This window comes from Litoribacter ruber (genome assembly GCF_018449405.1).
GTDB lineage: Bacteria > Bacteroidota > Bacteroidia > Cytophagales > Cyclobacteriaceae > Litoribacter > Litoribacter ruber.
Genome location: NZ_JAHCMY010000005.1, coordinates 1 through 115343 on the forward strand (window position 1 = coordinate 1; position 115343 = coordinate 115343).

103 protein-coding genes (1 of these 103 running past the window's edge) are annotated in these 115343 nt (G+C 43.4%); 42 read left to right on the forward strand and 61 right to left on the reverse strand.

The genetic code is table 11. From position 1 onward, the window contains the following. Nucleotides 1-276: 276 nt before the first annotated feature. The 6 genes from tnpA to KI659_RS10410 all read right to left on the reverse strand — a co-directional run bounded on the left by tnpA (nt 277) and on the right by KI659_RS10410 (nt 5692). Nucleotides 277-726 (reverse strand): IS200/IS605 family transposase, encoded by a 450-nt coding sequence (gene tnpA / locus KI659_RS10385; RefSeq protein ID WP_213945288.1) that lies wholly within the window; start codon nt 724-726, stop codon nt 277-279. 793 nt (nt 727-1519) lie between these two features. Next, on the reverse strand, nt 1520-2371 hold the full coding sequence (locus KI659_RS10390; RefSeq protein WP_213945289.1) for a 5-oxoprolinase subunit C family protein: 852 nt from the start codon (nt 2369-2371) through the stop codon (nt 1520-1522). Then, nucleotides 2364-3053 carry a 5-oxoprolinase subunit B family protein gene (locus KI659_RS10395; RefSeq protein ID WP_213945290.1) on the reverse strand — a complete coding sequence of 230 codons (690 nt, stop codon included), beginning with the start codon at nt 3051-3053 and terminating at the stop codon, nt 2364-2366. Before KI659_RS10395 ends, KI659_RS10390 begins: the two co-directional genes overlap by 8 nt. After that, nucleotides 3050-3766 (reverse strand): 5-oxoprolinase subunit PxpA, encoded by a 717-nt coding sequence (pxpA, locus tag KI659_RS10400; protein ID WP_213945291.1) that lies wholly within the window; start codon nt 3764-3766, stop codon nt 3050-3052. The genes KI659_RS10395 and pxpA overlap by 4 nt, the downstream gene beginning before the upstream one ends. Next, complete coding sequence (locus tag KI659_RS10405; RefSeq protein ID WP_213945292.1) at nt 3760-4983, reverse strand: Nramp family divalent metal transporter; 1224 nt, start codon at nt 4981-4983, stop codon at nt 3760-3762. Before KI659_RS10405 ends, pxpA begins: the two co-directional genes overlap by 7 nt. 31 nt (nt 4984-5014) lie before the next feature. Then, entirely contained in the window at nt 5015-5692 is a 678-nt protein-coding gene (locus KI659_RS10410; RefSeq protein ID WP_213945293.1) for a DUF2490 domain-containing protein, read from the reverse strand. A 210-nt stretch (nt 5693-5902) separates the two neighbouring features. Here KI659_RS10410 and KI659_RS10415 point away from each other — a divergent pair, with 210 nt between their 5' ends. The 4 genes from KI659_RS10415 (at nt 5903) to KI659_RS10430 (ending at nt 10319) form a co-directional block, all read left to right on the forward strand. After that, complete coding sequence (locus KI659_RS10415) at nt 5903-6547, forward strand: tetratricopeptide repeat protein (RefSeq protein WP_213945294.1); 645 nt, start codon at nt 5903-5905, stop codon at nt 6545-6547. A 98-nt stretch (nt 6548-6645) separates the two neighbouring features. After that, on the forward strand, nt 6646-7986 hold the full coding sequence (gene trkA, locus KI659_RS10420) for a Trk system potassium transporter TrkA (protein ID WP_213945295.1): 1341 nt from the start codon (nt 6646-6648) through the stop codon (nt 7984-7986). Between the two features lie 3 nt (nt 7987-7989). Then, entirely contained in the window at nt 7990-9441 is a 1452-nt protein-coding gene (locus KI659_RS10425; RefSeq protein WP_213945296.1) for a TrkH family potassium uptake protein, read from the forward strand. A 74-nt stretch (nt 9442-9515) separates the two neighbouring features. After that, nucleotides 9516-10319: a PhzF family phenazine biosynthesis protein gene (locus KI659_RS10430; RefSeq protein ID WP_213945297.1), complete on the forward strand. Its 804-nt coding sequence runs from the start codon at nt 9516-9518 to the stop codon at nt 10317-10319. Here the strand turns inward: KI659_RS10430 and KI659_RS10435 are convergent. The 4 genes from KI659_RS10435 to KI659_RS10450 form a co-directional block, all read right to left on the reverse strand. Then, a complete protein-coding gene (locus KI659_RS10435) occupies nt 10316-12190 on the reverse strand; it encodes a tetratricopeptide repeat-containing sensor histidine kinase (protein ID WP_213945298.1) in 1875 nt (624 codons plus the stop codon). The genes KI659_RS10430 and KI659_RS10435 overlap by 4 nt on opposite strands. 134 nt (nt 12191-12324) lie before the next feature. Continuing rightward, complete coding sequence (locus KI659_RS10440; protein WP_213945299.1) at nt 12325-14778, reverse strand: ligase-associated DNA damage response DEXH box helicase; 2454 nt, start codon at nt 14776-14778, stop codon at nt 12325-12327. Next, nucleotides 14759-16360, reverse strand: coding sequence for an ATP-dependent DNA ligase (locus KI659_RS10445; protein WP_213945300.1), 1602 nt, complete (start codon nt 16358-16360; stop codon nt 14759-14761). The genes KI659_RS10440 and KI659_RS10445 overlap by 20 nt, the downstream gene beginning before the upstream one ends. Before the next feature lies 1 nt (nt 16361). After that, nucleotides 16362-16616, reverse strand: coding sequence for a DUF7218 family protein (locus KI659_RS10450; RefSeq protein WP_213945301.1), 255 nt, complete (start codon nt 16614-16616; stop codon nt 16362-16364). Nucleotides 16617-16798: 182 nt separating this feature from the next. Here KI659_RS10450 and KI659_RS10455 point away from each other — a divergent pair, with 182 nt between their 5' ends. The 3 genes from KI659_RS10455 (at nt 16799) to KI659_RS10465 (ending at nt 20425) form a co-directional block, all read left to right on the forward strand. Continuing rightward, nucleotides 16799-17260, forward strand: coding sequence for a hypothetical protein (locus KI659_RS10455; RefSeq protein WP_213945302.1), 462 nt, complete (start codon nt 16799-16801; stop codon nt 17258-17260). Between the two features lie 256 nt (nt 17261-17516). After that, nucleotides 17517-18767 carry a S8 family serine peptidase gene (locus KI659_RS10460; RefSeq protein WP_246535359.1) on the forward strand — a complete coding sequence of 417 codons (1251 nt, stop codon included), beginning with the start codon at nt 17517-17519 and terminating at the stop codon, nt 18765-18767. Between the two features lie 431 nt (nt 18768-19198). Next, complete coding sequence (locus KI659_RS10465; protein ID WP_213945303.1) at nt 19199-20425, forward strand: S8 family peptidase; 1227 nt, start codon at nt 19199-19201, stop codon at nt 20423-20425. Between the two features lie 241 nt (nt 20426-20666). Here KI659_RS10465 and KI659_RS10470 read toward each other — a convergent pair whose 3' ends face one another. The 4 genes from KI659_RS10470 to KI659_RS10485 all read right to left on the reverse strand — a co-directional run bounded on the left by KI659_RS10470 (nt 20667) and on the right by KI659_RS10485 (nt 24781). Next, on the reverse strand, nt 20667-20894 hold the full coding sequence (locus KI659_RS10470) for a DUF3820 family protein (RefSeq protein ID WP_213945304.1): 228 nt from the start codon (nt 20892-20894) through the stop codon (nt 20667-20669). A 338-nt stretch (nt 20895-21232) separates the two neighbouring features. After that, the gene (locus KI659_RS10475) at nt 21233-22651 is read right to left on the reverse strand and encodes a Glu/Leu/Phe/Val family dehydrogenase (protein WP_213945305.1); all 1419 of its coding nucleotides are present in this window, start codon (nt 22649-22651) and stop codon (nt 21233-21235) included. Nucleotides 22652-23170: 519 nt separating this feature from the next. Beyond that, on the reverse strand, nt 23171-23602 hold the full coding sequence (locus tag KI659_RS10480; RefSeq protein WP_213945306.1) for a hypothetical protein: 432 nt from the start codon (nt 23600-23602) through the stop codon (nt 23171-23173). A gap of 60 nt (nt 23603-23662) precedes the next feature. Further along, the gene (locus tag KI659_RS10485; RefSeq protein ID WP_213945307.1) at nt 23663-24781 is read right to left on the reverse strand and encodes an AI-2E family transporter; all 1119 of its coding nucleotides are present in this window, start codon (nt 24779-24781) and stop codon (nt 23663-23665) included. A 100-nt stretch (nt 24782-24881) separates the two neighbouring features. Here KI659_RS10485 and KI659_RS10490 point away from each other — a divergent pair, with 100 nt between their 5' ends. Continuing rightward, the gene (locus tag KI659_RS10490) at nt 24882-26129 is read left to right on the forward strand and encodes a porin (protein ID WP_213945308.1); all 1248 of its coding nucleotides are present in this window, start codon (nt 24882-24884) and stop codon (nt 26127-26129) included. A gap of 101 nt (nt 26130-26230) precedes the next feature. On the opposite strand, the gene argH is transcribed toward KI659_RS10490, so the two are convergent. From argH to KI659_RS10530, 8 genes are read right to left on the reverse strand one after another with little or no spacing between them, the layout of a single operon-like run. Continuing rightward, on the reverse strand, nt 26231-27565 hold the full coding sequence (gene argH / locus KI659_RS10495; RefSeq protein ID WP_213945309.1) for an argininosuccinate lyase: 1335 nt from the start codon (nt 27563-27565) through the stop codon (nt 26231-26233). 8 nt (nt 27566-27573) lie between these two features. After that, entirely contained in the window at nt 27574-28659 is a 1086-nt protein-coding gene (locus KI659_RS10500; RefSeq protein WP_213945310.1) for a M20 family metallo-hydrolase, read from the reverse strand. A 4-nt stretch (nt 28660-28663) separates the two neighbouring features. Then, nucleotides 28664-29455 carry an acetylglutamate kinase gene (argB, locus tag KI659_RS10505; protein ID WP_213945500.1) on the reverse strand — a complete coding sequence of 264 codons (792 nt, stop codon included), beginning with the start codon at nt 29453-29455 and terminating at the stop codon, nt 28664-28666. A 15-nt stretch (nt 29456-29470) separates the two neighbouring features. Next, the gene (locus tag KI659_RS10510; protein WP_213945311.1) at nt 29471-30442 is read right to left on the reverse strand and encodes a Rossmann-fold NAD(P)-binding domain-containing protein; all 972 of its coding nucleotides are present in this window, start codon (nt 30440-30442) and stop codon (nt 29471-29473) included. Nucleotides 30443-30458: 16 nt separating this feature from the next. After that, on the reverse strand, nt 30459-31607 hold the full coding sequence (locus tag KI659_RS10515) for an aspartate aminotransferase family protein (RefSeq protein WP_213945312.1): 1149 nt from the start codon (nt 31605-31607) through the stop codon (nt 30459-30461). 11 nt (nt 31608-31618) lie between these two features. Further along, nucleotides 31619-32584, reverse strand: coding sequence for an N-acetyl-gamma-glutamyl-phosphate reductase (gene argC, locus KI659_RS10520; protein WP_213945313.1), 966 nt, complete (start codon nt 32582-32584; stop codon nt 31619-31621). Next, nucleotides 32577-33773 carry an argininosuccinate synthase gene (gene argG, locus KI659_RS10525; protein ID WP_213945314.1) on the reverse strand — a complete coding sequence of 399 codons (1197 nt, stop codon included), beginning with the start codon at nt 33771-33773 and terminating at the stop codon, nt 32577-32579. The genes argC and argG overlap by 8 nt, the downstream gene beginning before the upstream one ends. Further along, complete coding sequence (locus KI659_RS10530; protein WP_213945501.1) at nt 33770-34444, reverse strand: GNAT family N-acetyltransferase; 675 nt, start codon at nt 34442-34444, stop codon at nt 33770-33772. The genes argG and KI659_RS10530 overlap by 4 nt, the downstream gene beginning before the upstream one ends. Before the next feature lie 499 nt (nt 34445-34943). Between KI659_RS10530 and KI659_RS18680 the strand changes: the two genes are divergently transcribed. The 3 genes from KI659_RS18680 (at nt 34944) to KI659_RS10540 (ending at nt 36360) form a co-directional block, all read left to right on the forward strand. Continuing rightward, complete coding sequence (locus tag KI659_RS18680; protein ID WP_262898494.1) at nt 34944-34991, forward strand: hypothetical protein; 48 nt, start codon at nt 34944-34946, stop codon at nt 34989-34991. A gap of 47 nt (nt 34992-35038) precedes the next feature. Next, entirely contained in the window at nt 35039-35590 is a 552-nt protein-coding gene (locus tag KI659_RS10535; RefSeq protein ID WP_262898493.1) for a DsbA family oxidoreductase, read from the forward strand. A 62-nt stretch (nt 35591-35652) separates the two neighbouring features. Continuing rightward, nucleotides 35653-36360, forward strand: coding sequence for an SDR family oxidoreductase (locus KI659_RS10540; RefSeq protein WP_213945315.1), 708 nt, complete (start codon nt 35653-35655; stop codon nt 36358-36360). 24 nt (nt 36361-36384) lie between these two features. Here the strand turns inward: KI659_RS10540 and KI659_RS10545 are convergent, their stop codons facing one another. The 11 genes from KI659_RS10545 to KI659_RS10595 form a co-directional block, all read right to left on the reverse strand. Next, on the reverse strand, nt 36385-36945 hold the full coding sequence (locus KI659_RS10545; RefSeq protein ID WP_213945316.1) for a DUF6933 domain-containing protein: 561 nt from the start codon (nt 36943-36945) through the stop codon (nt 36385-36387). 26 nt (nt 36946-36971) lie between these two features. After that, nucleotides 36972-37808 (reverse strand): SDR family oxidoreductase, encoded by an 837-nt coding sequence (locus KI659_RS10550; protein WP_213945317.1) that lies wholly within the window; start codon nt 37806-37808, stop codon nt 36972-36974. 289 nt (nt 37809-38097) lie between these two features. Then, nucleotides 38098-39006, reverse strand: coding sequence for a bifunctional molybdenum cofactor biosynthesis protein MoaC/MoaB (moaCB, locus tag KI659_RS10555; protein WP_213945318.1), 909 nt, complete (start codon nt 39004-39006; stop codon nt 38098-38100). A 203-nt stretch (nt 39007-39209) separates the two neighbouring features. Further along, nucleotides 39210-39659: a molybdenum cofactor biosynthesis protein MoaE gene (locus tag KI659_RS10560; protein WP_213945319.1), complete on the reverse strand. Its 450-nt coding sequence runs from the start codon at nt 39657-39659 to the stop codon at nt 39210-39212. Beyond that, on the reverse strand, nt 39652-40785 hold the full coding sequence (locus KI659_RS10565; RefSeq protein WP_246535361.1) for a HesA/MoeB/ThiF family protein: 1134 nt from the start codon (nt 40783-40785) through the stop codon (nt 39652-39654). The genes KI659_RS10560 and KI659_RS10565 overlap by 8 nt, the downstream gene beginning before the upstream one ends. Then, nucleotides 40745-41113 (reverse strand): MoaD/ThiS family protein, encoded by a 369-nt coding sequence (locus KI659_RS18605; RefSeq protein WP_246535362.1) that lies wholly within the window; start codon nt 41111-41113, stop codon nt 40745-40747. The genes KI659_RS10565 and KI659_RS18605 overlap by 41 nt, the downstream gene beginning before the upstream one ends. Before the next feature lie 34 nt (nt 41114-41147). Next, entirely contained in the window at nt 41148-41546 is a 399-nt protein-coding gene (locus KI659_RS10575; RefSeq protein ID WP_213945320.1) for a molybdenum cofactor guanylyltransferase, read from the reverse strand. Further along, nucleotides 41543-42283, reverse strand: a complete 741-nt coding sequence (locus KI659_RS10580; protein WP_213945321.1) for a sulfite exporter TauE/SafE family protein — start codon at nt 42281-42283, stop codon at nt 41543-41545. The genes KI659_RS10575 and KI659_RS10580 overlap by 4 nt, the downstream gene beginning before the upstream one ends. Nucleotides 42284-42286: 3 nt before the next feature. Further along, nucleotides 42287-43468, reverse strand: a complete 1182-nt coding sequence (locus KI659_RS10585) for a molybdopterin molybdotransferase MoeA (RefSeq protein ID WP_213945322.1) — start codon at nt 43466-43468, stop codon at nt 42287-42289. 6 nt (nt 43469-43474) lie between these two features. Next, complete coding sequence (gene moaA, locus KI659_RS10590; protein WP_213945323.1) at nt 43475-44455, reverse strand: GTP 3',8-cyclase MoaA; 981 nt, start codon at nt 44453-44455, stop codon at nt 43475-43477. 93 nt (nt 44456-44548) lie between these two features. Further along, nucleotides 44549-45232: a protein-L-isoaspartate(D-aspartate) O-methyltransferase gene (locus KI659_RS10595; protein ID WP_213945324.1), complete on the reverse strand. Its 684-nt coding sequence runs from the start codon at nt 45230-45232 to the stop codon at nt 44549-44551. Between the two features lie 282 nt (nt 45233-45514). Between KI659_RS10595 and KI659_RS10600 the strand changes: the two genes are divergently transcribed. From KI659_RS10600 to KI659_RS10620, 5 genes are all read left to right on the forward strand, one after another. Beyond that, complete coding sequence (locus KI659_RS10600) at nt 45515-46087, forward strand: YceI family protein (RefSeq protein ID WP_213945325.1); 573 nt, start codon at nt 45515-45517, stop codon at nt 46085-46087. Nucleotides 46088-46107: 20 nt separating this feature from the next. After that, nucleotides 46108-47385, forward strand: coding sequence for a hypothetical protein (locus tag KI659_RS10605; protein ID WP_213945326.1), 1278 nt, complete (start codon nt 46108-46110; stop codon nt 47383-47385). Nucleotides 47386-47531: 146 nt separating this feature from the next. After that, nucleotides 47532-48122 carry a YceI family protein gene (locus KI659_RS10610; protein WP_213945327.1) on the forward strand — a complete coding sequence of 197 codons (591 nt, stop codon included), beginning with the start codon at nt 47532-47534 and terminating at the stop codon, nt 48120-48122. A gap of 24 nt (nt 48123-48146) precedes the next feature. Further along, on the forward strand, nt 48147-48854 hold the full coding sequence (locus tag KI659_RS10615; protein WP_246535363.1) for a Crp/Fnr family transcriptional regulator: 708 nt from the start codon (nt 48147-48149) through the stop codon (nt 48852-48854). A 98-nt stretch (nt 48855-48952) separates the two neighbouring features. Continuing rightward, the gene (locus KI659_RS10620; RefSeq protein ID WP_213945328.1) at nt 48953-49570 is read left to right on the forward strand and encodes a hypothetical protein; all 618 of its coding nucleotides are present in this window, start codon (nt 48953-48955) and stop codon (nt 49568-49570) included. A gap of 1 nt (nt 49571) precedes the next feature. Here KI659_RS10620 and KI659_RS10625 read toward each other — a convergent pair whose 3' ends face one another. From KI659_RS10625 to KI659_RS10635, 3 genes are read right to left on the reverse strand one after another with little or no spacing between them, the layout of a single operon-like run. Further along, entirely contained in the window at nt 49572-50285 is a 714-nt protein-coding gene (locus tag KI659_RS10625) for an anaerobic ribonucleoside-triphosphate reductase activating protein (RefSeq protein ID WP_317194917.1), read from the reverse strand. Continuing rightward, nucleotides 50239-50406 (reverse strand): anaerobic ribonucleoside-triphosphate reductase, encoded by a 168-nt coding sequence (gene nrdD / locus KI659_RS18685; RefSeq protein WP_213945329.1) that lies wholly within the window; start codon nt 50404-50406, stop codon nt 50239-50241. Before nrdD ends, KI659_RS10625 begins: the two co-directional genes overlap by 47 nt. Continuing rightward, nucleotides 50390-52513, reverse strand: a complete 2124-nt coding sequence (locus tag KI659_RS10635) for a ribonucleoside triphosphate reductase (RefSeq protein WP_213945330.1) — start codon at nt 52511-52513, stop codon at nt 50390-50392. Before KI659_RS10635 ends, nrdD begins: the two co-directional genes overlap by 17 nt. 194 nt (nt 52514-52707) lie before the next feature. Here KI659_RS10635 and queD point away from each other — a divergent pair, with 194 nt between their 5' ends. From queD to KI659_RS10695, 12 genes are all read left to right on the forward strand, one after another. Continuing rightward, nucleotides 52708-53133: a 6-carboxytetrahydropterin synthase QueD gene (gene queD / locus KI659_RS10640; RefSeq protein ID WP_213945331.1), complete on the forward strand. Its 426-nt coding sequence runs from the start codon at nt 52708-52710 to the stop codon at nt 53131-53133. Nucleotides 53134-53231: 98 nt separating this feature from the next. Beyond that, on the forward strand, nt 53232-53726 hold the full coding sequence (locus KI659_RS10645) for an RrF2 family transcriptional regulator (RefSeq protein WP_213945332.1): 495 nt from the start codon (nt 53232-53234) through the stop codon (nt 53724-53726). Between the two features lie 2 nt (nt 53727-53728). After that, nucleotides 53729-54466, forward strand: coding sequence for an iron-sulfur cluster repair di-iron protein (gene ric / locus KI659_RS10650; protein WP_213945333.1), 738 nt, complete (start codon nt 53729-53731; stop codon nt 54464-54466). Nucleotides 54467-54559: 93 nt separating this feature from the next. Next, entirely contained in the window at nt 54560-55783 is a 1224-nt protein-coding gene (locus tag KI659_RS10655; protein ID WP_213945334.1) for a hypothetical protein, read from the forward strand. A 60-nt stretch (nt 55784-55843) separates the two neighbouring features. Beyond that, a complete protein-coding gene (locus KI659_RS10660; protein WP_213945335.1) occupies nt 55844-56359 on the forward strand; it encodes a c-type cytochrome in 516 nt (171 codons plus the stop codon). 34 nt (nt 56360-56393) lie between these two features. Next, entirely contained in the window at nt 56394-58373 is a 1980-nt protein-coding gene (gene nosZ, locus KI659_RS10665) for a Sec-dependent nitrous-oxide reductase (RefSeq protein WP_213945336.1), read from the forward strand. Nucleotides 58374-58425: 52 nt separating this feature from the next. Further along, nucleotides 58426-59037 (forward strand): hypothetical protein, encoded by a 612-nt coding sequence (locus KI659_RS10670; protein ID WP_213945337.1) that lies wholly within the window; start codon nt 58426-58428, stop codon nt 59035-59037. 4 nt (nt 59038-59041) lie between these two features. Then, the gene (locus KI659_RS10675; RefSeq protein ID WP_213945338.1) at nt 59042-59476 is read left to right on the forward strand and encodes a nitrous oxide reductase accessory protein NosL; all 435 of its coding nucleotides are present in this window, start codon (nt 59042-59044) and stop codon (nt 59474-59476) included. Between the two features lie 39 nt (nt 59477-59515). Next, nucleotides 59516-60763 carry a nitrous oxide reductase family maturation protein NosD gene (locus KI659_RS10680; protein ID WP_213945339.1) on the forward strand — a complete coding sequence of 416 codons (1248 nt, stop codon included), beginning with the start codon at nt 59516-59518 and terminating at the stop codon, nt 60761-60763. Continuing rightward, complete coding sequence (locus KI659_RS10685; RefSeq protein ID WP_213945340.1) at nt 60738-61469, forward strand: ABC transporter ATP-binding protein; 732 nt, start codon at nt 60738-60740, stop codon at nt 61467-61469. The genes KI659_RS10680 and KI659_RS10685 overlap by 26 nt, the downstream gene beginning before the upstream one ends. After that, complete coding sequence (locus KI659_RS10690; RefSeq protein WP_213945341.1) at nt 61466-62233, forward strand: ABC transporter permease subunit; 768 nt, start codon at nt 61466-61468, stop codon at nt 62231-62233. Before KI659_RS10685 ends, KI659_RS10690 begins: the two co-directional genes overlap by 4 nt. A 12-nt stretch (nt 62234-62245) precedes the next feature. Continuing rightward, on the forward strand, nt 62246-63304 hold the full coding sequence (locus KI659_RS10695; RefSeq protein WP_213945342.1) for a hypothetical protein: 1059 nt from the start codon (nt 62246-62248) through the stop codon (nt 63302-63304). Nucleotides 63305-63749: 445 nt separating this feature from the next. Here KI659_RS10695 and KI659_RS10700 read toward each other — a convergent pair whose 3' ends face one another. The 5 genes from KI659_RS10700 to nrfH form a co-directional block, all read right to left on the reverse strand. Beyond that, complete coding sequence (locus KI659_RS10700) at nt 63750-64205, reverse strand: YybH family protein (RefSeq protein WP_213945343.1); 456 nt, start codon at nt 64203-64205, stop codon at nt 63750-63752. A gap of 195 nt (nt 64206-64400) precedes the next feature. Then, nucleotides 64401-67535, reverse strand: coding sequence for a cytochrome c biogenesis protein (gene ccsA, locus KI659_RS10705; RefSeq protein ID WP_213945344.1), 3135 nt, complete (start codon nt 67533-67535; stop codon nt 64401-64403). A 5-nt stretch (nt 67536-67540) separates the two neighbouring features. Continuing rightward, on the reverse strand, nt 67541-68863 hold the full coding sequence (locus KI659_RS10710; RefSeq protein WP_213945345.1) for an alginate export family protein: 1323 nt from the start codon (nt 68861-68863) through the stop codon (nt 67541-67543). Between the two features lie 103 nt (nt 68864-68966). After that, nucleotides 68967-70460, reverse strand: a complete 1494-nt coding sequence (gene nrfA, locus KI659_RS10715; protein ID WP_213945346.1) for an ammonia-forming cytochrome c nitrite reductase — start codon at nt 70458-70460, stop codon at nt 68967-68969. Nucleotides 70461-70469: 9 nt separating this feature from the next. Then, nucleotides 70470-71126, reverse strand: coding sequence for a cytochrome c nitrite reductase small subunit (gene nrfH / locus KI659_RS10720; RefSeq protein ID WP_213945347.1), 657 nt, complete (start codon nt 71124-71126; stop codon nt 70470-70472). A 195-nt stretch (nt 71127-71321) separates the two neighbouring features. Here nrfH and KI659_RS10725 point away from each other — a divergent pair, with 195 nt between their 5' ends. Further along, nucleotides 71322-71786, forward strand: coding sequence for a hemerythrin domain-containing protein (locus tag KI659_RS10725; protein WP_213945348.1), 465 nt, complete (start codon nt 71322-71324; stop codon nt 71784-71786). A gap of 92 nt (nt 71787-71878) precedes the next feature. Then, nucleotides 71879-72310, forward strand: coding sequence for an RrF2 family transcriptional regulator (locus KI659_RS10730; RefSeq protein WP_213945349.1), 432 nt, complete (start codon nt 71879-71881; stop codon nt 72308-72310). Nucleotides 72311-72531: 221 nt separating this feature from the next. On the opposite strand, the gene KI659_RS10735 is transcribed toward KI659_RS10730, so the two are convergent. Beyond that, nucleotides 72532-72990: a YehS family protein gene (locus tag KI659_RS10735; protein WP_213945350.1), complete on the reverse strand. Its 459-nt coding sequence runs from the start codon at nt 72988-72990 to the stop codon at nt 72532-72534. Nucleotides 72991-73029: 39 nt separating this feature from the next. Next, nucleotides 73030-75888 (reverse strand): ligand-binding sensor domain-containing protein, encoded by a 2859-nt coding sequence (locus KI659_RS10740; protein ID WP_213945351.1) that lies wholly within the window; start codon nt 75886-75888, stop codon nt 73030-73032. Between the two features lie 249 nt (nt 75889-76137). Between KI659_RS10740 and KI659_RS10745 the strand changes: the two genes are divergently transcribed. Genes KI659_RS10745 through KI659_RS10760 form a run of 4 tightly spaced genes read left to right on the forward strand, consistent with a single transcriptional unit; the run spans nt 76138 to nt 83308 of the window. Beyond that, nucleotides 76138-79218, forward strand: coding sequence for a SusC/RagA family TonB-linked outer membrane protein (locus KI659_RS10745; protein ID WP_213945352.1), 3081 nt, complete (start codon nt 76138-76140; stop codon nt 79216-79218). 5 nt (nt 79219-79223) lie between these two features. Then, the gene (locus KI659_RS10750; RefSeq protein WP_213945353.1) at nt 79224-80696 is read left to right on the forward strand and encodes a RagB/SusD family nutrient uptake outer membrane protein; all 1473 of its coding nucleotides are present in this window, start codon (nt 79224-79226) and stop codon (nt 80694-80696) included. 12 nt (nt 80697-80708) lie between these two features. Then, nucleotides 80709-82181: a PKD domain-containing protein gene (locus KI659_RS10755; RefSeq protein WP_213945354.1), complete on the forward strand. Its 1473-nt coding sequence runs from the start codon at nt 80709-80711 to the stop codon at nt 82179-82181. A 20-nt stretch (nt 82182-82201) separates the two neighbouring features. Continuing rightward, nucleotides 82202-83308 carry a family 16 glycosylhydrolase gene (locus KI659_RS10760; protein WP_246535364.1) on the forward strand — a complete coding sequence of 369 codons (1107 nt, stop codon included), beginning with the start codon at nt 82202-82204 and terminating at the stop codon, nt 83306-83308. A 152-nt stretch (nt 83309-83460) separates the two neighbouring features. Here KI659_RS10760 and KI659_RS10765 read toward each other — a convergent pair whose 3' ends face one another. Then, nucleotides 83461-83904 carry a PEGA domain-containing protein gene (locus tag KI659_RS10765; RefSeq protein WP_213945356.1) on the reverse strand — a complete coding sequence of 148 codons (444 nt, stop codon included), beginning with the start codon at nt 83902-83904 and terminating at the stop codon, nt 83461-83463. Between the two features lie 212 nt (nt 83905-84116). Here KI659_RS10765 and KI659_RS10770 point away from each other — a divergent pair, with 212 nt between their 5' ends. From KI659_RS10770 to KI659_RS10795, 6 genes are all read left to right on the forward strand, one after another. Beyond that, entirely contained in the window at nt 84117-84539 is a 423-nt protein-coding gene (locus KI659_RS10770; protein ID WP_213945357.1) for a hypothetical protein, read from the forward strand. Between the two features lie 921 nt (nt 84540-85460). Then, the gene (locus KI659_RS10775; RefSeq protein ID WP_213945358.1) at nt 85461-85928 is read left to right on the forward strand and encodes a hypothetical protein; all 468 of its coding nucleotides are present in this window, start codon (nt 85461-85463) and stop codon (nt 85926-85928) included. 24 nt (nt 85929-85952) lie between these two features. Continuing rightward, complete coding sequence (locus KI659_RS10780; protein WP_213945359.1) at nt 85953-88874, forward strand: PAS domain S-box protein; 2922 nt, start codon at nt 85953-85955, stop codon at nt 88872-88874. A 338-nt stretch (nt 88875-89212) separates the two neighbouring features. Further along, nucleotides 89213-89578 carry a response regulator transcription factor gene (locus KI659_RS10785; protein WP_213945360.1) on the forward strand — a complete coding sequence of 122 codons (366 nt, stop codon included), beginning with the start codon at nt 89213-89215 and terminating at the stop codon, nt 89576-89578. Then, on the forward strand, nt 89575-90423 hold the full coding sequence (locus KI659_RS10790) for a HEAT repeat domain-containing protein (protein WP_213945361.1): 849 nt from the start codon (nt 89575-89577) through the stop codon (nt 90421-90423). The genes KI659_RS10785 and KI659_RS10790 overlap by 4 nt, the downstream gene beginning before the upstream one ends. Next, nucleotides 90423-91871: a glycosyltransferase family 2 protein gene (locus tag KI659_RS10795; RefSeq protein WP_246535365.1), complete on the forward strand. Its 1449-nt coding sequence runs from the start codon at nt 90423-90425 to the stop codon at nt 91869-91871. Before KI659_RS10790 ends, KI659_RS10795 begins: the two co-directional genes overlap by 1 nt. A 45-nt stretch (nt 91872-91916) precedes the next feature. Here KI659_RS10795 and KI659_RS10800 read toward each other — a convergent pair whose 3' ends face one another. The 9 genes from KI659_RS10800 to KI659_RS10840 form a co-directional block, all read right to left on the reverse strand. Then, the gene (locus KI659_RS10800) at nt 91917-92378 is read right to left on the reverse strand and encodes a hypothetical protein (protein WP_213945362.1); all 462 of its coding nucleotides are present in this window, start codon (nt 92376-92378) and stop codon (nt 91917-91919) included. Nucleotides 92379-92588: 210 nt separating this feature from the next. Further along, on the reverse strand, nt 92589-94340 hold the full coding sequence (locus KI659_RS10805; protein ID WP_213945363.1) for an XdhC family protein: 1752 nt from the start codon (nt 94338-94340) through the stop codon (nt 92589-92591). 4 nt (nt 94341-94344) lie between these two features. Beyond that, entirely contained in the window at nt 94345-95502 is a 1158-nt protein-coding gene (locus KI659_RS10810) for a cysteine desulfurase family protein (protein WP_246535366.1), read from the reverse strand. Between the two features lie 215 nt (nt 95503-95717). After that, on the reverse strand, nt 95718-95864 hold the full coding sequence (locus KI659_RS10815; protein WP_213945364.1) for a hypothetical protein: 147 nt from the start codon (nt 95862-95864) through the stop codon (nt 95718-95720). A gap of 89 nt (nt 95865-95953) precedes the next feature. Beyond that, nucleotides 95954-96631 (reverse strand): response regulator, encoded by a 678-nt coding sequence (locus KI659_RS10820; protein ID WP_213945365.1) that lies wholly within the window; start codon nt 96629-96631, stop codon nt 95954-95956. Next, on the reverse strand, nt 96624-97706 hold the full coding sequence (locus KI659_RS10825; RefSeq protein WP_246535367.1) for an ATP-binding protein: 1083 nt from the start codon (nt 97704-97706) through the stop codon (nt 96624-96626). Before KI659_RS10825 ends, KI659_RS10820 begins: the two co-directional genes overlap by 8 nt. A 107-nt stretch (nt 97707-97813) precedes the next feature. Next, nucleotides 97814-98503 (reverse strand): potassium channel family protein, encoded by a 690-nt coding sequence (locus KI659_RS10830; RefSeq protein ID WP_213945366.1) that lies wholly within the window; start codon nt 98501-98503, stop codon nt 97814-97816. A 56-nt stretch (nt 98504-98559) separates the two neighbouring features. Beyond that, nucleotides 98560-100365, reverse strand: coding sequence for a TrkH family potassium uptake protein (locus tag KI659_RS10835; RefSeq protein ID WP_246535368.1), 1806 nt, complete (start codon nt 100363-100365; stop codon nt 98560-98562). An 869-nt stretch (nt 100366-101234) separates the two neighbouring features. Then, on the reverse strand, nt 101235-103664 hold the full coding sequence (locus KI659_RS10840) for a response regulator (protein WP_213945367.1): 2430 nt from the start codon (nt 103662-103664) through the stop codon (nt 101235-101237). Between the two features lie 368 nt (nt 103665-104032). On the opposite strand from KI659_RS10840, the gene KI659_RS10845 reads away from it, so the two are divergent. Both KI659_RS10845 and KI659_RS10850 read left to right on the forward strand, forming a co-directional pair. Continuing rightward, nucleotides 104033-104773 carry a response regulator gene (locus KI659_RS10845; RefSeq protein ID WP_213945368.1) on the forward strand — a complete coding sequence of 247 codons (741 nt, stop codon included), beginning with the start codon at nt 104033-104035 and terminating at the stop codon, nt 104771-104773. 113 nt (nt 104774-104886) lie between these two features. Beyond that, nucleotides 104887-105597 (forward strand): LytR/AlgR family response regulator transcription factor, encoded by a 711-nt coding sequence (locus KI659_RS10850; RefSeq protein ID WP_213945369.1) that lies wholly within the window; start codon nt 104887-104889, stop codon nt 105595-105597. Between the two features lie 36 nt (nt 105598-105633). Here the strand turns inward: KI659_RS10850 and KI659_RS10855 are convergent, their stop codons facing one another. From KI659_RS10855 to KI659_RS10890, 8 genes are all read right to left on the reverse strand, one after another. Next, nucleotides 105634-106704 carry a glycoside hydrolase family 5 protein gene (locus KI659_RS10855; protein WP_213945370.1) on the reverse strand — a complete coding sequence of 357 codons (1071 nt, stop codon included), beginning with the start codon at nt 106702-106704 and terminating at the stop codon, nt 105634-105636. Nucleotides 106705-106746: 42 nt separating this feature from the next. After that, nucleotides 106747-107478, reverse strand: coding sequence for a WecB/TagA/CpsF family glycosyltransferase (locus tag KI659_RS10860; RefSeq protein ID WP_213945371.1), 732 nt, complete (start codon nt 107476-107478; stop codon nt 106747-106749). Nucleotides 107479-107592: 114 nt separating this feature from the next. After that, nucleotides 107593-108702, reverse strand: coding sequence for a glycosyltransferase family 4 protein (locus KI659_RS10865; protein ID WP_213945372.1), 1110 nt, complete (start codon nt 108700-108702; stop codon nt 107593-107595). Between the two features lie 15 nt (nt 108703-108717). Beyond that, entirely contained in the window at nt 108718-109863 is a 1146-nt protein-coding gene (locus KI659_RS10870) for a glycosyltransferase family 4 protein (RefSeq protein WP_213945373.1), read from the reverse strand. A 4-nt stretch (nt 109864-109867) separates the two neighbouring features. Beyond that, nucleotides 109868-111319 carry a lipopolysaccharide biosynthesis protein gene (locus tag KI659_RS10875; RefSeq protein WP_213945374.1) on the reverse strand — a complete coding sequence of 484 codons (1452 nt, stop codon included), beginning with the start codon at nt 111317-111319 and terminating at the stop codon, nt 109868-109870. Continuing rightward, nucleotides 111283-112599 carry an O-antigen ligase family protein gene (locus tag KI659_RS10880; RefSeq protein WP_213945375.1) on the reverse strand — a complete coding sequence of 439 codons (1317 nt, stop codon included), beginning with the start codon at nt 112597-112599 and terminating at the stop codon, nt 111283-111285. Before KI659_RS10880 ends, KI659_RS10875 begins: the two co-directional genes overlap by 37 nt. 27 nt (nt 112600-112626) lie before the next feature. Then, complete coding sequence (locus KI659_RS10885) at nt 112627-114927, reverse strand: GumC family protein (RefSeq protein WP_213945376.1); 2301 nt, start codon at nt 114925-114927, stop codon at nt 112627-112629. 20 nt (nt 114928-114947) lie between these two features. Then, nucleotides 114948-115343: the 3' portion of a polysaccharide biosynthesis/export family protein gene (locus tag KI659_RS10890; protein ID WP_213945377.1), read on the reverse strand. It continues 387 nt past the right edge of the window; the window shows 396 of its 783 coding nt (coding positions 388-783); its start codon lies off the right edge, out of view; it ends in the stop codon at nt 114948-114950.

The following is a 115343-nucleotide window of genomic DNA, read 5'->3' on the forward strand; positions in this document are numbered from 1 at the left end:
GGTGGATGCTGTCCACGGGTTGCACCCGTGGTTACTTACATCAAGTCTTCCAGGCTTGGGGAGGCCTGCAGGTTTCCAGGTTTGTCAATTCTCTTTTGTATTCAACTCCTCCGGATTTGGATAGTTAAGATCATACCTATCCACTCAATCAACCCCAGCGGGGTTGAATGTGAATAACCCCGGGTGGAACCCGGGGAACGGTAAGGTGAAAATTCGGTTAACCCCGGAGGGGTTGAACCTCTGTGTGTAAAGGCCACCTATAATAAAGTCATGGTATTACCCCAACATATATTCTTCTTTAAAAGCCACCCCATTTTCAATCAGCAGTCTTTTATATTCCTCATAAAATGACTCCTTCTTATGATGTTCTTTTTGATTGATTATGTAGTTGATTATCGCATCCTTATCCCTATAGGAATATGTAAATGCACCATATCCATTAGCCCAGCCCTCCCAAAGGGGGAAATTTTTGTTTTCTTTCAACCAAATACTGCTTGAAACCTTAATGTCCTTAATAAATTCTGCTAAACTTATCTTAGGATGGAGGTCAGTAAAGAGGTGAATATGATCGGATATACCATTGACCCTGTATAGCTTGCAGTCTTTGTTTTTAATTATGCCCCAAATATATCTGTATAATTCTTCACAGTGTGCCTCGGGGATAGTGTGCTGTCTTCTTTTGGTACTAAAAACTATCTGGTAAAAAACCTGTTTATAACTGCTCATTTTTCTAAAAAATTGATGATATCTAAGTTAGGGAAAAAAACCTTGAATTTACGCTTTGGCTTTATGGACTTTAGCGTCCTACGCATTGATATTCAACTCCTCCGGAGTTTTGGGATGGTGTTGGATACTCTCCACGGGTTGCACCCGTGGTTACTTACATTCAAGTCTTCCAGACGTGGGGAGGCAGGTCCGATCTGTAAGTCCGTTATTCTTCTGTCGATATTCAACTCCTCCGGAGTTGTGGGGCTTGGTGGTGGCTGCTGCCCACGGGTTGCACCCGTGGTTACTTACATTCAAGTCTTCCAGACTTGGGGAGGCAGGTCCGATCTGTAAGTCCGTTATTCTTCTGTCGATATTCAACTCCTCCGGAGTTGTGGGGCTTGGTGGTGGCTGCTGCCCACGGGTTGCACCCGTGGTTACTTTCATTCAAGTCTTCCAGACTTGGGGATGCAGGTCTAATCTTTAAGTCCGTTATTCTTCTCGCGAAATTCAACTTCCGCGGAGTAGTGGGGCTAGGTGGTGGATGCTGTCCACGGGTTGCACCCGTGGTTACTAACATTCAAGTCTTCCAGACTTGGGGATGCAGGTCTAATCTTTATGTCCGTTATTCTTCTCGCGATATTCAACTCCCGCGGAGTTGTGGGGCTAGGTGGTGGATGCTGTCCTCGGGTTGCACCCGTGGTTACTAACATTCAAGTCTTCCAGACTTGGGGATGTGGGTCCGATCTGGGGAGGTAGATCCGGCTCCTAAGCCAACCAACAATCATTATTGGTGAGATTGTGGAGACAACTTTTAGACAATTTCAAACATGAACTTTTGGCCGGGCTTCATCTGGACTGCCAGATTCAGTTGGGGTTCTTCCATAAAGAGGATTCTGGGGTACCCGCCCGTGATTTGTGCCTCCATTAAAAGCAATATCATCTTGCCGCCAGGGGTAAGTTGGACCATGCCGGGGAAGATGGGAGAGGTGAGGATTTCAAGCCGGTTTGCCGGAAGCAGTTCATGGATTGGAGCGGCCATACGGTTTCTTTCGGAGGTAAAGCTAAAGCTGTCAGTCCGTAATTTCCGGATAATCTCCTCTGGCAACAGGCTGAATTCCGGTCCTTTTCTGACCTTTAATACTTTCACCTTTTCCCATGGAAATGCGGGTTTCACCCTGGAACTGGATGCTGAAAACAGGAAGTCCTGGCTGCTGTAATTGATTGTGTTCCCTTTTAATAAACCCGATAAAACTGTAATTCCTGGAGAAAGGCTTTGGCTTCCCAGGACCTTTTCCGAATCAAATCCACCAACAATCCCCAGGTAGGCCCAGGAACCAGATTCCAGGGTTTTGATTTTTATGACGTCATCGGGCTTCAGGCTAAGTATGGCGTTGTTAGCTGGCGCGATACTTTTGCCATTCAGCACAAGGAATGCTTTTGCCCCGGTAATGGTTATGGTGGTTGAATAATGGAATTTCAACGTGGGACCAGGGGAAGCAAACTCCAGGCAACTGGCATTAAGGTCGTTTTGGAGAATGTGATTAGCCAAATGGAGGGATTGCCGATCCATGGCGCCAGAAAAAGGAACTGCAATGTCGCCTTGGGCAACTCTTCCCTCATCCTGAAGGCTACAATAAAGTCCGGGATCCAAAATTTCAAGCATACTTGATTTTTTCAGGTATTTTCCCTTCATACAGAGCCATTTCATTAAACTCAATGGGAAAAAACTCAATGATGTCACCTTCATTTCCCCAAACGGCAGGTGATCTTGTGGGATCAAACATCGTGATTGGAGTTTGGCCAATAACATGCCATCCACCTGGGCTTGTGCTGGGATAAATGCCCGTCTGCCTGCCGCCAATGGCTACGCTTCCGGCCTTTATTTCCCTCTCCGGGTTGGTTTTTCGTGCTGTGGCCAGCTTTTCATCCAAGCCACCAAGGTATAAAAATCCTGGCAAGAAACCATAGAAATGAATATGATATGAAACTGAGGAATGAAGCCTTATGATTTCTATGATGGAAAGGTTCTTCAATTCTGAAAGCTTCTCCAGGTCCTTTCCGTTATAGCACACGGGGATTTTCCATAGGTGCTTTTCCATTTTGCTTTCCCCTGCATAATTGGACAGAATATTTCTAGAGATGGTCAGGATCTCTTTTGAATCCTGCGGCTCGGCAAAGTAAAGTCCAAGATTGTGAAAACCAGATACCGCCCGTAGCAAGGTGTGCGGATAATGCTCTATCAGCTTCTTTTTAACGTGGGCCTTTTGATAAAGGATTTCTGTTGAAATTTCTTTTAGCCATTGAACTTCAACGATATGAGGCGCTATTTGGAAAATTTCTATCATTCAAATTTGGGGAAATTTTTCCGTATGAATTTGGCGATTTCCAAGGCATTGGGGTTGTCACCATGGATGCATAAGGTTTGAATTTTAGCTGGAATGGCTTTGCCGTTTTCGGTGACAATTTTGTGATCCTTGATCATGGAAGCCACATGGGCCAAGATTTTCTCCTTCTCGGTTAGGACTGCATGGGGAAGATTTCTGCTGACCAGCTTCAGTTCATCGGTATAATTTCTATCTGCAAAACCTTCACTCCAAGAATCCAACCCATGCCGATGAGCGGCCTTTTTCAACTCCCCATTTTCCAAAGTATAAATGATAGCAAATGGAAAAACTTGCTGGACTGCATTGATTACGCAATTGGCTGTTTCTGGATCTAAGGCTGCTTGGTTATATAGCGCCCCATGGGGTTTTACATGATGTATGGAAGCATCTTGTTTGTCCAACAGATCTTTAAAATAGGTCATTTGTTGGACAAGGGATATTTGCAATTCAGCAAGGGGTATGTTTAGGACTTTTCTGCCAAAGTTTTCCCTGTCCGGATAGGAGGGGTGGGCTCCGATTTTGACTTGATTCATTTTGGCAGCCTGTATGGCGGTAGTGATCACTGCCTCGGATCCCGCATGTGCCCCGCAGCTAATGTTGCAGCTGGTCAGATAAGGCATAAGCTTGATGTCATCCAAGCCTCCTTCCCCCAAATCACAATTTAAATCTACCATATTCCCATTACTTTTAACAAGCTGCCCATGCCGAGTAATAAAGTTAACAACCAGCAGGCGATTCCCCAAAGGTTTTGAAGAGGGGAATTGACTAGCTTACCCAATAGTTTTTTTTCATTGATCACCACTAAGATGTAGGTGGCGATGAGGGGCAAGAGTACCCCGTTGGCCAGCTGGGCAAAGGTGATCAGCTGCACCGGCCGCATGCCCAAAGAGGCAAAAATCAAACCAAGCAATACGATAAAACCCATGGAAAGTCTCATTGGCAGGGTTCTGAAATCCTGTGATAGTCCAAAGCATCCGGTTAGTACCAATGCACCAGCCAAGGGCGCGGTCATGGCTGAAGTGACGCCAGCGGCCAGCAATCCGGCCGAGATTAAATATTTGGCCAATATTCCAAAGGTTGGCTCCAGGCCCAGCGCCAAATCAGCCGCACTTTCCACCTCCATTGCAGTGCCTCCTGCAGCAGTGATTACAATGGCTCCCGAGATCAGTCCACCAAGTGCAATACTTACCATCGTGTCCACTCGCACTAGCTTGAGGTCAGAAGTGGATTTCCATTTCTTTGCCACCAGGGCGCTGTGTAGAAATAAATTGTATGGCACCACCGTAGTACCCAAAAGCGCCACAACCGTAATGATGTTCCTTGAGTTGACAGTGGGTGAAAATCCTGCAAAAAGGTCATGAAAGGAAGGTTTGGTCATGATAGCTGCTGTCAAAAATGTGAGGCTCATCAGGATGACCAATGTGGTGAGGATTTTTTGGATGGCTTGGTAACTGCCGAGCAAAAGCAAAATCAGGGCAATCAATCCAATGAAAAGACTATAGAGGTTAATGGTAAAATTGCTTGCATGGATAGGAGGCAAATCCAAAAGCAAGGCTGCCCCAAGCGCTGCTCCCCCGATGTTTCCGGCTTCGTAGGCAGCATTGCCAAGGAAAATGGCTAGAATGACCAAGCCTATTCCGAATATCCTTAGCAACCTGTTGTGGATGGTCTGGCCAAGTAAGTTGGCCAGACCTAACTGTGTGGCCAGTCCTATGCGGGAGGACATTTCCTGGAATACGATGGTTATCAACACCGAAAAAAATATCGCCCAAAGCAGCTCGTATCCATAACTTACACCGGCAATGGTGCACACGGTGACCGTGCCTGGACCTATAAAGGCCGCGGCGATCAATGGACCGGGCCCAATATATTCTTTAAGGGTTCTTTTCATCTTGATGGGTACAATATACCCATCGTAAACATTATTTACCTAATAAATATAAATTAGAAGTCAGGCCAAGTTGCATGTACCCCTTGGTTTTACCGGCAAAATTCTGGGCCATATAGCCCGCCTGCAGGTTGGTGGCAGTGGTAAATTGATATCCCAAGGCCGTGTAAAAGCGGTTCCGGTCGTAAGGACTGGATTCAAATTGATGCAAGAATAATTCATTATACACCGCGCCAAATACGGTTTTGGGCTGCATTACGCGGTTATTGAAAGGTATGGTGGCCATCAGGCGGTAACGGATCCGATCCCTGTAGCGGTCCCCCACAAAACGCTGCTCCAGTCTTCCTCGGTGCTCGATAGCCACCCGGCCAATGGCATGAAAATGCATGACCTGTTGCCAGATGCGGTGCTCCACCACTTTGTCAGCCACCACATCCTCCGGAGGGTAACTTTCTATATAGCCATAACCGGCAGTCAACCAGGTTTTCTGATTGAGGTGGTAATTCAGGCCGCCTCTAATTAGCAGTTGCTCTTCTTTGGCGGAGATGTCATAAAAACGGTCCTGGATTTCGGTGTGCAAGCTCCACTTTTCGTGAAACCTGGTCCTGTTGAAAAACATCAGCCAGCCCCCAACTTCATTGTTTACTAGGCTTTGGCTGTAAACATCCAGGGTTAGTACCAGAAGTCCGGTAAGGAGGAGAAGTCGTTTCATAAACTTTAACTTACTTGAAAGGTTAATTTTGAACAAAATTACTACCTTAATAACTATAATACTGTGACATATTGTACATGCAGTCTTAAATAAGGTATGAATGGTACAGTATAAAAACTTTACTTTAGCTTGTCTTAAATGATTAAATTAGGTTTGAATTCAATGCGTTTAAATAAAAGGAAATCATTTTCTTTTATTCCAATATTAATAATGTGTTTTCTCTCTTTGGTTCAGGTTTCTTTTGCGCAGGAGGTGGAAATAGAAGTGGATGCAGAGGATAGGGAGAAAGCCATCCGGTTGACCGATCAGGGGATCTCCCAAATCGAACGAGGCAACTATCCCGCTGCCATCAGAGATATTGAGGATGCCATTTCCATTGACTCCACCTTTCATCCTGCCTACATCAACCTGTACTCGGCTTACATCAACACTCAGGGCGATAAATCCAACTTGATAAAGCTTCTTGAAAAAGGGAATAGGGTCTTCAGGGAAGACGATGAGCTCACATATTACCTTGGGTATGTGTATTATGAAAAAAATGAATTGGAAAAGGCAATTGAGCTTTTCAGCGAAGCCATACGCTACAGTAAAATAAACGGGGAGGACTTCCCGCTGGTATATGCCTACCATTTCAACCGAGGGAATGCCCACCTCAAGCTTGCCCGTTACCAAAAAGCCGTGGAGGACTTCAGCTATGCCCTCAAGCTCAATCCCGACCATCCGGACATCCTGGTCAACAAGGGGATAAGCCATTATAGGCTAGACCAGAAGAGCCAGGCATGTAGAGATTGGCGGAAATCGGTGGAAGAGGGCAGTGATACCGCTACCAAATATATCAACCAGTTTTGCAGGTGATTTATATAGATGATTTCTGAATTAGGAATTTATAGTAAATATTACAGAATAATGTATGTAAATTTGCCACCTGCCTAAAAAAGCAAACGTTTCAGGATATGAATATAGTCATCGCTGGGGCCGGGGACATGGGATACCATCTGGCTGAGCATCTGAGTTACGAAAACAAGGACATCATCTTGATTGATACCGAGAAGGATATTCTGGAAAACATTTCGAGTAGATTAGATGTGTTGACCGTTTGGGGGGATTCAGCCTCCCTGGATATTTTGAAAAAAGCCAATGTGGGGCAAGCCAGTTTGGTGCTTGCCGTCACCACCTCGGAGAAAACCAATATCGTAACGGCCATGCTTGCCAAGCAGTTGGGTGCCAAAAAGGTGATCGCCAGAGTAAGAAACCACGATTACCTCGAGCCTGACAACCAAAGCTATTTTCATAACCTGGGCATAGATTCCATCATTTCGCCTTCCATGCTCTGCAGTATAGAGATTTCCCGAATGATGAAAAACTCTACTTTTTCGGATGTGTTTGAGTTTGAGGGTGGAAAGCTGAACGTGGTGGGCATTACCTTGGACCGCAACAGCCCGCTAATCAACAAAAAACTTTCCGACTCAAGTACCAACCCCATTTTTGAGGATATCCGGATCATCGCCATCATCCGTGACCAGCTTACCATCATTCCACGTGGGGATACGGTGATCAGAAGCAATGACCATGTGTTTTTTATCAGCAACAAAAAAGCGGTGGATTCCATCAAGGAATTAATTAACCATAAAGAAGTCCCCATCCGCAACATCATGATGATCGGGGGGGATGATTTGGCGTACAGCACTGCCTTGAGGATGGAGAGTAATTACAGGCTGACGCTGATACACAAAGATAAGGAACGATGCAAGTGGCTAAGCGAAAGGCTTTCGGAGACCTTGGTGATTCATGGTGATTATAAGAACATTGACCTGCTCATAGATGAAGGCTTGGAGGAAATGGATGGTTTTCTTGCCTTGACGGAAAGCTCCGAAACGAATATCATCACCAGTCTGAGTGCCAAAAACCACGGGGTTTACAAAACCATCGCCCACGTGGATACCCGTGAATACATCCACATCTCCCACAGTATAGGGGTGGATTCCCTGATCAACAAAAAACTTGTGGCGGCCAACCAGGTGAGTAGATACCTTAGAAAGGGCAAAGTGGAAGCGGTAACCGGGATATATGGTGTGGATGCAGAATTTGTGCAATATGTAGTAACCAAAAATAACAGGTTGACCAAAAAGCCCATCAGAGAGCTACACTTTCCAAGCACAGCTATCGTGGCCGGGGTAATCCGGGGGGAAAATGTCTTTATTCCTGATGGGGATTTCAGATTGGAGATGCATGATAAAGCTATTGTATTTGCCCTGCCGGCAGCTCAGCCTATTTTGGAAAAACTGTTTAATTAGATTATGATTCATTACACCGCAATTGGGAAAGTGATGGGAGGCCTATTGATGCTTTTGGCCGTACTGATGGTACCCAGTATCCTTTTTTCGTGGTATTACGATAGCCGTGATCTGATGCCCTTAGCCCATTCTGGGTTGATCAGCGGTGGTTTTGGTGCTCTGCTCTTTTTCAGTTTTAAGCGTGAGGACAATCTTATTAGGAAGCGTGAGGGGTACCTAATCGTGGCGTTGAGCTGGCTTTTCATGTCTGTTTTTGGAATGCTTCCCTACTTGTTTAGCGGTACGATCTCCTATTTGCCGGATGCTATATTTGAAACCGTTTCTGGACTCACCACTACAGGTGCCACAATTTTAGAGGATATCGAAAGCATGCCCGTAGGAGTGCTTACCTGGAGAAGCATGACCCAGTGGATAGGCGGATTGGGGATTATCGTATTGACGGTAGCCATATTTCCGCTTCTCGGGATTGGGGGGATTGAGCTTTTTGTGGCCGAGTCTCCGGGTCCGACTTCCGACAAGCTCCATCCCAGGATCCGCGAAACGGCAAAAAGGCTCTGGTTTGTATATGTTGGGCTTACTGTGTTGGTCATGATCCTCTATCGAATTGGCGGGATGGATCTGTTTGATGCGGTAAACCATGGGCTGACGACTATGGCTACCGGAGGTTTTTCGACCAAAAACGCCAGTATGGCTCATTTTGATATTCCGTTTATTCATTATGTAGCTATCATTTTCATGTTTTTGGCGGGTACAAACTTCACTTTGATTTACCTGGGCTTAAAAGGTAAGTTTAACAGAGTGTGGGCCAGTGATGAATTTAGGGCATATTTTACCACAGTGCTTTTTTTCATATTGGTGCTTACGGGACCTATATATTATTTTTCAGGCACTTCTTTCGAACAGGCTTTTCGGGATTCGGCGTTTCAAATCATTTCCTTGATTACCACCACAGGGTATGTGACGGCCGATTACACAGCCTATTCCGACGAAATGGTCATCATCTTTTTCATGTTACTATTTGCAGGGGCCAGTGCAGGTTCCACAAGCGGTGGAATAAAGTTTATTAGACACCTGACCTTTGTAAAAAACAGTTTGTTGGAATTTAAACGTATGGTTCACCCCAGGGCAGTTGTTCCCTTGAAAATCAATGGGGAAAGAGTAACCGGAAAAGTGATCACCCACATCATGAATTTCCTGCTGATTTACCTGGCTATTTTTGTGATAGGTAGCATGGTCATGTCTTTTGCGGGGTATGATATGTTGACTTCCTTTGGCTCTGTGGCTACAAGTTTGGGGAATGTCGGCCCTGCTGTGGCTTTGGTTGGCCCCATGGATAATTTCGCTTTCTTTTCACCTTTTGCCAAATTATTCCTTTGTTTCCTCATGCTTTTGGGAAGGCTGGAGCTGTTTACCATTCTGGTATTGTTCTCTCCATATTTTTGGCGTGCCAATTGATTGATTAGCCTTGATAATTTGAAGATGAGCAGGGTTTTGCTTATTTTAAGAATTGAACCGCAAAGAACCATTTTATGATTTTAAACTATCAAGTAATAGCAGTATTTACTGACAAAACCCTTGAGTATACGGGCAATCCTGCAGCCTGTTTTTATTTTAAAAGTCCCCTTGATGATGAGCAAATGCAGAAGATCGGCACCAAGGTCAGGCAGCCGGCTTCTACCTTTCTATGGCCTGCAGAGCAGGAGGGGCATTTTCATGTGAGATGGTTTGCTGTGGATGAGGAAATCAACCTTTGCGGACACGGGGCCGCTGCTGCCGCGATATTTTTGGGCAAGAAATTCAATAGCCATGAGCCCTTTACGCTTCACCATCGCAAAGGGACCGTAAGGGTACAGTGGCAGGAAAATGATACTTTTATCATCGAGCTGGAGGCAGTCCACCTGATCAAGGAAATTGAAGTTCCAGCAGCCATTGAAGAAGGATTAGGTATTCCCATCATGGCCATGTATGAGACGGATGGGAAGCATATCATTTTGGTGGAAAGCGAGAGTTTGATCAAAAAAATGAACCCAGACTTTGCTAAATTGAGAGGTTCTGATATTTATAGTTACGCTATAACTGCACCGGGCAAAAAAGCCCATTTTGTGAGCAGAACATTAGTGCCTCATTATCACCAGTTGGAGGATCACGCCACGGGTTCATCCCATGCCGCTTTGGTTCCCTTTTGGTCCAAGAAACTTATGAATGACGAGATGACCGCGCTACAACTCAGTGATAGGGGAGGCAGGTTCAAATGCCGGTTTAGGGAAGACCGAAACAAAGTCTATCTGGAAGGCAGGTATCAGATATTGGAAACCTGTACGGTAGAGATTTAGGCCTTGGGTAAAATGAAATAAAAGGTGGTGCCTTCTCCTTCTACGCTGTTTAGGGAGATGGTGCCATTGTTTTTTTCAATCAATTCCTTTGACAGTAGAAGCCCAAGCCCGCTTCCTTTTTCTTTTTTGGTGCCTACGGTGGTATAGAAGTTTGTCCCAAAGATTTGGTCCATATTTTCTGCGGCAATCCCTACTCCGGAATCAGAAATAAGAATCTTCCAGCTTTTGCCCAAGTCCTCTGCTTCCACACTGATCTCACCGCCTTCAGGGGTAAATTTCAGGGCATTGGTCAATAGATTACGCATCACGATGTCAATCATCCCACGATCTGCTTTTACCAACACAGAATCATCGATTACATTCACCAGCCGGATGTTTTTCTGCAGGGCGATTTGGTTTAGGTGATCTTCATTATCATCAAAAATACTTTTTATCCTCACAGTTTGCTTTAACGGACGCATTCCCTTCATTTGGGATCTTGACCACATAAGCAGGTTTTCAAGGAGAATACTGTTATTTCCCACATTTTGACTGATCAATGGAAGGATTTCCCTAAACTCCTGCTCGGTCAGGTCCTCTTCCTCTATCAATTGGATCAAGCCCCTTAAGCTGTTCAAAGGACCTCTGAGGTCATGGGCGAGGATGGAAAAAAGTTTATCCTTGACCATGTTGAGGTTTTTGAGTTCTTCGGCTTGGCTGGCAATTTCCTGTTTTTGGGCATTGAGTTTGGCTAGGTTCAATCTTTCCTGCTGATAAGAGCGATAATATATAAAGATCATGCAGCCGGAAAGGAATAGCAGAAACAGAAGCCCGATGTTAATCAGTTTTTTTTTGCTGGCCTGCTCTTCTTGGATTTTTCGATCCAGTTCCAGCGACTTGATTTCAGCCTCCTGTCTTCTTATTTTGAGGTTGGTGAGGTAACTGTTGGTTCTTTCATCCAAGAGTTGGTCTTTTCCGTCAATATAAGCCTGTTGATATTCAAAAGCTTTATCGTATTGTCCATAACTTGAATAAATCTCTGCCATGAGGTAATAAATGGACAAAATTGCTTCTAGGGAAGGGGTATGTTGATGGATTTCCAAAGCCTTATGGGCATATTCCATTGCCTGTCTGGTATTGCCGTTTTGATAATGCCATTCGGCGAATCTTTTAAAGGCAGTCATTTCCCCTCTGGTGTAATTCCCTTTGACATGTTCAAAATAAAGTTCATAATCTTGATAGGCTCTATCAAAATCCTTCAGTTTAAGGAAAAAATCTCCACGGAATAATATGGATGTCAGGTAATTCCGGTCGATGTGGTTTCCACGGATCTCCATGGATTTGTCAATGGCCTGAATGGCATCAATGTATCTTTCCAATTTATTATATACGGCACTGAACCCTATATAAGTATAGCCCAAGCCTTCTTGATGATCGATGGACTTAAAAATTCTCTCCGCTTCTTTGTAGTATTCCAATGCCTCGGTAGGATGTCCTTGGTAATTTAGGATTTGGGCAATGTTGTTGAGTGCATAACCTTCCTCTTTTTTATTGCCGATTTCTTTGGAGAGCACGAGGGCGTATTCGTAGTATTCCAAGGCTCTTTCGTGAAGGTCCAGGTTTCTGAACACCACCCCGATCCTGTTGTAGTTTTGAACTAGAAAATCAGCCTCATTCAGCACTAAACTTAATTGGATGGCCTCTTTGTAGAATTTCTGTGAGCTATCGGTATTATGGATCAGCCACGCAAAATCTGACAGTAACCTTAACTTGGCATGGTCATCTTTTTCTTGTTGGATTTGCTCATAGAGCTCTTGTGGATCCGTGTCCGGGATCTGTGCAAAAGCCAGTGAGGAAAGCATGCAGAGAAGCAGAAGAAACGCGGGCTTCAAAGAAATGAATTTTGTCAAAGTAAAAATGCTTTTGCAGTTATTTGGTATCTATTTGATAACCTTGGGTTTATTTAAGATTATCCAATCTTATCGCAATTTATTACTTTGCCTATTTTCTGCAAAACATTTCTACTTTATTTTATTAGTTGCGCCTGTATTTTTGCAATCCTGTCCTCGAGGGTTTCTGAAGTCAGCGTGGCCCGCAGCCTATCCACCATGATGGGGAAAGCAAATGGGGTAAACCTGCGGGTGTGGATGAGCTTGATTTCCTGTTGGTTGATTCTGTCTATAGCTTTTAATAGGCGGTCTTTCTCCATCTGCATGGAAAGGGCCTCGTCTTTTGCCTGTTGGAGCAGCAAGTTGTCGGGGTCATATTCGTCAAACACCCCAAAAATAATTCCCGAAGTAGCCTGTACGTGTCTATTGGTAATGGGCTTGCCTGGATATCCCTGAAAGATCAATCCTGCGATGGAGGCTATATCCCTGAATTTCCTTTTGGCCATCTCACTTTCATTGATACTGGCAAAAATATCCTCCATGAGGTTTTGGGTGCTGAAAAGATCCTCGGCAAGGGCATCCTCGATAGGGATATCACTATCCGACAATAGCTCAAAACCGTAATCATTCATGGCAATGCTAAAGCTTATAGGATATGAAACACTGATCCTATAAGCCACCAAGGCGCCCAATACCTCGTGGACAAACCTTCCTTCGAAGGGGTATAAAAATACATGAGAACCTTCTTTCGAAATGCTTTTTTCGATCAACAGGGTTTTTCTGTCCGGTACAAGGGAAAGTTCCTGCTGCAGCTCAAGTATGGGTTGGATGGTTTGCACCTCGATGGATTTCTTTCTGTCCGAAACCGCATTTTCCAATTCCTCCCTGAGCATTTCCGACATCTGTGATGAAAGGGGCAGGCGTCCTCCCATCCATCTGGGAATGATGTTGGTTTTTTTCTTGGATCGCCTGACGAGCACGCTCATTTCCTTCAGCTGCACATATTCCAGGCTTTTACCAGCAAAGAAAAACACATCGCCTTTGTTGAGTTTGGCAATAAAGCTTTCTTCCACCACACCTAGGTAACCTCCGGTCATGTATTTGACCTTTAGCATGGGATCACTCACTATGGTGCCCATGGAAAGACGATGACGCATGGCGACTTTTCTGCTGTTGACTTTGTAAAGTCCATCCTCCATCACCTCAACTTTTGAGAATTCTTCATAGCTGCCCAGCGATTTCCCTCCCTGGGTGACAAACTGAAGCGCCCAGTCAAATGCATCTGTGGTGAGGTTTCTGAAAGCATGTGTACTTTTTAACATCGTGTAAAGCTTTTCCTTGTAAAAACCCTCGCCCACAGCAATGGTCACCAAAAATTGACACAATACGTCATAGCTCAGCTCGTGGGGATGCTGGACTTCAAAACGCTGCTCGGCAATTGCTTTGCGGAGGGCACTGCCTTCAATTAATTCCAGGGAGTGGGTAGGTACAAAGAAAATCTTGCTGGGCAAGCCCGGTTGGTGACCGGCCCTTCCCGCCCGTTGGGCAAATCTGGAAACCCCCTTTGGGCCACCGACCTGGATCACCGTATCCACCGGTCGAAAATCAACACCCAAGTCCAAGCTGGAAGTGCAGATGACGAGTTTGAGCTTGCCCTCATGCAGGGCCTGCTCCACCCAGGACCGGACCTCATTATCCAGCGAGCCATGGTGCATGGCCACGAGGCCTGCCATCTCGGGGTATTTGTCCATGAGTTTCTGATACCAAATTTCCGTTTGGGATCGGGTATTGGTGAAAAGTAGAGTGGTTTTGCTTTCCTCTATGATGGGAATGATTTTGTCAATAAGTTTCACGCCCAGATGCCCTGACCATGGATATTTTTCCACCTCATCGGGCAGGATGGATTCCACAATTATTTCCTTATCAATATCGGCTTTAATAATAAATGGGTTTACCTCACTTGGCCCCATGAGGGTGGTATAGGCCTGTTCCATGTTTCCTATGGTGGCTGAAATCCCCCAGGTTTTGATGGGAGAGGGGGCAATGTGACGAAGGTAGCTCAGGGCCAGTTGGATCTGCACGCCTCTTTTGTTGGCCATGAGTTCATGCCATTCGTCAATAATTATGGTCTTTAGGCCTTTAAAAAGCTGATGGTTGTTTTTTTGGGCAAAAAGCAGATGGAGGCTCTCAGGTGTAGTGATGAGACACTCTGGCATTTTCTTTTTTTGCGCCTGTCGTTCCTTGGGACTGGTATCACCATTACGGATGCTGACTGTCCAGGGCAGGCCTATTTCTTCGCAAAGGGTGCTCATGGCTTTTTGGATGTCTTTTGCCAGTGCCCGTAATGGGGTTACCCAGATGATTCGCAAGCCGTTTTTTTGGGGAGTTTGCCAAGTGCCTGGATTTTCCTGCATGTATTCCAGCAGGGCGGGTATCCAGAGGGAATAGGTTTTCCCGCTTCCTGTAGGAGCATTCAAAATCCCGCTTTTTTCATTCAGATAAGCTTCCCAGGTTTCATATTGAAAGGGAAAGGGTTTCCAGCCCTTCTGGGCAAACCAGCGTTCAATTACCTCAAGCGGTTTTTCCTCCATATAAATTTAATAACTCCTTTAAATCTGTTAATGTGTTTGCTTCCTCTGGGTTTTTATCTTTTCGCCACCTTGCAATTCGCGGAAATCGTAAAGCAATTCCAGATTTATGCCTGCTGCTTTCCTGGATTCCTTCAAATGCAATTTCAAAAACCAGTTCGGGTTTTACCGTTCGAACAGGTCCAAATCTTTCCTTGGTGTTTCTTTTGATAAAATTATCAATCTGCCGCAATTCAGCATCTGTCAAACCCGAATAGGCTTTGGCAAATGGGACCAGCTGTCCATCTTGCCATACGGCCAAGGTGTAATCAGAATAGAGGTCTGCCCGCCTTCCGCTGCCTTTTTGGGCGTAAAGCAGAACACCATCAATGCTTAGCGGCTCAATCTTCCATTTCCACCAATCTCCTCTTTTTCTTCCCACACCATAAGGGGAATCCATTCTTTTCAACATCAGCCCCTCCGCCATCACGGCTCGGCTGTCTTCCCGGATATTGGCCAGTTCTTGCCAGGAGCCTCCTTCCACCACCTTGCTCAATTCCAGCTTCTGATGGCTTATGTTGGACTTCAATTCCTCCAATAATTTCCTTCTTTCCACCAATGGGCTGGTCCTGATGTCTGCTCCCTGCCATTCCAAAACATCGTAGGCTATGAAAGAGATCGGGGCGTCTTTCAATATCTTTTTGGTTAGGTTTTTTCGGCCTATCCGGGTCTGGAGGATCCCAAAGGACAACGGATAACCATCCTGAAATGGAATGATTTCTCCATCCAAGACGGTTCCCTCGGGCAATTCTTTTCCCAGGTCCAAAAGTTCTGGGAATTTTTCGGTCACCAGCTCTTCTCCTCGTGACCATATGTAAACTTCTCCTTTGCGGTTGATCAACTGGCCCCGGATGCCATCCCATTTCCATTCCGCCAAATAGAAGGACACCTCATCGAGATTGTCCTCCGGCTGTTCAACGGGATGGGCCAGGTAAAAGGGATAGGGGCGGGAGAGGTTGTCTTCCCTATTTTCTTCAATGAGCAGTTTTTCAAAACTCGTCTTGTCTGGATCCCAGTTTCCCATGATTCTATGGGCCACCTCCGTTTTTTCCATTTCATATACTTCAGCCACAGCTCTGGTGACCAGATTCTGGCTCACCCCAACCCTAAAACTCCCTGTAATGAGTTTGGTGAAGACAAACCTTTCCTGCTTGTCGAGCACGCTCCAGGCCCAGGTGATTTTTCCTTTCTTTTCCTCATCTTCCAACCCCTCCATACCCAGCAAATAACTTATCCAAAAATGGAGTGGCTTGTCTTCCCGGCCTTTTGCAGGTGGGAGTAATAGACTGATCGTCTCGGCCAAATCGCCCACACTGTTATAGGATTCCTGAAAAAGCCATTCAGGGATCCCGGCGATTTCCTGACACCAGATCTTTAGCTTTGTCGTGGTGACCTGCCTCTTTGGTCGTTTGTGGGTAAAAAGGGCCAAAGACCAAAGCTTGTCTTTATCCTCTGCCTGTGAGAAATAGCTATGAAGCGCTTCTAGTTTGTCTGAGGTTTTGTTGGTTTGATCAAGAGCGGTAAATAGTGAAGCGAACAACTTCATCTTAGTGGTTTCTTAAAGCATCAATGAGTTCTTCCTTGCTCATCTTGGAACGGTTTTCAATGCCTATTTCCTGGGCCTTGTCATAAAGCTCCTCTTTGGTCCACTCCTCGTATTTTGGTGACTTTCCACCCTTTTTGCCTGTTTTGGAGCTATCGGAATTGGCAATACGTGCGGATTTTTCCTTTGAATATCCCTGATCGCGCAAAGCCTCATATTGCTCCTCGTTTTTTACACTGGGTCGCTTATCTTTAGCCATAATTGGTAAGGTTGAAGGTTAAAAATTAAAATTTACGCTGTATGCCAGTTGGAGACGGAAGACGGGAGACCGAAGACCGAACCTGGGACCGAGGACCGTGGGGGACAGGCGATAAAGCGTATATAACAATAAAGTAACTCTGATTGGATTAAAACGTTTACAAAAAAGAAATTACATCAATTATGATTCGGCTGCATATTATCCTCGCAATTCTACTTTTCGGCTTTTTTTCCTGCAATATAGATGAAGAAGAAATCTATACCGGACGTGAGCTTCAATACCAATTGTTTCCAGGCAGTGAATTTGACTTTTCTGGGGTGGCCACCGTACGGGAGTTGATTAGGGGAGGAGTGGAGCTGCAAATCCAGCTGGAAGGGCAAAAAAGCAATGATATTTATTACTACCCTGCCCATTTGCACTTTGGGGAAGCTTCGGAGGCCGGTGCCAATATGGCCTATATGCTCAACCCAGTAGATGCCAGGGCATTGTTGAGTATTACAAGTTTTCGCTATCTCACGGATGGGACTGAAATGAATTTTGAAAGATTTTCAGATTTTAATGGACATATTAAGATTCATTTGGCCGAAGATGGGCCTGAATATCAGGTGATTTTAGCCTTGGGAAATGTAGGTAGTAATACATAAAAACCACAAATAAGTATAAATGATTATTAAATAGGATTGATTGTAAAATTTATTTGAAAAAAGGCTTATTTAAAGCAATAATAAATAATCTACCTAGATGAATTTAATCTGAAAACTGGTCTGGTCATTGCAATAATCACAGTAATTCCTTAAAATGTTATAATTAATTAAGCGTTTTATATATTAAAGCAAATTTTTAATTATTAAGTCATTTTTCGGACTGCATTATTTTATAACCCTTATTAAATAATTGATTATGTTTAAGCCAGTTTACCGTTTCATTGGAAAGCCTTTGACGCTTTCCGCATTTTGTCTGGCCATAATGGCCTCTGGATGTCAGGATAGTCTTGACGAACAACACCTGAATCCTGATAACCTCGATGCTGAGGAAGAATTTGTGGGTTACCTGAATGGTGACATAATTCCAGGACAGTATATCGTCATATTAAATGAGCAGGGGATTACATTTCGAAAGGATGGCACTTATGCCGAGATCCAAGCTGCCATGAAAAAAGGAGCCTCAGACCTTTTGTTAGGGCACAAAATAGGAGGGGAAAACCTAAAAGAAGTTTTTGGAGCATCTGTTGAAGGATTTTCTGTCCGTATGACGGATGAGGAATATGACAGGGTAAGCCAGGATCCTAGGGTAAAATACATAGAAGAAGACCGGATGATGGCCGTATCCCGTCCAAGAAGAAATCAGTCAAACCGCTGGGATAATAGTGGGCCTACCAATACGCAAGAAGTATCCTATGGTGTGACCAGGGTAGGAGGGGCGACCTCTTATACAGGTGATAATGTCGCCTATGTATTGGATTCAGGAATTGACTTGGATCATGAGGATCTAAATGTGAATGCTTCCAGAGGATTTAACGCTTTTACAAGCGGGAGCGATGCAGAAAGCCTGAACGATGAAAACGGACATGGAACCCACGTAGCCGGGATAATCGGAGCACTGGACAACAATGTCGGTGTAGTTGGAGTGGCTGCCGGTGCGCCGGTAGTGCCTATTAAGGTATTGGATGCTGGTGGAAGCGGGCCTTATTCGGGTGTGATTGCCGGGATTGATTTTGTCGCTGCCAATGGAAATGCAGGGGACGTAGCCAACCTAAGCCTTGGTGGCCCAGGTTCCAACGCCATGGATGATGCGGTGATAGCCGCGGCCAACAAAGGTATTTATTTTGTGCTGGCGGCAGGTAACAATAATAATGATGCTGAGCATTACAGTCCAGGAAGAGTGAATGGCCAGAATATCTATACCATTTCGGCCATGGATTCCAGGGATAGATTTGCATCCTTTTCCAATTACGGTAATCCTCCAATTGATTATTGCGCACCGGGGGTAGGAGTAAATTCAACTTGGTTGAACAATCAATATAGAGTTATGAGTGGGACATCAATGGCAGCCCCCCATGTGGCAGGTATCAGATTGCTGGGAGAAATAAACAGCGATGGCCGGGTGAGAAACGATCCGGATGGCAACCGGGATATAATTGCGGTAAAATAGAATTTTCAAATTTTTTGATAAAAGTCACTTCGAAAGAGGTGGCTTTTTTTTGTTATAAGGCTATAATAACCATAAATAAATTTTAATCCATTGATATTTAATAATTTAGCAGTAGATGTATATACATAATTTGTCAGGATGAGCTCTTTTTGGAATAATCTTATGTTATAATGTGGAAAACTTTTTTAAAAAATTTTAAATAGGGCCAAAACTTTATTATTTTCATTTAAAAGTTAAATTGGTTGAAAAAATATTTTGAAAACAGAAGAAGTATTGTCATAATTTCAATAAATATTTGGTTTTTTAGATAGGAAGTGTTTTGGGTGGAAATTGTATGGTTTGGTTTTTGCCAACTATTTTTTCATAATTACAATCGGATACAAAATATTGTATCACTAAATTTATTTTAACACCCTTTATTAACTAAATGTATGTTTAAACCAGTTTACAGATTTATTGGAAAGCCGGCAGCGCTTTCAGCTTTTTGTCTCGCACTTGTAATGTCGGGTTGCCAAGACAACATGGATGAGAAAAACCAACTTGAAGTTGAAGATCTTATCGCTTTTTCAAATGGAGACCTGATTCCAGGTCAGTATATTGTGGTTCTGAATGAAAGTGGGATTTCATTCAGAAAAGATGGTAGCTATGAGGAAGTTCAGGCAGGCATGAGAAAGGATGCTTCCAACCTTTTGGCAAAGTACCGCATCAGCGGAGAGAATTTACGCGAAGTGTATGGGTCAACTCTTGATGGTTTTGCTGCTACTTTGACTCAGGCGGAATTTGATCAGATAAAGTCCGATCCTAATGTGAAGTATGTAGAACAAGACAGGTTCGTGGCTTTGGCTCCTCCTCCGGGCAGAGGTCCAGGAGGAGGTGGGGGAGCCACCGGCCAGACTGTACCTTACGGCATCACTAGAGTAGGTGGACATGCAAATTATACGGGTAACAATGTAGCCTATGTGTTGGACACCGGTATCGAGTTGGATCATGAAGACCTTAACGTGGATGCTTCTAAAGGTTTTAACGCCTTCACAAGTGGAAGAGACGGTAATTCCCTAACGGATGGCAATGGTCACGGTACGCACGTTGCAGGTACTATTGCTGCCATCGATAACAACATCGGTGTAGTGGGGGTAGCTGCTGGTGCACCGGTTGTTCCAATCAAGGTCCTTGACTCTAGAGGTTCTGGTTCTTATTCTGGTGTGATCGCTGGTGTTAACTTTGTCGGCGCAAACGGCAAAGCCGGTGATGTAGCCAACATGAGCTTGGGCGGTCCAGTTTCCCAAGCCCTTGATGACGCTGTTTTGGCTGCTTCAAACAAGGGAATCTGGTTTGTGCTTGCCGCTGGAAACGAAAGCAGAGATGCCAACCTTTCCAGCCCTGCTAGGGTAAATGGCACTTATATCTATACTATATCTGCGATGGACTCCAACGACAGATTTGCTTCCTTCTCCAACTGGGGTAACCCTCCTGTAGACTGGTGCGCACCGGGTGTGGGGATCAATTCTACTTGGATCAGCAACAGCTATAGGTCTATAAGTGGTACTTCCATGGCCGCTCCTCACGTAGCAGGAATCAGATTGCTAGGTAATGTAAGGCAGGACGGAAATGTTCAGAATGACCCTGATGGGACTCCTGATAAGATTGCAGTAAGGTAATCTGGCTTGGCAATATTAAAAGGCTGTTTTCCTTTATTGGGAGGACAGCTTTTTTTGTTTGGTCCAAGATAATATTTTTATTCAAACCAAATATTATATTTCAAATACAAAAAAACGCTAAATGTGCTAAAAAAAATGTGGTATAAATTTGCTTGTTAAAATTCTTTAATTTACATTTATATCACTAAGCAAATTAACTTTTTCATTTGTCACTAGCAACGTGAATGGCCCCAGAGGTCATTCACATTTTTTTTGCATATTTTTTTCGGAGCGGAAGTAAGAGATCCTCTAGTCCATTCAGCTTGATTTCGTACATGGTGCTAAGCCACATGCCTAACTTTCCATCGGGAAAACCTTCCCTTTTCATCCATACTAAATAATGTTCGGGTATATCACAAATAAGAAATCCCTTATATTTCCCAAAGGGCATCCGTTTGGTGACCACTTCTACTAAGACTTCATTTTCCATTGGGCTAAGGTAATTCTATTTGCTTATTTTGAAGCAAGCAGATTATGAATCAACAGACTTTATTTAGATTAATCCTAAATTTTCTATAAAAAGAACAATGATTGAGAGCTGTCGTTAATAAGTTATAACCAAAAACAGAGAAACCATGAAACCAATTAAAAAAGAGTCAGCTATCAATGAATGTCCTATCTGTCATGCTTCTGCAGTGGAACCATGCAAAAATCCGGAAAAGAAAGCATCCAGAGAATGCCCAAGAGTAAAGTAGGGCTATTAAGGATATTTAAAAGAGTAAGAAAAAGGTACCGCAAAATAGGCTAACTATTTTGCGGTTTTTCTTTTTAAGGAAATATGCCCAGATCCATGTAACTGATCGAGATTCTTTCAAGGGCAAGGACAAACCCTGCGATTCGGAGATTTTTTATATTTTTCTTTTTCCTTAACTCGTTCATGTTGTGATAGGCGTTGACCATCGTTTCTTCCAGTCCGGAATCAACCAGGTCTCTTTCGCTGGCACCTTTGATAATCGTCTCCCTTTGCTTTTCGGAAAATTTATATCCTGAGCTTTCTTCCATGATATCAACCAGATCGGAGAACTTCTGCTTTTCATATCGTTTTTGCAGCTTTCCAAACGAAACTCTAGAGAGGTTTTTTAGCCATTCAAAATAAGATACAGTGACCCCACCGGCATTTAAGTAAAGATCTGGAATGACCATTACGTTGTTTTCAGTAAGAATTTCCTCAGCTTCCCAGGAGACTGGGCCATTAGCTGCCTCTGCAATAATTTTGGCTTTAACATCTTTTGCATTGTCTGAAGTGATTTGATTTTCCAATGCAGCAGGCACCAATATATCGCATTCATAAGTCAATAGATCCGTTGATTCTTCGATAAACTTCCCTTTTTTGTATCCTTTGAAGCCATCGTTTTCAATTTTATAGCGATGGATTTCCTGTACATCAATTCCATCCTCATCGTACAATCCGCCATTGTATTCAGCAATACCGATAATCTTGGCTCCTGCTTGCTCCAAGTACATGGCGGTGTGGTAACCCACATTACCCATACCTTGTATAATGATCTTTTTGTCTTTCAGTCCCGTCTTGAGCCCTAGTTTTTTCATGTCCTCTTCCACACTCACAGCTTCTCTTAGGCCAAAAAAGACCCCTCGGCCAGTGGCCTCCGTTCTTCCCGGAATGCCGTGCAGGGAGAGCGGCTTGCCTGTCACACAGCCTTTGGCAGTAATGGAATCCGGGTGGAAAGCCATATAGGTATCGGTAATCCAGCCCATTTCCCTGGCACCTGTTCCGTAATCAGGGGCAGGAACATCGATGGCTGGGCCAATAAAATTCTTTTTGATCAATTCTGAAGTGTAGCGTCGGGTGATTTTCTCCAATTGGGTTTCTGTATAGTTTCTGGGGTTGATCTTCACGCCTCCTTTTCCTCCGCCATAGGGTATTTCCACTAGCGCACATTTGTAAGTCATCAATGCTGCCAGCCCTTTGATTTCTTCCACATTCACTTCCTCGCTATATCGGATACCGCCCTTAACCGGGACTTTGTGGTGGGAATGCTGAACTCTGAAACCTTTTATGACTTCTTTTGAGCCATCATCGTTTCTTAATGGAAAGTTGAATTCATAAATGCTGTTACATTCCTTGATTTGTTGCACCAGGGCCTTGTCCAAGTCAAGATGCTTGGTGGCTTTATCTACGAAATGATTTACTTCATCAAATAGGCTGTAATCATTGTTTTCTGACATACAGATTGGGTTTATATGTGAAAATTTTTTTCTGTTATAGATATCCGCAACCGGCAGCAAAAGGCAAGTAGTTCTCTTTTCTTTAGCTGTCGGGAAAGAAGACCGAAGCCTGCCGTCCCTATCGGGAGGTAAACCTGACTCGGCAGAGGCAGGACCGAAGTAGCGGGCCATTTTGGCAATCACCCCTCATTGCTTTACAGGTTCTGTTGTGGATTAAATATAATTTCTATGATAACTCCTAGAAGGAAATTCTGTTCGGGACAATATCCAAGTGAACACTGGCAGCACCTCAACAATGAAAAATGGCATCCCTATTCACAAAAAAAGCCGGAATATCAATTCCGGCCTAAAATTTCCAATTTTATAATATCAATGCACAGATGGATTTAGAATAACGTTTGGGTAAGTACAAATCTGTCTTTTTCGATAGTCCAACTAAGTGTAAATCCGAGAAAACTCTGTGTCCTTTTTTTAGGAAGACGTTTTCCGTCTCCCGTCTTCGTTCTTTTGGCTATTTAATTAACTCAACCACGCCGCCCAGGGTATTCTGGACAAAATCAGTAGGAGGCCAATGCCGTAGAACACATAGATGCTTCTGTACCTATTTCTGGAAACAGAGATCTTTTTAGCCCTGCTATAACCTACTGTAATCAGGATAACTGCGATTAGCCCTACCAGTGGGTGCTCTAAAGCGTAAAGTCTAGAAGTAGCATCTCCCATGGTGTGGCTTCCGAAATTGGAAACACCCAGTGGGCTGACAAAATACAACACCAAGCCAGCTAGAAGCTGAATGTGCGTAGGAATAAGGCCGAACAAGCCGAATTTTTGGTCTTTAGCTGTAAATTCTCTGTTTGAGAGAGCTCCAAACAGCGCATATAGAAAACTGATGGTAATGCCAATGATGACCAAGTAAGCCAAGTAGGAGTGAAGGTGCAAAAATCCTGTATACATCTTAGTTGTGTTGATTAAGGCATAAAAATAAGTGATTTTTTCCAAATACCTTAATCACTTTTATAAAAGGCGGTTTTTATCCTCCGGCTCTTCGATGTCTGTTTGGCTAAACAGATAGCCAAAAGGGTTTAATACAGGCACATGGCGGCAAATTACCGTGATCATTCCAAAAACTGGTATGGCCAGCACCATGCCAATTACCCCCCAAAGCTCATTACCCAAAATCACCGACAGGATGATAAAAAAGGGATGGACATCCACCTTGTCTCCCAATATTATGGGCTGCAGGATGTAGCTGTCCACAAATTGGGCAATGAGGAAAGTGACCGTAATTCCTATGAGCGTGCCGGATCCTCCATCAGCCAGCAATCCCAAACTCAAGGCTATCACATAACCGATCATGTTTCCAATAAATGGTATGATGGAAAGCACAGCTGCAATCAAACTGATAACAAAGGCATTTTCCAAACCTGAAATCAACAAGCCTGTGAAATACATCCCCGTCAGTATGGCCATCAATAGCAGCCTTCCGGCCAAATAATGCCTGCTCACTTTGGAGCTTCTAGAAATGATTTTGGAAACTTTTGATCTTTTTTCACTAGGGATAAAGCGAAGAATAAATTCCTTAAATCGTCCCCTAAAATGGATAAACATAAAGACATAGACCAAGGTCAGCAACACGTTTGTAAGTGATGTCATGATGGTGGATACCACACTCATGGCCTGCTCTGCTGTTTCCTCCTCTTCGCTGGGATCAGATTCATCTTCACCTTCTTCTTGATCTTTTTCATCCTCAGGTTCTGGAGTTACCTCATCTATTTGTTCTTCCTCAAGCATGGTATTATCGGCTAGATAGGTGCTGAATTCCTCCATTTTTTCGAACATGGTGGATTTCATTTCTTCCCAATCTTCTGCAAAGTCTTTTATCTGAAGAAAAATCAAGGCAACTATGCCACCGCTTACCAAGACCAAAACAAGCGTACTGCTAATGGTGGCCCACACTTTTTTCATCCCCCACTTTTCAAAAGCATAGGTGATGGGAAGCATCAGAAAGGCCAATATCATGGCAGTAACCAAAGGAGCCAAAAATGGCTTGGAATATGCAATTCCTTGGAATAAAAAATAGGTGCCGACAATGAATAATGTTGAATAAAAAAGTACTTTTTTTCCTTTCTCCATAAATTAAAAATGAGTGACACTACATGTTTCTATAGAAAATAAGTATTGTCAAATGGAATTTGTTTGATTTGGGTTATTTTTGAGTTTAATAAAAAATAGTATGTACAAATACTTTGCAAAACTTTTCGGTTGTTTAATACTTTTTGGAATCAGCAGTTCGGCATACTCCCAAGTGCCGGGGCGTGCCACCGAATTGGACACGGGAAGGATCATGGAATCCATACCTTTGGCCTTTTCGGAGGTCCCATATTTCACCTATGGACAGGGGCTTGGGATCATGGCTCCTGATAGTTTATTTGCGATGAATATTCGTTTTAGGATGCAGAATAGAGCAGGTTTTACTTTTCAGGAAGACCAGGCCACCCAGATTGAAGCGCGTGTCAGGAGACTAAGACTGCGCTTTGATGGCTTTGTATATAATCCCAGGCTGAGTTATGTGCTGCAGCTTTCCTTTACACGGGGGGACATGGACTGGGAAAATACCGAATTCCCCAATATAGTCAGGGACGCCATGATTTTTTACAGGTTGACGAATAAGCTTGTTTTGGGCTTTGGACAGACCAAACTTCCTGGGAACCGCCAAAGGGTGAACAGTTCAGGTGATTTGCAATTTGTAGACAGAAGTATTGTCAATGCTACCCTAAATGTCGATCGTGATTTTGGCCTGCAGGCTGCCTATACGGACCGCTTGATCAATAATTTCCATTATGTGCTAAGAGGTGCTGTCAGCACTGGAGAGGGCAGGAATATTCTTGCCACGGACGGGGGATTGGCTTATACGGGAAGGGTTGAAATTCTTCCATTCGGGATGTTTGAGCGGTTTGGAGATTATTTTGAGGGAGACCTAATTCGGGAAAAAACACCTAAACTATCCATAGGAGTAACTTCCAGTTTAAATCGCAATACGTTAAGGACAGGTGGACAGATTGGGACCTTCTTATATGAAAGAACGGATATGGATACCTATATGACCGATTGGTTTTTAAAATATAGAGGTTTTGCCTTTGCCAGTGAGTTATTGTATCGAACCTCGCCCAATGCTTTAACTTTTAACCCTGAAGGGGATATGAGATACGTTTATACCGGACTTGGGCAGAATTATCAGGCCAGTTATATTTTTTTCAATAATGTAGAAGTTGCCGGAAGATACACGCAGTTGGCTCCACGATCCCAGATTGATGAGCTGGAGCCTTTGGTGCAACACTACACTGTTGGGGTCACCAAATATCTTAAGGGACACCGGGTTAAGGTGCAAACTGACTTGACTTATGAGGATCGGCAATTTGTAAACCCCAGCAATAACTTCAATAACTGGCAATTACGCTTCCAGGTTGAATTGGGTATCTAATTATAAAAGAAATGGTCATAATGGGCAGGAAGTTTTAAAAGAATTTGCACTAAGTATCTATATAAACCAAAAGCCCACTCTTTTGAGCGGGCTTTATATATTTATTTCGTAAGTAGACTTTCCAATTGTTTTTCCATTTTTTCAAATTCAAATTTGGAAATTGCCTGGTCCATTTTCTTTTGGATATTAGGTAGACAAAGGTTACCGATTGACCCCTCATGGGTGTGTTTTACATCCTTTGGCGGATTGTAAGTCCCGTTTTCAATGCTCATACCCACTTCTTTGTAGGCATCCCTGAAGGGCTTTCCTTCCAACACCATTCTATTGACTTCTTCTACGCTGAATAGATGCTGATAAAATGAATCCTTCAGAATATTTTGCTTAATCTCAATATTTTCAAGCATTAACCTGGAAATGCTGATGCATGATTTTAGTTTTTGAAGATCAGGGAATATAGTTTCTTTCATCACCTGGAGGTCTCTATGATACCCTGTCGTGAGATTGGTCAATTGCATGGCCAAGGTATTTGGGCTGGCCTGGATCTGGTTGGTTTTGGCCCTTACCAGTTCAAAAACATCTGGGTTTTTCTTATGGGGCATGATACTCGAACCTGTTGTGAGTTCATCGGGGAACTTGATAAAACCAAAATGTTGGTTCATGAAGGTGATGGAATCCGCGGCCAGTCTGTTCAAGGTGCCAGCTATCCCTGCCAGTGCAAAGGCTAGCGTTTTCTCGGTTTTCCCACGGCTGTTTTGTGCATTGATTACATTGAAATGCATTTCTTTGAAACCCAACAATTCCGTAGTCATCGATCGGTTGAGCGGGAAGGAGGAGCCATAGCCAGCCGCAGAACCAAGAGGGTTCCTATTTACCAACTGATATGCCGCATGCAAGAGGTCCATGTCTTCGGAAAGGCTTTCGGCCAGGGCGCCAAACCACAACCCGAAGGAGGAAGGCATGGCTAATTGGGTATGAGTGTAGCCAGGCATCAAATCAGCTTTATGCTTTTCTGCCAATTTTACCAAAAGGTCAAATAGTGACTTTACCTCACCAATCAAAGATTTGATTTCCGCCCTGTAGTAAAGTTTGAGATCCACCAAAACCTGGTCGTTTCGGGATCTTCCGCTGTGCAACTTTTTGCCCACATCCCCAAATCGCTTGGTCAAGATAAATTCTACCTGACTGTGAACATCTTCTACTCCCTCATCAATGGTAAAGGTGCCATCTTGGATTTCCTGATAGATTTCTCTTAGTCCTTGTTGCAGGGTTTTAAACTCTTCGGCTGTCAGTAAACCGATGCTTTCAAGCATTTCCGCATGCGCCAATGAGCCTAGAACGTCAAAGGGGGCCAATAAAATGTCATATTGAGGATCATCTCCAATGGTAAAAACCTCAACTTCCTTGAGGTTACTTTTTTCCTTTTGCCAAAGCTTCATGTCGTATTTTATTTGGTTGATCGCATCGCTGCGTAGGTTTCAATTAATTTGATATAGAGCGAAATCCCGTCTTTGATTTCATTGTCGTAAATATATTCGTCTGCAGTATGGGACCTTGCCGAGTCCCCGGGCCCGATTTTTACAGAAGGAAAGGGTATCAAGGCTTGATCCGATAGGGTAGGGCTGCCGTATTTTTCCAGCTGTAACTCGTCGGCAGCTTTCAAAATAGGATGGTTTTCATCTATTCTTGAAGAGTTTAACCTCATGCTTCTAGGAACCAGTTTAGCCTGTAGCTTGGACTCAAGTTCAGCCAATGCCTCTTCCAAAGTATAGGCATCGGTGACTCTCACATCGATGCAATAGGTGCATTTGTCAGGCACTACGTTGTGTTGGCTGCCGGAATTGATAATGGTGACCGTGGCTTTACTTTCTCCGAGAAACTTGGAAACTTTTTCAAACTGGAAAGTTTTCAGGATATTGAGATCCTCCAACGCCTTATAAATGGCATTTTCCCCTTCGTTTCTGGCTGCATGACCTGCTTTTCCGGTCACTTCGGCATCAATTACCATTAAGCCCTTCTCAGCCACTGCCATCTGAAGCAGGGTAGGTTCACCTACAATCGCCAGCTCGATTTCGGGTAACTCAGGCAGTATATACGCTATCCCATTTTTCCCGCTGATTTCCTCTTCTGCTGTCGCAGCCAAAATCAGGTTAAAGGGTAAATCCCTGCCATAAAAATGATAAAAGGCAGCAATCAGAGAAACCAGACATCCCCCCGCATCATTTGAACCCAAACCGTAGATTTTACCATCTTCAAGGATACAGGAAAAAGGGTCTTTAGTGTATCCGGCATTCGGTTTCACTGTGTCATGATGACTATTGAGTAGGATATTGGGCTTCTGGGGATCAAACTTTTTGTTTTTCACCCAGATATTATTTCCTTTTTGGAAAAAGGGGATGTTCTTATTTTGAAAAAACTCCGCTATCAAAGCCGCAGTTTTATCTTCCTCTCGGCTAAAGGACGGGGTTTCAATAAGGGACTTTAACAACTCTTTGGCTTCAAGGCTTAAAGTATGTGGATCCTTTTCAGTCAATTTTTTAAGAGGTTTGGGTTTTTATAAATGTTCCTTTGGATTTAGAATTGATGGCTTTTCGCACATCTTCTGCTTTGCCCAACCATACTTGGCTGATGCCTTTTGAAATGGCTTTGAATGCATTATCCAGTTTGGGAATCATGCCCGAATGAATGGTTTTTTCCGCCTGCAAATCCTGATATTTCTCAAAATTGATTTCTGAAATATTGCTCTGGTCATCATTGATGTCTTTCAAAACTCCATTTTTATCAAAGCCGTAGAACAAGGACACATCATGATGCCTAGCCAATCCCAATCCCAACTCTGCTGTGATGGTGTCAGCATTGGTATTGAGCAACTGTCCATTTTTATCGTGGGTAATTGCCGCTACAATAGGCACATAATTATGGGATAAAATGGTTTCCAGCAGGGGCACGTTGACAGCTACAATATCTCCGACAAATCCATAATCGATATCTTTTACTGGCCGCTTTTCGGAGGTGATTAGGTTACCGTCAGCGCCGCTTAGGCCAATTGCGTTTTCACCCTTTGCCTGCAGTAAAGCAACAATTTTTTTGTTGACCAAGCCAGCATAGACCATGGTGACCACGTCCAGGGTATTTTCATCAGTTATTCGGCGTCCATTTACCATTTTGGGTTCGATACCCAGTTTTTCGCTCAAGCGGGAAGCCAACACTCCTCCACCATGTACCAAAATTTTGGGTCCCTCAATTTGGGAAAATTCTTCCACGAAAGTCTGAAGGGCTTCGGGGTTGTCCACCACATTTCCTCCGATTTTGACGATATTTATCTGCAGTTTTTCTTCCATTCTCTAAACTTTTTTGTTTGGATGTCCGGCCTGCGTGTTCAAAATCTCACTTATGACTGCCTGGGCTGCATAAATCCGGTTGTTAGCCTGTTCTTGAACTAGACTTCTTTTGCCGTCCAGAATTTCATCGGAAAGCTCCAGATTTCTCCTCACTGGCAGGCAGTGCATTACTTTAGCATTGGGGCTGTTGGCAAGCTTTTGCTCGTCCAATATCCAATCTTCACCTGCGTGAAGGATTTTGCCATAATCATTGAATGCACTCCAATTTTTTACATACACAAAATCAGCATCCTTTAAAGCTTCATCTTGATCGTGTGTGATAGTGGCTCCGGCAGTGAATTGCTCATCGAGCTCGTAACCTTCAGGATGGGTGACTGTGAGATCATAATCACATCCGAGGGCCCATTCGCAGAAGGAGTTGGCCACAGCATGAGGGATGGCTTTAATATGGGGGGCCCAAGTCAGGACCACTTTTGGCCTTTTTTCCTGGGCGTTTTCCTTAATGGTAACCATGTCAGCCAAGCTTTGAAGCGGGTGACGGGTGGCACTCTCAAGGCTAATGATAGGCTTACCGGTGAACTTGAGGAATTGGGTGAAAATATATTCATCCACATCCTGTGATTTGTCGGTCAAAGATGGGAAAGCCCGAATAGCCAAGATGTCAAAATATGAACCCAAAACCGCTGCGGCATCTTTGATGTGCTCCACTGTGTTTTTATTCATTATAGCGCCTTCTTTCATTTCCAGCGCCCATCCATCTTTATCCATATTCAGCACAATGGGTTCCATTCCCAAATTGCTGGCTGCAAGTTGGGTGCTTATCCTTGTTCTCAATGAAGGATTAAGAAATATTAATCCTATCCTTTTTCCTCTTCCCAGATGCTTATCCAAAAATGGGTCTTTTTTATACTTTAAAGCCAGGTTGATAAGGCTTTGTGCCTCCGAAAAATCAGTGAATGAGGTGAAGTTTTGCATTTTTATTAACTTTGGTTTAATGAGTTTGAGCTGAGGTAGATTGAATGACTTGAGGTAACGCCTCCAGGAATATGTCTAATTGTTCCTTGGTTATGGTGAGAGGAGGCAAGATTCGGATGGTGTTTTTGGTTGAAGCGTTTCCTGTGAAAATATGGTGTTTTTCAATCAGCTCCTTTCGGACTGGGGCCGCGTCTGTTTCCAGATCTACTCCAATCATCAATCCTTTGCCTCGTACTTCCTTAATACCTTCCATGCCCTGAAGTTTTTCCATCAAGTAATTTCCAAGTTCGTCAGCTTTGGAGCATAGGTTTTCCTGATGCAATACCTCCAAGACGGCCAGGGATGCCACACAGGCCAAGTGATTGCCACCGAATGTAGTGCCCAACATTCCGTATTTTGCCTCCATTTCAGGATTAATGAGAACGCCACCAACAGGGAATCCGTTACCCATTCCTTTGGCAATGGTAATGATATCCGGCTTCAAGCCTTCTACCCATTGGTGGGCAAAAAACTTACCTGTACGGCCATAGCCAGACTGGACTTCATCCAAAATAAGTTTGACATTATAACCTTTGCTTAGTTTCTGAAGGCCTAATAGAAATTCCTCAGAGGGAGTATGGATACCTGCGATGCCCTGGATACCTTCAATAATAATCCCGGCGACATCATGCTTTTTCAGACATTCTTCCACTTGCGCCAGATCCATTTCCAGGATGTGCACCTCATGGGAAGCATTGAATGGAGCAACTATTTTCGGGTTATCCGTTAAGGCTACCGCTCCGCTTGTTCTACCGTGAAATCCCCCTTTGAATGAAATGAAGCCTTTTTTACCGGTTTTGAATGAAGCAAGTTTAAGGGCATTTTCATTGGCTTCTGCTCCTGAGTTGCACAGGAAAAGGTCATACTCGTCATAGCCTGAGACTTTTCCGAGCAAATTGGCCAGTTCTTCCTGTTCTGGGATTTGTACCGAGTTGGAGTAAAATGCAATTTTATCCAGTTGCGATTTGATTCTATCGGTGTAGTGGGGGTGGTTATGGCCGATGGAGATCACGGCGTGCCCCCCATAAAGGTCCATATATTCCGTTCCGTTTGAATCCCAGATTTTGCATCCCTCCGCTTTCACGGGCGTGATGTCCATAAGGGGGTAAACTGCGTAAGGTTTCATAATTAAAGAGGTTAAAATGCGATACTTTTCAAATTGAGGCCAGCTTTTTCCTCCAATCCAAATGCCAAGTTCATGTTCTGAACAGCCTGTCCGGCGGCTCCCTTCAGAAGGTTATCTATAGCGGCATATATCACCAACTGCCCTTCTTTTTCCTGCAGAGAAATTAGGCACTTATTGGTGTTGACCGCCTGCTTAAGCATGATTTCCTTGTCGGACACATGCGTGAATGGCTCATCGGAGTAGAATGCCTGGTATTTATCCTTCACTTCCTCAAATGATCTGTCCAAGGTACCATAAGCCGTGATCCATATTCCTCTGGAGAAATTACCACGGTAGGGGACAAATAGGAGATTGTTTTTAAACTCCATGTCCAATTCGTGAAAGGTTTTCTTTATTTCCTTGAGGTGCTGGTGATCAAAAAGCTTGTAGATAGAAACGTTCTGGTTTCTTTCACTGAAATGGGTGGTTTCACTAAGTTTTTTACCAGCTCCGGTGCTTCCGGTAATCCCGTTGATATGGATAGGTCCGTCGATGAACCTATGGGCGATCGCTGGGGCAAGTGCCAACTGTATCCCAGTGGCAAAACATCCAGGGTTAGCTATTTTTTTGGCTGTCATAATCCTGGATTTGTTGATTTCCGGCAAGCCGTAGACGAAGTTGTCGCTCTCATCCCGGAAATCAGTGCTCAGATCTATGATGACTGTGGATGGCAAAAACTCATTGTTGTCCAAAAATCCTTTGGCCTCCCCATGGGGTAGGGCCAAAAAGAGCGCATCCACGTTTTTGTTTATTTCATCGGTAAACACCAGTTCCGAATCTCCCAAAAGATCCTGGTGCACCTCGTATACTTTTTTTCCTTTTTGGCTATTGCTGTGGATGGATACCAATTCCACCTGCGGGTGAAAAAGCAACAGTCGGACAAGCTCTCCGCCGGTATATCCTGCTCCGCCAATAACGCCAACTTTAATTTTATCCATTATCCAATGTTTTGTTTACTTGGTGAAAAATTGCGGTTTGATTACCGAATATTTTGGTGAATCCCTTCACGTCCTCGGCAGTCCAGCCTTTATTCATCTCCCCATATGCCCCAAATTTATTGGACATCAAATCGTGCTCGGAACTGATGCCGATAAGTTTGAAATGGTAAGGCATCAGTTTTACATTTACCTCTCCTGTAACAAAATCCTGTGTGGACTGCATGAAGCTTTCCAAGTTTCGCATGACAGGATCCAAATAATGGCCCTCATGTAAGTGGGTGCCATAAAATTCAGCCATTTGATTTTTCCAGAAGGATTGCCACTTGGTCAGTGTATGTTTTTCGAGCAACTGGTGCGCCTTGATAAGTATCAATGCCGCCGCGGCTTCAAAACCAACCCTACCTTTGATACCTATAATGGTATCGCCTACATGGATATCCCTTCCTATAGCAAAAGGTCCCGCCAGGGCCTGGATCTTTTGAATGGCTTTTACAGGATCCATTTTTTCACCATTTATGGCTACAATTTCACCTTTTTCAAATGTTAGCTTTAAGTCTTCAGGCTCCTTCTTGGTTAGCTGAGTAGGAAAAGCCTCCTCCGGTAAGGTGTCATGGGAGTTCAGGGTTTCTTTTCCTCCTACAGATGTGCCCCAAATTCCTTTATTGATGGAATAAGCGGCTTTTTCAAAATTCATTTCCACCCCATGTTCTTTCAGAAAGGAAATCTCCTCCTCACGGCTGAGCTGCATATCCCTGATGGGGGTGATAATTTCAATATTGGGAATTACCGTTTGGAAGATCATATCAAACCTTACCTGGTCATTTCCCGCGCCTGTGCTTCCGTGAGCAATGGATTCGGCGCCAATTTTTGCGGCATAATCAGCCAGAGCTTTGGCCTGAACGATTCTTTCGGCACTCACAGACAGGGGGTATGTTTGATTTTTGAGCACATTGCCAAAAATCAAATACTTGATGACCTTCTCATAATAATCCTGGGTCACATCCAAAACCTCAAAGCTTTTCAGCCCCAGTTTTTTAGCTCTGGCCTCTACTGTTTCCAACTCCTCTTTTTCAAACCCACCAGTATTCACCAAAACGGCATGGACTTCATAGTTTTTTATTTTACTTAGATACAATGCACAGTAAGTGGTGTCCAGGCCTCCACTGTAGGCCAGTAATACTTTTTTCATGGTTGAAGATCGAGTTTTAATGCTTTGTTGAATTTTACTAAAATACTTTTCTTAATTTTTGTCCAGCGCTCAAATAGATTGAGGTTGCCGTAAAAGTCTTTTCTTAATCTTTGTTTGTTTGGTTGTCGTTGGTCTTTCGGCACATAGAGCATGGCCGTGCAAAGACAGTTCTGACGGTTTTTGCTGGTCAGGATGGCGTAGTTTACGCAGCTCTGGCAGCCTTTCCAAAATTGCTCATCATCGGTGAGGTCAGAGTAGCTGACTGGGTAATAGCCCAGCTCCGAATTGATTTTCATCACAGCCGCACCCGTGGTAAGGCCGAATATTTTGGCATTTGGATACTTTTTGCGGCTAAGTTTGAAGATGGCATGTTTGATTTCTCTAGCCAGTCCTGATTTTCTGAAATTTGGGGAGACAATCAATCCGGAATTGGCCACGAACTTTTCATGTCCCCACGCTTCAATGTAACAGAATCCTGCCCACTCGCCTGTCTTGCTCAGGGCAATAACGGCTTTCCCCTCTCGCATTTTCTGCATGATGTACTCTGGGCTACGCTTAGCTATACCTGTACCTCGTGCTTGGGCGGAATTGGCCATTTCCTCTACGATGGTGTCGGCATATTTCAAGTGTTCTTCTTGGGCTACTTGAATAACAAATTGCTTGTTTATCATATTCATGATAATTGTGATATGGTTTAGAACCGACCAATAAAATGATCAGCTTTCAAGCGTCTGAAATGAATTATCTTGGAAATAGAATCGGAAAGCAGCAACCGCATAGGTTGCCATAAATATAGCAGGGACTAGGCCCTATAAAAGTTCCTTGTCCTTATTGAAAAATTCATAACCGTGATTTCCACCTGCTGGTGTGCAGGGGCCGGGCAATCGGCGGATATGTTGATCTTGTAGGACATTGTATGATTCTCAAGACAAAGTTTCAAAACAAAAATTTTAAAAACAAACAAAATTTTCAATTCTTTGTCAAATTAGTAAAAACCTTCACAGGGGTTTAACAATTTTTCAATTTGAATAAGTTCTGTTTTGGTAAATAGTTCAACTTTTATGCCATAAGTAACTTGTGATATCTAAATATGATAAGCGGGAACTCATAATTATTAATTATCCTTAGTTAAGGAAAAAAAAGATGAAAGTAGAAATATGGTCCGATGTAATGTGCCCTTTTTGTTATATCGGAAAAAGAAGGTTTGAAAAGGCTTAAAACAATTTGAAGGTCAGAGTGAAATAGAAATTGAGTGGAAAAGCTTTTTGCTCAACCCAGATCTTAAAACGGACACATCCCTTTCCCCAGTGGAATATTTGGCCAAATCCAAAGGCATGGAAATTTCCCAAATCGAACAAATGATGGTTCAGGTTGAGGAAATGGGACGCTCTGAAGGTTTAAATATGGACTTAAGCAATACAGTAGTTGCCAACTCCCAAAATGCCCACCGCCTGATCCAGATGGCAAAGGTTCACGGGAAAGGCGATTTGGCAGAAGAACTCTTGTTTGAGGCCCATTTTGACCAAAAAGCCAATATCGATGACCCGGCAGTACTTTTGGAATTGGGGCAAAAGTTGGGATTGGATTCCAATGAAGTAGAAAAGATGCTTAATTCAGATCAATTTGTGGAAAGGGTAAAACAGGAATATGCCGAAGCCCAGCAGCTGGGGGTAAGAGGGGTTCCGTTTTTTGTTTTTGATAGAAAATATGGCCTTAGCGGTGCCCAATCATCCGAGGTTTTTCTTCATGCATTGAATCAGGCGTATGAGCAGCAGTCCGCCAATTCCAACTCCTGTGATGTGGACGTGAACTGTTAAAACTTTCTCTGGAGTATCAAGTTGGGTTTACTAAGTTTTAAACCATTTTGAAAACGAAAATTATGAAAGGAAACGTAGCATTGATTACCGGTGGGAGTTCTGGTATTGGGTATGGAATTGCACAGGAACTTCTCAAAAAGGGTGTAAATGTTGGTATTACCGGAAGAGATAAGGGTAGGATAGAGGAAGCGGCCAGAAAACTAGAAGGATTGGGTGGGGAAGTGCTTCCCATTCAGGCAGATGTGAGGGAGTTTGAAGCCCAGCAAAATGCAGTCAAGGCGGTAACCGACAAGTGGGGCCGTTTGGATTATTTTGTTGCCAATGCCGGCCTGGGGCATTTTGGTAGCATTGAGGAACTGACTCCCGAGCAGTGGAGCGAAACTATCGATACCAACCTGACTGGCGTATTTTATAGCATCAAGGCTGCCCTTGAGCCCCTGAAGGCTTCCAAAGGCTATTTTATCACCATTTCAAGTTTGGCAGGCACCAATTTCTTTGCAGGCGGATCTGCTTACAATGCAAGCAAGTTTGGCTTGACGGGCTTTACCCAGGCTATCATGCTTGATCTTAGAGATGCCGGTATCCGCGTGAGCACTATCATGCCGGGCTCTGTGGCCACCAACTTCAACAATCATAAAGTGAGCGATGAAGATGCCTGGAAGATACAGATTGAGGATATTGGAGAAATGGTCGTGGGATTGTTTGAGCTCAATTCCAGAACTCTGCCGAGCAAAATTGAAGTGAGGCCTTCCATGCCACCTAGGAAATAGAAAAAGCGGGATTTCCCGCTTTTTCTATTTCTCGACCAACAATCCTCTTTTTTCCAATTCCTCCACAAAGACTTCCTTGGGTTTGTGATACCCTTTTTTGTCCTTATAGGTCGTTATCCAATTGTTCACATAGTGGTTGAGGTATTCCAGTTCCTCCTTTTTTTCAATTAAGTAGTGTTCGATTTTTATCACATGCTCACACATATCCTTCAACTGGCTGAGATGAGCCATGGCTGAGCGGTTGACTACCGTATCATGGGAAAAAAACTCCCAAGAACCCGAATAGATTTCCGGATCATGATTGTGGTGTTTTAATGCCTCCGTGAGATAGTGGCAGAATTTTCTAAAAAAACTTGATTTCTTTTCTACCCTAAAATCGGGAATGACAAATGAAAACTTTGTCAACCCATTTGAAAAGATCAAGTATTTTTTGCGGTTGACATAGAAGATGTCCCCATACCATCGGTAAAACTCATCCGTAATATTGTCCTCAGGCACGGTAGCCATATCAAAAAACTCCGTCCCAATCATCCCTTTCAACTTTTTTGAAAAATAAAGGCTAACGATGTCTGATTTTTCCTGCATATTTTAAAGTTTTTAGTGGTTAAAAATTATTTTGTAGTGGATTTCTTTTCCTCGGCGGCATGACCGTGGAAATCCTTCATTGAGCTGTAGACCCCAAGGTAACCGCCTACCAATTTGTCAAACCAGCGGATAGGCAAAAGTCCTTTTAATATTGGAGTCAAATAGACCGATTTTGGCATTCTGACGAAAATGCTATTCTTTTTGATTCCTTTTATAATCTGTTTGGCGGTTTTTTCTGGGGTAAGGATTGGTTGGATCCAGTGGGTCTTTACCCCCTCAAACATACCTGTGTTGATATAACTAGGGGTTATGGTAGTGACTTTCACTTTTGATTTGACTTGCTCCAGTTCCAGCCTGAGTGATTCCGACCAACCCGTAACGGCCCATTTGCTGGCGGCATAGACGGCCATTTTGGGATTGCCTATCAAGCTTGCTGCAGAAGAGATGTTGACGATGTGCCCATGATTTTTGGCCATCATACCAGGGAGGCATTTCAGTGCAATATGCATCAAGGCATTGGTGTTGATCAGCATGGTTTTTTCAATATCCTCATGGGAATTCTCCCAAAAATACCGCCCCACAACTATTCCTGCATTGTTGATCAAAATATCAATGGCCAAGCCATCTTGCAGCATCTGATCAAAAGCTTGATTAATTTCATTTAAGTCGGCTACATTGACTTGGTAAGTATGAACGCTTCCGATTTTCCCCAGTTCAGCTGCTGTTTCCAGCATCTGACTTTCATTGATATCCCAAATGACAAGGTGGGCAGCACCCTCTTCCAGCACGTTGCGGCCCATCAGTTTGCCAATTCCAGCGGCACCGCCTGTGATGAGTACGGTGGAATTCTTGATTTTAGTCATACCTGGAAAATTTAAAAGTTAGCAAGCGTATTTTTCAAGTAACAAAGCCCATCCGGTTTTGTCCTTCGAAGTATGCTAATTTCGGAAATAAAAATCTCTTTCCTGATAATAATCATACTTTGTTCAGCGTAAATGTGTGAGTTTTGTCAGTAAATAACTCGTTATGCATACCAAATATCAGAAGTCAATCTATTTCTGGCTGCAATAAATCCACATTAAAATGCAGGGGATTATAATTTATACTATATGATTCTTAATTGAATATGTTAAACATTTGATGAAACCATTTTTAATGATAGCCACCTTCCATTACCCTGAAAATGTGCAGAATGGCGGGGAAAACGGCATCCATGGATTCTGAAGCGCCATTGGTAGAGCCGGGCAATGCCAATACCAGCGTGTTTCCGATCAATCCGGCCACGCTTCTGGACAGCATGGAGTAGGGGGTGCGCTGTTGTCCATAATTTCTAATGGCCTCTTCAATGCCCGGCACTCTTCTTTCCAGCAGTGGGATAACTGCCTCAGGGGTCACATCTCTTGGGGAAAGCCCCGTGCCACCTGTCAGAATCACCATTCTTACTCCCGCTTCACCGTAGTTTTTGACCTTTTCCTGGATGATGTCATGCTCATCTGGGATCACGGTGTAATCCTGGATATGGACTTTAAATTGCTCTAGCTTGGCTATAATAGCTTTTCCCGCACGGTCTTCTTTTGTCCCTTTGGAAATGGAATCCGAACAGACAATCACGGCCGCATTGAGGTTTTGCACTTCTTTTTTGTTGAAATCGGATTTGCCACCCTTCTTCTCCAGAAGCTTCACCTCATGGATACTCACACCCTTATCAATTGGCTTGAGCATATCATACATTGTTAGGGCCACCACGGAGGCGGCGTGCATGGCCTCTACTTCTACACCGGTTTTGTAAATGGTGTGGATTTCCACCATCACCTGCACTTCCATATCCCTAACCTCATAGCTGATTCCGGTGAACTCAATGGGTAAAGGGTGGCAGTCTGGAATCACATCGCTGGTTTTTTTGGCAGCAAAAAGGCCCGCTGTTTTGGCCATTTCGAGCACATCACCCTTGGGAACCAGCCTGTTTTGGATAGCATGTATGGTTTCGGATTTGCTCACTTTCACAATTGCCTGAGCTATGGCCTTCCGCAGGGTGCTGTTTTTATGTGTAATGTCTACCATGTTAGATGTTTGTTGTGGGATGTCCGATGTCGGATGTAAAATGGGACACAGAGTAGCTCAGAGTTTTAAACTGAGTTCAGCAGAGTTTCCGAATAGCGGGCATAACTATTTTGTAATAAAAATTTGCCGCGAAGAAGCCTCTGTGGACCTCTGTGGCAAACTCTGTGTCCCCTTGTTCCGTCTTCGGTCTTCCGTCTTCCGTTTTAATTATTTTCCTTCCAGACCGTTTGATCTTGATCAGTGACTTCTTTTCCCCAGATGGGCAGTTCTTTTTTTATTCTTTCCACCAGTTCTTCGCAGGCGTCCATAGCCGCTTTTCTGTGTTTGGAGGAGGTGAATACAAATAGGCAGATTTCTCCGGCTTTCACTTTGCCCAGACTGTGGTAAATGTGCATGCAGGTAAGCGGGTATTTATCGAAAATTGCCTCCCGGATTTCAAAAGCCTTTTCCAGGGCCATTTCCTCGTAAGCAGTATACTCAATGGCGGTCACATTACCTTCCGGTTTTTCATCGGCCCTAACCTGGCCAAGAAAAATGCTGTGCCCCCCTATACCCGTTTTGGTGCTATGGTTGGCAATGGAGGTGGCAATTGCCTCTGGGGTGATGGGGCCTTGGCGAAATATGTTTTTGGGTGTTCTTTTTTTCTCAGTCATTGTGCAAATATTTTTCTGGCAATGCATTCACACCGCCTTTTACAGAATAGAATTCTTTTCCTATTAGCTGGCCACTCAGCTTTTGGGCCGTTTTAAGACTTCTTATCCCAGATTGACAGCAAATCAAAATGCGGTCCTGCTGGGCAAATTGATCAAGTTTGGTTTCAACCTCGGCCATGGGGATTTTCATATGTTCTATTTCCTTTATTTTAGGCTGTTCATGATCCTCCCTGATATCAACCAAAAGGTTGTCTTGCTGAGTGAGCATTTCAACTGCATTATCCCACGAAATTTCCTGGACAGTGCCGCAAGAAAGGGAGTAATCCATTTCCAGAAACTCCTTTTCACTTTTTGGAATAAGCGCTCTGGATGCCTCATTTATTCCAACATCAAAAACATTGGAAATTTGGCTTAAAAGATCGTAAACGAGAAGTTTCCCAGACAAAGTTTGGCCAAAACCAGCGAGGAGTTTGATGGCCTCAGCAGCTTGGAAGGTTCCGATTATACCTGGAAGAACACCCAGCACGCCAGTTTCACTGCAATTGGGGACTTCATGTGCTTCTGGGGGTTCTGGGAATATGTCCCTGTAATTTGGGCAAGTTTTCCCCTTGCCATTCAACACTGAAACCTGACCTTCATTTTGAAATATGGAACCCATGATCAGGGGTTTCTCCAGTAAATAACAGGCATCATTGACCATATATCTGGTCTGGAAATTATCCGATCCGTCAATTACAACATCGTATCTGGAAATAATATCAAGGCTGTTTTCCTGTGTTAAATAGAATGGGTAAATTTCAATTTGGAGGTCAGAATACTTCTTTGAAAAGTAGGATTGGACCACTTCTACTTTTGGTTTCCCCAGATCCTGCTCGCCAAAGATCACCTGCCTATTGAGGTTGGAAAGAGAAACCTGGTCGCCATCGGCCACCCCGATATGGCCAATTCCGGCTGCTGCCAAATAAAGGAGTGCAGGGCAGCCCAGTCCTCCGGCACCCACTACAAGGATTTTTGCCGATGCGAGCTTCTGTTGCTTTTCAAGCCCAAAACCGTTGAGACTATATTGTCTGATGAATCTATCCATATCATCCTCCAGAGAAAGGTGGAAGCAAGGCAACTTCATCATCCGGCCCTATAGCTTTGTCCTCGCTAACTACTTGCTTATTGAGCGCAATGGTAAACTTCAATGAGGCTAGCTGCGGATATGTGTTTAAAAGGGTCTCCCTAAGTTCTGATATGTTTTGGGGTTGCTCAATTTTGAGTTCTGCTTGGCCCAACTTTTCGGCAATCACTCCAAAGGCCATTATTTTGATCGTCTGCTTTTCTAACTGCATTTCTAGCAAATCTTTTTTTGTATTGATATTATAAAACTCCTGGTCAGAAGCAATTTTGTCCGTATCTATAAATTGGTGAGGAGAATCCTGGATTAACCTCTGCATTTTCAATCTTCCCATTTCAAGATTGTTGGCGACAATTTGAAGCAAAGTTTTAGGATAAATACCTATCAATATATATTTTACCTTTATGTCTACAAACATTGGTTTTGTGCGCTTCGCTTTGAGCTATCAAATAGGTCAAGGTTTGACGACGGATATTGGGCGTGTCGCAACTCAAGAGCATCACATGATTGGCTTGAGTCGCAGATAAGGCGGTAAATAGTCCACCCATTGGGCCCATTTCGCGTATTTTGTCCTCCAGCACCGGAAATCCCAACTCTAAATATTCAGCATCATTTGCGATGATTTGGGGGCTGTAACCAACCTGCTTGACCGTATCCAGGATGTAATTGATCATGGGTAGACCATTGATTTTTAGCAAACCTTTGTCCTCACCCATTCGGCTGCTTTTTCCTCCCGAAAGAACAAATACCTCAATTGATTCTTTCATGTCCAAATCAATTTGACCGATGCGATTAAAAGGACGGTGGTAAGTAAATATTCCACGGTTTTCACTTTAAATCTCTGTGCACCAAAGAAGGCCCCAAATATCCCGCCGATGATGGTGACCCCAAGGATAAGCCATAAATCATTTGAAATCATCAAATTCCCTGTGGCAGAACCCGTCAAGCCAGCGATTGAATTTACAAAAATAAAAATGGAACTCAAGGTTGCTGTCACTTTCATGTCGGCCCAGCCTAGCATCAGGATCAGGGGAGAAAGGATAATGCCGCCACCGATACCAATCAGGCCGGAAAGAAGGCCTATTCCAAGGCCAATCAAAGCAATGATTGCTATGGAGGGACTTATTTTGAGCACTTGGGATTTTGGAAATACATTCAAAAATCTCAAGACTGGCAATAAAAGCAATACGCCCAAGATCCTCTTGTAAATATTTGGATCAATGCTGATTGTTCCTCCCAGATATGCTGCAGGAATAGAGAAGGCTACCAAGGGCCAAAAAAGCCTGTGGGGGAAGGTTGTTACTTTGTTGTAGGAAATGAATGCGATTAGGGAAACGGCGATATTCAATAATAAGGCTGTGGGACGAACTTGGTCGGGGATAAAGCCTGCAAGCGTCAAAAACATCAAATAGCTACTCGCGCCGCCATGGCCTACCGAGGCATATAGAAAGGCAACCACCGGCATGGCCACCAATAAAAGAATTCCATAATCACTGCTGAGCATATTTTACCAATTGTAAACTTTTAAGATATGACCAGGATTGACTTGGTTGCAGTCCTCTGGTATTTCCACAAATGCATTGGAAATGCCAAAACTAAGCAGGTTGAATGATTCCTGTCCGCCCAAGATCTCAACGCCGTTTTTGGATTTCAGGGCTTTGAGGAAAAAGGTCAAGGGAGGCTTTTTGGAAAATGAATTGGTACAGGGGAGAAGCTCATAGTCTTCCCACACCTGTTCAAATCCCAGATAATGTTTTAAAGTTGGTCTCACGTATTGGTTGAAACAGCTGATTACGGAGGCGGGGTTGCCAGGTAAGGCAAACACCAGTTGGGTTGCGGTTTTTCCTGCAAAAAGTGGTTTGCCTGGCCGCTGTTTGATTTTATAGAAAAGTTCTTCTATTCCATTTTCTTTCATGGCTGTTTTGACAAAGTCATATTCCCCGACAGAAATTCCTCCGGAAAACAAGATAAAATCGAACTTTACTAACACCTCTTTGACCAAAGAAGACAGACTTTCGAGCTTATCAGGAGCCTGAAATTCTTGAACTTCCTCAATGCCGAGTAATCTCAAATAACTTTTTAAAGTAGGGCCGTTGGAGTTATAGATTTCCCCATATTCCAGGTCTTGACCGATTTCTTTGAGTTCATCGCCCGTGACGATGATGGCCACCGAAGGAGCCGCATACACAGGCACCTGGCTGATGCCAACTGAAGCCAACAAACCGATTGTACCTGGTGTGATGGAAGAATGTTTTTTTAAAATCAGGTCTCCCTTTTTATTCTGGTTGCCCTGATACCTGACATTGGAGCCTTTTTGGAATTTCTCCAAATCGAATGAAAGTAGGCCATTTTCCAATGTTACAAATTCCTGCGGAATAACCGTGTCGGCACCTTTGGGCATGGGTGCGCCGGTAAATATCCGAAATGCACTTTCAGCCGGTAAATTGCTGCAGCCCGTAGGTCCAGCTTTTCCAGATATTTGCTTGTCGAAATGGCGGAAATTGTTTTCGCCGTTCCATTTGATGGCGTATCCATCCATGGCGGAATTGTCGAAATGGGGGACATCACATGGGGATGTAATGTCTTCAGCCACGATTTTTCCCAAAGAATCTATCAATGGAACATTATGTTTGGTCCCTCTCATGGCGTTTGCCATTAGAATTTCTTTCGCTTCTTGTACTGAAATCATAGGGAATTAGCCTCCAATTTTAATCATGCTCCGGTTTTGAAGCGAAGTGGTGGAAGTGTTTTGGTAACCTTCAGAGAATTGCCCGCCCATCACCTTATGCTTAGATCTTATGGAGGCTATGATCAAGGGAAGTAATTCGTTGCCTTTGCGAAGCTCTCCCAATAAATCCATTTCATCACTTCCAAATAGGCAGTTTTTCATTTTGCCATCAGCTGTTAGGCGCATCCTGTTGCAGCTCCCGCAAAAATGCTCACTCATGGTGGTGATGAAAGCAAAAGTGCCTTCATGGCCAACCGCTTTGAATTTCTTGGCCGTGGCGTGGGGTTCATCACGTAGTTTGACTATATCGTATTCCTCCATTACCGTTTGAAGCATTTGCTGGGCGGTCACCACTTGGCTGCTGTCCCAACGATTGCCGTCAAATGGCATAAATTCGATGAATCTGACGTGTAAGGGTAGTTTTTTGGTGATTTGGATGAAATCCAGCAGTTCTTTTTCCACCTTGCCTTTAATGGCCACTACATTTATTTTGACCCTGAAATTGTGCTCAAGCAACAAGTTGATATTCTCCCAGACTTTATCAAACTGGTTTCTTTTGGTGAGCGTGAAAAAAGAATCTTTGTCCAAGGTATCCAAGCTGATATTGACACTTTTCATACCTGAGGTTTTCAGGTCAGCTAAGTATTTATCAATCAACACCCCATTGGAAGTCATGGTCAATTCGACTGGGAGCTTTGCCAGTTCCTTCAAAATGGAGGCAAAACCCTTTCTTACCATGGGTTCTCCTCCCGTCAACCTGATTTTGGTCACCCCAAGGCTGACAAACACTTTCGCAATTTGGATTATTTCATTTTCGCTCATCAGATGCGACTGGGGCAGACAGGGCGTGTCCTCATCAGGCATGCAGTAGCTGCATCGGAAGTTGCAGCTATCGGTGAGTGATATCCTTAAATAATCGTGAACTCTATGGTGTTTGTCTATTAGCATAGGCTATTTTCTTACCTGAATGTTAAATTTAAAATAAATATCTTGATAGCTCCTAAGTAAGTATCAAAAGAATATTAGTATCTATAATAAAAACTAAAGCGTATCCCGCGTAAAAGGCACAAACCTCACCGGAGCCACATTGCGGGTTTTTATCTTGCCGTTCTTCTTTTCGATGAGGGTAAGCTCTTGGATTTGGTTTATTGGGCCGATGGGTACGACCATTTTACCGCCCTCGGCTAGCTGGTCTAGGAGTGGTTGAGGCAGCCTATCAGGTGCTGCCGTGACGATGATGGCATCAAATGGTGCCTCCTCAGGCCATCCTGCGTAGCCATCACCTATGCGCACGTGGATGTTGTCATAGCCAAGTTCCTCCAAGTCTGCTTTAGCCTTTTCCCCCAGGGAGTGGATGATCTCAATGGTGTACACCTGGTCGACCATTTCGGCAAGCACAGCGGCTTGAAAACCGGACCCAGTGCCTATTTCCAGCACCCTCATGCTTTTTTTGGGTTCGATAAGCTGGCTCATAAAGGCGACTATAAAGGGCTGTGAGATGGTTTGCCCGGCACCGATGGGCAGGGGGCGGTCCAAATACGCATTCTCCCGCTGGCTTTCAGGCACCAACTTGTGACGGGGAACTGCACGCAGGGCCGAGAGCACTTTTTTGTTGTGAATACCCTTGGACTGGATATGGTCCTTTACCATCCGCTCCCGGGCTGCGGTGTATTTGTCCTCCTGAGGGAACATGGAAAATAACAGAATGAAAAATGACCAAAGCATCGGCTAAAGAGTTGGTGTTTACGAATTTAAGTTACGTGATTACAGTGGCAATGTCAAGGAAACTAAGTTGTTAACAGCTCGTGTAAGGGGATGTGTTTTTTTTTAACCAGCTCAAAAGGCCCTATTTCAATTAAAATCAGAGCCTTAATTCCAATTTGGTATCAAATACTGATAATAATCATATTTTTCTGTAACCGGGGTCATAACCTAGGCCCTGCTTCCTGCCTAGCTTTGTAATGTTGAAAGAGAGAAAAAATCAACATTCACCAAAAGAACAAAGCTATGAAAACTGTCAACCGAACCTTCCAAACTTTTCTGATAGCCTTTCTTCTGTTTACCGGCTTTACGGTAAACGCACAGGAGACGCTCACCTTAAATGGCAAATCGGAATTCAAGGTTTCTGGCACCTCCACCATCCATGATTGGGACATGGTTTCTGACAATGGACAAAAAGGAAACGCTAAAATCAAACTTGACAATGGTAAGATTGCTTCCATCGAAACTTTGAAAGTAACCATCCCAGCAAGCACACTTAAAAGTGGTAAGAACGGAATGGATAAAAATGCTTACGAAGCACTCAATGTCAAGAAGCATCCAGAAATCCTGTTTGAGCTTACTGAAGTATTGGACATCACCGACAAGGTCATCAAAGCCAAAGGCAACCTTACCATAGCAGGAAAGACCCAAAATGTACCCATGGATGTCAACTACACAGTGGACGGCAAAAAGGTGAACTTCACAGGTAACCAAAATATTAAATTCACTCAGTTCAACATAGATCCTCCCACTGCGATGTTTAATACTATCAAAACCGGAGATGACCTAAAAGTAAGTTTCAACACAACATTCAACTAATTTCTTTTACCCCATAAGCTATGAACACTTATAAAAACTTGTACAGAGCGGGTCTGTTATCAGCCGCGGTACTAATGGCAGGCAACGTTGTGGCCCAGGATATCCAGAGAGACACCGATCTCCAGTATTTCCGACCAAACAACAAGGATGGCATCAACATGTTTGAGGCGCCAAAAGAAGCGAAAGGAACATTTGAAGGCGTGAGAGTAAGAGTAGGGGGAGATTTCGCACTTCAGTTCCAAGGTTTGCAGCAAAGCAATACCATGAACAACCTGGTGGATATGGAAAGAAACCTAAACCTTCCTGCTGCCAACTTGAACTTGGACGTACAACTTCACCATGGTGTGAGAATGCACTTGAGAACATACCTTTCTTCCAAGCATCATAATGAGGCATGGGTAAAAGGTGGCCACTTGCAGATTGACCAATTGGACTTCATCAAGCCAGGCTTTTTGGAAAACCTTATGCAGTACACCACCATTACAGTAGGTTTGGATGAATTCGGCTACGGTGATGCGGTTTACAGAAGATCTGACAACGCCAGAGCTATTTATAACCCTTTTATCGGCAACTATATCATGGATGCATTCACCACTGAGGGTTTTGGCCAGGTGATGTATAGAAGAAGCGGTTTTATAGGTATGGCCGGTGTGACCAACGGTAAAATGAACCAAACCGTGATCGTGAATGAGAACACTGACAACAGACTCTCTTTCTTCGGTAAGTTAGGTTACGATGACTATATCATGGATGATTTGAGAGTGAGATTCACCGGATCGATATACCAAAACAACGGTACCACTACTGGTAGCAGCCTTTTCGGAGGTGACAGAGCAGGCTCTAGATACTATGCGATCATGAGAACTGTAGAAGGTGACGGCACCAACTTCGAGGGTAGATTTAACCCAAGATTTACTCAAATGACTGCGGTTCAATTCAACCCATTCGTGAAGTATAAAGGACTTGAGTTCTTCGGTATCTACGAAATGGTGAACAACAGCTCTGAGCAGGGCAACGGTAACTTCAACCAGATTGCAGGTGAGTTGCTTTACAGATTCGGTAACACGGAGCAATTCTACATCGGTGGCCGCTACAATGAAGTACAAGGCAAGATGAATGAGAATGCCGGTGAGCTTAAGCTTACAAGATTGAACCTAGGAGGTGGCTGGTTTATGACCAAAAACATCCTTACCAAACTTGAGTATGTGGACCAAAGATATGAGGGTTTCGCAGCTACCAGCAAATACAATGGAGCTAGATTCCATGGGGTAAACATAGAAGCTGCAATTAGTTTTTAACAATTCACCAGAGGTGGGGACAAGTAGTCCCCACTTCTATTCCTTTAAAAAACCAGGCAGCCTCCCAAACCGGAGGATTTGACATTCCCAGAAGATCCAGTCCACTTTTTTATTGAATTAATTAATGATTAAAAAGTGTAGAAACCATGGCAAAGCTATTTATACTTATTCTGATTCTTGGACAGGCAGTGTTGATGCCAACTGGTACCATCGAGAGGGCAAAGTGGAAAGTGTCTGAGCATAGCCGGCTGGAGATCAATGGGAATACCAACGTCATACCATTCAACTGTGTGTCAGTGGATTATTCTGGCAATGACATCTTGTTTGCCAATGATATTAAAGGGGCCCAAAACCTCATCTGGTCTGGGGAAATTGTCATGAAGGCCAACAACTTCGATTGTGCCAATAATATCATGACCAAGGATTTTCGCAAAACCGTGCAGGCAGAAGATTATCCCGAAATAAAAATCAAATTCATAAGCCTGCAGCAAAACCCAAAAAATAACTCCAAAGAACTATTTGAAGGCAAAGTGGAGATTTCTTTGGCCGGGGTGGCCAACCAGTTTCCGATAACTTGTCAACTTAAAGATCCTGGAAACGGCAAGAAAAAGCTTACCGGTGAGCAGACTTTCAGGTTTTCTGATTTTCAGATCGAGCCCCCCGTCAAATTTCTGGGAGCGGTAAGGGTCAAAGATGAAGTCACTGTCAATTTTGACCTCATTTTAGAAGCAAACTGAATACACCCAATAATCAACCATAAGATGAGAGATCCCAAAGAAGCCTGTGAAATCTGTCTGAGTAGAAAGCTGTCCATGTTTGCCAACCTGACCGAGGAGGAGCTGAAAAAGATTACAGCAGCCAAAAACATGATTTCCCACAAGAAAGGGCAAACCCTGTTTTACGAAGGTACCAAGCCTCTCGGGATCTTCTGCGTTCGGTCTGGTGTGGTAAAAACAGTCAAAGCAGCTTCAAACGGCAAGGAGCAACTCATCCATTTGGCCAAAGAGGGGGATTTTTTGGGTTATACCTCACTGTTGAGCGATGATGTGTACTCATCCACTTCTACTATTGTCAAGGATGCAAAAGTGTGCTTTATTCCAAAGGAGGCTTTTTTGGAAGTGCTGCGCAATGATGTGCAGTTTCACTACAAGGTCACTGAAAACATTTGTCGTGACTTGGGCAGTATGGAGGAAAGGCTTACCGATGCCAACCAAAAATCCATCCGCGAGCGCCTGGCTTTTGCCCTGTTGAAGTTGGTCCACACTTTTGGAGTGGAGGACGATAGGGGGGAGAAGATTGATATCGTATTGAGCAGGGAGGAAATAGCCTCGCTGGTGGGTACGGCCACAGAGACCATCATCCGCTTGCTTTCCGAATTCAAAAAAGACAAACTCATAGCCCTTCAGGGCAAATACATCCACGTGCTTGATAAAAAGTCCCTATCCAAAGTGGCGGATTTTTATCAATAGATCATCTTAAAAAACTGACAATAATCACTTTTCCAACAGGGATTCGTCATAATACTTTTTCTCCTTCTCCTGTAGATTTGCATAAACCTTAAGAAACTATGGCAACGATAACAGAGACACCACCTCAATTTGAAATTCCTGAAAACATCCTCAATTTTCACGATCTAGCGTATGTTCTCGAGGATTTTGATCCAAAAAGTGGCGTGCAACATGTCATCGAAAACCCCACCCTTATTACTGCCAATCTACCCCAGGTTTTGGAATGGTTGCACAACATGGATAAGCCCAGAGAACTTGAAAAAACACCCTGTGGCATACCGTTATTGTTGTTTGACCAAGAAATAAATACTGAGAAAGTACTTTTCCATTACGACGGCAGCGAAGGGTCAGCCCAAATTATAAAGGGATTCATAAATCTTTTTGGTGCCAGATTGAAAAACAGCCAAGCAACCATCATTTCTCCCGGATTCATTCCAAAATCAAAGCTATCAGAGGAAAAAGAGCTGGTTTCCTTGATCAACCAGCACTTTGAGGACACTTTCTTTATCAAGTTTAACTTTAGAAAGATTGCCGACTTCTGGTCATATGCCACCCAGACCAAATGCAACCTGATGGTGACCTCCAAAAAATACCAGGCAGAGCTGGCCAAAGTCCTTTACCACTTTTATAAAGGTGAAAGGTGGTATGACAAGTTATCCATTTATTTATCTAAATAGATTACCTGTCCACCACCTCAATGTTGGGAGTCGAAAGGCTCCTCAAATCCTGCAAGGTGGAGGAGCTACCCATTTTTCCGATGGTTTCCGCATCATTTCTGAACTGCTGAATGTAGTAAACACCTTTGTATCCAATTTTTTCAAGGTAGCTTACCATCCGTTTAACTTCTTCCCGGTCAATCAGCTCCGAGTGAACCGTGGTCCGCACCTCAAACTCCACATTTGATCCCATCAGCAACAACAGCGTGGTCTCGAATTGCTCGAATAGATTCGATCCGGTGATGTGCTGGAAGTTTTTGGGTAGTGATTTGAAGTCCAAAGCCACATAATCAATAAGCTTTTCTTCCAAGAGTTCGTTGATCCTGGAAGGTAAGGCCCCGTTGGTGTCGATTTTGATCTTCAGTCCAAAGGTTTTGATGATTTTCGTCAAGGGGATAAGATCACTGTGAAGTGTACATTCCCCTCCGCTCAGGACCACTCCGTCCAGCAAGGTTCTCCTAGAATAAATAAAATCCAACGCCTGTTCCAGATACAGTTTGCCTTTCCCCGTCACGATTTGGGGGTTGTAGCAATACAGGCAGCGCATATTACAGCCTGCAAACCAAAGGATGCAGGCTGTGTGTCCAGGGTAGTCTAAAAGGGTGAATGGCGTGATATTGAATATCGGCCTAGCAACTCTGTCCTTCTTTAAAATGTGTTCTCTGTCTATGCTCACCTTTCTTTCCTATGTTAAAGCTTTCTACTGGCCTGTGGTAACCCATCACACGGGTATACACCAGGCATTTGGTTCTCTTGTCCTGAAGCTGGGCTAGGAATGTGTCATTGGATGTTTTCATGGTCATTGATTTGATTATCGTTTAATTGATTGATAAGGATTTCATCGCATTTGGGGCAGTACTCATGTTCACCGTTCAGGTAGCCGTGCTCAGGGCAAATGCTGAAAACGGGTGTCACGGTGATATAGGGAAGTCTGAAGTTGCTTACCACCTTCTGTACAAAGCTTCTGCAGGCTTGGGGGCTGCTGATTTTTTCGCTCATGTAAAGGTGCAAAACCGTGCCTCCGGTGTATTTGCACTGGAGCTCATCCTGAAGGAAGAGTGCCTCGTACGGGTCCTCTGTGTAATTGACCGGGATTTGGGAGCTGTTGGTGTAATAGATGTTTTCTCCTTGCCCAGCCTGAAGGATGTCTTTGTACCGCTTTTTGTCTTCTTTGGCAAACCTGTAAGTGGTGCCCTCCGCCGGAGTGGCCTCAAGATTATAAAGGTTTCCGGTTGCTTCTTGGTAGATTTTCATCTTTTCACGGATATGCTCCAGTATTTTTGAAGCAAAGTCAATCCCGAAATCCGATGTAATATCCTCCTGTTCAGAAGTGAAGTTTTTGATCATTTCATTCATCCCATTTACCCCAATAGTGGAAAAGTGATTTCTGAAATGGGGGAGGTATCGCTTGGTATAGGGGTAAAGTCCCCGGTCGTACATTTCCTGGATAAATGCCCTTTTCTTTTCCAAAGTCGATTTGGAAATCTCCAGCAACTGGTCCAGCCTTTCATAAAGGCCCTGTAGGTTGTCCTGATATAAATACCCCAGTCGGGCCATGTTGATGGTCACCACACCTATGGATCCGGTCATTTCTGCACTGCCGAAAAGGCCGTTACCCCGCTTCAGAAGCTCCCGCAAGTCGAGCTGCAGCCTGCAGCACATACTTCGGACCGCATTAGGCTTGTACGCTTCTGGGTTTTCGACACGGTTGCCTTCTTCATCCAGGATGTATTGGCTCCCCACAAAGTTCTGGAAATAGGAAGAACCGATTTTGGCGGTGTTTTCAAAGAGCAGATCCGTATTTTCTCCATACCAATCGAAATCCTCCGTAATGTTAACAGTTGGAATCGGGAAGGTGAAGGGCTGCCCATTGGCATCGCCTTCGGTCATCACCGTGTAATAGGCCTTGTTGATCAGGTCCATTTCCTTCTTGAAATGGCGATAGGTTAGCCCCTCTGGATCAGGGGCGCCTCTTTCCTTGGCCCGCTCATACAAGTCAGGGCTTTTATTATCTTTGAATAGATGCAGGTCATTCTTGGTCGGGATCTGGTCCCTCAAGTCTTCTGGCACCTCCCAATCGATGGTGATGTTGGTAAAGGGAGACTGCCCCCATCTTGCAGGCACATTCAGGTTGTATACAAAACTCCGAATAGCTTTGAGCACGTCTTCATAGGGTAGGTTGTCCTTGAACACATACGGGGCCAAGTAGGTGTCAAATGAGCTGAAAGCCTGTGCGCCTGCCCATTCACTTTGCAGGATGCCCAGAAAATTGGCCATTTGGCCCAATGCTTCCCGAAAATGGGAGGGAGGGCGGCTTTCCACCCGGCCACGGACACCATTAAAACCTTCATTCAAGAGTACCCTCAGACTCCAGCCCGCACAATAACCAGTCAGGCAATCCAGATCGTGGATGTGGATATCCCCGTTTCGGTGGGCATATCCTTCTTCTTTGTTATATACCTTATCGAGCCAATAGTTGGCAATTACCTTTCCGGCCACGTTGTTCACCAGCCCGGCATTGGAGTAGGAGGTGTTGGCATTGGCGTTAATTCTCCAGTCGGTCAGGCCTATGTATTCCTCAATGGTCTGGGTGCTGTTTACGTAGGTAGTGTCTTCGGTAAGCCCTTCCACATGTTCCCGCTGCATCTTGCGGGTATGGCGATATAGCATGAAGGAGCGCATGACTTCAAAGTACTTTTTCTCATATAGAGCTTTTTCTATGATGTCCTGGATCTCCTCCACTGCCCAGGTGACTTGGTTTTCTATCTTAGCGATAATGGATTGGAATAAATCCTCGTCAAATTCCTGGTGGACACTTTGGAAGCCTTTTTCCAAAGCATCCTTGATTTTGTATGCTTCAAACGGTTCGTAATTGCCGTTTCGTTTTATTACATAATGTTGCATGGCGTAGTATGATTTGCCCTAAATTAAGTAGTTCCATCATGGTAATTGCTGACTTTGGTCAGGTGCATATATGATAAGAATCATACCTTTTTGTCCTAAATTAGACGGCTGATTTATAGGGTTCTTCAGTATAAAAGGATAATTTTGTCCCGAATTTTATTGACAGGTCTCCTAATAAATAATGAGTGTTCAATATGCTTAGCATTACCAAAATCTTTGAATTTGAAGCCGCCCACCGTATTTCCAATTATAATGGAGCTTGTAAATTCATTCATGGGCATACGTATAAGCTTCATGTAACCCTCACTGGAAATATGATAGAGGGGGAGGATATGGTGATGGATTTCAAGAAGCTTAAAAATATAGTAAGGAATTATATTTTAGAACCCATGGACCATGCCTTGATCCTGAAGGACACGGAAGAAAACAGGGACAACTATCAAAATACCGATGGGAAAATCTTTTGGATGAATACGGAGCCCACTGCCGAGCGGATGATCCTTTGGATGGCTGATATATTGATCGATAAGCTTCCCGATCGGGTAAGACTACAAAATTTGAAGCTTTACGAAACTTCCACAAGCTTTGCTGAATGGTCTTTTGGGCCTGTTTTTGCCTGAAAATTAATTCGGACAAAAAAGTCTAAAATAAATAAAGGACTTATTTGTCTTATTTGTATTTTGTCGTATATTTGAACCATAAACGATCCCCAATCGAGATGTTTTCTAAAAAATGCGAATACGGAATCCGGGCCACCATCCTCATAGCAGGGGAGTCCCTAAAAGGCCAAAGAATTAGCCTTAAGTATATCTCTGAGCAAATTGGTTCCCCAAATGCCTTCACGGCAAAGATCCTCCAAACCTTGACTAGGGCTGGTTTGGTAGATTCCCAGAAGGGACCAACTGGCGGATTTGAAATTCCCATCGAGAAACTTTCTCAAATCACCTTACACGATATTGTAGAGGCATTGGATGGCAGTCAGATTTACAATGGCTGTGGTTTGGGGTTGGCTGAATGTTCCGAAGACCATCCCTGTCCGATACATGAACATTTTAAATTGGTAAGGGCGGATCTGAAAGCTATGGCCCACCGAGCCAATCTTTTAGATCTTTCCACGGGGTTAATCAAGGGATTTACTTATTTGAAAACAGCTTGTCCAAAAAAAATTAAGCTTGTAAAAGATAAAAAGGTATTAAACTCAACAACTGAATAAACATGGAAATTACAACACAAACAATAGGGGAATTGGTCGCAAAAGATTTTAGAGCCGCGACTGTATTTGAAAAACATGGAATAGACTTCTGCTGCAAAGGAGGAAGAACTATCGAGGAAGCCTGTGAGAAAAAGGAAATAGACCCTCTGGCTGTGAAGGAAGATTTGAAAAAGATATTCAACACCAAGGATGAAGGGCACGTGGATTTTGAGAGCTGGCCATTGGACTTGCTGGCTGACTATATAGAGAAAAAACACCACAGATATGTGGAAGCCCGCATCCCGCTATTGCTGCAATACTTAAACAAACTGTGCAAAGTCCACGGCCACGCCAATCGCGAATTAATTGAAATCAACAAGTTATTCTATGACACCGCGCAGAATCTCTCTGCACACATGAAGAAAGAGGAGTTGGTATTGTTTCCTTTTGTGAGAAAAATGGTGAAATACCATCAGGAAGGCAAAAGCATGAACGAGCCCCACTTCAGAACTGTCAAGAATCCGATTATGATGATGATGGATGAACATGAGTCTGAAGGGGAGAGATTTGAGAAAATCGCTGAGCTGAGCAACAACTACAACCCTCCAGCCCATGCCTGCAATACTTACCAAGTGACTTACAAACTTTTGGATGAGTTTGAAAAGGATCTTCACAAGCATATCCATCTGGAAAACAACATCTTGTTTCCAAGAGCCATCAAAGCGGAAGCTGAAACCCGGTTTGAAGTGGAAAATACCTAGAATTTAAATAGAGTGAACGGTGGTGAGCGGCCACTTGGAAAACCCGTGGAGTCGGGTTTTCCCTGGCCGTTCTAATGTCAAAATGGAAAGGTTATGCGTAATACTTGGATCAACATATCGCTCTTGAATTTCCTGATCGCCACACTGATGGGGTTGATGCTCAGGTACGCTTTCATTGGTGAAATCCCCGGGATGGACTACAGAAACATGCTGCACGGACACTCGCATGTGGCTATGTTGGGTTGGGTTTATCTGATCCTATTTACCTTGCTTCACCATTATTTTATCCCTGAAGACAAGAAAAAGACTTCTTTTTACAACCGTTTATTTTGGTTTACCCAAGCCACTGTATTCGGTATGATGGTGAGTTTTCCCATCCAGGGTTATGGGGCGGTCTCTATCATTTTCTCCACCTTACACATAATTGCAAGCTATATCTTAGCTTACTGGCTTTGGAAAGACCTTTCTGCAGCAAATTTCCCATTTATAAATCTATTGGTTAAAGCCAGCCTTGTCGCGATGGTTTTTTCCACCATTGGGATCTGGGGCATGGGCCCCGTGATGGCCATGGGGCTGAGAAACACGTCCTATTATCACTTAACTGTCCAATTTTACCTACATTTCCAATTCAACGGATGGTTTGTGTTGGCTGTGATAGCACTGTTGGTCCAGCTGTTTCAATCATGGGGAATAATCATTTCACCCAACCAACTTAAAGGTTTTCTCAATATATATCTAATTAGCCTTGGACTGACATTTTTCCATGTCCTCAACTGGGCTTTTCCACAAGTACTTTATCTCCATTTCAACAGTGTGGGTGTAATCCTTCAGGTGTTGGCATTTGGATATTTGCTTTGGCCGATATGGAATAAGATCAGGGAAAAAATGCGGCTTCAGGCTCCTATTTTGAAAGTGTTCTTTCATTTCGGCCTGCTTTCCCTGGTTTTCAAGTTGCTCTTCCAAGTCAGTTTAATAGTGCCAGATATCGCCAATATCTCCACTACCATCCGCCAATTTATGATAGGCTATATCCATTTGACCATGCTCGGATTTATCACCGGCTGGCTCCTTTGGGTGCTTGCCCATAGCCACAGTTTTGGAACAATGGGCGCGGCCATCTTTATCACTGGATATGTGGGTACAGAAGTGCTTCTCTTTGTTCAAGGAGTCTTCTTTTGGGCCAAATGGGGGAGCTTGCCCTATTATCACGAAATCCTGTTCCTGTGTTCGGCGCTATTGCCCCTGGGGCTCGGACTTATGGTCCTGACTTCCTTGTACCAACGGACAATACCCAAGTATAATCACATAAATACCTGATTTTGATCATGGTTTTCGCCTTTAAATCAACCTTAATTTACAATTCTAAATAGTACAAACATGAAAGTTTTACAAATCCCAATCGCACTAATGTTCGCCCTCTTTCTGGTAGCCTGTGGCTCTAGCACCAATGAGACGGGAACCCGAGAAACGGCCGCAACCAAGCCTGCTGCTGCGAAATCAGAAGTCCCACAAACCGTCAAAGAGGGTAAAGGCATAGGCCAAACCACCCATGTGGAGTTGGCTGCTAACCTGGATGATGGCATGGTGGCTGACGGAAAATCAATATTCGATATGAAGTGCTCTGCCTGTCATAAGCTAAATGATAAAAGGGTAGTGGGGCCCGGTTTCGAAGGGGTAACCAACCGCAGAAAGCCAGAGTGGATCATGAATATGATCACCAACGTGGACGACATGTTGGACACCGATCCGGAAGCCCAGAAGCTGTTGGAAGAGTGTCTGACAAGAATGCCTAACCAAAATGTGTCTTTGGAGGAAGCCAGAAACCTGCTCGAGTACATGAGACACAATGACAAGGAAAGAACAGGGAAGATGGATGGTGCAGTGAATAACTAAATTAGTTTTTGACAATCCCAATCAACAGATCAATATGAAAATCAAACAAGCAATCAATCTAACGGCCATCTCTGCTGCGGTATTGGCCCTGAGTTTCTCTACAGGCTGCCGTCCGGAAACGGCTGGCTCTGTGAGCGTGGGTGATGCCGCCTCCAAGGTGTATGTGGCCCCCGGCCAGCATGATGAGTTTTACAACATCGTGTCTGGAGGATTCAATGGCCAAATGAGCGTGGTGGGGCTCCCTTCGGGCAGGGTGTTGAAAATCCTTCCCGTGTTCTCCGCACATCCTGAAAACGGCTATGGTTATACTGAGGAGTCCAAGCCGATGCTTAACACTGCCCACGGCTTTGTGCCTTGGGATGATTTGCACCATATCGCCATTTCCACCACCAATGGTGAACATGATGCCAGATGGGCCTTCGGGAATGCTAACAATACCCCTAGAATCGCCAGAGTGGACTTGACTTCTTTTGAGACGGTGGAGATTCTGGAAATACCAAACAGTGCCGGTAACCACTCTTCACCATTCATCACCGAAAACACGGAATATGTGGTAGCCAGTACCCGTTTTTCCGTACCTGTGGGAACGGATGAGGAAAATGACGTGCCGATTGAAACTTATAAAGAGAACTTCAAAGGAACGGTCAGCTTCATCAAAGTCGGTGATAAAGGCGATATGAGCATCGCTTTCCAGCTGGTGACCCCAGGAGTAAACTTCGACTTGGCCAGGGCCGGTAAGGGCAAATCCCACGGCTGGTTCTTCTTCTCGACTTACAACACGGAGCAGGCCCACACCCTTCTGGAAGTAAATGCTTCCCAGCGGGACAAGGACTTTATCATGGCGGTCAACTGGAAAAAGGCCGAAGAATATATCAAGGCTGGCAAAGGCAAAACGGTAAAAGCCAAATATGCCCATAACAAGCTTGACCATGACACCCATATGGCGACTTCCACCATCATGGAAGAGGTGCTGCAACTAGATCCAAAGGAATTGAAGGACATCATCTATTTCATCCCTTGTCCTAAATCCCCTCATGGAACAGACGTAGACCCTAGTGGTGAGTACATCGTGGGTAGTGGCAAACTTGCTGCATTGATCCCAGTATTCTCTTTCACCAAACTCATGGAAGCAATCGACAACCAGGATTTTGAAGGCGAATATGACGGATTCCCAATTGTGAGATACGAGTCGGCTCTTCATGGTGTGGTGGAAAAGCCTGGTCTTGGTCCATTGCATACCGAGTTTGACGGAAGAGGAAATGCTTATACTTCTATGTTCGTATCCTCTGAGGTAGTAAAATGGAGCATTGAAACGCTAGAGGTTTTGGATCGTCAGCCTACATTCTATTCTGTAGGTCACCTATCCATCCCCGGTGGCCCTACAGCCAAGCCACACGGCAAGTACCTAGTAGCTTACAACAAGATTACCAAGGACAGATACCTGCCTACAGGTCCAGAATTGGCCCACTCAGCCCAGCTGTTTGACATTTCTGGGGATAAGATGCAGTTACTTCTTGACTTCCCTACTATAGGTGAGCCCCACTATGCAGAAGCCTTCCCTGCCCATCTGATCAAAGACAAACAGGTCAAGATCTACAAGATTGAGGACAACAAGCACCCTTATGTGACCAAAGGCCCGGGAGAGGCCAAAGTGGTCAGGGATGGAAATAAAGTTCACGTCTACATGACTTCCATCCGATCTCACTTTGGACCTGACAACATCGAAGGGGTGAAAGTTGGGGATGAGGTGTATTTCCACGTCACCAATTTGGAGCAGGACTGGGACATCCCGCATGGATTTGCCATCAAGGGAGCCAATACCGCTGAACTGTTGATCATGCCTGGGGCTACCCAGACCTTGAAGTGGACGCCAGACAGACCGGGGATCTTTCCATTCTACTGTACGGACTTCTGCTCGGCATTGCACCAGGAGATGCAGGGGTATTTGAGAGTTTCACCTGCTAACAGCACCGTGGCCCTTAAATATTCAGTAGGAGACACTGAGGAGGATTAAACCTAAAGAGCGGGGCCTGGGGCTCCTAGGTCCCGCTTATTAAAACCATAATATGGGAAAAATTACACCCTTATCGAGAATTTTGATGGCCTTATCGGCCCTGTTGATGATCCTGATCTATTTTGTGCCTATTTGGAAAATAGAGATGTGGGCTCCGCAGTATCCGGAATGGCTTAATATGAAAATCTGGATCAACGACATCACCGGTGATGTGGCCGTCATCAACGGGCTAAACCACTACATCGGCATGAAATACATCAAGGTGGAAATGTTCCCCGAGTTTGAAATAATGCCTTACATCCTGGCTGCCATAATCGGAGTAGGGTTGGTTTTGGCCATTATTGGGAGAAAATTTGCCTTATGGAGCTACTTGGGTATCCTGCTGTCAGCAGGCATAGGGGGCATGCTGGATTTCTATCTGTGGAGCTATGATTATGGCCACAATCTCGATCCAACTGCCGCTATAAAAGTACCCGGAATGAGCTATCAGCCACCATTGATTGGCTCCAAAGAACTATTGAACTTCATTGCCTACTCAGCACCGGATGTCGGCGGATTCATTGCTGCTGGAGCTGGATTGTTGGTAATCATTGCCATAATCATTGAACAAAGGAAATCCTCCTTGAACAAAAGGGCCTATAGAGGCGCCAAATTATATACTTAAGCCTATGAAAAAGTTATTTGTATTTCTCGCTCCCATTTGGTTGCTGTTGGCCTGCCAAGCAGATCCAGAGGCCATATATTTTGGGAAAGATGCCTGCCATCACTGCAAAATGACCATCATGGACCCAAAGTTCGGTTCTGAGATCGTCACCGACAAAGGGCGGGTTTACAAATTTGACGATATCAATTGTGTTCACAGCTTTATGGCAGAATCCCAGCTGGAACCCGATGATATCCGTCACCTACTTGTGATTGATTTTAGCCAGCCCCAAGAGCTGATCAATGCCTACAATGCCACTTATGTACTTTCAGAAGATCTGAAACCCCCCATGGCCAGTAATTTTGCGGCATTCAGTACCCAGGAAGCAGCAAAAGAATACCTGGACCAACGCAGTGGGGAATTGATGAATTACCAAAGGATGCTTGCCAGACTAGACTGAAGCCTGCTTTCTCTTGAGTGACTTTAACGCCTTATGAATATGAAAAGTCTCCTAACAATATTACTTACGTTATGCATTCCCTTGCTCACCTTTTCCCAATCAACAAATGGAAAAGTAAGCCAGGGGGCCAGCATACAGTTGGCTATTGACTCGGCTGCTCCTGGTGACACTTTATTTATAAGAGCTGGAAAGTACCTTGAAAATAACCTGTTGATTCAAAAACCGCTGACCCTTATCGGTCTTGATTATCCTACCATTGATGCTGACGGGAAAGGGGAGATTTTTATAGTGGCCGGAAAAGATGTCACTATACAAGGCTTTAAACTAATAAATACTGGTAGGTCAAGCGTGGAAGACCTTGCTGCCATCAAAGGGCTAGATGCCCATGATATCACCATCCGCGACAACCGCTTTGACAATACCTTCTTTGCCATCCATTTGTCCAATACCAATAGGGCTCTGATCCAAAATAACCACTTGAAAGCAGAGGCCGAGCATGAATATCAGTTGGGAAACGGTATTCATCTTTGGAAATGCAAGCGGGCAAGAATCTTAGATAATGAAGTGTCGGGCCACCGTGATGGGATATATTTTGAGTTTGTGACCAATTCCACCATTGAGCGCAACCAGAGTGTAGGAAACATGCGCTACGGACTACACTTCATGTTTTCCAATGAAAATGAATACCTGGAAAACACCTTCAAAAACAATGGGGCCGGGGTGGCGGTGATGTATTCCCATGGTATGAAAATGCGCCACAACAACTTTGAAGACAACTGGGGTACAGCTTCCTATGGACTTTTGCTCAAAGACATGCGGGATAGCCAGATCATCGGTAACCGCTTCACCGGCAACACCATCGGAATCTACATGGAAAGCACCAGCCGCAGCACTTTTGAAGACAATCTCTTCAAGCAAAACGGTTGGGGAGTGAAGCTTCAGGCATCTTGCGATGACAACAGCTTTTCCAAAAACAACTTCATCGCCAATACCTTTGACTTTTCCACCAATGGCTCATTGGTATTGAATAAAGTCAATGGCAACTATTGGGAAAAGTACCAAGGCTATGACCTCAACAAGGATGGAGTAGGGGATGTGCCCTTTCATCCCGTTAGCATGTTTTCCGTGATTGTGGAAAAAGTCCCTTCGGCCATGATGATCTACCGAAGTATGCTGGTAACCATGCTCGACAAGGCCGAAAAAGTCATTCCTGCCATGACTCCAGAAAATTTAAAAGACAACTATCCAAGTATGAAGCCTTATGATCTCTATAGGAAAAGTAAATAAAAAATTCGGCAAGTTCACCGCCCTGAACGACCTGACTCTAGAGTTGGAGTTGGGGAAATCCTATGCCCTCGTAGGTCCTAACGGCTCTGGGAAAACCACCTTGATCAAAACCATCTTGGGCTTGGTAATTCCTACATCAGGTGATATCACCATTCAGGACAAAAGCATCCTGAAAGAGTGGGCTTATAGGGAAAAGATTGGTTACATGCCGCAAATTGGACGGTATCCAGAAAACATGACCATCGGTCAGGTTTTCGAGATGATTAAAAATATCAGAAAGCATACAGGTGCTCTGGATGAGGAGCTTATCCAGAGTTTTGAGTTGGAGAAAATGTATGGAAAGCGCATGCATACCCTTTCTGGAGGCACTAGGCAGAAAGTTAGCGCCGCCTTAGCCTTCCTTTTCAACCCGCCAATTTTGATTCTTGACGAACCCACGGCCGGACTTGATCCCGTCTCTGTGGAGATTCTCAAAGACAAAATCCTCAAAGAAAAGGAATCCGGAAAATTGGTTATCATCACCTCCCATATCATGAGTGACCTTGATGATTTGACCACTGATTTGGTTTATCTTTTTGAAGGTGACCTGATATATAACGACAGCATTAAAAACCTTAAAAAAGAAACGGGGGAAACCAAACTAGGCAAAGCGATCAGTTGCTTGATCACCCAAAATAAATGCTTAACTGAACTGATAACCTCATGACCAGAATCATCAAATACATCCTGTTTGATATGTTGCGTACCCGCTTCATCCTATTATATTTAGGGTTTTTGCTCCTCAGCACCCTATCCATGTTCATGCTTGATGGCGATAATGCCAAGGTAGTGCTCAGTCTCTTGAACATTGTGCTGCTGGTGGTGCCGCTTGTGAGTGTGATCTTTACCACCATTCATTTCTACAATTCCTATGAATTTATGGAAATGATGCTTTCCCAGCCAATCAACAGAAAAACGGTCTTTCTAAGTCAATACCTAGCCGTCATTCTGGCTCTAAGCTTGGCTTTACTGGTGGGGGTTGGTTTGCCGATTTTCTTATATGGAGCTAGCGGCTCCGCACTGACATTGCTTTACGCTGGTCTGATGCTCACCTTTGTATTTGTCTCTTTGGCTTTTCTGGCTGCGGTATTTACCCGCGATAAGGCAAAGGCTATCGGCGTGGGCCTGCTTTTCTGGTTTTATTTCGCCCTTATCTATGATGCCCTGCTGCTGTGGGTAGTCTATCAATTTGCCGACTATCCTATCGAAAGGGCCACCTTGGCCATGATTTCCTTTAATCCCGTGGATCTGGCAAGGATTCTCATGCTCTTGCAGCTTGACATCTCGGCCTTGATGGGGTATACGGGCGCATTCTATAAAGAATTCTTCGGGTCAAATATGGGGTTTGTTTACTCCACAGCCATATTGCTTCTCTGGACATTGATTCCTGTGACTTGGTCCATGAGGATTTTCAAAAGAAAAGACCTTTAAATGCAGTGGGGTATGGGTAAAATGCTGAAACCTCAATGGTTGTTGCCCTTAATACTAGTAGGGTTGGTGATGGGCATAGTGGGAGGCTGGACCAGGTTAGGCTGGTCTGGATTCCCTAATGTAAACTCTGCCATTAATCATGGTTTATTGATGACGGGCTGTTTTATGGGAACCCTTATTTCATTGGAAAGGGCTATTGTGCTGCCATCAAAAAACTGGCTTGCCGTCCCCTTATTGGGGGTTTTGGCGACCATAGCTATCCTGGCAGGCCAGCAGACGGGCTTGGTGGTTATTCTATATCTGCAGGCATCCAGATACAAGCTGGTGGAGCAATGGATCTTGTGCCTGGGGGCTATTGGCTGGCTGATTGGAAATTTGCTGGTTATCAAAACCGAATTTGTGCCTGCTGCCACGACCTGGTGGATAGGGTTCATTCTCTTTACCATAGTAGGGGAACGACTGGAGTTTGGCAAGTTTCTACCCAATCCCCCTTGGAGCAAATACCTGCTTTATGCCCTTCTCATCCTATTTTTTCTAGGATTGTTGATCCCTTTCCACGAGGGTGGCAATCTCCTGCAAGGCTGGGTGGCATTCCTGGTAGGTCTGTGGTTGATCAAATTTGATATGGCCAAAAATTCCATTAAGAAAGCAGGATTTCATCAATATGTAGGTATTGGACTTATGGTGGGTTACTCCTGGCTGGGGGTCTTTGGGGTGTCGCTTCTGCTTTTGGAGGAACACCCGCTATTCTATGATATTTTCCTTCACACCTACTTTCTTGGCTTTGCCTTCAGCATGATCTGGGCCCATGCACCTGTCATCCTTCCTGCGGTATTCAAGAAACCTGAAACCATTTACCATCCTGTGCTGTGGTGGGGTTGGTCATTCTTCCAGATCACTTTGCTAGGAAGGATGCTTGCAGCTCTCCTGAAATATCCCGAGGTACGGCAAAGCCTAGGGATAATCAACGGATGGATCGTATTGGGAATGTTTGTATTGATGGCTGGAATAATGGTTTGGAAATTATACTTCAAAGCTTTACCCCAAAATTCCGCACAAAAAGTGGTATAACTTTTTAAATTTTCATAAGGCTAATTGATAGCAAAGACCTGTGGATTTTTGATTCATGGGTCTTTTACTTAAAATAAGGTACAAAGTACTAGGTACCAAGTACGAAGTACACCGCAGGGTATGATGCTTTTAGGAGTAATTTGGAGGCTTATGTAATTAATTGTCCTTATTCACGGAACCCTCCCTTCGAGCTTCGCTCTTAGGATGGGGTGGGGTATCAGTTAAACGAGAAGAAGTTTCATTATTCTTACCATGGCGGGCAATCATAATTTGAAATTCATCATTTTGGAAAATGTAAAATGTTTGCTAAATATTCACGTCCTAATTTTTCTTGTGTATATTCTCCGCGATGCGGCTCTGTGAAACTCCAATAAAACTCTGCGAAACTCCGTGTCCCTTTTATTCCCGCTTGTCCGAACGCCTTCTCCCGTCCTCGGTCTTCCGCCTAATTATCATTCCACACATCATGGCTGGTTTTCCAGGAGCCGTCCTCCTGTCTTTTCACGATGTTGAGGTATTTGGAGCTGCTTTCGGTGGTGTCGGCGGAGGTTTTATCTATCAAAGTGACCCTTGCCTCGCCGCGCCCGAAGCCCATGTCGCCGGAAACCTCTATTTCCTCATACCAGCTGTCCAGTATAGCCTCATATTCTTCAAAGATTTTTGCATAATAGGCTTCAATGGCCTCCGTGCCGGTGGCTACTTCTTGGCCGGGGGCCATGAGGACTCCATTTTTGGTAAAATGTCCGGCAATGGTTGCCGCATCTCCTTCATTAAAGGCCTTTGCCCTGGCCTTGCTCATTTCGGTGATGGCCTGGGCGTCATTGTCATCGGAAGAAGTTGGAGCCTGAGAACAGGCGGCGAGAAGGGCAAGGACAATTGGGAAAATGAATAATCGCTTCATCTTGTAGTATCTTGTGGACTATAAAGGTACTCATTCCCGCTTGTAACCCAACTTTGGCCCAACACTCACCCGACCTTGACCCAAGAAAACTTTGGGTGAGGAGTGGGCAGGTGCTGGGCCAAGACTGGGTGAAGGTTGGATATGAGACGCTTCATACACGCTTCATACTCCCTTGGTACCTGAATAGGCTAGGGCTTACACCACCAACCTTTTCTTTTCATCATCGCCAAGTTTTTTATACTTCATCCAGGCGATCACAGAGATTACAAGTAGAACGGCTACAATCCAATATACCCAATGTGGCACCGGTACCGGATCACCGGCGGCGTAGGAGTGCAAACCCGATAGGTAATAGTTGACCCCAAAGGAGGTCATGATGATGGTAGAGAAACCCCAAAGACTGGCCAAATTATAAAGCAGGCTGTTTTTCAATGGAGGAATCAATCTCAAATGTAGGATGGCCGCATAGATGATGATGGAGATCAACGCCCAGGTTTCCTTTGGATCCCAAGCCCAGTAGCGGCCCCAGCTTTCGTTGGCCCATACGCCACCAAGGAAGGTGCCAATGGTCAGCAAAAACAGGCCGATGGTGATGGACATTTCATTCACCACATTGAGTTCCTGCATGCTCAGCCACCATTTGGCTTTTGGTGCGGTAGGCTTGAAGATCAGCAGCATCAGGCTTAGCAAGGCCATGATGGCGGAAAGTGCCAATGGCGCATAGCCACTTACTATTACTGCCACGTGAATTTTGAGCCAGTAGGAGTGGAGCACCGGCATCAAGTTGGTGATTTCAGGGTTTAGCCAATCCAGAAACCCCACAAAGAGGAGTGTGCCTGAAAACAGAAGCCCGAGTGGCACAGTAAATTTTGATTTATCGGAAAATATCAAACCGAAGAATAGCACACCCCAGGCCACGAAGACCAACATCTCGAACCCATCACTCCAAGGCGGGTGCTTGGCAATGTACCATCTCAATCCCAAGTGAAAGGTAAACACCAACAAGCCGATCCAACCCAAAACATTGCCTACACTCCAAGCGATATGTAAGGGTTTATTTTCCTTGAACAACATGGTAATTCCCAGCATCAGCATGCATAATCCAATCAACCAGAAGGGACCAAACATTCTAGTGCCTAGGTTTAATCGGTTGTATAGCACTTCTGCCATGATCAGGTTTTCACTAGGATAGACTTCCTTGCCCGCATATTGCTGGAAGACATTGATGTAGTTAAGCGCTTCATAGGCATCTTCCCAGTTGTTTTGCTCCAATCCTTTTTTCACGCCGTTCAGAAAAAGTGGGGTGATATTTTTGACAAAAATGGCATCCTCCTCTTCAAACCCCTGCTGGTGTTGCTGACTGGTAAACCAAGTGTTATTTTCATCCAATTGGTTTGGAAAAATTCTCAGAAAATCACCTGTCAACAGGGCATAGAAGATATTGAAGCGTTCATCTGTTTTGAGCAATTCTTTATGGCTTTCATTTCGCTCAGATGGCTTGAGCATATTGGCAATTTCCACCAATTCATAAAGTCTGTATTCCCCGTCATCGTTCAGGAAATCCCTGAAGCTAATCCTGTCAGTTGGCTCCAGGTCCAATGCTGCAAATGCATGTAGGGATTTTTCACTGTCTATCTTAATAATCGGCAAATGGCTATAACTCACAGGATCCAGCTGTATGGCAAGCAAAAATTGCTCTGCCGTCAACCTTTCTGTACCAGCATCGGTTGGAATGTCCACATAAGATTTTCCCGCCACTTTCCTCACAATTTCATTGGCAAGGGTATTCAAAGGCTTCATTCTACCGTCAAGATCCTGTACGATCAGTTTACCATACTCGTCAGCTACCTCCTTGGGTACAATGCTTTCTGGCGCTACTGTAGGTACTGGCGTTTGGGCCTGAAGGCCTGCGATGGCGAATAAAAAGAGGGGCAGAGTCACCATGGCTTTTTTCCTCAGCGTCCCCAGTTTTCTATTCAGCATCTGGAAGCGGCTGCCTTTTACAAATAGGGTCATAAACATACCCAGGGTCATTAGGAAGTAGCCAAAGTAAGTCAAATAAGTGCCTGGCCGATCCTGATTGACGGAAAGCACCGTGCCCATTTCGTCTGTATCGTAGGAGGACTGATAAAACCTGTATCCCCTGTAGTCCAACACATTGTTCATAAAAATCCGGTAGGGGAATTCATCTCCATTATCCCTCACCATCACCTCACTGGCATAGCTGGCTGGGCTTTGGCTACCCGGGTAGCGGTCCAACTCGAAGGCATTTAAATATAATTCAAATGGGAAAGAAATAGCCTTGGGGCCATATGTTAGGCTGAATTCCTGCCCATCATGTTCAAAGGAATGCCAATTGGGCTTTAGGCTGGTGAGCTTAAAATAGGCGTTAGAAATAGGATTGTCATCTTGATCTTTGATGGCAAGTTTGATGATGTCCGACCTGTTTTTTGCCACCTCAGGGTCTGGCTCCGGCCCGTAGTGTAGCTGTGCGTTTTCCTCGATTGATTTCACTATAAAAGCTCCCGCATCCCATTGATATAGGGATCTGTAGCGGATGGGCTGGGTTTCCCCGGCATGCATCACGCCCATCTGCTGGGTATTCATGTCCATCAGCTGTAGGTGAATGTTGGTGTGGATCATCCAGGAAGAATCTGTTTTGAAGACTTTCACAGGACTTTCCGCCTCCAAAGTAGTTCCCAGTTCAAAGTCCCCCAGTTTCACTGTCTGACCCGGGTTGACCAGATAATCCTCCCTTCCGGATCCCACTGCCACAGCTAGACCGATATAGGTTTGATCACCTTGTTCAAACTCCTCCCTGCCGCCAATGATGTAATCCTCAAAAGTCACTTTGAAATTGGGCTCATTGAAGTTTACCTTATGGGTTTGTGGTCTGAATTTATGACCAATCAGGGCAATAGGCTTCTCAAAACTATTTCCCTTCTCGGCATTGTGGTTTTTCACCTGCAGGTAATGCGCGGTAGTGTAGAAGGTATTTCCAGTTTCACCTTCACGGATGTGTATCATGCCTTCCTCACTCATGTAGCGGGTGATACCCGCTCCCAATATGGTGATTACAAAGGCAATGTGAAACAATCCTATCGGCCACCTCTTGGCGCTGAATAACTTGTAATGCTGGATGTGCCCCAAAAAATTGAAGGCCAACCATATCAGGATGATTTCAAACCACCAGGAATCATAGACCATGCCCCGGGCTACGGCTGTCCCGTGATCATTTTCTATAAAGGTGGCCCAGGCCATACTTCCAGCAAAAGCAATCAACAGCACCAAGGTAACCTTGGTGGAAAATACTAACTTCACTAACCTCATTCTTCCTACAGTAATATTCCTATAAATTTATTCTTCATATTGGGCCTAAAGATCATCATGAGATAGGCCCAGTTTTGGGTGTCTCTTAGGTTACGGTTGCCCTGTATGGCGCGATAAGTATCTGTGTGGAAAAATTGGCTGTATCCCCCCTGAAGGGAAATCGCATCGGTGAATACATAACCAAAACTCAAATCCAGCTCGGTTCCCATGAAGTTGCTCAAAGGATCTGGACCTCCTTCAGGTCCGAATACACTTGCATAGGAGTAAAACAAATGGGCATCGCCTTGAAGGAAAAACCTTTCATTGAAATCATATCGGCCTCTGAGAAAATAATCCTGAAGGCCCACATTGTTTTCATGGGCTCCGCCTACGTAAAACAGATCCATGTAACCGTTAAATAGGTGGTTGGTACCATAAAGCGGGGAGTAGGCATTATTCGTCAAAGAGTCCACCCCGCCGCTTAGAATCTCAAAGCCTCCGACAAGTCTGAACTTTCTGCCTATCTCATTATTGATGTCAAACTGCTGGGTGACCTGGGCACTTACATTATAGGCATTGATCCTTCTTCTTTCCACGCCAAATCTATCTCTTCCCAATTGGTGGTAATAGTACCCTGTAAAGGTGGTGTTGCCCATTTGGTATTTCAATGTGGGGAGCCCAATCGTCTGTCGGAAATCCACTCCCGTGGTGGAGAATTCTTCATCTTCAACTGTCCAAAACTGCCTGCCGTCATTCCAAAACATAGCCGAGAAATGAAAATCCCCGTACTTGTTTTCATATCGGGCCATTTGGGCTACCTTATATTGGTTGGGAATAACGAAGGTAGTCTCAAAGAGGAACTGGTTTTCTTGGTTGAATCCCCCTCCAAAATGAAGCTTCATGTCTTCTTTTTCATATTTGACCAGTGCAAAATCATGTGCCCTGGCTTGGAGCGCCCAATCCAAATTACCCAAGAAGCGGGCATTATCGTAATTCAATTCCTGCCGGCCAAGCTTGATTTTCCACATGGGGCCCATATCCGCCTCAAGCCAAGCCTCATGGACGGATAAAAAATTGTCGGTTAGCTTGACCTGAGTGGTATTGCCCCAAGTCCGGATATCCTGTACACTCATGAAAAAATTAAAGCCATCCATTCGGTAACTCGCCTGTAGTCGGGCCCTATGGGCAATAAATGCTGCTGGGCTTTCTCCTTCCCCAATGGGTCTGCCGAAGCCATTCCGGTATTCTCCCCGGGTTATATACTGGCCGTCAATGCTAAACTGTGCCATCGCACTGTAGTAGGAAAGTATCATTATCATGACCAATCCAATGGTTATCCATTTTTTCATAACATTGATATTTTAAAACTGAGTAAAGGTATTGTTCAATATATTTAACTGATTTATAGTGTAATACACGAACAATATAAGTGCCCTATTTCTCAACCCAATATCATTTATTGCTAAGTACTTTTACTTCTTTTTGTGCCTCTCTGGCCCTGCCTTCCTTCAACCATCTCGGTACCACCTGCTCGAGGAATTTCCCTTTAGCCTCAGTTTCCTTTTCAAGGTCAATACCTATATAGGCCTGAAGTGCACTTTTGCTGTTTAGGTCTGGGGTTTTCACAGGCTCATTATGTCCCAAATCGGCCAGTACTCGGGTCAGTTTGATGCGGGTTTCCTGGATAATATCCGTGGCGGAGGTTACAATTCTACTGGTTTCAAGCGGAGCGTGGAAAGCCGCCCCATGGGAGGCCACTGCATAATCCCATCTCCACTGGGCATGTCTGATGCCGGTAAGGATGTCTTTCATCTGTTCTTGGGTGGCACCAAGCTCCCAGGCCTTCTCTGCCTCAAAGTGGGCCATGGCTATGATCCTCCTTAATTTATTGGTGCCTTCCTTGATTTTTCTCTGTCGCTCATAGACATCATTTACCAGATCGGAAACTTTTTCTCTGTGGCACACAAAACAGCTGTTTTCCACATTGTTTAGGGGGGATCCTATGTGGTGGTCGGTAAATTTCTGACCGCCCTCAGTTCGGTAAGGCATATGGCAGTCCGCACAACTTACGCCTCGTTGGGCGTGTACGCCCATGGAGAACAATTCGTAATCCGGGTGCTGGGCTTTCAGCATCTTGGCCTTGCTCATCGGGTGGATCCAGTCAGCAAAGTCAATGTTGTCAAAGTAAGCTTCGATAGACTCCACATCCATCCCATCTTTCCAAGGGAAAGTCAGGTACTGGGCGCCTTCCTTGCCAGGCTTATTTTTGTCAAAATAATACTCCACGTGACACTGCGCGCATACCAGCGAGCGCATTTCCTGGTGGGTGGCGTTGTTAATATCCTTGCCCATGGCTTCAAATGCCTCGATCAGTGCCGGTCTGGTAATGGTCAGATTCATGGTTTCGGGATTGTGGCAATCCGCGCATCCTATTGGGTTGATCACTTCAGGACCCAGGTCAGAAAGCTTTTTGCTGTAATACTCCGTCACACCCATTTCGCTCATCAAGCGGGGCACGTCGGGGCTTTTACAGGTCCAGCAGGTGCTTGGCATCACGCCCTCACCAGCCTCCATAGGCGCACCGATCCTGACGGAGTGCAGCACGTCGTGCACCGCGTAGGCATGCCCCCTTGGCTCGTTGTAGCCCTTGCTGAATGCATAGCCTGCCCAAAGGATCACCATTTCCGGCTGGTCTTCCAAGGCATCCCGTAGGGCGCTGGTGTTGTATTTACTGGTAAAGGTGGTGTCGGCAGTTCTTTGATAGGATTGATACTGTCGGGGGTAATTAAGGCCCCAAATGGAATCGCGCGGTTCGATACCATCAATTTGAACCTTGGGCTGATAGGCAAATTTTGCCTCAGCTTTCCTGTCCATAATTGTATAGGCCAGCATTGCCAATAAAAAGACGACTATGATGGTGCCAATGAAAAGAATCCAATTTCTCATGGTAAATGGTTATTTATTAGTTGTGGACGGTGTGTTGCTTTTTTTATCTTTCATGGTATCTCTCAACCATTTGGGTACAATTTGAAGATCAGAAGGGGCATGGGCCCGGATGGGCTCAATTTGATGGCCCACAGATGAGAGACTTTTTACCCTGCCATGGGGCACTTCCCTGTGGCATTCCCAGCAGAGGCGGTCGGTGCGTTTAGCATGGTGGTCCTCTACGAACCCCGAAAGCTTGGCATCTGTCACCTGCGGGGTGTGGCACCGGATGCAGTTGTTTTGAATCACCTCTACAGAGGGCTCGCGGGCCTTGATTACCTCCGGCTCCGCTCTCAACGTGAAGATGGCAGAATGGTAAAGCCCATCCATGGCTTTGAAGTAATACTTATTGAAGACATTATCGTGGGGGACGTGGCAGTCATTGCAGTGGGCTACCTCGCGGTGGGCACTGTGGTTCCAGGTGATATACTGGGGTGTCATCACGTGGCAGTTGACACAGGCTTGGGGATCGTCCGAAAGATAGGAGGCTGCATTGCTCAATTTCACCATGTACAGACCCAGACCAATGATTGAGGCAACCAATACGGTAGCGGCAGGCCGCCATTTTCGCGGGGGGATCAGGGAGTAGCGGAACATAAACCGCTTGAATTTGGGTAGTCTGCCCATAAGGAAAAGATTTGATTCAAAAGTAGGTTGACTGAAAAATCCAAACTATGACATAAGTCATAATTTAGTATAAATATAAAAATATTATAGGTTACACAAAAATGTCAGTTCTTCAACCCCTAATTGGGATAAGATTATCCGAATTATGAGTATATTTGACATGTTTATCAATCCAAGAAGAAAATGGGCAAACCCTTGAAAAGACACACTGCGCTGGTTCCGTTAAGCCAGGACCACCATTTTGGTTTGTTGCTTTCCTGGAAAATCAGGAAGGGGCTAAAAGTAGGCTTTGAAAAGGAAAGGATTGTCCGCTATGTGGAGTATTACTTTGGGGAACATCTGTCAACCCATTTTGAGCTTGAGGAAAGGCATATATTTCCATTTCTCGATGAAAACCATCCCATGCGGACCCTTGCTGAAAAGCAACACAGGGAGCTTCGGGCTTTGGTGGAAGAAATCAACGACTTTCCTAAAGGAAAGGGGGAGGAGCTGGAAACTTTCGCCGAAAAGCTTGAGCAGCATATTAGATTTGAGGAAAGGGAGTTGTTTGAACATATCCAGCAAGTGACCCCAGAAGATAAAATGGAGGAATTGGAGGATAAACTTGCCTACATCCACCGCAAAGTAGACGACACCTGGACGGACCGATTCTGGGAATAAAGGGAGCGCTGGCAGGAACAGACACCCGACATCTAAATCTAACATCGGTCATCCGACATCCGACATCGGACACCCGACATAACACAATAAAAATGTTTTCAAAAGCAGCAGAATACGGCATCAGAGCCGTGATTTACGTATGGGGCCAAAGCAACAAAGGCCTGAAAATGGGTGTCAAAGACATCTGTAAGGAAATTGACGCACCTGAGTTTTTTACCGCAAAAGTATTGCAGTCCCTTGCTAGACTGAATATCATCAGTTCAGCAAAAGGACCCAACGGGGGCTTTTATATCGATGAGGAACAGGAGGAAATAAAACTGATCGACCTGGTAGTGGCCATTGATGGGGACGGGATCTTCCGAGGATGTGCCCTGGGACTCAAGCAGTGCTCCGAAACAAATCCTTGTCCGATTCACAAGGACTTCAAAGCCATCCGCGACGATCTCACCCACCTCCTCCAAACCCGAACCATCAGGGAACTCGCCCAGGATGTAGATAAAGGTCTAGCTACTTTAGTGAGGTAAAAATAAACTCACCGTAAAGCCGTGTATCAGTTTAGAAGGTTATTTCCCGATAACCGCTTTGCGGATCGGGAAGTTTAGGAGTTTAGAAATGAGATCTACTGGAGCAGCTTTGCTTTACCTTAGTTTTCTTCGCGTGAAACCAACGCCTCACCCCTGTCTTCTCTTTGCGTTTCTAAACTTCTAAACTAGGCCGCAGGCCGACTAAACTTCTAACCACATTTTTACCCTCTCATCTTAATTTGTAGACCTCTCAGGAAATTGCGCAGGACTTGGTCTTTGCATACTCTGTATTGAGATTGTGAAGGCTTGCGGAAAAGGGCCGAGAGCTCGTGCTTGCTGAAGCGGAAATCAGCCAAGCCCAATATCACCAAGATATCCTCATCTTTGAGTTCAAGGGCAATCTTAAGCTTGCGGAAGATCTGATTGTTGTTCAGGCTTTTTTCTGGAGCGGGCTGCTCACCGTCTTTCTTGCCCCGTTTTTCGATGATGAATCCGTTGAGAAAAGCAGCCAGTTCCTTGTCATATAAAGGTAGGAAAGATTCATCGTCCTCTTTTTTCATCCAGTCACTTACCTCAGACCTTGTGGCCTCATAGCCTCCCTGGGCAAAAAGCGCCATCATGGAGTCATCATTGAAATCAAAAGTGTAGCGCAATGATCGCAATATATCGTTGTTGTTCATAAAAGCTTGGTTTCAGCACGCAAGATAAGAAATTACCCTTTAGAACTTGAGGATAAACTCCTGAAGGTTTTCCGAGCGCTCCAGCTGCAGCTTTTTCCTCAGTCTATATCGCGCGATCTCAATGCCCCGGGTAGAGATATTCATCAGGTTGGCTATTTCCTTGGAGGAAAGGTTCATCCTAAGGTAGGCGCTGAGTTTGATTTCCTGCGGACTGAGGTTATCATATCTTTTCTTAAACCTATATAGAAAATCCCCGTGAACCTGGTCAAAATGAATCTCAAACTGCTCCCAATCCGCATCGGCAGCTATGTTTTTCTCTATGCTCTGCACCACCTTTTCCAGTTCATGCTTAACCTCTTGGTTTTTGGTCTTCTTGATTACGGAAGTCACACCGGTTTTAACGTGATTGATAAACCCATTTTTATTTATCAGGTGCATGGTTGCTGAGGCCAGTTCCTTATTCTTGCTCTGTATTTGATTTTCCAGCTTCTCGGTTTGGAGCCTTTCGATCTCCGCCTGGGAATCCTGCAAGGCCATTTCCTTTTGCTTCAAGGCCTGCCTTTGGGCAGAGGTAATCTTTGCTGTCTTGAGCTTGTTCCGTTTTTCAATCCACTGATAGGAAGAATATATCCCCGAAATCACCATCAGCCCATAAATGATATAAGCCCACGTGGATCTGTACCAAGGAGGAAGGATGGTAAAGGCAAACCTGGCCTCTTCTCCTAGTTCCCCATAGAGGTTTTTGCTCCTCACATGAAACACATAATCTCCTTCCCGCAGATTTGTATAGGCGCGGTCCCGCCTGTTGGACCATTCTCCATACTCGCTCTCCAGTCCTTCCAGCCAAACCTGAAACTGGGTTGAGTTTTCCTGGTTGGGTACGGGGTTGCTGAACTCAAACCTGATGTTGCCATTTTCATAAGGGTAGGAAATGCTCTCGTCGTTATTAGAACTATTATAATTCCCGCTATAAATCAAGGAATCCGATGGATTGGTCAGGTAAATTGATCGGATGAGGGTAGGGTAGGCCGGAGTCACGGGTTTGCTCTGATCAAGTCTGTACCAGATAAATCCCTCCTTGGCGGCAAAGAGCACCTCATTGGACTGGATCAGCGCCAAATTTTGAAGATCATCGTTGAGTAAAGGCTTGATCTTGTTGAAGACTTGATGGTTTTTGAGGTAACCACCGTTGATCTGTTTTTCCAAAACGCCAACTTCCTGGCTGGCTATGTAAAAGATGTTGCCCAAGGGATCCTCTGCCATGCTGGTGATAATGGTGCCTTCGTCAAAATAGGCGCTGAACATGCCATCTTTCTCAAAGCTGTCAGAGGACTGATTGTAGGAATACACCCCAATCTCTGTAGTAAAAAGAATGCGGTTGTTGATTTTCCAGACGCTGTTGAGCAGGTTGGAGGGTAGTCCCTGATCTTTGCCGTAATGCTGAACAGTCACATTTTCCAGTTTATCATCCAGCAGTAATTTATAGACACCCTTATAACCGTGAGCCATCCATATGGTGCCATCCTCATCCTGCTCCACTATACGGGAGCTTTCATTGAATCCTTGTAGTTTACGCTTGAATCTCAGCTTGCCATTTTGGTTTTCAAAAAGAAACAAACCGTTATACCCACCACTGAGAACTAGGTTTGGGTGGTTTTTCAAGGGCTGAAAGTTCCAGATTCCACTAGTTTCCTGGGTTTTGTCCAAGCGGTCCCCATCATACACAATGGCACCGTCATTATGGCCAACAAGCAAATCCCCCTGATAGTCGGAGATCCAATAAACCTGTCCCTCAGTTTGGGAAAGGGGAGATACATTCCTGCTGGGGGTGTTGAGGTTTTGGGAATAAACGCCATCATTGGTACCATAATAAAGCCTCCCTTGCAGCAAATGGGCATCATATCCTGTACCTTCCAAACCGGAATATTGGTCAATTTTTCTGAAGGGAAGGTTCAATTCCAACAGCGTGATTCCATTGTTGTGCCCCATCCAGAGATTTCCCCCTATGTCTTCAAAAAAGGATAGGATGGTGTTGTTTTGGATCCCGTTGCCTTTGTGAAGGTGTTGGGTGACACCCTCCAGCTCATTGATCAGGTACATGCCATCATTCTGAGTGCCCACGGCGATGCTTCCTTCCTTGAGCCGAAATGCTTTGTTGATTTTGGAACCGCCCTCCAACTGGTATCTCCATTTTTTCAATCCAGAGACAGTGTGCAGGTAGATTCCTTCATCCCTCGTGAACACCAAGCGCTGATCTTGAGATAGGGAAATGACTCCAGATAGCATTTTTCCCGCAAGATCATTACCGCTTGCCAATGGCAACAAGCTGTCCTTTGAAATAATATGAAGGCCTTTCTCCCATTCGTTTATATAAATTTGATTACCAGCTAAATGATAGCTTTCAAATGAACTATAACTTTTAATATTTCCCACATACTCAAAAGCATTATTGAAGATGAAAATGTAATCCACTGTGCAGAAATAAATGCGGTCGTGGGCTTTAAAAATCTTCCAAACCTCATTGATGTTGCGCAGCTCACTGGGTAATTTATCAATAAGAGAGAAAAATTCTAGACTTCCTTTTTTGTCAGAGGCAAAGTATCCAAAATCAGCCTGACCACTTGTCAGGATTCTACCTGAGTCATCAATGACCACATCCCTTACTTTTGTGGAGTTGGGCAGGGAGTACTTCCTCCAGCTGGTTCCGTCATATTCCAGCAGCCCAAAATTATTGGCCACGTAGATCAATCCTTTTTCACTCTGCGCAATGGAGAAATTCTGAATGCCCCCTTGATATTCCTCACTCGAATAGAATTTGGAAAAAGGAAGGCCCAAATTCTGTGAGGCCGCAGGTAAACCAAGGGTTAAGAAAAGGAAAAAGATTAACGTGTACTTCATTTTCTGGAATTGAGAGGACTAAAGTAGTAATTTTTTGATGATGTAGTGGTGTGTGGATAAAAGTTAGGATGGTGAAAAATAAAAAAAGCACTCCCATATAGCCTATAGACAGCTTTTTGGCTTAAATGATGTGTTTTTGTGAAAAGTAAAAATCGAAGGTGATGTAGTATTGTAGTAGCCTGTTTTTTTGCAGTAGAGCGGTAAATGCTTTGATTTCGGGGATTAATTTCTAAATCCAAAATTTATCGCATGAAAAAAATTTTATGGTTTTGTCTTGCCATGTGTATCAATTGTAGCCTTTGGGCGCAAACGATTGCAATCTCTGGCACAGTCACGGACGAAACCGGGGAACCGCTCCCCGGCGTCAGTGTCTTAAAAGTAAACAGTACCGTGGGTACGGTCACGGATCTGGATGGAAGGTATTCCATCAATGCCGATCAAGGTGACCAGTTAAGGTATAGCTTTATAGGCTTTACCACCCTTACCAGAACGGTAGGTACTTCCACGACAATTAATGTGGAAATGGAATCCGATGTTTCTTCTCTTGATGAGGTGGTAGTCGTAGGTTACGGCACGGCCAAGAAGAAGGAATTGACCGGAGCAACTTCCCAGGTAAGAGGGGAAAGCATTGAGAAGATGAACATGCCGCGTGTGGATCAGGCCCTACAGGGTAAGATCGCAGGGGTGAACATTTCTACCAACTCTGGTGCTCCAGGGGGAACTTCCAACATACGTATCCGTGGTATCAGTACTTCAGGCCAAAACAACCCCTTGATTTTGGTTGATGGGGTGATTTATGATGCTGAGGGTTTGAACGCATTGAACCCAAATGATATTGAGTCTGTAAACGTCCTGAAGGATGGTACTGCAGGTATCTACGGGGTGAGAGCGGCCAATGGTGTGATCTTGATCGAAACCAAAAAAGGAGCTGTGAATGCCAAGCCTTCATTTAATGTTGGCGCTTATTATGGTGTTCAATCTACTGCCCGTCAGCTGGACCTGCTTAACGCCAGAGAGTATGCCATCTTGAAAAACGAGGCTTTTGCTGCAGGTGGACAGGCAATGCCTTTCAACAATACCAATTTGGGATTGGGTACTGACTGGCAAAATGCGGTATTTACCGAAGCGCCTATCCAGGAATACAACATGTCCGTGACCGGAGGAACAGCCAAATCCAGCTACTCCATCGGAGGTTCTTATTTTGCACAGGAAGGTATCGTTGGCGGACCTAAAGCCAATTTTGAGCGATACAATGCCAGAATCAACTTCACTACTGAACTGGCGCCAAGAGTTAGACTTACCAATGTATTGCTTTATACGCACGAGCAAAGTTCAACAATTCCTCAGGGAGGCATTGGATCGGTGCTTTATAATACCGTGAATGCTTATCCAACTGAGCCACTTATGGTGGATGGGAGATATTCCTACTTGGATAATGTAAACGACATCATCAACCCATTGGCTCAGATGGCCAATACTTATAATGATGCTTGGGTAAATAAGATTGTGGGTAAAGAAGAAATCTCCTACGAAATCAACAACAGATTTACAGCAGTAGGTAGAGCTGGTTATAACTACAGTTTGGTAGATACCAAAAACTTCAATCCACTTGTATGGTACGGTACCGGTAAGGCGCCAAACACAGCAAGGAATGCCAACTTGGATCCAGTGATTGTAAATATTGGTGACCTTGAAATCGAAAGAGGTGCAAATGTGGCCGAAGCGAGAAATACATTCTTTGACTACAACCTTGAAGCCTTCTTAAATTACAGCGAGACCTTCGACGAAGATCACAGAGTAAGAGGAACAGCGGGTGTTTCTTACATTGGAAACAGAAGCATGGGCTTGAGCGGTGTTGGTTTTAATATTCCTAACAACGACCCTGCTTTGGCTGATATTTCTGCCAACCAGGCTTCCGGTGGATTTTTGAACAATGTGGGTTCATTCCAGAACAGACAGCGTTTGACTTCCGTATTTGCAAGGGCTGAATATGACTATAAGCAGCGTTACTTTATCTCCGGAATTGTGAGAAGAGACGGTTCTTCCAACTTTGGGGCCAACAACAGAATCGGTTATTTCCCATCCATTTCAACTGCTTGGATTATCTCTGAGGAGGATTTCTTCGGCACGAGTGCCGTTGACTTCTTGAAATTAAGAGCCAGTTACGGGGTTTCCGGCAATGATCAAATCGGCCTTTTCAGATATAGAGGACTTTTGAATGGTACGGCAAGATATGTATTTAACGACCTGATTGTAAACGGTGCGGCCATCGGAACAACCAGTAACCCTGATTTGAAGTGGGAGACTACAGAGCAGACCAACATTGGTGTCGATGCGACTTTTTTTGGCGGGATAGATTTCACGGCCAACTATTTCATCAAAAACACCAGAGACCTATTGTTCCAGCCGGAAGTTTCTGCATTGTTGGGTTCTTATGGAGCTGGTGGATTCCCTCCAGTGATCAATGCGGGTAACGTGCTGAACAGAGGTCTTGAACTTGAATTGGGCTATGACCTAAGAAGAGCATCAGGATTGAATATCAGATTGGATTACAACGTGACATTCCTTCATAACAGGGTGACCAGTGTACCCACTGGACTTGATTTCATTCCAGGTGCTCCATTTGGGGTAGGGGGAAGCGTGGCTACCAGATTTGAAGTAGGTTACCCAATCGGTTACTTTGTAGGTTACCAGACCAACGGTATCTGGCAATCTGAAGAAGAAATTGCCTCAAGCCCGGTTTCTCAGCCTGGCGCACGTCCAGGGGACCTGAGATTCGTTGACCAGAATGGTGACGGGGTGATCAACTTCGGTGATGATTCTGACAGAACAATGATCGGTTCCCCAATTCCAGATGTGATCATGGGCTTCAACTTGGGTATGGATTTCAAAGGCTTTGACTTTTCTGCCAACGTATATGCCGCACTTGGTCAGGACATCATCAGAAACTATGAGCGTCAGCAGCCTTACGCCAATATGCTTTCTTACAACTTGGAAAGATGGACGGGTCCAGGAACAACCGATGTTTACCCTAGATTGACTACTGGCCAGACCAGAAACACGGTATTCTCTGATTTTTATGTGGAAGATGGATCATTCGTAAGGTTGAGAAATGTGACCCTAGGCTATACCCTTCCTAGAACATTGACTGAAAACCTTAAAATCTCATCCGTAAGGTTTTATGTAGCAGCCAACAACCTGTTTACGCTGACTCGCTACATGGGCTTTGACCCGGATGTGGGAGCTGGAAACCCGCTTTTTGCCGGTGTTGACAACGGTATTTACCCACAAGCGAGAACCGTAATGGGAGGTCTAAACATTAAATTCTAATTGAGATGAGAAAAATATATTTAACCATAATATTGGCAATGGGGTTGATGGTCACTTCCTGTGATTACCTTTTGGACATAGAGCCGGAATACACCCAGGATGCCGAAAACTTCTTTGATACGCCCGAGGATTACGAAAGGGCTTTGGTAGGGGTTTATGATCTGCTTCAGACCAGCTACCTCCATATTTGGATTGGGGAGATTGCTTCCGACAATTCCATTGCGGGGGGAGAAAGTGTGAACGATTCACGGGGTCTCCACGAAATCGACAACATGACCCATGGGGGCGTAAATACCGAGTTGAGGGACATCATGAGATGGAACTATGCCGGTATTGCCAGGGCCAATTATATCTTTGAGCATAAGGATAAGATCGATTTTGAGGGTAAGGACCAGATTCTAGCCGAAGCCAAATTCCTTAGGGCGTATTATCACTTTGTATTGACTACCTATTTTGGTGATGTGCCATTGGTAGTGGACAGACGACTTTCTCTTAGCGAAGTTTCCGCTAGTGAAAGAACTCCACGCGTGCAGGTGTATGCCCAGATCGAGCAAGACCTGAACGAAGCTATCAACGTGCTTCCTGACCAACAGGCAGAAACGGGTAGAATTACCAAAGGTGCTGCTATTGCGCTTTTGGGTAAGGTACAGTTATATCAGAATAAATTTGGTGATGCTGCCCAGACTTTGGACCGTATCATTAGCCAAAATGCTGCTGGGTATGACCTATTCCCTGATTTCTCCACGCTTTTCTATGTGGTGAATGAAAACAACAGTGAGGATGTATTCACCATTCAGTACTCTGGCCAGCAAGGTGGTGACTACGGTTGTTTTGTGTGCCTTCAGGGTAACCCAGCAGTTGGTTTCCATGGTGTCAGACAGTACAATGGTCCGCTATACGGTGATGGCAATAGCTACAATCTTCCTACCCAGGATCTTTATGATTATTTTGATGGCAATGATCCTAGGAGAGAAGCTACGTTGTTGGATATCGATGCCTTTATCGCTGCCCAGCCTAATTCAGGAGATATTTCCTATGCTGTTGGTGCGGGTGGACACACGGGGTATTACAACAACAAATACATCAAAAGGCTGGACGAGAGAGGCCTCCCAGATGATGATTTGACCAGCCCACTTAATTACAGAGTGATCCGTTATGCGGACGTGTTGCTAATGGCAGCTGAGGCCTTCCAGCAAAGCGGGAATGATGATAGGGCTAGAACTGAGCTGAACAAGGTGAGACAGCGCGTAGGCATGCCGGCTATCAACAGCTCTGGAACCCAATTGTTGCAGGATATCTACAGAGAAAGAAGACTGGAGCTTTCCGGTGAAGGATACAGGTTCTTTGATTTGGTAAGAACCGGAAGAGCGGCGGATGTGATCCAAGGCTTTGTACCGGGCAAGCATGAGCTATTCCCAATCCCTCAGGTAGAAATTGACCTTGCGGGCGGCAACTGGCAGCAAAATCCTAACTATTAATTTTCAGAAAAGATGTTAAAGAAATATTATAAGTACTTATTCCTGCTGCTGCCATTTGCATTTATGGCAGCCTGTGTGGAAGACTATTCCCTTGAGGAGAATCCTCCTACGGAGCAGGACGCAAATTTCACCTTTCAATCCACAGAGGAAAATGAAAACATCATCAGATTCACTGCATCGCAGGAGTTTTTCATGATGAACTGGGACTTTGGCAATGGTGCCCAGTCCTCAGGAAGAACGGTGACGGCAACCTATCCAATGGCGGGTACTTACACAGTCACCCTTACCGTATTCAATAAAGGCGGTAGTGCGACCTACAGCCAAGAAGTAGTAATCGAAAACACTGATCCACTTCTGCTAGACAAGCCGCTTTATAACATGTTAACAGGTGGTGTGGACGCTACAGAAGGTAAGACTTGGGTGATTGATGCAGCTAGGTCTGGACATTTTGGTGTGGGGCCAAACCCATCTTCTGGTGCCGGTGACGTACCAGAGTGGTATCAAGCAGGTCCATTTGAAAAAGAAGGCGGGGGAATGTACGACGATAGATACACTTTCTACCTTGCAGATTTCAGATATGTAATGGAAACCAATGGCAATGTGTATATCAATGCCGCTCAGGCAGGTAACTTCCCAGGTTCATTTGAGTCTGAAGTGGGTGACTTCACTGCACCATACACTGCTCCTGATGGTTTGACTTGGTCGATGGCAGAGCCTGAAGGTTCTTACCCAGAATTGACAATTTCTAACGGTGGTTTCATCGGCTATTTTGCAGGTGGAAGAACTTATCAGATCGTTAGAATCGAAGAGAATGAGCTATTCTTAAGATTTGTAGATCAGGCTAACGATGGCTTGGCTTGGTACATTAGATTAGTGCCTGAAGGGTTTGATAGCGGCACAGAGCCGGAGCCGGAGCCGGACTTGAGCGAAGTGGCTATCACTTTGGGTGATTTGATCGGAAATGGCCAGAAGGCATGGAAACTTAAGGAAAGTGCTGGTGCATTCGGAGTAGGTCCTGTGCTAGGCAGTGATGAGTGGTACCCTGGCGGAAATGATATTTCTGGTGATAGACCATGTTTGTTTAATGACCTTTTCATTTTTGGCGAGGGTGGTTATTACGAGTATGATCCCCAAGGTGACTTTTTTGGAGAAGGCTATATGGGCGTGGACGAAGGATGTCAAAGCGTTGATAATCTTGCCGGTACAATTGGTGAGGCTTGGGGCCCAGGTATCCATGAGTTTGCTTTCCAGCAGGGAACTCCTGATAGCCTTCCAACCATCACGGTGACAGGTACGGGCGCATTTATCGCCTTACCTAAAGCCTTCAATGGTGGAGAGTACGAAACAGGCCCTCCAACTGCAAATAAATCAGTAACTTACACTGTGATTAATTTTGATGAGGCTTCGCAGGAGATGACAATTACGATTGATATCTCCGGTGATGGTGGGGTGTTCTGGACATTTGTGTTGGTTCCAGCTGAGTAAATTAGAGAATGAAAAAACGGATGAAGTTTATATTAATAATGTTTATCCTCCTTACGGGGGCAAATAGCTGTCAGCAGGAACAGTCAGGGGAAGTGGTCACACTTCCCACTGACCTGACGGTTCAAATAGAGGAACTGGGCAATGGAAGAGTGAAAGCAATTTTCTCTGCCAGGGATGTCAACTTCTATAGGATTGATTTTGGTGAAGCCAAGTCCAACATGCAGCGGGTGGAAGGCCAAGAGGCCACCCACAGCTACAGGACTCCCGGAAACTACACCATTACGGTGCAGGCCCATACTACGGAGGATGCTTTCATAAGTGAGGAGACACAAGTTGAAATCACCGAACAGGCACTTGGTCTTGGTATTCCTACCGAAGGATATGAAAGCCCAGAGAGCTATGATGGCTATACCTTGGTTTGGAGAGATGAGTTTGAGGAGGGAATTTCCCCTGATTGGGTGTATGAAATCGGGGATGGCTGTCCCAACCTTTGCGGTTGGGGAAACAATGAACTGCAGTTTTATCGAAGAGAGAATGCGGAGGTTAAAGACGGAATGTTGGTAATCACCGCCAAGGAGGAAAACTTCGGTGGAAAGAATTATACTTCCACAAGGATGAAAACCCAGGGCAAGCAGTCTTTTACCTTTGGCAGGATTGACTTCAGAGCCGTATTGCCCAAAGGCCAGGGTATATGGCCTGCCTTCTGGATGCTTGGCGAAAGCATCACCGAAGTTGGCTGGCCGGCATGTGGTGAGATCGACATCATGGAGATGGTGGGCGGAAATGCCAGCGGCAGGGACAATACCACTCACGGTACCCTTCACTGGTCAAACAACGGTACCTATGCAACATCTGGAGGCAAGTCCAGTCTTTCTGAGGGGATTTTCAATGACGCATTTCACGTATTCTCCATCATTTGGGATGAAGAGAAGATCGTGTGGCTGCTTGATGGCCAGGAATATCATACCATTGATATCACCCCAGCCCATATGGATGAGTTTAGGGATCCACAGTTTATCCTGATCAACTTGGCGATAGGGGGCAACTGGCCCGGCAATCCAGATGATTCAACCATCTTTCCACAGCAATTGGTAGTGGATTATGTGAGGGTGTTTCAAAAAGACTGAAGCATTTAAAATGGCCAAAGGACACAAAATAAGAAAATTAGGACCGGAGACGGAAGACCGGAGAACGAATAAATAAATAACCTATAAAACCTATTAAACCGAAAAGCCCGAGGATGATGTCCTCGGGCTTTTTTAGTTAAGCGATTCTTTAATCAATCAGCTATCACATAAATATCAACTGTATTTTTTTCGCTGTTGATATGGATTTCCTTGGGATTTAGATTGGAAGTTCTTTCATCTCTTTTCAAATCCAGCTCGTAATTTTTACGGTCGTACTTCATCAAGGCCCCACTCGCGGCATCAATACCCCACCCCAGTAAGTTTCCAAGATTAATAATGCTAACCACATTAAATTCTTTATCCAAGCTGAACACCCTTGCTTCATACCCATCAAGTCTATACTCGATATCGGTATCATTAAGGCTTCTCTTTACAGGGACCCGGCAAGGTGTTTTGCAAATTTCAAGTCCATCTTTGTAAACCGTGGCTCCTTCAGGATTAGAGTTGAAATGGATGGTGTCTTTCGTCCCGGTAAAAATGGTTGCGCAGCTAGAAAGCATTGCTGTCACCAAGGTGAGTAGTAATAATCTTTTCATTATTAAGTAATTAGGATATAAAATACCTCAAACCTTTTAAAGTCTTGGGAGGCCATTCTGGACTTAATTCATAACGGCACAAACCTATAATTTATAATTATATCAAACAATACCGCAATTAGGGTATTTTTACTTTTGAAAAAGAGAAGTAAATTATGGCGAAAAGTATTATATTATTTCCTGAAATCATTTTTACATAAAACATTTACATAATGAGCATTACATTGAGAAATGTCATTGGAATTATTGCAGGTATAGTAATCGGCAGTTTGGTCAATATGGGGATAATAATGATCAGTGGATATATAATTCCACCACCTGAGGGTGCGGATGTTACCACTAGGGAGGGTCTTCAAAACTCCATTCACCTTTTTGAGGCCCGCCACTTTTTTATGCCATTCTTGGCTCATGCCCTTGGAACCTTCGTGGGCGCCTTTGTGGCAGCTTATATGGCTGTGAGCCACAAGCAGAAGATGGCCATGTTTGTAGGGGTATTTTTCCTCCTTGGTGGGATTATCAGTGCGGTATTGATCCCAGCGCCCATGTGGTTTATCTTGGCAGACCTGTTTTTGGCCTACCTTCCAATGGCGTACCTGGCCGGCGCGTTGAACCGTACCCAGGTGCCGGTGGTCTAGGTGAAAGCAATTGGTCAATACGGGAGAAATTGGTCACTAAGGGCACAAAGCTTACACGAAGTTGCGCTACTTGTCCCGAGTAGCAAAGTGGATCGGGAAAGGCCTCTTCGCGGAGTATTGGGTATGGCGGGCGGTTAGAAGTTTACTTCCCGATCATCGCTGCGCGGATCGGGAGGTTTAGGGGTTTAGAAACCACGAAGCAACGCTAAAATGACATTGGTCAGTAAGGGCACAAAGTTTACACGAAGTCACTCTACTTGTCCCGAGTAGCAAAGTGGATCGGGAAAGGCCTCTTCGCGGAGTAGTGGGTATGGCGGGCGGTTAGAAGTTTACTTCCCGATCATCGCTGCGCGGATCGGGAGGTTTAGGGGTTTAGAAACCACGAAGCAACGCTAAAATGAAATTGGTCAGTAAGGGCACAAAGTTTACACGAAGTCACACTACTTGTCCCGAGTAGCAAAGTGGATCGGGAAAGGCCTCTTCGCGGAGTATTGGGTATGGCGGGCGGTTCGAAGTTTACTTCCCGATCATCGCTGCGCGGATCGGGAGGTTTAGGGGTTGAGAAACCACGAAGCAACGCTAAAATGACATTGGTCAGTAAGGGCACAAAGTTTACACGAAGTCACACTACTTGTCCCGAGTAGCAAAGTGGATCGGGAAAGGCCTCTTCGCGGCGAAAATATTCTTAGATGATCAAAAGGTATAAAACGAGCTCTGTCCTAGGATACTAGTACCTAGTACTTCGTACTTAGTACCCAGAAAATATATCCCTAATAATTACAGTTTTCTTTCAAATATCACGCTGCTGTCATATTTTCGTAGCAGAAAAAATTTGATTCCCTTGGAACTAGTTTGAAGCTTAAGTGGCTATAATCCCAGATGTTACAAAGATTCAAAACTAACCGATAAAATCCCTTTATAATGAGAAGATTCACATTTGCATTATCCACCCTTTGTATTGCGTTTCTATTTTCATGTTCCCAAAACTCTTCCCAGGAAGCTGACGCTGTTTCAAGTGCGGAAACTGAGGAAGTATTTAAGCACCATGATGCCCAAAATGCTCCCATGGCTGCCAGCCAAGAGACTTTTGAAGCAGAAATGCACGAAGATGGCCTAGAGAAAGAATTGGTTTGTATGGTAAACAACGCCTTTATGGGTAAAAAGCAGTTTCCGGTGGAGTTTGGAGACAAGATGTATTATGGTTGCTGCGAGATGTGTGTAAACACTATACAGAACGACAGGGATGTCAGATATGCCAAAGATCCCCTGACGGGCAAGGAAGTTGACAAATCCCAGGCCTTCATTGCTCCTGAGCCAGGTCATCCGTATGGGGGAGTACTTTATTTTGAATCTAAAGAAAATTACGAGAAATACTCGAAGAAGTCCTAATGGATTTTTTTACTTAACATTTACATGTCTGCTTCCAACCCACCCATTCCGCTCAATGAGCAGGAAAGACTTCAGGCTCTTCGAGAATATGAGATCATGGATACTTCTCCCGAGGAGACCTTTGATAGCATAGCCAAACTTGCCTCTTACATCTGCGAGGTTCCCATCGCTCTGATTTCCTTTATAGACGAAGACAGGCAGTGGTACAAGGCCAAAGTGGGCATGGATGTCCAAGAGATATCCCGTCCCTTGACTTTTTGCCAATATGCCATATTGGACGACAAGCTTACCTATGTGCCCGATGCGGAAGAACATTCTGTGCTAAAGGACAACCCATCTGTGAGGGAAGGAAAAGTGAGATTCTATGCAGGCACCCCGCTGACTACTCCAAGCGGTTTTCACATCGGCACCCTTTGCGTGGTGGACAGTAAGCCCAAAGAGCTGAATGAGGACCAAAAAGCAGCTCTGGAGACGCTAGCCAACCATGTAATGGCCCATCTAGAGCTTAAAAAAAGAAACAAAAAGCTTAAAAATGAGGTGAGTAAGCTGGCCGAAAAAGCCCTTGACGGAATTGCCAAGGAGCTGGATTACTACAAAATGGCCATTGACGAAACCTCCATCGTATCCATCACTGATGAATCCGGGGTCATCACCTATGTCAATGATAAGTTTTGCGCTATTTCCCAATTTCGGCGTGACGAATTGTTGGGTCAGACCCACAAGATCATTGATTCCGGTTTTCATAGTAAGGCTTTTTTTGAAAGCCTGTGGAAAACCCTGCTAGCTGGGAAAGTTTGGAAAAACGAAATCAAAAACAAAGCAAAGGACGGGTCTTACTATTGGGAAGACATGGTGGTGGTGCCCTTTTTAAATCCACACGGCAAGCCATATAAGTTTGTGTCCATCAAGAGGGACATCACCGAAGAAAAACACAGGAAGCAGAGAATTACGAACCTGCTGAAAACCCAAAGCTCCATCATTGATGGGGCCAGCTACAGTATTGTGTTCATGGATACCAGGGGTATCATCCGTAAGATCAATAAATCGGGACTTCAGCTTTTGGGTTATAAAGAAAGTGAGGTGGTCAATGTCAAAACCCCGCTGATTTTTCTTGATGAGCAGGAGTTGGAAAAGGTCAAGAAAGAGCTTGAGAAGGAGTATTCCAAGACTTTTGCCAAAGACCTGGATGTCTTGGTAGATAGTGCCCGCACCAACAATACAGCGGATTCGAGGGAATGGACCTACATCACCAAATCCGGCAAAAGGATCCCGGTGTGGCAGACTATTACCTGCATTTACGATGATGAAGGGCAGGTACAGGGATATTTGAGCGTAGCGGAGGATTACAGTTCCAAAAAGAAAGTGGAAGCCAAGCTGATCGAGGCCAAACAACTTGCCGAGCAGGCTGTAGCCATGAAGGCAAACTTTTTGGCCAATATGAGCCATGAGATCAGGACCCCTATGAACGCCATTATTGGTTTTACCGATCTGATATCGGAGACCAAGTTGGATGATACCCAAACCGAATATGTGGGACATGTGAAGATGGCCGGAGAGAATCTCCTTTTATTGGTCAACGACATCTTGGACCTTTCCAAAATTGAAGCGGGTAAATTGGTGATTGATCCACAGCCCTTTAATATAAAGGCTTCACTCAAGCACAATTATGAGCTTTTGAAAATCAGGGCCCATGAAAAACTGATTGATTTCAACCTTTTACTAGATGCCGAACTACCTGATATGGTGGTCGGGGACAAGGGGAGGCTTAATCAAATCATGATGAATTTGGCCGGCAATGCCATTAAATTTACCACTGATGGCGAGGTGAATATAATGGTTAAGAAAGTAAGGGAGGATGAGGAAAGCATTGAACTGAAGTTTAGCATTAAGGATACCGGAATTGGTATTCCAGAGAGTAAACTGGCCACCATATTTGAGCGTTTTTCCCAAGGAGAGGAGAGCACTTCCCGTAATTTTGGGGGCACGGGCTTGGGGCTGAATATCAGTAAGCAGCTCATTGAACTTCAGGATGGCAAGTTGGAGGTTAAGAGTAGAGTCGGCATAGGATCCGAGTTCTATTTTAGCCTTATATATCAGAAGGTCAATGATATAGATGTTAATATTAATAATAAGGTTGAACTGCCTGAAATTAATAGGAAAGTGTCCATATTACTCTGTGAAGATAATGTAATCAACCAGAGGTTGGTTAGAAATGTGATTGAGGGGTTTGGGTTTGAATTGGATATTGCCCACAATGGCAAAGAGGGAATTGAAATGTTTTCCTCCAAGGTGTATGACTTGGTGTTGATGGATCTGCAGATGCCCTTAATGGATGGCTATCAGGCAACGGTGCATTTGAGAACCGAGGTAAATTCTGATATCCCTATCATCGCAATGACGGCCCATTCGTTCATAAGTGAAAGGCAGCGATGCTTTGATTTGGGTATGAATGCGTATGTAAGTAAGCCCTTCCGGAAGGAGGAATTATATGCCAAGATCTTAGAGGTTTTGGACAGACACGGATTAAAGGAAAAAGTGGAAGAAAGAAAAGTTGAGGAAGCAGAGGCTGCGGTCAGTGTGGGATCCAAGATCAATTTGAGTTATCTGAGAGAGCTTTCAGAAAACAATAAAGAGTTTGAAAAAGAAATCATAGCCATGTTTTGCCAAAAGGTGGAAAACGAGATTGAAGTTTTGGAGAAGGCCATGCATGAGCAAGATTTCAAGGAGGTAAAGGAATTTGCGCATGCCATGAAATCCAGTGCATCCCTGTTTCTTTTGGAAAAATGTGTTTATATTTTGAACCAAACCGAAAAAGAAGCCACTGAACTCTGGAAAAATGGGGGCACTGAGCTCTCAAAGGAAGTCTTTGAGGGGATAAATGAGTTGAAGCAGCTACTGGGAGAGGCTACGGAGGAGTTAAACGACCTACTTGAAAAGGAATATTGAGGGTTAGTTAGCCACAAAGGCCCGAAGGCGGAAAGAAAAAGTAAGGGAATTGAGATTGGCCACAAAGGACCGAAGGCGGAAAGAAAAAGTAAAGAAATTGAGATTAGCCACAAAGGCACGGAGGCGCAAAGAAAAAGTAAGGAAATTGAGATTGGCCACAATGGCGCGGAGGCGCTAAGAAAATATATATTAAATCACCCCGTCCCCAATGAGTCTAGCGAATTGGTAGGCGGCCGAAGAACGAAGGCATTAAATAACCGGAATGTTTATAATTGGCTTCTAATGACCAAAACACTAATTTTACATAGTACCTAGTATACCAAAACCACCCCAATTAAATGAGACTAATTCTAGCTGAAGACAACGATTTATTGAGAAAATCTCTTTCTTTTTTTCTTACATCCAAGGGATTTGAAGTGGATCAGTTTGAAAACGGCAAAGAGGCGCTGGAGGCTATTAAGGTAAAGGAATACGATATTATCCTCACGGATATTAACATGCCCGGCATCAGTGGAATGGAAATGACACAGCATGTGAGAACCGAATTGAATCTTGATACCCCAATCATTATTTTTACATCATCTAACGTAGAGCAGACCGAACTGGACTCCTTTGATATTGGGGCCAATGAATTTATCCCAAAGCCTGTGAGCCCTGCAGTATTGCTGGTAAGGATGAAGAAACTGCTTAAACAGCTTAATTGATTAATTGGATACTGTTGATGGAAAGACTTTGGGGTTTTTATACGGATAAGACTTGGGTAGAGCCTTTTTTGGTTTTTGCCATTGCCTTTTTTGCAATGGGCACAATTATGATGTTTATGGCACTTGTCTTCATCCGATATAGGCGTATAAGAAGGCAGGAGCTGGTGAAAGAATATCAGGCCACCGTTGAGGAAATCCTCATGGGGGTGATGTTTACCGACAGCATATTTGCCACCATAGTCAATGACGAAAAAATGGCCAAGCTTTTCAAGAGCCCACTTTTCCGGCAGACGCTTATGGATGGAACCCTCAACCTGCACCGCAATTACGAAGGCCAGTATGCCGAAAATCTGGAGAAATTCTACGCCGAATCCCACCTGATCCGAGATTCCTTCAAGAAGATTAAAAGCCTTAATTGGGCCAAAAAGTGTTTGGGAATAGAAGAACTTGCTGAAATGCAGGTAACCCAAGCCTTTGATACCTTTGTTGAGCTTTCCAAATCCAGCGTAAGGCCACTTAAAATAGCTGCTATTCGCGGCTGTATCAAATTAAACGGTACACAGGGACTTGTGCATTTGGTCAAACATAAAGATCCCATTGATACCTGGACGCAGCTTTCCATCATTCATGCCTTGAAAAAAGGCGATATTGAAACCACGAAGGGGATAGAAAAACTATTGACCTCTTCAAATAAGTCAGTCGTTAGTCTGGGTTTGAAGGTAATCCAAGCCCTGAAACTCTCCGATAATTTCCCGGCTGTGATCCAATTGCACAGCAAAACCCAAAGTGACCTAATTAAAAGTGAGGCAAGCAGGGTGATGGCCAAACTTGAAAACTTTAACTGATGCTGGAAGCGATAAATTTTGGATCCCAACTGAGCATGGCAGTAGAAATCTATCTAGTTTTGATTCTGCTTTATGCGGTTACCATCATGGGCTCCTACTTGGTGTTGGGGTATCTGTCGGTGAAAGAACTGAAAGATTACCTTACGCGAAACAGTTTTGTAAATTATGAAGTATTGCTTTCGAGCGAGTTTTCACCCAAACTTTCCCTAATTGCCCCGGCCTACAATGAGGGTTTGACTATAAAAGAAAATGTCAAATCCCTGCTTTCCCTCAACTATAACAACTATGAGGTGATCGTGGTCAATGATGGGAGCAAGGACAATTCCATGGAAATCCTGATCAAAACCTATGATTTGGAAGTAGTTGAAATGGATCTTGATATTAAGTTGATAACCAAGCGGATAAGAAATATATACAGATCCAAAAACCAGGCATATAAAAAGCTCCTGGTGGTGGACAAGGATAATGGTGGTAAGGCCGATGCCTTAAATGTAGGCCTTAATATTGCCCGCAATCCCTATGCAGTATGCATTGATGTGGACTGTATTTTGGACAAGGATTCCTTGCTCAAATTGGCCAAGCCTTTTATGGAGAATGACGGCAAGCGGGTGATAGCTACTGGGGGAGTGGTGAGGATAGCCAATCAATGCGTGATCAAAGATGGTCGCCTGATTGAGGTGAACGTACCTGACCGCATGCTGCCCAGAATCCAGGTTCTGGAATATTTGCGTGCATTTTTGTTAGGGAGAATGGCTTGGGAAAGGCTTGATGGGCTATTGCTGATCAGTGGGGCATTTGGTGCTTTTGACAAAGAAATTGCCATCCAGGCCGGCGGATATGACACCAAGACGGTGGGGGAGGATATGGAGCTGGTGGTTAGAATGAGGAGATATATGTTGGAAAACAAATTGCCTTATACAGTATCCTATATACCAGATCCCCTCTGCTGGACTGAAGCCCCAGAGAATGCCACCATCTTTAAAAAGCAACGTAGCCGCTGGATGCGCGGGACTATTGAGACTCTTTTTATCCATAAGAAGATGTTCATGAACCCCAAATACAAATTACTGGGCATGGTTTCCGTGCCTTATTGGACATTTTTTGAGTTTTTGGCCCCGCTCATCGAATTTGTTGGAATACTTATTACCTTAGTATTTTTAGCTTTTGGTCTTTTAAACTGGAAGCTGTTTCTTCTACTCATTTTATTTGTGTATGTTTTTGCAGTGATGTTTTCAGTACTGGGATTGCTGAGTGAAGAGTTGACCTACCATAAGTATCCCAAAATCAAAGACTTCCTTAAGCTTTTGGGCGCTGCCTTGATAGAGCCAATATACTTCCATCCTCTAGGCGTTTATTCGGCTTTAGTGGGTTATTGGGAAAAGCTGATGGGCAAAAAGACCTGGGGAGAAATGACCAGGCAGGGTTTTCAGAAGAAACCAGGGAGTTGACGAAGTTCGGCGAACCAAGTGCGGAATACGAAGGACGAACCAATATTATTTAAACAACAAGGCTTCGTAAACATCCTCAAAGGTATCATAATCACCTTTCAACATGCTGTTGTCCAATACTACCGCATAATTGTTGGCATAAGAGTATTGAAGGAAGGATTGGGCTTTTGGGCTTTCTTCGGCAAGGTTGATGTCGAGGCGTTTGATTTGAAAGCAGCCTGTTTCATCGAATTTCACGTAGTAAAAAACAGCATTGTAATCCAAAAGAGAATACAAAGGTCCGGCATCGGGAGTTACGGCATTGTAGGTATGGTTTAAAACGAGCAGATTAAAGCAGGCCTTCGTAAAAGCTTTATTTGGATGGGAATCTATAGCCTCAAGAAAATTCACCTCACAGCTCTTGCTGAAGTTTAGAAAGTCTTGCTTACCGGAAAACCCCGCGTCTTTATAGCGATCCCTGGGTTCATCTTTTCGGTTGCTATATCTATAGTATCTATTTAGACTCAAAAGGCAGAATTCAGTGTTTTAAATACCAATCTGCAAATATGGCTTAAATAAAATTCAATTTTATCATGCTTAAGTTATTTTTTAAGTATAGAAATGATGAACAGCTCAAAAAGTGTGATGAATGGTTAATTTAAAAACATTAATTACTCAAATAAACCCGTCCATGGTTGTTTTTAGGCCGTTCATTTTCTAATGACCTTATAGAAGGCTTTAAAGTTTATTATTGTCGGCAATCTTTTCGATAGCGACTGTCGTATCCACATCGTAGGCAGCAAGGGGAAAAGGCACACTCACCACCTGATTACCAAGTTCTGTAATGAGATTCTTGGCACCGGTATCCCCGCGGAGTTCCAATAGTTTTGGAAATAGTGAGCGATGAAAAAGGGCTGGAACCCCTTTTCTGCCTTCATATAGACTGGCCACTACTTTTTTGCCGGTTTTTTGCTGAGTGTCTATCAGCGTTTGTAAATGGCTGCTTTCTACATAGGGCTGATCGCAGAGCATAATTATAAGGTATTCCAGATAAGGGTAATGCTTTAGTATATGGTTGATTCCAGTTCGGATGGAACTTGCCATGCCTTCTTGAAAATCTGGGTTTTCCACCATTTCTGTTTCGGTTATGGTGGCTAGGTTCCTTTGTTCGTCTCCCGCTGATATTACTGTCAGGGTTGCGGCGGTTTTTAGAGCCGCGGCTTGGGTGATGGCGTGCTGCAGCAGTGTAGACCCCTTGAAGGGTACGGCCTGTTTTGGGAAACCCAGTCTTTTGGATTGACCGGCTGCCAACACTATAATACCATAACACTTCTTGGATGGTACCAATCCCATTTTTCTATGATGAATATGGCCATTAAGATTTCTCAATGAGCTTCCAGTATTTCCGGTAAAGATACCTTGTATCTCCGCAATGATGGAAAGGGCAATTTCCTCAGAGGTTTCCGCCCCAATCTGCAGACCGGTGGGCGCAAACAAATTTTGCGGTATTCCTGTGTCCTCGGGAATAGCAACTCCTTCCTCGCCCAATTCCTGAAGTATCCTGTCCCTTTTTTTGGTGGGCCCCAAGAGGCCTATATATTTAACTGGACTATGGAGAATCGTCTTTAGTATAGCTTTGTCATAATCGTAGTTGTGGGACATGAGCACAAAGGCAGTCCGCTCGTCAATATTTACCTTCCCAATGGCATCTTTTGGCTCTGTGAGCAGCAACTGACAGGTAGGGAATCTGTTTTCATTGGCATACATGGGGCGGCCATCCACTATGGTGATTTCCCAGCCCAGGGTTTTGGCTATTTCAACTAAGGGAAAGACGTCATTGCCAGCTCCCGCGATCACCAAGGCAGGTGATGGCTCCAGATATTCCATAAAAGCGTGAAATGATGCAGCATTATTGGCTACATCCGGAAATCTGATAAATCCCGAATGATGCTGTTTCCAAGTATTTTGAATATCTGCTTCTATAAATGAAAAGCCGAAAGGTAGATGATCTTGATCTGAAGTTACCCCATTTGGAGTAAAAAGAAGTTTGGTGCCCTGCAGGACATGCTTCTTGTCATCAGGTGAAAAATAGGTCACTAGTATTGCCTTTTGCCTTTTGGAAATGGCTTTTTCCAAAAGCTTTATGGGGTTATGATCATTCTTTTGCTGAATGGGTTCCAGTAGTACGCGGATGATGCCATTGCAACCCAGGTTGACAGAGATGATGTTGCTCCCTTCATCCGAGGTATCGTAGGTGACCAGCAACGGCTTGTTGGTGGCCATCACCATAAGGGCTTTGCGTAGGATATCGCCTTCCAGGCACCCCCCGCTGATCGCACCGGTAAGCATGCCGTCATCCCTCACCAACATCCTGGCTCCGGGTGCTCTGTAGGATGAGCCTTCTATATGAACCACAGTAGCCAAAACGGCCTTTTTCCCGTCAGACAGAGCTTGGTGATAGGCTTGGATAATTTGTTTGATTTCCTTCATGAGATCAATGTGTAGGTGAAAAAGAAAGAATCCCAGCCGTCAATTTTTCAATGACCAGTTCCATTTCAACTTCCTTAGTAAACCTGCCCAAACTGATCCTAATCGAACCAAAGGCTTCCGCGTCGCCCAAACCCATGGCTTTCAACACATGGGATGGTCTTTGCACATTGCTGGTACAGGCGCTTCCCCTGCTCAAGGCCAAATGCTGGGAAAGAGACAAGAGGAGGTTTTCGGCATTGATTTGGGGAAATCGGATGTTGCTTACATGGGACAGGCGGTTGGCAGAGCCGTTTACTTTAGTTTCAGGTATGGCATCCATCAGAGCCACTTCCAGCTTATCTCTCCAATTTACAAGGTTTATATGCTCCATGGTCATTTCTTGGGCACATACCCTAGCAGCCTGTCCAAACCCCACTATCCCTGGAACGTTTAAAGTACCACTTCTTAAACCATGTTCATGGCTACCTCCATTCAAAAGGGGTGATATCTTTGAGAGATGGGACTTTTTATTTAAATATAAGGCTCCAATCCCTTTAGGACCATACATTTTATGGGCAGAAAAAGCCATCAAAGTAATGCCTGCCTCTTGTGCATTCACAGGAATTTTACCCACTGCTTGCGTTGCATCACAAAAGAAGGCCACATGGTGTTTTTGAGCCAAATGGCCAATTTTTTCAATGGGATGAATCACCCCGGTCTCATTGTTGGCCCACATCAGGGAAATGCAGAGGGTTTCAGGTCGAATCGATCCCTCAAGCTCCTCCAAAGAAATGTTTCCTTCTTTATCCACACCAAGATAGGAGACGGCAAGCCCTTTTTTTTCAAGATATGCACAGGTATCAAGCACCGCATTGTGTTCTGTATGGCAGGTGATGATGTGGTTTTTGCCAATTGGGGCCGCAACGGCCAAACCTTTAAGGGCCATGTTGATAGCCTCGGTAGCTCCTGAGGTAAAAATGATCTCTTCCGAATGGGCGCCTACCAAGGCTGCCACCTGCTCCCTTGCCTCATCTACTGCGTCCTTGGCCTTCCAGCCATACAGATGGTCCCTGCTAGCCGGATTGCCAAATTCACCGCTGAAATAGGGAAGCATAGCTTCCACCACTCTTGGGTCGCATGGGGTAGTAGAGTTGTAGTCGAGGTAGATGGGTTTGCTAATCATAGGGTCAATCCGCTTATCTATCAAATATTGCCAATTTCCGTTAAAGGAGCAAGATTGAAAAGGAGATTCGATTTGGATTGAAGTATTAAAGTTTACCATAAAAAGGGTAAAGGAAGATGATTTTATACTTCTACCCAAAAGCATTTAGCATTAAAACTTTTGAATACCGCAGGTTCCGGGGGGCGAAAAAGAGGAGACTTGGCTTAACCGGGCTTCTAGATGAAGTGATGAAAGTAGATCCATAGAATCATGGCCAGCATGATGATCAAGGGTAGGATCAGGTGGCGGATATCGCGGTACCAGTCCTTAAGGGAACGATAGGGCCGTTTGTTGTCTTCGTCATAGAAAAAATCCCATTTCATGGAAAGGTGTTTTGGTACTTTACAAAGTAAAGTGGTAGGGAATAACCAAAACATCAATTTTGCCTCTTCAGACATAAAGATTTTATAAACTATTGGAACCGATACCCCACCCCGCTTTCAGTAATGATGTGTTGGGGGTGATTGGGGCTTTCTTCAATTTTTTTGCGCAGGGTGCCCACAAATACCCTCAAATATTGGGTTTCTGTCTGAAAACCTGTCCCCCAGATCTCTTTTAAGATAAACTGATGGGTGAGTACCTTATCTTCATTTTTGGCAAACAGGGCCAAAAGGTTATATTCCGTTGAGGTAAGCTTGAGGATTTCGCCGTTCTTGCGTACCAGTCTGGCGGTAAGGTCAATTTCCAGATCTCCGGAGGTAATTATGCTCACATTATTAACGTTTTGGCTTCTCCTGAGGGCAGACCGGATCCTTGCCAAGAGTTCTCCGGTTCGGAAAGGTTTGGTCAGGTAATCCGTGGCACCACTGTCCAAAGCGGATACGATATCCGCCTCATAATCTTGAACGGATAGCATGATTATGGGCTTATTGTACCACTCTTTAAGTTCAACAAGTAGCTCATGCCCGCTTTTGTCAGGAAGTCCTATATCCAAGAGGATAAGGTCGGGCGGATGACTGGCTGCCATGATAAGCCCCTCTTTGGCTGTAGCAGCCTGGAGCACTTTATAGTCATTGCTTTCCAGATTAATCTGCAGAAGCTTTCTGATCTGAGGTTCATCGTCGATAATTAATATTTCGGCTTTATTCATTCTCAATATCGCTTATGGATGAGGCTTGGGCTGGGATATCTATGGTGAATTTTGCTCCGCCAGTCGGCAGGTTTTCCAAATGGATGCTTCCATTCAAGGCTTCCGCAAACCCCTTGGCTATGGACAGTCCCAGTCCAGTGCCGCCTGTGGTGGAATTGGGCAGGCGATAAAACTTGCGGAAAACCGACTGAATCTCCTGCTCAGGAAATCCCTTACCATTGTCGGAAAGCACCAATCTGAATACCCCGTTTTGGTGTTGGGCACGAATTTCTATAATAGTGCCTGGAGCAGTGTGCTGAATTGCATTAAGTAGGATGTTATGGATTATCTGCTCTGTCAGTCCCCTGTCAATTTTGATCAAAGGTAGATTTTCAAAGGGCTCAAAGCAGATTTGGTGGTCCCTGGCATCTTCCTTATGGTCCTTGATGACAGAAAATATTAATTCATTGATGTCGCACCAGTCCATTTTGGGCTTTAATACCCCCGCCTCCAGCCTGCTCATGCTCAAGAGGTTTTCGACCTGTCTGTTGAGCCTAAAACCCGCGATTTCAATTTCAGTATAGAGTTCCGACTTATTGAATTCCGAGAGTTTGGAGGCGTTCTCCTTTATGGTATCTATAGCGCCTATAATGGTAGAAATAGGGGTTTTTAACTCGTGTGATAGAGAATTGAGCATGGTGTTATATAGCTTCAGGGATTTTTCCCTCTCCTCCTTTTCCCTGGCCTTTTTTTCCACATCCCGGATTTTGAAGGTCAGCACTGCATTGATCAGTGCTATTACAAAATACATGAAAAAAATCAGGGCATCTTCGGTAGTGCCGATATGAAACGTGAAGGTAGGAGGGATAAAAAAGAAATTCCAGCTCAACGCGCTTAGAAAAGCGGTAACCAAAACCGGTAGGATATCAAAAAGCATGGCTAAAACAGAGACAACCAGCAAGAGTATAAGGGCCACTACTTGGTAGCCGATTACATCCACGGAATAATAGCAGGCAATACAGGTGGCAGCGATCAATGAGAGGCTGATCGAGTATTGGAAGAATTTGCTATTTGATTGGGTTTTGAAAAATTCCAAGTTTAGGTAATAAAATTTGAAGTAATTAAATTAAATCCATTAACTTAATTTAAGCCAACAATGGCAGGGAATAATGCTCGGAGAGGTTGTTTACACTAATATTGCGCTTAATTTTCCAGACTAAGAATCCTGTTGATATCGCGAATGTTTCCGAAAAGCAACAAAATATCGCCTTTTTCAATTTTTGTATTTCCGGCCACCACCCCGCTCACTTTCCTTTTTTTGGACATGATACCGAAAATGTTTGGTTTTTCCTCCATTTTGATAATGGTCAGAATATTAATATTAAAATCTTCCCGGATGTTGGTTTCAGATATAGTCATTCCAGTATATCTTTCAGGGGCTTTTACTTCTATGATATTGTAATCATCCGAGACGTCCAGAGAATCCAAAACACCTTTCATTTGTAGTCTTTTAGCCAAGCGCTCAGCAGTTTCTTCCTCTGGGTGGATAATTTCGTCTACCCCGATTGCTTTAATGACCGTTTCATGCAACAAGCTTATGGCCCTACTAATGAGACGTTTTACATTGAGCTGTTTAAAGATGGCTGTGGCCATAATAGAAGCCCCGAAATCCTCCCCAATGGCAATTATTACTACATCCGTGTCTTTGATGGGAAGGTTTTTGGAAGCCTGCAAGTCGGTGGCGTCCATGGTAATGGCGTGGGTGATTTTATCTTTTACCAAGTCAACTTTTGCGCTGTCTGAATCAATTCCGATTACCTCATGGCCCAAGTCCGTCAGTCTGATGGCCAAATAGCCGCCAAAGTTTCCCATTCCCACAATGATATATTTCATGTTTTTTTTTGTTTGATGATGTTGAGTTATGTTTATTCTGACCGAAGACCGAGGAATTACGTTATATAAACGCTTTCCTCAGGGTATTTGTATCTTTGGGTTATGGGTTTGGTGACCAATGTCATCATAAATGTCAATGTGCCCACCCGGCCCAAGAGCATGATTACACTGATCACCAACTTACTTGAAATGGAAAGTTCAGCAGTGATACCCAGGCTTAGGCCAACAGTTGAAAAGGCGGAGAACACCTCAAAGGCAACATCAATCAGGGCAAGTTGTGGGTTAAACAGGGTCACCAAAAACACTCCTGTACCAATTACCAAAAAGGATAGAAGGATAACTGCAAAAGCTTTTCTCACAGTGACATTGGTCAACACGCGGTTGTAGACTTCCACTCTTCTTTTGCCCTTGGCTATACTAAAGGCATTCAGCACGGCTACGGCAAACGTGCTAGTCTTCAGCCCTCCTCCTGTAGACCCAGGGGAGGCCCCAATCCACATGAGGATCAGGTAAATCAGGACGGTGGGTAATGCCAGGGCACTCATATCTACGGTATTGAAACCGGCTGTTCGTGGTGTGACCGACCCGAAAAAGGCAGTCACTATTTTCCCATATGTGCTAAGCCCAAACAAGGTGGAATCTTTTTCCGATATCAGAAAACTGATAAAACCTACAATCAACAATATGATGGTAGTGTTTACGATGATTTTTGTATTGATATTAACCACTCTTGGAGCGTGCCTATAGGGCTCTTCACCGGTGATCATTTTTTTGGTGCCGATGACTACATGCCTTAAGTAATTATAGTAGCTGAGTACCACCGGAAAACCTATGCCACCCAGAATGATGGTAAATGCAATGACAAGGTGCATGTTATAGGCAGTCCTGAAGCCAGTTTCATAAAGTCCATCGCTTAGGGTGGAGAATCCAGCGTTGCAAAAAGCGGAGATGGCATGGAAGATTGAAAAGAAGATCCGGTCTGCATTTGAGTCAAATAGGGTAGGGTCAGTGAAATGAAATATCAGAACTCCGGCTATGGATTCAACAATTAGGGTAAAAAAGATGATTTTAATTAAGGTAAAATAGATGGCACCGATTTTCTCCTCGTTGATATAGTCTTGAATAAATAGCTGGTTTTGTAGCGAATAACTTCCTTTAAAGAAAAAACCAAAGAAGCTGGCAAAGGTCATCATTCCAAGGCCACCTATTTGGAAAAGAATCATAATAATGATTTGACCAATCAAGGTAAAATCCGATGAAGTGTCCAGCACAATTAAACCTGTGACACAAACGGCACTAGTGGCTGTAAATAACGCATCAACTACTGAAATTCCATTGTATGTGGCATTTGGTAAAGACAGCAGCCCGGTACCGATTAGGATAGCAATGACAAAACTTAAGATGAAAACCTGTGGCGGATTTACTCTTAGTTTGCTTACAGATAGACTCCATTTGCTTACTTCAACCAGAAATATTAGGCTGACGAGTAAATTGATAAAGAAATGCTTCAGTTCGATGTTGACAATCGTCCTTTGAATACCAAGATCCCAGATCTGTAAGCGTAGTCCTGCTCCAATTATCAACAGGGTTATAACTATGGCCTTCATCAAAATCCTGGTTGTGGTCAGTTTGGAATATCTGATCAAAAGGTGAAAAGCAAAACCCAGGGCCAAGGCAATAATTGAAACGGAATAAGCTAATTGTGCTATGGGGAGTAATTCTGGTCGAAGGTCAAAACCGAAATTAAGAATAAGAAAGAGGAAGGTCAAAAAACTTAACAGTCTCAACAGTAATTTATTAATCCGTTCGAGATTTTGCGTCTTAAGCATGGCCTGATCGGATTTTCCAAATAAATACCACATACGCTTTATATTAAATTGTTTCTTTCCGTTTAGCTGCCTGGTTATATGCTGGGTAATCAAAACAAGGCACAAATTTCGGCGGAATAATATATAGATTAAATTAAAGACTTTGAGGATATATAAAGATTTTATAAAGATGCTCCATAAATTTTCTTGTCTGGGACAGGGGACTTTTTGATTTGGAGACTCCTACTTCAGCGCAACAGGAAAAAGTACAACGAATTCTTGGATTTTAGCCAAACACTAACGCACCTATGGGACACCTATGGGACATCCCTTAGACACCTATAGATTGTATATGGGATATTGTTGTCGAACTCTTGGTAGAGAGGTGGGAGTCGGAGATTCCTTGCTCATGGTGCGCAAGTCGGAGACTTGGCTCAACGGCGACTTGGCCCAACGGTTTTTGGACATTCCGTATTTTCCGCATTTTCCTAATTATACCTAAGAATCCGTATATTCCGGGTGCATTTGGGAGGAAGATTAAAGTGTTGTTAATTAGGGGGTGGGTATACTTGATAGTGGGTTAAACACGCGTTGAACACGGGTTAAACACGCATTAGGGAAGTACTCTACTTCAGGTTGTTAGTTAGCCACAAAGGCTCAAAGGCGCGAAGAAAGGATCCTCAAAAGCGCAGAGGCGCGTGAAAAAATGAAAAGGGCTTATGGAAAATTATGAGACTCGGCGAAAGTGTGTAGGCTATTTCGAGAAGAACAGAAAAAGGAGGGGGCAAGTTTTCAAACCTGTGCCTGGAAACCTTAAAATTGGATTGATTGGAATAGTTGTTTAACAAAGGATTGGTTAGCGACAAACCTGCCTTCGGTATGTAGGGTTGCGAAGGACAATTTCTATAGAGACATTTCTTAATTCAGCTCTGCATTTGGTTTAGAGCTGTTTCTAGTTCATTTCTTGCTAATTCTGCTGTAATTTTTAATTCCTGGTATTGGGCGTTGAGTAAACGTTGATGTTTATTATTTTTGGCCATATCTTCCATTTCAGTCAATAATGAGTATAGAGAATGCAACCCGACTGTATGTAAGGAAGACCTAATTTTATGTATTATAATTGCCACTTTAGCATTATCCTGTATCATGATTGCATGTTCTAGATCAATTAGCATTTGATCCTGATGAATTAAATAATCTTTAACTATTCCCCTTATTATTTCTGGGTCGCCATTAAAAATTTGCATTAAAAATTCTAGCCCCCTCAGTTTTGTAGGGTCAGGGAATGAGGGGGGGATTTTTGAGCTTTTACGACCACACCATTTGATGATTTTCTCTTGAAATGAGGATTTTGTGAATGGGCGAGACAAATAATCATTCATGCCAGATTCAAAACATTGTTCTATATCTTCCTTATAGACGTTGGCACTTAATCCAACAATAGGAATAGTTTGCCCATACAGTTCCCTTATTTTTTTGGTGGTTTCTAATCCATCCAATACTGGCATTTGCACATCCATGAGGATTAAATCAAAATCAAAGCTATTCAATTTGGCAAGAGCTTCTTTTCCGTTTTTGGCCTGGTAGGCTTTACAGCCTATATCGGCAAGCATAGCAACACTTAATTTTTGGTTGATAATATTGTCATCGACAACTAACACATTGACTTTTTCTTTATAATTGACCTTGATATTATTTGTTCTAAAACTATGGCAATTTGATGGAGGTAGGCATTGAATTGGAAGACTAATGTAAAAACTACTTCCTGGGTTGGATCTACTGCCTAATATTCCTGGACTTTTCAACTCTATTTTGCCATTCATGAATTTCACCAACTGCTTAACAATAGCTAGTCCCAAGCCAACCCCACCTGCTTTTTTATCTAAAGCAGGATCGACTTGGGTATAGTTCTCGAAGATTGAGGATTGGTGCTTTTTAGGTATCCCAATACCTGTATCCGATACTTCAATGAGCAAAATAATAAAACCATCTGTAGCACCGGTTTCAGTTGTGATTGAAATTTGTATTTTACCGCTTGAAGTAAATTTTAGACTGTTAGAGACCAAATTAATTAGAATTTGGCTGATTTTTGAATGGTCTCCCACTAATGTGGTAGGGATGTTATTTCCGATTTTTAGAGAAAAGTCTAATCCCTTGGCCTCAGTTTGAATTTTGTAGGGATGGAGAGTAGAGGTTATGTTTTTTCTAATAAGGAAAGCTTCTTGGTGCAATTCAAGTTTACCTTCCTCAATTTTAGCTAAATCAAGTATGTTCCCCAATAGGGAAAGGAGATTTTTACCCGATGAAATTATCAAATCCAGATATTCCTCGGCTTGGGCAGGAAGGGTGTAGTTTTTTAATAATTGGGCAAATCCTAAAATTGTGGAAATAGGGGTTCGAATTTCATGACTTTGTGTAGCAAGGAATGTCGATTTTGCCAAATTAGCATTTTCTGCCCAATCCTTTGCTTGCCTTAATTTCTGTTCAAAATTAGCCTGTTCGGTTTTGTCTATTGCAAATCCTACAACCCCTCCTGGCCTAAATTCATCTGGAAAGGTGTGGGTTTCAAATACCCAATTGTTTTCATCTTCAGTTCTATTTAGGGTAAATTTAGATGGCTGTCTTTTTTTTATTTCTTTTAATGGTTTTTTGAGCTCGGGGAAGATTTCCCAAGCTTTTTGACCAATTATCTCGTATGGGTTAATTGATAGTGCTTTAAGGCCTGCACCAGTTAATTCAACAAATTGTCCAACAGGAGAAATTCTGAAAATGATTACGGGTAAAGTATCTATAATAGTGCTGAGTAATTGCCCCCTTTGTTCAATTTGGTTTGTTTCAGAATTTTCATTTGGTGTTTTAGTGTCATTTTGTTTTATGTGTCCAGCTACCAAGACATTGTGATTATTCCAATTAGAAGGGGAAGTTTCTCTCAGGTGAAAGGATTTTTGCGTAAGATTGAGCAGCGTCTGTCCAAAACTTTGAACAGACTTTGCATCTTTCAATACCTTTGACTTATTCTTTGGCGCAAATGAAAAGAAGAATGCAATACAATAATTTAGAGTTAGAGGAACTATTAAGATTTGATTAATAGATTGGAAAATTCCAGTTTTTTCATGTTTATTGACTCTATATAACCTGATGCCGGTAATTTGGTGTCTGGGCATCTGAATCGCTACTTCAGTTTCCGACCCGATCTCAAATACCAATCCCTGTTGGGCTTTCAGAATTCGACATGCTTCTTCCACAAAATTTTCCCAGATAAAATTTGGAAGTTTGTCTTTATTGTGTTCTGAAGTAGGACCCAAAATTTGGGAATAAAAGTTAATCAACCTTGAAAAGTGTGCAATGGACATGGCAAATTATTAATTTGTTTGAAAAAGCTGATTAATTGCGCACGTTATTTTGGGGTATAGTTCATTAACCTTTTAACTAGGGGATTGTTTTCCCCCTTTCACCTAGTTTGGTAATTATATTTTCTAGATCCCTTTTGATTTGACTGCAAAATTTGTAAATTCAACTCCATATCCGATTATTTGGTCTAAAAACCCAAATTGTTAATAACGGATCTAGTATTTTTAGATATCAAGGAGCAAGGATAAATTCGCCAAAGTTTAATGTTTCCTTTATAAAGGCAGCAAGGCGCTTATTCACCCCAGATTTATAATCCTCTTTAGGATTGCTTAGCCCCGTTTTAGTAAATTTTTTTTCAATGCAATACAGTATGGAAGGCAAAATACTATTGGCAGAGGATAATACCATCACTCAGAAATTTATGAAAGCCATGCTTAATCAATGGGGTTATGAGGTGGTCTTGGTAGGAGATGGAAGGCAAGTTCTGGAAGAAATTGAGCGCAATCAATTTGATATACTTATACTGGACTATCAAATGCCAGAGATGGATGGACTAGAAACATTTAAAAAAATTAATAAGAAAAAGACGTTAATTGGTAATGCAGAAGTAATTTTTTTAACCGGCGAAACAAGCCCAACTGTTATATCTAATTTGAAGGAGACTGGAGTGGGTTATTTTTTGCGGAAACCTGTAAACTTGCAAGTTTTATTTTCCATTTTGGATCAATTAATGATCAAGGTGAAAAAAAAGGAGAAAAGGCAATCTAATTTTTCCACCGCTTACCTCAATGATATAACATGCAGTAATTCCGAATTGATGCAAGAAGTCATTGATATTTTTATTAAGGAAGTCCCTGATTCCATTTTCCAGTTAAAGTCCCATTTCCTTTTAGAAGATTGGGATAGCCTAATAAAGCTCTCACACAAGGTTAAAGCTAATTTTTCCTATTTGGAACTGTATGAACCACTCATGCTTATGGAAGAAGTGGAGGTAAAACTTGAGAATGAAAAGGACAGAAGAGAGATTTTACCATTAATTGTTGTCATGGAGGAATATGTTAAAAATGCAATTGTAAAGCTTAATAATCAAAAAATAAATAATAAGGGTTAAAAAAATCATAATTTAGGTCCAAAAAGGGTGTTGTAAAAGCTAATATTTGTCTATCTTTATAATTGTGAATGAATTATTTAGGATTTTCAATATAGACAAAGTCTAGTTTTTTTATGGAAGGGAAATATTCTTGTATATTGGTGGATGATGACAGAATGTCATTAAAAATTTTGGAGATCTTAGTCGCCAAAACAACTTTTCTAGAAATAGCCGGGGTTTTTGACCATCCTATGGAAGCTTTCAAAATGCTTTCCGAAAAAAAAGTTGATATACTTTTTTTGGATATTGAGATGCCTGAAATGAACGGTTTAGAGCTTTTAGAAACTCTAATTGAAAAGCCACAGATCATTATGACTACTTATAATAATTCATATGCGGTGCCTGCTTTTGATTACGAGGTAGCGGATTTTCTTTTAAAACCCATCGTCAACTACTCTAGGTTTTTAAAGGCAGTCAACAAAGCATTGAAAAATTTGGAGCATGCGAATCGGAAAGCTGTAAATTTTGATAATGAACAAATTTTTGTAAAAATCGATTCCTTGCTAATGAATTTCAATCTCAGGGATATTCTTTACATTGAAGCCTTTGGGGATTATGTGAAAATCCACACCAATGACAAGATGTATATTACCCATGCCAAGTTAAAAACTGTAGAAGAGACATTGCCACATAATGCCTTTTCAAGGGTTCATAGATCTTTTATAGTACGTTTGGATAAAATAGATAACATTGATTTATCCAACTTGGAAATTGCAAAGCGGGTAATTCCTATTAGTAACAGTTACAGATCAAACCTAATGGACAAAATTAACTTGCTTATATAAGACAAGCTGATTTATTGCACATACATGTATATAGTATTATTTAGATCTATTTTGTTGTAATATTTCCTTAAAAAAATTGCCCTGTCGGGTGGGTGTGAATTTTTCCCAATCTTTTATTAACATAGGTGACCATTCTGTATCAAATACCCAAACTAAATAAGAGATTCCCTTTCTTTCACAAAATGATGTAATAGCACGACCATAGTTTTCGTCACCGATTACAGGTTCATGGGCGCCTCTTTCGTAAGCATGGCTAAATCCAATTTCAGTCAATATAACAGGGTATTTCTGGGCTACAAATCCCCAATCTTCCGTCCATTTTTCCTCCCAAGGGGGATTCCTTTTCATTGGGTAGGGGTGGCTAACATAGGCCACATTAGACCCTTCTATTGGGTTGTTGGCTACTGGCGTAAGATCATATGCCCAATCAAAGCCTGTAACGAGGGTAATGGTTTCAGCCCCCTGATTTCGTATAGCTAAAATTAATTGCTCCATCATACTTTTCCAATCCCCCCAATCCAACTTGCCAAAATTTTCCACATTGGCGGTGGGTTCATTGAATAATTCGAAAAAAGCAACGGTTGGGCGGTCTCTGTAGTGAACCGCCATTTTAATCCAAAAATCATTTGTTTCCTGCCAATTAGTCTTGTAATATGGCTGATAAAAAATTTCGGTTTTCAAGTTTCCAATGCTGTGCCAATCTATAATGACATACATTTCCAGTTCCTCGGCCCAATTTACTCCGGAATCCAAAAGTTGAATATACTTTTGAGGCCCAAGTCTTCTCCAGTTAATAGGATGTACAGGAAATCTGACTACATTTGCCCCCCAGTTTTTGATTTCTTCAAAATATCTTTTATTCCACTGGCCTTTGTAGTCCAAATGGGCTGGATCGCTTGTGTTGATCCCTTGAAAAAGTCTCACCTTACCATTTTGGTCAACTAAACTATTGCCTTCAACCCGGATTCTCTGAGGGAATTTATTTTCCGAGGGTGAATGATTGCTAGGAGGGGTGCAGGTACAAAAGTATAAAGCTAGACTAAAGAGAACTAATATTCGAATACATATTCTAGTTCTGATCCTTAATACAAGTTGACGGAATGCCATTTCTAAAATTTTTATTGAGAACTGAGATAGAAGATCAATATTTCAATGGTGTTTTGCTGAATTTACTGTCATTAAATCTAAAATAATTTGAGGACCGTTTATAAAATATCTTTTGAATAGTCTTCGTGGCTCCTGTACAAATCTGTAGAACCATTCTAGGCCAATATTGGTATAAACCCTGGGGCATCTTTTCAATAATCCAGATTGGAAATCAATGGTGGCCCCTATAGCCATAAAGGTGCAGTTGTGAAGACTGGAGTGCCTTAGTCTTGATATCAATAATTCCTGTTTTGGAGAGCCCAAGCCCACTGCGATTAGGTTTGCTCCTGATTCATTGATAAGATGAATTATGCGCTCAATCTCATCCTCATTTTTTTCAAACCCGAAAGGTGGGGAGAAATAGCCTACAATTCTCGCTTTACATTTTTTCTTGAGATTTGCCGCGGCTTTCTTGGCATGCATTGGTGTGGTCCCTCCAAGTAGGAAAATTTTAAAACTTGGATCTTTATTATAGAACTTACATGCAGCGGGGAAATAATCAGAACCTGCAATTTGCCGTAATCTTGAGTTGAAAAGAAAGCCTGAAATAGCAGAAATTATTTTACTATCACAAAGCACCATATCAGCCTCTTTATAAGCTTTTAAGAAAGCAGGGTTTTCCCTAAGGTTATAAAGGTGGTCAATGTTTGTAGTGACAACGAACTTTACTTTTTTAAGTCTTTTAAGGGATTCTTCCAGTGAAAGGTTGTCAATTTCCACATTCAGTACTTTCACCTTTTCTGTGAACAAAATATCCATACGCTACTTTAGTTTACGGTGAATGATTTTTTTTAAAAAAGAGGGTGTTATAAAAAAATAAAGAGGGGTGAATTAAGGGTAACGCAATTCTTAAAAAGGAGAATTCGATGTGTTCAGAATAACGCTAGAGGAATTTGAATCAATTATTGATCGGTAGGTTCCGAACATTTTTTTGTTTAGGAGAGAAAGGTTATAGTTTTCGTTGATTTTCTTAATGTTGTTCAAATGGATTTGATGCGCCGCATCCTGATCCTGGATAACCTTTGAAATTGAATTTACTAAGGCCTCAATATTTCCAGGTGTAATTAAATAGCCATTTTTATTTTGCTCCACAAGATCGGGAATACCTCCCACCGTTGTACTAATAACTACATTTCCACATGCCATAGCCTCAATTAAGGCCATGGGAAGTCCTTCATTGTACGATGGAAGGATAATCGTTGAGCAATTCCGTAAATAATGGATTTTGCTTTTTCCTTCTTTCCAGCCTAAGAGATGGACGTGATTTTTTAGGTTGGCTTGATTTACCTTTTGCTTTACTTTCTCAATTTCCCCATCTCCGATAAAGTAAAAATTCAAAAGATCTAATTTTCCTTGCTCTTTTAAATGTTGAATTGCTGTGATTAGATCGTAAGTGCCTTTTCTCTGGCCTAGTCTTCCTATAAATAAAAAGTTATGAATTGTTTTTGCGAAACTGGGAGAGCTGGAAAATTCATTGGTGTCTACTCCATTGTGGAGGATTTCAACGTTCTGGGTCAAGCCAATTGATTTCAGATACAGTTTCCATGAATTTGAAAGGACAAATATTTTGTTGGCAGATTCTAAAGTGGCTTTGATCCAAAATTTTGCTAAAGGATTAGCAGAAGCATAGAAAGTGTCAAAATCACATGCATGGATATGGAGGATAAAAGGTATTCTTTTGAGCCTGCAAATACAGGAAAGGAGGCTTTTTCTATAAAAACTGGCTCCAGATGCTACATGGATATGGGCTAGAGATAGGTTATCCATTTCCCAAAGCTTGACTAGACTTTGAATTGCAACTTTAGACTTTGTCAGGGAGCTTCCCTCTTCGTGTGAGGTCAAAAATTCATATTCGTAGCCAAATTGCTCAGGCTGGCTGGATAGCTGGTTCAAAATAACCGTTGCCATTCCCCCCTTTGTTTTCGTAGGGCTAGGGCCTATAATTACTACTTTTTTCATACGAAATTATTGGTTTTACCGTAGTGTTAATGTGTGTTCCTTTGGATTGTCTATTTCATCTCTAAGGTTTTGGGTCATTTTGAGATAGGCGTTGTTTTCAAGTAGCTCAATGATCTTATTTGCTAATGCATCCACATCATTGGGTTGAACAAGGCAGCCATTAAAGTTTTCAATTACGTATTCGGGAAAAGCTCCCACCCGAGTGGCTAGGACTGGAGTGCTCATAGCGTATGAGGTCATTAATACGCCACTTTGAGAGGCTTCAATATAAGGGCACACTGTGAATTTGGCGTGGTAGACTAGTTCGGCTAATTCTTTGTTGCCAATATGACGGTTCATGTATTGGATGTTTCGCGGATGGTTTTTGATAATGCTGTTCTCTAAAACATATCCATTACTTTCCTTTCCCGCGATGATGAACTGAGTGTGGGGATGAGATTTAAGTACTTTTGTAATTGAATTTAGAAAAATATCTACCCCCTTATATTTGGAGATCCTGCCGAAAAACAGAATGTGCGCATGTTTTTTTTCAATAGGGTGAATGAAGTTTCTGTAAAAAGAATAAGTTCTCATCTGGATAATTTCGTGTGGCCCTTTTTCTTTAAATTTTTGGTAATACCTGTTCTTTGCATAGGAGGAGTAAAAATGAAATTTTTGCACATTTAGGTTGGCAAAAATCCTTCTTGCGAATATGGTTTTGATATTGGTTTCGCCTGGGTGTTGCTCAGGATCATGAATGGTAATCTGTAGGTTTTTGCAAGCATTGAAACACCTTACTAGCCAAAGGGATCGCAATGACATGGTCTCCAATTCGTAGTGGATGATGTCAGGATTCAAGGCAGAAATAAAGTTCGCGGCCATTTGGCTGGCCTTTAGACTTTTTAATGAAAGGCCAGACTTGGTGGTATGGACAACAAACTGAACTGAAGCCACCCCTTGAAAATAATATTGAAAATATTTTAAGTCCTCATTGGAGAGCAGCTCGATAGGACTCATCAAAGCGGGTTGATTTGGTAAATGTTCAATATTTAGAATATTGGACCCTTTGGTCAAGGGAGTTATTTCGATCAGAACATGCAGTTGTGATTTGTGCTTAATCATGTTGATGTACTCTAATGAGATGTCAAGCATGCAGGCAGCGGTATAGAACAATACTTTCATTTGGCTATCGTAAGGAGTAGGTAGTTTTATAATTGGTCTTCAGTTTGTTATAGCAAAGGCCTAATAAGAGTAGTGAAAAAGATAAAAACAGGATGTACTCATTGATTAAATCGGAAATCAATACATACATAGAACAAGTAAGGACTATCATTGCGAAACCATTAATTGCTTCTGGTATGGTAGTCACTTTTTCTTTAATTAAGACATAATCTTGGGAAACGTGAAAAATGAAAATAGAAATTAGGATTGAATAATTAATGACAGAAAGAGACTTGATAAATATCAACCCTATTAAGCAAAGGGTTATGTTAAGAATTACGCTTAAGACATTGAACCACATGTCTGTTTTTTCCATTCTCATGGCAATTAGCACATTAGCTTGAAGTAAAACTGTTGGGTATACTAAAATCGTCAAAAACATTTCTTGCGTAAAAATGGCGGTGGTGGCATAGCTTTCCCCAAATGCAAAAGGAAGAATGTTTTCCCCAAAGGAGTAAATGAAGGTGAAAGATAGGAGGCCAAAAATGCTGTACAAAAGATACATTTTTTTATAAAGTTCCTTAAACCCTAGGGTATGGTTTTCCTTATAGAGCTTTACCAGAGTTGGAAATACAGTGGTTGAGACAATGGCCGGCACGAGTTGGGCAATACTGAACAGCTTAAAAGAAATCTCATAATTAGCTACGTCTTCTAAGGTCAGGATTTTGGAAATGATTATAATGGAGATTCGCCAATATATAATGTAGGCACTGCCAATGATTACAAAGGGCCAGTTTTTGAACACTATTCCCTTAATATAGGAATAGGGAATGTCAATTTTCCAAAAGCCGTTCAGGTCGATGTTTTTTGGGGAGCCTATTTTTAAGAATAGGTTTAAGGTAGCAAATCTCAAAACAATTAGAAGAGCAGAAAGCGTGATAATGGACATAGGGAATATGAACAGTAGGCATCCTACTCCAAACTTTGCCGTGGCTTCAATCAAAAGGATAGTAAAGGTTTTTTTCTGTTCAAATTCGGCAATATTGACATGTTTGATTGAATAAATTAAGTTATCGAATATGATGTTAATGCCAAAAAGAAGACTTAGAACCCGGATGATGTATTCATCATAAAGGGTGAATACCAAAATAATATTTAAGGCAAAAAACACAATTCCAAAGTATAGCTGCATTTTTAAAAAACCATGGATAAGGTTTTTCTTACTTTGGGTGTTTACTATTTCCCGCATAAACCATTGTCCTAATCCAAATGCAGCAAAAGCAGCAACGAACTGATAAAGGGTGTTGGCTATAAGAAAATGTGCAAACTCTGTAGTGGTGTAAGATCTGGCAATGATGACAAAAAAAAGGCTTAGGAAAATGTTCTGTAGCAAGCTTGCCACTAACCCCCAGGCACTATTTGAAAAGATTTTGGAGCCTTTTAAATGCTGTGAGACCTTTGGTTTGGTATGGGACATAAATATGAATCGGATGGATTTAACCGGTAGTAAATTAATAAGGAAAACAGGGTAATGACGGTAATAAGGATTCTTTTGTCTCCTAATGAGTACACCGTGATGAAGGAGATTCCAAATCCAATTATTGATGAGGTGATAAATAAAAGATTATAATTTTGAGCCCTTTTATAAAACTTTGAGATGCTGTAGTATAAAAGACTGGCAAGGATATAGAATTGCAAGGAGAAAGCGACTAGTCCATATTCTGTTAATAATTTTAGATAGCCATTTTCCGGGTGATCCATGTACATGATTTCTCCACTGAGTTGAGGCCAATACAGGTGGGGCGCATATATGGTTATATATGCTTGGAAATTCCCCGTTCCTATTCCCAAGAATGGATTTTGAAGGAAAATGTCAAAAGATTCCTTCCAAATCAATAGCCTGAAATTTAAGGAGTCGTCGACCTTTTCTGCCCTATTGAACAAAATCAAGTGTTGGGAAAAGCTCAAGTAAAGGCATAAGCCTATCACTCCTGCTATTGCTGCATACTTTCTATATTTCCATTCTCCAAAAATTAAGATGGCCATGATTCCAAATCCCAGGCCCAACAATGCTGCTCTTCCTCCGGTAAATGTTATGGCTAAAAAGATTAGGAATAATAAGAAATAATTTAAACTGTTTAGTATCCTGTTTTTTGTTTTGATGAGGAATAAGAATGCTGTCATTGATAGGAATTGAGCAAATTTTTGTGTGTCTGAAAAGTATCCAGGGTAGCGAAATCCCTCCGGGTCATTGATGTTCGGGTTTAACTCTTTATAAAAAGTAAACTCCAACCCAACGAGTAATTGAATACTCAGAAATAGCAAAGCACCGATAGCAGCCATTTTAATGTAATCAATTACTTCTTGAGTGAATCCTTCAAGTTCAATCAATTCATCTACAAGTAGTTTAGCGAAAATCACCATAGATAATATCGGCAAAATAGAAATTAAAGAATTGGAAATAAATGGGGAGCTGAGGGAGCCTATTATGAGGATCAAGAGGAAAGCGAAGATTGTATAAGTAAACGATTTGTTGGTAAATCGTGATAGTTTGCCAAACAGTAGGAATCCGGAAATGAGGGCTATTCCGTCAAAAAGTTTAAGACCACCCATGTTGTACGGAGTGATGTATAAATCCATCAAAGGAAAAGCAGCCAAGACATATAATATGGTAAGGCGACGGGGATTTGTCGATAGCAGTATCAGGATGACAAAGGTGGCTATGCCCGTTAAAGCCAATAAAACTTCTAACTTCATTCGTGCCGATGTATGGAGAGTGGAAGATTAAATTTTTACTGGATTAAAGTTATATCCATAGCCGTAGCCATACTGTTTACTAAACATCCCACGGACCTTTATTCCATTAAATATTATCCCGACCTTCATTAGGTTTTTTAGCTTGCTAGATTGATCCAGATGCTTTATGACATTTTTTGGAGTATAATTATGTCTCACTACCAAAAAGCTTTTGTCGCAATAATTGGAAATAAAATATGCGTCTGCCACTAGGCTGATGGGTGGGGTGTCAATGATAATGTAATCAAATGAAGCTTCTAGGACCCTTAGGATTTTACCTAACTTTTCATGCAACAATAACTTAGTGTTTTCTCCCAGCTCTTTGCCTGAAGGTATTAAGCAAAGGTTTGGGTAGTTGGTGCTATGGACAATGGCATCTGCTTTTGTTTCAGAAGATAGGTAATCGGTTAATCCAAGCTTTTTGAAGCAGCCGAACTGGACCGAGGTATTGGGGTTTCTTGTATCAAGATCCACCAACACGACCCTTTTCCCCAGCTTTGCCAAGTTGACGGCTAAATTTGCACTTACAAAGCTTTTTCCTTCACCTGGCAAAACTGAAGTGAGCATGATTTTTTTGTATTTGTCTTTCACGAACAAGCCACTATTTACAGCTAAGTCACGAAATTGTTCGGCGAGTAGAGGATCATTATAGTTGGGATATTGTCTCTTCCTTTTTCTAGTAATATGGGACAGTTCGGATAATACGGGAGTGTCAGTATATGCTTCAATGTCGGATCTGTACAGGATTTTATTTGATAGCATCTCCTTTCCAGTAACGATGGTTACTCCTAGGATAAATGGAAGAATGAAGGCTAATGGGAAAAGGAATTCAGGTCTAGGATTTACTGGTCGAAGGACTGACTCGGCTGCATCTATCAACCTACTATCAGCTTCGGACGGGGCGTAAGTTAGGGCGGTTTCTTCTCTTTTTTGAAGAAGGTAGCTGAAAAGGTCGTTTTTAATAGCTTTCCTTCTATTCAACTCAAGCAGCTCCCGCTCTTGTTGGGGAATGTTTCCTAGGGCAGCATTGAATCGACCTGTATTGGCTGTAAGGTTGCCTAAGCTTGCTTGAAGGTTTGCCCGCTGGTTGTTGACATTTTCTAGGATGCCTGGACGTATTTTTTCAATTTCATTTTGGATGGAAAGTAGGATAGGATTGTTTTCGGCAGTAGTCCTTTTCAACCTCTCATACTGGATTTCCGACTCATAAAGCTTTTCCAGCAATTGGGTGAGGATAGCATCATTTAGGCCGAGTGTAGAGGGTACGATTCCACCGTTCTTTTCTTTTGACCTAACATAAACCTCGATATTGTCCAGGACAGACAGTTGCATATTGATATCGGCTATACGTCTGTCATAGTCCCCGACATTTTGAAGGTACATTTTACCTTGCTCGCTTAGGTCCACTACTCCTTTTGTAGTTTTATATTGCTGTACCACTTTCTCCAAGTCTTCCAGCTCCTGCTCAACAGTTGCCAGCCTTTCCTCCAAAAAGTTCATGGTATTGGTTGCAAGCATGTTCCGCTCATTATGAGAAGCCTTGTTGTATTCGCCAATCAATCTATTGAGGATTTCCTCCCCTCGGCTAGGGACTTGATCCTTGTAATAGATGTTTACGACCGTTGAGAGTTTGTTTACCGGCAAAACCTCCATTTTTTTCTGGATTTCATCAATTACCTTTTTGGGATGGATCAGAGAGAAATATAAAGGTGACCTGCTTTGCTCAGTAAAAAATTCGTTCAAGGTAAATCTCATTTTTCCATATGGGGTGTCGTGCCACTTGTCTATAGGATATGTTTTTCCTTCAAGAAGGACGACTCCCTTTTCTGAATGAAACGTGAAGGGGATCTTCTCGGCTTTTCCACTGCCCTGAATAATGGTGTTTGGATCCTCAAGCTCAATTTGGATAGGGGAGGTAGTGAAAGCTGGCAACGATTTAAATTGAAGTTCCTCAAAAATCGGGGCGTAAAGTTTTAGGCTGGAAACAACTGTTTTAAGCAAAGCCCTTGATTGAAGTACTTCAATTTCATTTTCAACAATTTTTTTGGAGGCAAAGGCATTCATGGATTCCAGCATCCTGGCATCATCAACACCTCTCTGCTCATCCTTGATTAACAGGGTTGCAGTAATTTTATACACTGGTGTAGTATGCCTGTGCAATAGCAAAGCTGCAGACATAGATAGAATCAGGAGGAAAGCAAAAAGTGGCCAATAAGGTAAGTACTTATTGATAATAGAGGTTAGTAGATTTTCCTCGCTTTCGTGGTGGTTATGTTTGTTATAGTACATAGCTTCTGATGGTTTGGGAATTATCTGATGAATCTATCTGCTCCAATCAATAATAGAGAAACTGAGCCAATAATGGCAGGAAGCCACTGGTTTGCCCTGTTGGTGCTGGAGACTTTGGCTCGGTTCGGCTCAACATAAATGACATCATTGGATTCAAGATAATAATAGGGGGACTTGAAGATTTCATCTGTTGTTAGGTCTATTCTGGTGACTTTTTTTACTCCGTTTTGGTCTCTTATTAATAACACATTGTTTCTTTTGGCATAAATCGTGAGGTCACCGGCCAGTCCAATGGCTTCAAGGATGGAAACTTTTTCATTTGGAATGGTAAGAACAGAAGGCTTGGCAACTTCCCCTAAAACTGAAACCTTGTAATTGAGGTACCTGATATTTACCATAGGCTCTACCAATAGCTT

Coding starts and splice junctions, on each gene's coding strand:
- KI659_RS10455 (WP_213945302.1), top strand. CDS start 16,799: ATGATTCGGCTGCATATTATCCTCGCAATTCTACTTTTCGGCTTTTTT.
- argG (WP_213945314.1), bottom strand. CDS start 33,773: ATGAAAAAAGTATTACTGGCCTACAGTGGAGGCCTGGACACCACTTAC.
- KI659_RS10740 (WP_213945351.1), bottom strand. CDS start 75,888: ATGAAGTACACGTTAATCTTTTTCCTTTTCTTAACCCTTGGTTTACCT.
- KI659_RS10480 (WP_213945306.1), bottom strand. CDS start 23,602: ATGTATACAGGATTTTTGCACCTTCACTCCTACTTGGCTTACTTGGTC.
- nrfH (WP_213945347.1), bottom strand. CDS start 71,126: ATGGGCAGACTACCCAAATTCAAGCGGTTTATGTTCCGCTACTCCCTG.
- KI659_RS10595 (WP_213945324.1), bottom strand. CDS start 45,232: ATGCTTTGGTCATTTTTCATTCTGTTATTTTCCATGTTCCCTCAGGAG.
- nrfA (WP_213945346.1), bottom strand. CDS start 70,460: ATGAGAAATTGGATTCTTTTCATTGGCACCATCATAGTCGTCTTTTTA.
- KI659_RS10730 (WP_213945349.1), top strand. CDS start 71,879: ATGTTTTCAAAAGCAGCAGAATACGGCATCAGAGCCGTGATTTACGTA.
- KI659_RS10560 (WP_213945319.1), bottom strand. CDS start 39,659: ATGACTGAGAAAAAAAGAACACCCAAAAACATATTTCGCCAAGGCCCC.
- queD (WP_213945331.1), top strand. CDS start 52,708: ATGCTTAGCATTACCAAAATCTTTGAATTTGAAGCCGCCCACCGTATT.
- KI659_RS10605 (WP_213945326.1), top strand. CDS start 46,108: ATGAACACTTATAAAAACTTGTACAGAGCGGGTCTGTTATCAGCCGCG.
- KI659_RS10765 (WP_213945356.1), bottom strand. CDS start 83,904: ATGAAAAGATTATTACTACTCACCTTGGTGACAGCAATGCTTTCTAGC.
- KI659_RS10685 (WP_213945340.1), top strand. CDS start 60,738: ATGATCTCTATAGGAAAAGTAAATAAAAAATTCGGCAAGTTCACCGCC.
- KI659_RS10795 (WP_246535365.1), top strand. CDS start 90,423: ATGCTGGAAGCGATAAATTTTGGATCCCAACTGAGCATGGCAGTAGAA.
- KI659_RS10620 (WP_213945328.1), top strand. CDS start 48,953: ATGGCAACGATAACAGAGACACCACCTCAATTTGAAATTCCTGAAAAC.
- KI659_RS10695 (WP_213945342.1), top strand. CDS start 62,246: ATGGGTAAAATGCTGAAACCTCAATGGTTGTTGCCCTTAATACTAGTA.
- KI659_RS10830 (WP_213945366.1), bottom strand. CDS start 98,503: ATGAAATATATCATTGTGGGAATGGGAAACTTTGGCGGCTATTTGGCC.
- tnpA (WP_213945288.1), bottom strand. CDS start 726: ATGAGCAGTTATAAACAGGTTTTTTACCAGATAGTTTTTAGTACCAAA.
- KI659_RS10680 (WP_213945339.1), top strand. CDS start 59,516: ATGAAAAGTCTCCTAACAATATTACTTACGTTATGCATTCCCTTGCTC.
- trkA (WP_213945295.1), top strand. CDS start 6,646: ATGAATATAGTCATCGCTGGGGCCGGGGACATGGGATACCATCTGGCT.
- KI659_RS10835 (WP_246535368.1), bottom strand. CDS start 100,365: ATGTGGTATTTATTTGGAAAATCCGATCAGGCCATGCTTAAGACGCAA.
- KI659_RS10540 (WP_213945315.1), top strand. CDS start 35,653: ATGAAAGGAAACGTAGCATTGATTACCGGTGGGAGTTCTGGTATTGGG.
- KI659_RS10510 (WP_213945311.1), bottom strand. CDS start 30,442: ATGCAAAACTTCACCTCATTCACTGATTTTTCGGAGGCACAAAGCCTT.
- KI659_RS10635 (WP_213945330.1), bottom strand. CDS start 52,513: ATGCAACATTATGTAATAAAACGAAACGGCAATTACGAACCGTTTGAA.
- KI659_RS10655 (WP_213945334.1), top strand. CDS start 54,560: ATGCGTAATACTTGGATCAACATATCGCTCTTGAATTTCCTGATCGCC.
- KI659_RS10815 (WP_213945364.1), bottom strand. CDS start 95,864: ATGAAATGGGATTTTTTCTATGACGAAGACAACAAACGGCCCTATCGT.
- KI659_RS10870 (WP_213945373.1), bottom strand. CDS start 109,863: ATGAAAGTATTGTTCTATACCGCTGCCTGCATGCTTGACATCTCATTA.
- KI659_RS10760 (WP_246535364.1), top strand. CDS start 82,202: ATGAAGTTTATATTAATAATGTTTATCCTCCTTACGGGGGCAAATAGC.
- KI659_RS10460 (WP_246535359.1), top strand. CDS start 17,517: ATGTTTAAGCCAGTTTACCGTTTCATTGGAAAGCCTTTGACGCTTTCC.
- nrdD (WP_213945329.1), bottom strand. CDS start 50,406: ATGAAAACATCCAATGACACATTCCTAGCCCAGCTTCAGGACAAGAGA.
- KI659_RS10410 (WP_213945293.1), bottom strand. CDS start 5,692: ATGAAACGACTTCTCCTCCTTACCGGACTTCTGGTACTAACCCTGGAT.
- KI659_RS10785 (WP_213945360.1), top strand. CDS start 89,213: ATGAGACTAATTCTAGCTGAAGACAACGATTTATTGAGAAAATCTCTT.
- KI659_RS10775 (WP_213945358.1), top strand. CDS start 85,461: ATGAGAAGATTCACATTTGCATTATCCACCCTTTGTATTGCGTTTCTA.
- KI659_RS10395 (WP_213945290.1), bottom strand. CDS start 3,053: ATGATAGAAATTTTCCAAATAGCGCCTCATATCGTTGAAGTTCAATGG.
- KI659_RS10580 (WP_213945321.1), bottom strand. CDS start 42,283: ATGCTCAGCAGTGATTATGGAATTCTTTTATTGGTGGCCATGCCGGTG.
- KI659_RS10600 (WP_213945325.1), top strand. CDS start 45,515: ATGAAAACTGTCAACCGAACCTTCCAAACTTTTCTGATAGCCTTTCTT.
- KI659_RS10875 (WP_213945374.1), bottom strand. CDS start 111,319: ATGTCCCATACCAAACCAAAGGTCTCACAGCATTTAAAAGGCTCCAAA.
- KI659_RS10565 (WP_246535361.1), bottom strand. CDS start 40,785: ATGATGAAGTTGCCTTGCTTCCACCTTTCTCTGGAGGATGATATGGAT.
- KI659_RS10810 (WP_246535366.1), bottom strand. CDS start 95,502: ATGATTAGCAAACCCATCTACCTCGACTACAACTCTACTACCCCATGC.
- ccsA (WP_213945344.1), bottom strand. CDS start 67,535: ATGAGGTTAGTGAAGTTAGTATTTTCCACCAAGGTTACCTTGGTGCTG.
- KI659_RS10700 (WP_213945343.1), bottom strand. CDS start 64,205: ATGAAGCGATTATTCATTTTCCCAATTGTCCTTGCCCTTCTCGCCGCC.
- KI659_RS10710 (WP_213945345.1), bottom strand. CDS start 68,863: ATGAAAAAATGGATAACCATTGGATTGGTCATGATAATGATACTTTCC.
- KI659_RS10845 (WP_213945368.1), top strand. CDS start 104,033: ATGGAAGGCAAAATACTATTGGCAGAGGATAATACCATCACTCAGAAA.
- KI659_RS10405 (WP_213945292.1), bottom strand. CDS start 4,983: ATGAAAAGAACCCTTAAAGAATATATTGGGCCCGGTCCATTGATCGCC.
- KI659_RS10615 (WP_246535363.1), top strand. CDS start 48,147: ATGAGAGATCCCAAAGAAGCCTGTGAAATCTGTCTGAGTAGAAAGCTG.
- KI659_RS10475 (WP_213945305.1), bottom strand. CDS start 22,651: ATGTCAGAAAACAATGATTACAGCCTATTTGATGAAGTAAATCATTTC.
- KI659_RS10610 (WP_213945327.1), top strand. CDS start 47,532: ATGGCAAAGCTATTTATACTTATTCTGATTCTTGGACAGGCAGTGTTG.
- KI659_RS10735 (WP_213945350.1), bottom strand. CDS start 72,990: ATGAACAACAACGATATATTGCGATCATTGCGCTACACTTTTGATTTC.
- KI659_RS10465 (WP_213945303.1), top strand. CDS start 19,199: ATGTTTAAACCAGTTTACAGATTTATTGGAAAGCCGGCAGCGCTTTCA.
- KI659_RS10645 (WP_213945332.1), top strand. CDS start 53,232: ATGTTTTCTAAAAAATGCGAATACGGAATCCGGGCCACCATCCTCATA.
- KI659_RS10450 (WP_213945301.1), bottom strand. CDS start 16,616: ATGGCTAAAGATAAGCGACCCAGTGTAAAAAACGAGGAGCAATATGAG.
- KI659_RS10550 (WP_213945317.1), bottom strand. CDS start 37,808: ATGACTAAAATCAAGAATTCCACCGTACTCATCACAGGCGGTGCCGCT.
- KI659_RS10430 (WP_213945297.1), top strand. CDS start 9,516: ATGATTTTAAACTATCAAGTAATAGCAGTATTTACTGACAAAACCCTT.
- KI659_RS10850 (WP_213945369.1), top strand. CDS start 104,887: ATGGAAGGGAAATATTCTTGTATATTGGTGGATGATGACAGAATGTCA.
- KI659_RS10425 (WP_213945296.1), top strand. CDS start 7,990: ATGATTCATTACACCGCAATTGGGAAAGTGATGGGAGGCCTATTGATG.
- KI659_RS10745 (WP_213945352.1), top strand. CDS start 76,138: ATGAAAAAAATTTTATGGTTTTGTCTTGCCATGTGTATCAATTGTAGC.
- pxpA (WP_213945291.1), bottom strand. CDS start 3,766: ATGGTAGATTTAAATTGTGATTTGGGGGAAGGAGGCTTGGATGACATC.
- KI659_RS10865 (WP_213945372.1), bottom strand. CDS start 108,702: ATGAAAAAAGTAGTAATTATAGGCCCTAGCCCTACGAAAACAAAGGGG.
- KI659_RS10690 (WP_213945341.1), top strand. CDS start 61,466: ATGACCAGAATCATCAAATACATCCTGTTTGATATGTTGCGTACCCGC.
- KI659_RS10440 (WP_213945299.1), bottom strand. CDS start 14,778: ATGGAGGAAAAACCGCTTGAGGTAATTGAACGCTGGTTTGCCCAGAAG.
- argH (WP_213945309.1), bottom strand. CDS start 27,565: ATGAAGCTTTGGCAAAAGGAAAAAAGTAACCTCAAGGAAGTTGAGGTT.
- KI659_RS10545 (WP_213945316.1), bottom strand. CDS start 36,945: ATGCAGGAAAAATCAGACATCGTTAGCCTTTATTTTTCAAAAAAGTTG.
- KI659_RS10780 (WP_213945359.1), top strand. CDS start 85,953: ATGTCTGCTTCCAACCCACCCATTCCGCTCAATGAGCAGGAAAGACTT.
- KI659_RS10470 (WP_213945304.1), bottom strand. CDS start 20,894: ATGGAAAATGAAGTCTTAGTAGAAGTGGTCACCAAACGGATGCCCTTT.
- KI659_RS10575 (WP_213945320.1), bottom strand. CDS start 41,546: ATGAAAGAATCAATTGAGGTATTTGTTCTTTCGGGAGGAAAAAGCAGC.
- KI659_RS10805 (WP_213945363.1), bottom strand. CDS start 94,340: ATGAAGGAAATCAAACAAATTATCCAAGCCTATCACCAAGCTCTGTCT.
- KI659_RS10880 (WP_213945375.1), bottom strand. CDS start 112,599: ATGAAGTTAGAAGTTTTATTGGCTTTAACGGGCATAGCCACCTTTGTC.
- KI659_RS10415 (WP_213945294.1), top strand. CDS start 5,903: ATGTGTTTTCTCTCTTTGGTTCAGGTTTCTTTTGCGCAGGAGGTGGAA.
- KI659_RS10490 (WP_213945308.1), top strand. CDS start 24,882: ATGTACAAATACTTTGCAAAACTTTTCGGTTGTTTAATACTTTTTGGA.
- KI659_RS10660 (WP_213945335.1), top strand. CDS start 55,844: ATGAAAGTTTTACAAATCCCAATCGCACTAATGTTCGCCCTCTTTCTG.
- KI659_RS10750 (WP_213945353.1), top strand. CDS start 79,224: ATGAGAAAAATATATTTAACCATAATATTGGCAATGGGGTTGATGGTC.
- KI659_RS10885 (WP_213945376.1), bottom strand. CDS start 114,927: ATGTACTATAACAAACATAACCACCACGAAAGCGAGGAAAATCTACTA.
- KI659_RS10755 (WP_213945354.1), top strand. CDS start 80,709: ATGTTAAAGAAATATTATAAGTACTTATTCCTGCTGCTGCCATTTGCA.
- KI659_RS18605 (WP_246535362.1), bottom strand. CDS start 41,113: ATGGGAAGATTGAAAATGCAGAGGTTAATCCAGGATTCTCCTCACCAA.
- ric (WP_213945333.1), top strand. CDS start 53,729: ATGGAAATTACAACACAAACAATAGGGGAATTGGTCGCAAAAGATTTT.
- KI659_RS10445 (WP_213945300.1), bottom strand. CDS start 16,360: ATGAAGTTGTTCGCTTCACTATTTACCGCTCTTGATCAAACCAACAAA.
- KI659_RS10840 (WP_213945367.1), bottom strand. CDS start 103,664: ATGTCCATTGCACACTTTTCAAGGTTGATTAACTTTTATTCCCAAATT.
- nosZ (WP_213945336.1), top strand. CDS start 56,394: ATGAAAATCAAACAAGCAATCAATCTAACGGCCATCTCTGCTGCGGTA.
- KI659_RS10515 (WP_213945312.1), bottom strand. CDS start 31,607: ATGAAACCTTACGCAGTTTACCCCCTTATGGACATCACGCCCGTGAAA.
- KI659_RS10390 (WP_213945289.1), bottom strand. CDS start 2,371: ATGCTTGAAATTTTGGATCCCGGACTTTATTGTAGCCTTCAGGATGAG.
- KI659_RS10855 (WP_213945370.1), bottom strand. CDS start 106,704: ATGGCATTCCGTCAACTTGTATTAAGGATCAGAACTAGAATATGTATT.
- KI659_RS10530 (WP_213945501.1), bottom strand. CDS start 34,444: ATGATAAACAAGCAATTTGTTATTCAAGTAGCCCAAGAAGAACACTTG.
- KI659_RS10670 (WP_213945337.1), top strand. CDS start 58,426: ATGGGAAAAATTACACCCTTATCGAGAATTTTGATGGCCTTATCGGCC.
- moaCB (WP_213945318.1), bottom strand. CDS start 39,006: ATGGTAGACATTACACATAAAAACAGCACCCTGCGGAAGGCCATAGCT.
- moaA (WP_213945323.1), bottom strand. CDS start 44,455: ATGCTAATAGACAAACACCATAGAGTTCACGATTATTTAAGGATATCA.
- KI659_RS10585 (WP_213945322.1), bottom strand. CDS start 43,468: ATGATTTCAGTACAAGAAGCGAAAGAAATTCTAATGGCAAACGCCATG.
- argC (WP_213945313.1), bottom strand. CDS start 32,584: ATGGATAAAATTAAAGTTGGCGTTATTGGCGGAGCAGGATATACCGGC.
- KI659_RS10485 (WP_213945307.1), bottom strand. CDS start 24,781: ATGGAGAAAGGAAAAAAAGTACTTTTTTATTCAACATTATTCATTGTC.
- KI659_RS10675 (WP_213945338.1), top strand. CDS start 59,042: ATGAAAAAGTTATTTGTATTTCTCGCTCCCATTTGGTTGCTGTTGGCC.
- KI659_RS10820 (WP_213945365.1), bottom strand. CDS start 96,631: ATGAATAAAGCCGAAATATTAATTATCGACGATGAACCTCAGATCAGA.
- KI659_RS10770 (WP_213945357.1), top strand. CDS start 84,117: ATGAGCATTACATTGAGAAATGTCATTGGAATTATTGCAGGTATAGTA.